Source organism: Streptomyces sp. MST-110588 (assembly GCF_022695595.1).
Classification (GTDB): domain Bacteria; phylum Actinomycetota; class Actinomycetes; order Streptomycetales; family Streptomycetaceae; genus Streptomyces.
On the sequence record NZ_CP074380.1, the window covers coordinates 6029922 to 6143473 of the forward strand.

Annotated in this window: 105 protein-coding genes and 3 pseudogenes (2 of these 108 cut by a window edge); 44 read left to right on the plus strand and 64 right to left on the minus strand. The window is 71.7% G+C overall.

The window, feature by feature from the left end; genetic code table 11:
* On the plus strand, positions 1–123 hold the end of the coding sequence (locus KGS77_RS26440) for a small ribosomal subunit Rsm22 family protein (RefSeq protein ID WP_242585643.1). The gene continues 906 nt to the left of window position 1, outside the view; 123 of the gene's 1029 nt are visible here — the last part of the coding sequence; its start codon lies off the left edge, out of view; its stop codon occupies positions 121–123.
* A gap of 44 nt (positions 124–167) precedes the next feature.
* On the opposite strand, the gene ddaH is transcribed toward KGS77_RS26440, so the two are convergent.
* Together ddaH and KGS77_RS26450 are read right to left on the minus strand one after the other, a co-directional pair.
* Positions 168–995 (minus strand): dimethylargininase, encoded by an 828-nt coding sequence (gene ddaH / locus KGS77_RS26445; protein WP_347404531.1) that lies wholly within the window; start codon positions 993–995, stop codon positions 168–170.
* A gap of 116 nt (positions 996–1111) precedes the next feature.
* Entirely contained in the window at positions 1112–1303 is a 192-nt protein-coding gene (locus KGS77_RS26450) for a DUF6243 family protein (protein WP_242585645.1), read from the minus strand.
* Positions 1304–1453: 150 nt separating this feature from the next.
* On the opposite strand from KGS77_RS26450, the gene KGS77_RS26455 reads away from it, so the two are divergent.
* Positions 1454–2050 (plus strand): TetR/AcrR family transcriptional regulator, encoded by a 597-nt coding sequence (locus tag KGS77_RS26455; RefSeq protein ID WP_242585646.1) that lies wholly within the window; start codon positions 1454–1456, stop codon positions 2048–2050.
* A gap of 218 nt (positions 2051–2268) precedes the next feature.
* Entirely contained in the window at positions 2269–3015 is a 747-nt protein-coding gene (locus tag KGS77_RS26460) for a bifunctional DNA primase/polymerase (protein ID WP_242585648.1), read from the plus strand.
* 193 nt (positions 3016–3208) lie between these two features.
* Here the strand turns inward: KGS77_RS26460 and KGS77_RS26465 are convergent, their stop codons facing one another.
* The 8 genes from KGS77_RS26465 to KGS77_RS26495 all read right to left on the minus strand — a co-directional run bounded on the left by KGS77_RS26465 (position 3209) and on the right by KGS77_RS26495 (position 11148).
* Positions 3209–3922 carry a hypothetical protein gene (locus KGS77_RS26465; protein ID WP_347404532.1) on the minus strand — a complete coding sequence of 238 codons (714 nt, stop codon included), beginning with the start codon at positions 3920–3922 and terminating at the stop codon, positions 3209–3211.
* Positions 3919–4071: a hypothetical protein gene (locus KGS77_RS35080; protein ID WP_347404533.1), complete on the minus strand. Its 153-nt coding sequence runs from the start codon at positions 4069–4071 to the stop codon at positions 3919–3921. Before KGS77_RS35080 ends, KGS77_RS26465 begins: the two co-directional genes overlap by 4 nt.
* Positions 4058–5053, minus strand: a complete 996-nt coding sequence (efeU, locus tag KGS77_RS26470) for an iron uptake transporter permease EfeU (RefSeq protein WP_242585650.1) — start codon at positions 5051–5053, stop codon at positions 4058–4060. Before efeU ends, KGS77_RS35080 begins: the two co-directional genes overlap by 14 nt.
* A gap of 36 nt (positions 5054–5089) precedes the next feature.
* Positions 5090–6541, minus strand: a complete 1452-nt coding sequence (gene efeB / locus KGS77_RS26475) for an iron uptake transporter deferrochelatase/peroxidase subunit (RefSeq protein ID WP_242585653.1) — start codon at positions 6539–6541, stop codon at positions 5090–5092.
* Between the two features lie 25 nt (positions 6542–6566).
* A complete protein-coding gene (efeO, locus tag KGS77_RS26480) occupies positions 6567–7739 on the minus strand; it encodes an iron uptake system protein EfeO (RefSeq protein ID WP_242585655.1) in 1173 nt (390 codons plus the stop codon).
* A 212-nt stretch (positions 7740–7951) separates the two neighbouring features.
* Positions 7952–8851 (minus strand): heme ABC transporter ATP-binding protein, encoded by a 900-nt coding sequence (locus KGS77_RS26485; protein ID WP_242585657.1) that lies wholly within the window; start codon positions 8849–8851, stop codon positions 7952–7954.
* A 61-nt stretch (positions 8852–8912) separates the two neighbouring features.
* Entirely contained in the window at positions 8913–10109 is a 1197-nt protein-coding gene (locus KGS77_RS26490; protein WP_242585659.1) for an iron ABC transporter permease, read from the minus strand.
* A 1-nt stretch (position 10110) separates the two neighbouring features.
* Entirely contained in the window at positions 10111–11148 is a 1038-nt protein-coding gene (locus KGS77_RS26495) for an ABC transporter substrate-binding protein (RefSeq protein ID WP_242587699.1), read from the minus strand.
* A gap of 374 nt (positions 11149–11522) precedes the next feature.
* On the opposite strand from KGS77_RS26495, the pseudogene KGS77_RS26500 reads away from it, so the two are divergent.
* The 3 genes and pseudogenes from KGS77_RS26500 to KGS77_RS26510 all read left to right on the plus strand — a co-directional run bounded on the left by KGS77_RS26500 (position 11523) and on the right by KGS77_RS26510 (position 15387).
* A pseudogene (locus tag KGS77_RS26500) lies at positions 11523–12948 on the plus strand (HtaA domain-containing protein).
* Positions 12949–13236: 288 nt separating this feature from the next.
* Complete coding sequence (locus tag KGS77_RS26505) at positions 13237–14604, plus strand: HtaA domain-containing protein (protein WP_347404592.1); 1368 nt, start codon at positions 13237–13239, stop codon at positions 14602–14604.
* Between the two features lie 90 nt (positions 14605–14694).
* Positions 14695–15387, plus strand: a complete 693-nt coding sequence (locus KGS77_RS26510; protein WP_242585663.1) for a PhzF family phenazine biosynthesis protein — start codon at positions 14695–14697, stop codon at positions 15385–15387.
* Positions 15388–15534: 147 nt separating this feature from the next.
* Here KGS77_RS26510 and KGS77_RS26515 read toward each other — a convergent pair whose 3' ends face one another.
* From KGS77_RS26515 to map, 3 genes are all read right to left on the minus strand, one after another.
* Entirely contained in the window at positions 15535–16041 is a 507-nt protein-coding gene (locus tag KGS77_RS26515; protein ID WP_242585665.1) for a DUF6624 domain-containing protein, read from the minus strand.
* 162 nt (positions 16042–16203) lie between these two features.
* A complete protein-coding gene (locus tag KGS77_RS26520; RefSeq protein WP_242585667.1) occupies positions 16204–16878 on the minus strand; it encodes a biliverdin-producing heme oxygenase in 675 nt (224 codons plus the stop codon).
* A 131-nt stretch (positions 16879–17009) separates the two neighbouring features.
* On the minus strand, positions 17010–17867 hold the full coding sequence (gene map, locus KGS77_RS26525; RefSeq protein ID WP_242585669.1) for a type I methionyl aminopeptidase: 858 nt from the start codon (positions 17865–17867) through the stop codon (positions 17010–17012).
* A gap of 111 nt (positions 17868–17978) precedes the next feature.
* On the opposite strand from map, the gene KGS77_RS26530 reads away from it, so the two are divergent.
* Positions 17979–18275 carry a hypothetical protein gene (locus KGS77_RS26530; protein ID WP_242585670.1) on the plus strand — a complete coding sequence of 99 codons (297 nt, stop codon included), beginning with the start codon at positions 17979–17981 and terminating at the stop codon, positions 18273–18275.
* A 57-nt stretch (positions 18276–18332) separates the two neighbouring features.
* Here KGS77_RS26530 and KGS77_RS26535 read toward each other — a convergent pair.
* Positions 18333–19645: pseudogene (locus tag KGS77_RS26535) on the minus strand (MFS transporter).
* 210 nt (positions 19646–19855) lie between these two features.
* The gene (locus KGS77_RS26540; RefSeq protein WP_242585671.1) at positions 19856–20068 is read right to left on the minus strand and encodes a DUF5708 family protein; all 213 of its coding nucleotides are present in this window, start codon (positions 20066–20068) and stop codon (positions 19856–19858) included.
* 285 nt (positions 20069–20353) lie between these two features.
* Between KGS77_RS26540 and KGS77_RS26545 the strand changes: the two genes are divergently transcribed.
* From KGS77_RS26545 to KGS77_RS26595, 11 genes are all read left to right on the plus strand, one after another.
* The gene (locus tag KGS77_RS26545; RefSeq protein WP_242585673.1) at positions 20354–21451 is read left to right on the plus strand and encodes a sialidase family protein; all 1098 of its coding nucleotides are present in this window, start codon (positions 20354–20356) and stop codon (positions 21449–21451) included.
* Complete coding sequence (locus KGS77_RS26550) at positions 21448–22875, plus strand: extracellular solute-binding protein (protein ID WP_242585675.1); 1428 nt, start codon at positions 21448–21450, stop codon at positions 22873–22875. Before KGS77_RS26545 ends, KGS77_RS26550 begins: the two co-directional genes overlap by 4 nt.
* A 167-nt stretch (positions 22876–23042) precedes the next feature.
* Positions 23043–23903 (plus strand): sugar ABC transporter permease, encoded by an 861-nt coding sequence (locus KGS77_RS26555; RefSeq protein WP_242587700.1) that lies wholly within the window; start codon positions 23043–23045, stop codon positions 23901–23903.
* Positions 23900–24772 (plus strand): carbohydrate ABC transporter permease, encoded by an 873-nt coding sequence (locus KGS77_RS26560; protein ID WP_242585677.1) that lies wholly within the window; start codon positions 23900–23902, stop codon positions 24770–24772. The genes KGS77_RS26555 and KGS77_RS26560 overlap by 4 nt, the downstream gene beginning before the upstream one ends.
* A gap of 66 nt (positions 24773–24838) precedes the next feature.
* Entirely contained in the window at positions 24839–25609 is a 771-nt protein-coding gene (npdG, locus tag KGS77_RS26565) for an NADPH-dependent F420 reductase (protein ID WP_242585679.1), read from the plus strand.
* 310 nt (positions 25610–25919) lie between these two features.
* Positions 25920–26204, plus strand: coding sequence for a hypothetical protein (locus KGS77_RS26570; protein ID WP_242585680.1), 285 nt, complete (start codon positions 25920–25922; stop codon positions 26202–26204).
* A gap of 18 nt (positions 26205–26222) precedes the next feature.
* Positions 26223–26471 (plus strand): hypothetical protein, encoded by a 249-nt coding sequence (locus tag KGS77_RS26575; protein ID WP_242585681.1) that lies wholly within the window; start codon positions 26223–26225, stop codon positions 26469–26471.
* 279 nt (positions 26472–26750) lie between these two features.
* The gene (locus KGS77_RS26580) at positions 26751–26957 is read left to right on the plus strand and encodes a hypothetical protein (RefSeq protein WP_242585682.1); all 207 of its coding nucleotides are present in this window, start codon (positions 26751–26753) and stop codon (positions 26955–26957) included.
* A 364-nt stretch (positions 26958–27321) separates the two neighbouring features.
* A complete protein-coding gene (locus tag KGS77_RS26585; RefSeq protein ID WP_242585683.1) occupies positions 27322–28536 on the plus strand; it encodes a helix-turn-helix domain-containing protein in 1215 nt (404 codons plus the stop codon).
* A gap of 115 nt (positions 28537–28651) precedes the next feature.
* Positions 28652–29101: an ATP-binding protein gene (locus tag KGS77_RS26590; protein ID WP_242585684.1), complete on the plus strand. Its 450-nt coding sequence runs from the start codon at positions 28652–28654 to the stop codon at positions 29099–29101.
* Positions 29098–29310, plus strand: a complete 213-nt coding sequence (locus KGS77_RS26595; RefSeq protein WP_242585685.1) for a hypothetical protein — start codon at positions 29098–29100, stop codon at positions 29308–29310. The genes KGS77_RS26590 and KGS77_RS26595 overlap by 4 nt, the downstream gene beginning before the upstream one ends.
* 99 nt (positions 29311–29409) lie before the next feature.
* Here the strand turns inward: KGS77_RS26595 and KGS77_RS26600 are convergent, their stop codons facing one another.
* Positions 29410–30219, minus strand: a complete 810-nt coding sequence (locus KGS77_RS26600; RefSeq protein WP_242585686.1) for a site-2 protease family protein — start codon at positions 30217–30219, stop codon at positions 29410–29412.
* Positions 30220–30399: 180 nt separating this feature from the next.
* Between KGS77_RS26600 and KGS77_RS26605 the strand changes: the two genes are divergently transcribed.
* Positions 30400–33999, plus strand: a complete 3600-nt coding sequence (locus KGS77_RS26605) for a BTAD domain-containing putative transcriptional regulator (RefSeq protein WP_242585687.1) — start codon at positions 30400–30402, stop codon at positions 33997–33999.
* 122 nt (positions 34000–34121) lie between these two features.
* Here KGS77_RS26605 and KGS77_RS26610 read toward each other — a convergent pair whose 3' ends face one another.
* Both KGS77_RS26610 and KGS77_RS26615 read right to left on the minus strand, forming a co-directional pair.
* Entirely contained in the window at positions 34122–34985 is an 864-nt protein-coding gene (locus KGS77_RS26610) for an ABC transporter permease (RefSeq protein ID WP_242585689.1), read from the minus strand.
* Positions 34982–36049 carry an ATP-binding cassette domain-containing protein gene (locus KGS77_RS26615; RefSeq protein WP_242585691.1) on the minus strand — a complete coding sequence of 356 codons (1068 nt, stop codon included), beginning with the start codon at positions 36047–36049 and terminating at the stop codon, positions 34982–34984. Before KGS77_RS26615 ends, KGS77_RS26610 begins: the two co-directional genes overlap by 4 nt.
* Before the next feature lie 319 nt (positions 36050–36368).
* Between KGS77_RS26615 and KGS77_RS26620 the strand changes: the two genes are divergently transcribed.
* From KGS77_RS26620 to KGS77_RS26635, 4 genes are all read left to right on the plus strand, one after another.
* A complete protein-coding gene (locus KGS77_RS26620; protein ID WP_242585693.1) occupies positions 36369–36671 on the plus strand; it encodes a hypothetical protein in 303 nt (100 codons plus the stop codon).
* Between the two features lie 73 nt (positions 36672–36744).
* On the plus strand, positions 36745–37557 hold the full coding sequence (locus tag KGS77_RS26625) for an ATP-binding cassette domain-containing protein (RefSeq protein ID WP_242585695.1): 813 nt from the start codon (positions 36745–36747) through the stop codon (positions 37555–37557).
* On the plus strand, positions 37554–38786 hold the full coding sequence (locus tag KGS77_RS26630; RefSeq protein WP_242585697.1) for a hypothetical protein: 1233 nt from the start codon (positions 37554–37556) through the stop codon (positions 38784–38786). The genes KGS77_RS26625 and KGS77_RS26630 overlap by 4 nt, the downstream gene beginning before the upstream one ends.
* Entirely contained in the window at positions 38780–39598 is an 819-nt protein-coding gene (locus KGS77_RS26635) for a hypothetical protein (RefSeq protein ID WP_242585699.1), read from the plus strand. Before KGS77_RS26630 ends, KGS77_RS26635 begins: the two co-directional genes overlap by 7 nt.
* Here the strand turns inward: KGS77_RS26635 and panB are convergent.
* Positions 39492–40382 (minus strand): 3-methyl-2-oxobutanoate hydroxymethyltransferase, encoded by an 891-nt coding sequence (gene panB / locus KGS77_RS26640; protein ID WP_242585701.1) that lies wholly within the window; start codon positions 40380–40382, stop codon positions 39492–39494. The genes KGS77_RS26635 and panB overlap by 107 nt on opposite strands.
* Before the next feature lie 226 nt (positions 40383–40608).
* Here panB and KGS77_RS26645 point away from each other — a divergent pair, with 226 nt between their 5' ends.
* The 4 genes from KGS77_RS26645 to KGS77_RS26660 all read left to right on the plus strand — a co-directional run bounded on the left by KGS77_RS26645 (position 40609) and on the right by KGS77_RS26660 (position 45838).
* Positions 40609–42270: an MFS transporter gene (locus tag KGS77_RS26645; RefSeq protein ID WP_242585703.1), complete on the plus strand. Its 1662-nt coding sequence runs from the start codon at positions 40609–40611 to the stop codon at positions 42268–42270.
* 228 nt (positions 42271–42498) lie between these two features.
* Complete coding sequence (locus KGS77_RS26650; RefSeq protein WP_242585705.1) at positions 42499–43140, plus strand: TetR/AcrR family transcriptional regulator; 642 nt, start codon at positions 42499–42501, stop codon at positions 43138–43140.
* 210 nt (positions 43141–43350) lie between these two features.
* Positions 43351–44370 carry an endonuclease/exonuclease/phosphatase family protein gene (locus KGS77_RS26655; RefSeq protein ID WP_242585706.1) on the plus strand — a complete coding sequence of 340 codons (1020 nt, stop codon included), beginning with the start codon at positions 43351–43353 and terminating at the stop codon, positions 44368–44370.
* Between the two features lie 253 nt (positions 44371–44623).
* On the plus strand, positions 44624–45838 hold the full coding sequence (locus KGS77_RS26660; protein WP_242585708.1) for an MFS transporter: 1215 nt from the start codon (positions 44624–44626) through the stop codon (positions 45836–45838).
* Positions 45839–46043: 205 nt separating this feature from the next.
* Here KGS77_RS26660 and KGS77_RS26665 read toward each other — a convergent pair whose 3' ends face one another.
* The 3 genes from KGS77_RS26665 to KGS77_RS26675 form a co-directional block, all read right to left on the minus strand.
* Positions 46044–47798 (minus strand): NAD+ synthase, encoded by a 1755-nt coding sequence (locus KGS77_RS26665; protein ID WP_242585709.1) that lies wholly within the window; start codon positions 47796–47798, stop codon positions 46044–46046.
* A gap of 173 nt (positions 47799–47971) precedes the next feature.
* Positions 47972–49693, minus strand: coding sequence for a multicopper oxidase family protein (locus KGS77_RS26670; protein WP_242585711.1), 1722 nt, complete (start codon positions 49691–49693; stop codon positions 47972–47974).
* A gap of 90 nt (positions 49694–49783) precedes the next feature.
* Entirely contained in the window at positions 49784–50302 is a 519-nt protein-coding gene (locus tag KGS77_RS26675; RefSeq protein ID WP_277994271.1) for a hypothetical protein, read from the minus strand.
* A 288-nt stretch (positions 50303–50590) separates the two neighbouring features.
* On the opposite strand from KGS77_RS26675, the gene KGS77_RS26680 reads away from it, so the two are divergent.
* The gene (locus tag KGS77_RS26680) at positions 50591–51952 is read left to right on the plus strand and encodes a glutamine synthetase family protein (RefSeq protein ID WP_242585713.1); all 1362 of its coding nucleotides are present in this window, start codon (positions 50591–50593) and stop codon (positions 51950–51952) included.
* 75 nt (positions 51953–52027) lie between these two features.
* On the opposite strand, the gene KGS77_RS26685 is transcribed toward KGS77_RS26680, so the two are convergent.
* From KGS77_RS26685 to KGS77_RS26795, 24 genes are all read right to left on the minus strand, one after another.
* Entirely contained in the window at positions 52028–53293 is a 1266-nt protein-coding gene (locus KGS77_RS26685; protein WP_242585715.1) for a tyrosine-type recombinase/integrase, read from the minus strand.
* A gap of 84 nt (positions 53294–53377) precedes the next feature.
* Complete coding sequence (locus KGS77_RS26690) at positions 53378–53608, minus strand: helix-turn-helix domain-containing protein (RefSeq protein ID WP_242585717.1); 231 nt, start codon at positions 53606–53608, stop codon at positions 53378–53380.
* 137 nt (positions 53609–53745) lie between these two features.
* A complete protein-coding gene (locus KGS77_RS26695; RefSeq protein WP_242585719.1) occupies positions 53746–54993 on the minus strand; it encodes a DUF3631 domain-containing protein in 1248 nt (415 codons plus the stop codon).
* Positions 54994–55165: 172 nt separating this feature from the next.
* Positions 55166–56122 (minus strand): bifunctional DNA primase/polymerase, encoded by a 957-nt coding sequence (locus KGS77_RS26700; protein ID WP_242585720.1) that lies wholly within the window; start codon positions 56120–56122, stop codon positions 55166–55168.
* An 89-nt stretch (positions 56123–56211) separates the two neighbouring features.
* On the minus strand, positions 56212–57489 hold the full coding sequence (locus KGS77_RS26705; RefSeq protein WP_242585721.1) for a DNA cytosine methyltransferase: 1278 nt from the start codon (positions 57487–57489) through the stop codon (positions 56212–56214).
* A gap of 119 nt (positions 57490–57608) precedes the next feature.
* Positions 57609–57737 (minus strand): hypothetical protein, encoded by a 129-nt coding sequence (locus KGS77_RS34700; protein WP_277994272.1) that lies wholly within the window; start codon positions 57735–57737, stop codon positions 57609–57611.
* A 46-nt stretch (positions 57738–57783) separates the two neighbouring features.
* Entirely contained in the window at positions 57784–58230 is a 447-nt protein-coding gene (gene ssb, locus KGS77_RS26710) for a single-stranded DNA-binding protein (RefSeq protein WP_242585723.1), read from the minus strand.
* Positions 58206–58409: a hypothetical protein gene (locus KGS77_RS26715; protein ID WP_242585726.1), complete on the minus strand. Its 204-nt coding sequence runs from the start codon at positions 58407–58409 to the stop codon at positions 58206–58208. The genes ssb and KGS77_RS26715 overlap by 25 nt, the downstream gene beginning before the upstream one ends.
* Positions 58410–58414: 5 nt before the next feature.
* On the minus strand, positions 58415–58837 hold the full coding sequence (locus KGS77_RS26720) for a MazG-like family protein (protein WP_347404534.1): 423 nt from the start codon (positions 58835–58837) through the stop codon (positions 58415–58417).
* Positions 58834–59043 carry a hypothetical protein gene (locus KGS77_RS26725; RefSeq protein WP_242585727.1) on the minus strand — a complete coding sequence of 70 codons (210 nt, stop codon included), beginning with the start codon at positions 59041–59043 and terminating at the stop codon, positions 58834–58836. Before KGS77_RS26725 ends, KGS77_RS26720 begins: the two co-directional genes overlap by 4 nt.
* Before the next feature lie 12 nt (positions 59044–59055).
* Positions 59056–59514 carry a hypothetical protein gene (locus KGS77_RS26730; protein ID WP_242585728.1) on the minus strand — a complete coding sequence of 153 codons (459 nt, stop codon included), beginning with the start codon at positions 59512–59514 and terminating at the stop codon, positions 59056–59058.
* A 32-nt stretch (positions 59515–59546) separates the two neighbouring features.
* Positions 59547–59741: a hypothetical protein gene (locus tag KGS77_RS26735; protein WP_242585729.1), complete on the minus strand. Its 195-nt coding sequence runs from the start codon at positions 59739–59741 to the stop codon at positions 59547–59549.
* Between the two features lie 250 nt (positions 59742–59991).
* Positions 59992–62076 (minus strand): hypothetical protein, encoded by a 2085-nt coding sequence (locus KGS77_RS26740; protein ID WP_242585730.1) that lies wholly within the window; start codon positions 62074–62076, stop codon positions 59992–59994.
* Positions 62069–63295 carry a hypothetical protein gene (locus tag KGS77_RS26745; RefSeq protein ID WP_242585731.1) on the minus strand — a complete coding sequence of 409 codons (1227 nt, stop codon included), beginning with the start codon at positions 63293–63295 and terminating at the stop codon, positions 62069–62071. The genes KGS77_RS26740 and KGS77_RS26745 overlap by 8 nt, the downstream gene beginning before the upstream one ends.
* A gap of 1340 nt (positions 63296–64635) precedes the next feature.
* Positions 64636–64848 (minus strand): hypothetical protein, encoded by a 213-nt coding sequence (locus tag KGS77_RS26750; protein ID WP_242585732.1) that lies wholly within the window; start codon positions 64846–64848, stop codon positions 64636–64638.
* 396 nt (positions 64849–65244) lie between these two features.
* Positions 65245–65577: a hypothetical protein gene (locus tag KGS77_RS26755; protein ID WP_242585733.1), complete on the minus strand. Its 333-nt coding sequence runs from the start codon at positions 65575–65577 to the stop codon at positions 65245–65247.
* A 56-nt stretch (positions 65578–65633) separates the two neighbouring features.
* Positions 65634–65960: a hypothetical protein gene (locus KGS77_RS26760; protein ID WP_242585734.1), complete on the minus strand. Its 327-nt coding sequence runs from the start codon at positions 65958–65960 to the stop codon at positions 65634–65636.
* On the minus strand, positions 65957–67642 hold the full coding sequence (locus KGS77_RS26765) for a DUF2637 domain-containing protein (RefSeq protein ID WP_242585735.1): 1686 nt from the start codon (positions 67640–67642) through the stop codon (positions 65957–65959). The genes KGS77_RS26760 and KGS77_RS26765 overlap by 4 nt, the downstream gene beginning before the upstream one ends.
* A complete protein-coding gene (locus KGS77_RS26770) occupies positions 67639–68163 on the minus strand; it encodes a hypothetical protein (protein ID WP_242585736.1) in 525 nt (174 codons plus the stop codon). Before KGS77_RS26770 ends, KGS77_RS26765 begins: the two co-directional genes overlap by 4 nt.
* Positions 68160–68813, minus strand: a complete 654-nt coding sequence (locus KGS77_RS26775) for a GGDEF domain-containing protein (RefSeq protein WP_242585737.1) — start codon at positions 68811–68813, stop codon at positions 68160–68162. Before KGS77_RS26775 ends, KGS77_RS26770 begins: the two co-directional genes overlap by 4 nt.
* A 50-nt stretch (positions 68814–68863) precedes the next feature.
* On the minus strand, positions 68864–69031 hold the full coding sequence (locus KGS77_RS26780) for a hypothetical protein (RefSeq protein ID WP_242585738.1): 168 nt from the start codon (positions 69029–69031) through the stop codon (positions 68864–68866).
* A complete protein-coding gene (locus KGS77_RS26785; RefSeq protein WP_242585739.1) occupies positions 69028–69180 on the minus strand; it encodes a hypothetical protein in 153 nt (50 codons plus the stop codon). Before KGS77_RS26785 ends, KGS77_RS26780 begins: the two co-directional genes overlap by 4 nt.
* Before the next feature lie 65 nt (positions 69181–69245).
* Complete coding sequence (locus tag KGS77_RS26790) at positions 69246–69494, minus strand: DUF6284 family protein (RefSeq protein WP_242585740.1); 249 nt, start codon at positions 69492–69494, stop codon at positions 69246–69248.
* A gap of 204 nt (positions 69495–69698) precedes the next feature.
* On the minus strand, positions 69699–70484 hold the full coding sequence (locus KGS77_RS26795) for a DUF4097 family beta strand repeat-containing protein (protein WP_242585741.1): 786 nt from the start codon (positions 70482–70484) through the stop codon (positions 69699–69701).
* A 1018-nt stretch (positions 70485–71502) separates the two neighbouring features.
* Here KGS77_RS26795 and KGS77_RS26800 point away from each other — a divergent pair.
* On the plus strand, positions 71503–72507 hold the full coding sequence (locus tag KGS77_RS26800; RefSeq protein ID WP_242587703.1) for an XRE family transcriptional regulator: 1005 nt from the start codon (positions 71503–71505) through the stop codon (positions 72505–72507).
* Here KGS77_RS26800 and KGS77_RS26805 read toward each other — a convergent pair.
* The gene (locus KGS77_RS26805) at positions 72494–73282 is read right to left on the minus strand and encodes an NUDIX domain-containing protein (protein WP_242585742.1); all 789 of its coding nucleotides are present in this window, start codon (positions 73280–73282) and stop codon (positions 72494–72496) included. The two genes, KGS77_RS26800 and KGS77_RS26805, sit on opposite strands and share 14 nt — an antisense overlap.
* Before the next feature lie 1393 nt (positions 73283–74675).
* On the opposite strand from KGS77_RS26805, the gene KGS77_RS26810 reads away from it, so the two are divergent.
* The 3 genes from KGS77_RS26810 (at position 74676) to KGS77_RS26820 (ending at position 78271) form a co-directional block, all read left to right on the plus strand.
* Entirely contained in the window at positions 74676–74861 is a 186-nt protein-coding gene (locus tag KGS77_RS26810; protein WP_242585743.1) for a hypothetical protein, read from the plus strand.
* A gap of 150 nt (positions 74862–75011) precedes the next feature.
* Complete coding sequence (locus tag KGS77_RS26815) at positions 75012–75119, plus strand: glutamine synthetase (protein ID WP_242585744.1); 108 nt, start codon at positions 75012–75014, stop codon at positions 75117–75119.
* Positions 75120–75238: 119 nt separating this feature from the next.
* Positions 75239–78271 carry a bifunctional [glutamine synthetase] adenylyltransferase/[glutamine synthetase]-adenylyl-L-tyrosine phosphorylase gene (locus KGS77_RS26820; protein WP_242585745.1) on the plus strand — a complete coding sequence of 1011 codons (3033 nt, stop codon included), beginning with the start codon at positions 75239–75241 and terminating at the stop codon, positions 78269–78271.
* 54 nt (positions 78272–78325) lie between these two features.
* Here the strand turns inward: KGS77_RS26820 and KGS77_RS26825 are convergent, their stop codons facing one another.
* The 3 genes from KGS77_RS26825 to KGS77_RS26835 form a co-directional block, all read right to left on the minus strand.
* Positions 78326–79180, minus strand: a complete 855-nt coding sequence (locus KGS77_RS26825; RefSeq protein ID WP_242585746.1) for a phosphatase PAP2 family protein — start codon at positions 79178–79180, stop codon at positions 78326–78328.
* A gap of 73 nt (positions 79181–79253) precedes the next feature.
* Positions 79254–80399: a LacI family DNA-binding transcriptional regulator gene (locus tag KGS77_RS26830; RefSeq protein WP_242585747.1), complete on the minus strand. Its 1146-nt coding sequence runs from the start codon at positions 80397–80399 to the stop codon at positions 79254–79256.
* 24 nt (positions 80400–80423) lie between these two features.
* A complete protein-coding gene (locus KGS77_RS26835; protein ID WP_242585748.1) occupies positions 80424–82013 on the minus strand; it encodes a glycoside hydrolase family 13 protein in 1590 nt (529 codons plus the stop codon).
* Positions 82014–82286: 273 nt separating this feature from the next.
* On the opposite strand from KGS77_RS26835, the gene KGS77_RS26840 reads away from it, so the two are divergent.
* From KGS77_RS26840 to pulA, 7 genes and pseudogenes are all read left to right on the plus strand, one after another.
* Positions 82287–83555 (plus strand): extracellular solute-binding protein, encoded by a 1269-nt coding sequence (locus tag KGS77_RS26840; protein ID WP_242585749.1) that lies wholly within the window; start codon positions 82287–82289, stop codon positions 83553–83555.
* A gap of 89 nt (positions 83556–83644) precedes the next feature.
* Positions 83645–84523: a sugar ABC transporter permease gene (locus KGS77_RS26845; RefSeq protein WP_242587704.1), complete on the plus strand. Its 879-nt coding sequence runs from the start codon at positions 83645–83647 to the stop codon at positions 84521–84523.
* A gap of 269 nt (positions 84524–84792) precedes the next feature.
* On the plus strand, positions 84793–85590 hold the full coding sequence (locus KGS77_RS26850) for a carbohydrate ABC transporter permease (RefSeq protein WP_242585750.1): 798 nt from the start codon (positions 84793–84795) through the stop codon (positions 85588–85590).
* Between the two features lies 1 nt (position 85591).
* Positions 85592–87301, plus strand: coding sequence for a glycoside hydrolase family 13 protein (locus tag KGS77_RS26855; RefSeq protein WP_242585751.1), 1710 nt, complete (start codon positions 85592–85594; stop codon positions 87299–87301).
* A 146-nt stretch (positions 87302–87447) separates the two neighbouring features.
* Positions 87448–88500 (plus strand): LacI family DNA-binding transcriptional regulator, encoded by a 1053-nt coding sequence (locus KGS77_RS26860; RefSeq protein ID WP_242587705.1) that lies wholly within the window; start codon positions 87448–87450, stop codon positions 88498–88500.
* A 165-nt stretch (positions 88501–88665) separates the two neighbouring features.
* A pseudogene (locus KGS77_RS26865) lies at positions 88666–90132 on the plus strand (alpha-amylase family protein); the annotation flags it as partial.
* 591 nt (positions 90133–90723) lie between these two features.
* A complete protein-coding gene (gene pulA, locus KGS77_RS26870) occupies positions 90724–93348 on the plus strand; it encodes a pullulanase-type alpha-1,6-glucosidase (RefSeq protein WP_242585752.1) in 2625 nt (874 codons plus the stop codon).
* A gap of 140 nt (positions 93349–93488) precedes the next feature.
* Here the strand turns inward: pulA and KGS77_RS26875 are convergent, their stop codons facing one another.
* From KGS77_RS26875 to KGS77_RS26905, 7 genes are all read right to left on the minus strand, one after another.
* Complete coding sequence (locus KGS77_RS26875; RefSeq protein ID WP_242585753.1) at positions 93489–93998, minus strand: GNAT family N-acetyltransferase; 510 nt, start codon at positions 93996–93998, stop codon at positions 93489–93491.
* 39 nt (positions 93999–94037) lie between these two features.
* Entirely contained in the window at positions 94038–94808 is a 771-nt protein-coding gene (locus KGS77_RS26880; protein ID WP_242585754.1) for a DUF4253 domain-containing protein, read from the minus strand.
* Between the two features lie 167 nt (positions 94809–94975).
* Entirely contained in the window at positions 94976–95704 is a 729-nt protein-coding gene (locus tag KGS77_RS26885; protein ID WP_242585755.1) for a TetR/AcrR family transcriptional regulator, read from the minus strand.
* A gap of 215 nt (positions 95705–95919) precedes the next feature.
* Positions 95920–97986: a hypothetical protein gene (locus tag KGS77_RS26890; protein WP_242585756.1), complete on the minus strand. Its 2067-nt coding sequence runs from the start codon at positions 97984–97986 to the stop codon at positions 95920–95922.
* Positions 97987–98039: 53 nt separating this feature from the next.
* Complete coding sequence (locus KGS77_RS26895; protein ID WP_242585757.1) at positions 98040–98270, minus strand: DUF397 domain-containing protein; 231 nt, start codon at positions 98268–98270, stop codon at positions 98040–98042.
* Positions 98271–98491: 221 nt separating this feature from the next.
* Positions 98492–99202 (minus strand): response regulator transcription factor, encoded by a 711-nt coding sequence (locus KGS77_RS26900; RefSeq protein ID WP_242585758.1) that lies wholly within the window; start codon positions 99200–99202, stop codon positions 98492–98494.
* Positions 99166–100434, minus strand: coding sequence for a sensor histidine kinase (locus KGS77_RS26905; protein ID WP_242585759.1), 1269 nt, complete (start codon positions 100432–100434; stop codon positions 99166–99168). The genes KGS77_RS26900 and KGS77_RS26905 overlap by 37 nt, the downstream gene beginning before the upstream one ends.
* Before the next feature lie 238 nt (positions 100435–100672).
* Here KGS77_RS26905 and KGS77_RS26910 point away from each other — a divergent pair, with 238 nt between their 5' ends.
* Complete coding sequence (locus tag KGS77_RS26910) at positions 100673–101599, plus strand: GNAT family N-acyltransferase (protein WP_242585760.1); 927 nt, start codon at positions 100673–100675, stop codon at positions 101597–101599.
* On the plus strand, positions 101596–102627 hold the full coding sequence (locus KGS77_RS26915; RefSeq protein ID WP_242585761.1) for a lysophospholipid acyltransferase family protein: 1032 nt from the start codon (positions 101596–101598) through the stop codon (positions 102625–102627). The genes KGS77_RS26910 and KGS77_RS26915 overlap by 4 nt, the downstream gene beginning before the upstream one ends.
* Positions 102628–102730: 103 nt before the next feature.
* Here the strand turns inward: KGS77_RS26915 and KGS77_RS26920 are convergent, their stop codons facing one another.
* The 5 genes from KGS77_RS26920 to KGS77_RS26940 form a co-directional block, all read right to left on the minus strand.
* Positions 102731–103441: a winged helix-turn-helix domain-containing protein gene (locus tag KGS77_RS26920; RefSeq protein ID WP_242585762.1), complete on the minus strand. Its 711-nt coding sequence runs from the start codon at positions 103439–103441 to the stop codon at positions 102731–102733.
* A 253-nt stretch (positions 103442–103694) separates the two neighbouring features.
* Positions 103695–104264 carry a rhomboid-like protein gene (locus tag KGS77_RS26925; protein WP_242585763.1) on the minus strand — a complete coding sequence of 190 codons (570 nt, stop codon included), beginning with the start codon at positions 104262–104264 and terminating at the stop codon, positions 103695–103697.
* A gap of 65 nt (positions 104265–104329) precedes the next feature.
* The gene (locus KGS77_RS26930) at positions 104330–105487 is read right to left on the minus strand and encodes a hypothetical protein (RefSeq protein WP_242585764.1); all 1158 of its coding nucleotides are present in this window, start codon (positions 105485–105487) and stop codon (positions 104330–104332) included.
* Positions 105488–105518: 31 nt separating this feature from the next.
* The gene (locus KGS77_RS26935; RefSeq protein WP_242585765.1) at positions 105519–105782 is read right to left on the minus strand and encodes a carboxypeptidase-like regulatory domain-containing protein; all 264 of its coding nucleotides are present in this window, start codon (positions 105780–105782) and stop codon (positions 105519–105521) included.
* 94 nt (positions 105783–105876) lie between these two features.
* Entirely contained in the window at positions 105877–106806 is a 930-nt protein-coding gene (locus KGS77_RS26940; RefSeq protein ID WP_242585766.1) for an endopeptidase, read from the minus strand.
* Positions 106807–107169: 363 nt separating this feature from the next.
* Here KGS77_RS26940 and KGS77_RS26945 point away from each other — a divergent pair, with 363 nt between their 5' ends.
* Both KGS77_RS26945 and KGS77_RS26950 read left to right on the plus strand, forming a co-directional pair.
* Positions 107170–108066: a Gfo/Idh/MocA family oxidoreductase gene (locus KGS77_RS26945; protein WP_242585767.1), complete on the plus strand. Its 897-nt coding sequence runs from the start codon at positions 107170–107172 to the stop codon at positions 108064–108066.
* 150 nt (positions 108067–108216) lie between these two features.
* The gene (locus KGS77_RS26950) at positions 108217–108462 is read left to right on the plus strand and encodes a hypothetical protein (RefSeq protein ID WP_242585768.1); all 246 of its coding nucleotides are present in this window, start codon (positions 108217–108219) and stop codon (positions 108460–108462) included.
* 423 nt (positions 108463–108885) lie between these two features.
* Here the strand turns inward: KGS77_RS26950 and KGS77_RS26955 are convergent, their stop codons facing one another.
* Positions 108886–111465: a lysylphosphatidylglycerol synthase domain-containing protein gene (locus tag KGS77_RS26955; RefSeq protein ID WP_242585769.1), complete on the minus strand. Its 2580-nt coding sequence runs from the start codon at positions 111463–111465 to the stop codon at positions 108886–108888.
* Positions 111466–111705: 240 nt separating this feature from the next.
* Between KGS77_RS26955 and KGS77_RS26960 the strand changes: the two genes are divergently transcribed.
* The gene (locus KGS77_RS26960) at positions 111706–112950 is read left to right on the plus strand and encodes a serine hydrolase domain-containing protein (protein WP_242585770.1); all 1245 of its coding nucleotides are present in this window, start codon (positions 111706–111708) and stop codon (positions 112948–112950) included.
* A 427-nt stretch (positions 112951–113377) separates the two neighbouring features.
* Here the strand turns inward: KGS77_RS26960 and KGS77_RS26965 are convergent, their stop codons facing one another.
* Positions 113378–113552: the end of an IS982 family transposase gene (locus KGS77_RS26965; protein ID WP_242585771.1), read on the minus strand. It continues 722 nt past the right edge of the window; the window shows 175 of its 897 coding nt (coding positions 723–897); the start codon falls outside the window, past its right edge — the gene reads right to left on this strand; it ends in the stop codon at positions 113378–113380.

Genomic DNA, 113552 nt, shown 5'->3' on the forward strand with positions numbered 1-113552 from the left:
AAGGGGCAAGTGCTGCTGGATCTGTGCACCCCTGAGGGGCTGCGGCGCGAGACGGTGACCAAGCGGCACGGTGACCGGTACCGCGCGGCCCGCGACGCGGAGTGGGGCGCCGAGGCGCCCTGACCCGCAGGCTCAGCCGCTCAGCCGGCCGGTCATGACCGCCCGCGTCACGTACGGATCTCCTGCGTGCAGCACTTCACGCTGCCGCCGCCCTTGAGAAGCTCGGTCATGGCCAGCCCGATGGGCTCGTACCCGCGCTCCCGGAGCGGCTCGAACAGCCCCACGGCGGCATCCGGCAGCAGTACGTGCCGCCCGTCGCTGACCGCGTTCAGCCCGAACGCCTCCGCGTCGGCCGCGCCGGCGATCAGCGCGTCGGGGAAGAGCCTGGCCAGCACCGCCCGGCTGCCCGCCGAGAACGCGCCGGGGTAGTACATGACCTCGGAGTCGGCCGAGTCGTCCAGGACGCACAGCGCCGTGTCCAGGTGGTAGTAGCGCGGGTCCACCAGGTCCAGGCCGATCACCGGGCGGCCGAAGAACTCCTGGGCCTCCGCGTGGGAGAGCGGACTGCTGCGGAAGCCGCGGCCGGCCAGCAGCCAGGAGGCGGTGACCGCGAAGTCTCCCTCGGCCTCGTTGACGTTCTCCGGTTCGCGGACCTCGGTGAAGCCGTGGTCGCGGTACCACCGGGTGTGTACCGCCGCCTCGCCGCGGCGCTCCTCGAAGGCGAACCGCGCGCCGAGGACCCGGCCGTCCACGACGGTGGCGCCGTTGGCCGCGAAGACCATGTCGGGGAGTTCGGGGCGGGGTGCCAGCTCCTCGACGGTGTGGCCGAGCGAGCGGTAGCGGTCGCGCAGTACTTCCCACTGCGCCAGCGCGAGGGGCAGGTCGACGGGTTTGCCCGGGTCCATCCAGGGATTGATGGAGTAGCTGACCTTGAAGTGGGCCGGCGGGCACATCAGGTAGCGACGAGGAGTGGCGCGACGCAAGGCTGTACGCAAGGAAGGCTCCTCACGGTGACGGGACTCGGGTCGTGTACGGGATGCCGTACGCGCTCAAATCGTGCACTGTGAGGAGCCGTTGCGCAGTGAACCGTTCGGGTGGTTCAGCCCATGGTTCATTCCTGGTGCCCGGCGTTCGCGGCACGTCCTTCCTGGAGCCTGCGCAGCAGCTCACGCCGCTGCGCCATCGGGTCCGTGCCGCCGCCGGCTCCCCGGCTCCCGCGGCCGGCGCCGCGCAGCGCGCCGCGGGAGAGGTTGCTGCGGGTGCCGCCGACGCCGAGCATGCTGCCCGCGCTGCCCTTGCTCATGTGCTGCTCCTTGTGTCGTGAGCGTTCCGGTTCCGGTGTGGCATCCATCCCCGGGCGAGACGTCTCGTCTCGTTCGCCGACGAGTCTCCACGAGACGTACCGTCTTGTCAAGACGATACGTCTCGCCTTATGCCTCGGTAGACTCCGCCCATGTCCAACAGAACGGCGCCCGACGCCGCCCGCCGCAGCGAACGCTCCCGCCGCGCCATCTTCGAGGCGGCCCTCTCCCTCGTCGGCGAGGTCGGCTACGACAAGCTCACGATCGAGGGCATCGCCGCCCGCGCCGGTGTGGGCAAGCAGACGATCTACCGGTGGTGGTCCTCGAAGGCCGCCGTGCTGCTCGACGCGTTCACCGCGGACGCCGACGTGAACATCGCCGCCCTCCCCGACACCGGCGACCTCGCGGCGGACCTGAAGTTCGTCCTGCGCGCGACGGTGGACGAGTTCCGTGACGCCAAGTGGCAGGCGCCCTACCGTGCGCTGGCGGTGGCGGGCGCGGGCGACCCGGAGCTCTCGGCGAACTTCGTCGCCAGGCTGCTGGAGCCGGGCATGCAGGTGTACGTCGACCGGCTGCGGGCCGCGCAGGAGGCGGGGCAGGTGGCCGCGGACGCCGATCTGCGGATCGCCGTCGAGATGCTGCTGAACCCGGTCTCCCACCGCTGGCTGATGCGGACCGGGGAGCTGTCGCACGCGTTCGTCGACACACTCGTCGACATGGTGCTCGACGGGCTCCGCCCCCGTACGTGACGGGTGGGCGGCGGAAGCGGGGCGGGTGCCTGACGAGGGCGGGGCGGGTGTGAGGCGGGTGGGTGCCCCTGGCGAATGTGCCGGATGAATCGTACGTATCGTAATGAATCCCCCGTGTTCGATGTGGTGTCACCCACCCCGGATCCGTACACCGGTCACCCCAGGGGGAGGATGGTGGCAGCATTGATCCCAGACCACCGCTCGAAGTGAGGGGATAGATGGAACGCAAGAGCAGGTTCTCCCAGTGGCTTCGCCGGCCGAAGAGCGGTTCGGGCGGCGACGATACGGACACGGGATCGGTGGCCGCGCGCGGTCGCGAGGACCTGCTGCTGGCGGTGGCCGACGCGGGGTTCCCCCTCGCCCCGGCCGCCCACCCCTCCGGCTACGGCTGTTCCTGTGAACGCATCGGCTGTCCCACGCCCGGCCGCCACCCGGTCTCCTTCGGCTGGCAGACCGTCGCCAGCACCGACCGCGAGAAGGTCGCCGCCTGGGCCCGCGCCTATCCGCAGGCCAACTTCATCACCGCCACCGGCATCGCCCACGACGTGCTGGACGTCCCCGCCGAGGCGGGCCACAGCGCGCTGGAGCGGCTGACGGAGGCGGGCGTCGAGGTCGGGCCGGTCGCGCTGAGCGGCGCCGGCCCCGTCGACGGCCGGATGCTGTTCTTCACCGCCACCCGCGGCACCCCGGACGACGAGGACGAGTGGTGGCCGTGCGAGCTGGACTGCCACCCCGAGACGATGGACGAACACCCGGGGCTGCGCTGGCACTGCCGCGGCAGCTATGTGCTGCTGCCGCCCTCGCGGCTGCCGGGGGAGCAGCCCGCGGTGACCTGGCTGCGCGGTCCGGAGTGGGCGCTGCCCGACCCGCTGTCGCTGCTGGAGGCGCTCACCGACGCCTGCGCGCAGTTCGCGGTGGAGCGGCCCGGGCACCACGAGTCCGCGGCCTGGCCGATCGGACGCTGATCACGGGCGTACGGCGGCGGGTACGGGGCTCCGTACCTCTGTGCCGCCCCGTCATCCCCTGCGCCGCCCCCGTCACGGAACCGCAGCGGCCCCCGCGCCGCAGCGCCCTCGCGCCGCAGCGCCCTCGCGCCGCAGTGCTCTCGCGCTACAGAGCCGCAACGCCCTCGCGCCACCACGCCGCAACGCCCTCGCGCTACAGCGTCTTCGCCGAGGTCTTCGCCTCCAGGCGGTGCAGGAAGGTGACCTTCTGCGCCGAGCCCGCGGTCGGCACCTTCACCGTCTGCTCGGAGATCGTCGTGAAGGTCATCTTCTGCGTCTTCTTCTTCACGGGCCCCTCCATGATCCCCTTGAGCGCCGGCGCGACGATGACCGGCGTCCCCGGGGCGAAGGTCTTCTGCTGGTGGTAGTACGTGGAGAAGAACACCAGCGCCCCGCCGTCCTTGGTGCGCAACGCGACCGGCGCGTAGTCCGCCGGCTGGTCCTCCCATTGGAGCCGTGAACCGGGCTTCCTGGCCAGCTTGGCGCGTACCGAGCGCCAGCCGTCGGTGTGCGGCCCGGAGGCGAAGGTGTCGCCCCGGCCGGTGCCCAGATAGTCCGCGTACCTCTCGCCGAGCTTGCCCGGGTCCACCTTCAGACCGGAGTTCCCGCCCGCCGGCACCACTTCGGCATAGCCGTCCCGGTCCGTCTTGAACTGCGGTATCTCGTTGTCGGCGAGGGACGCGAGGTAGACGGCCTTCCACGGGGCCTCGGCGCTCTGGCGCGCGAACACCAGGAACCAGCGGCCGTTGCCGCGGTTGCTCACCGCGTCCGCGACGAACACCCGCGGCCAGCCCGCCTGCTTGGGAACGGTGTACTGCGCGTCCGTGAGGGTCAGCGGCGTGTACCGCGGGTTGCCCTTCGGGTTCACCCGCGCGACGCCTTCACGACAGCCGCGTCCAGGGCCAGCAGCGCCCCCGACTCGAACGACTGGTTCCGCGCCGGGTCCAGCTCACGGTTGGCCTCGTTGAAGCCGTCGGTGAACCGCTTGAGCGCCTTGGCGGCCTCAGCCTTGGTCACCGCCGGGAGCATCTCCCGTTCGCCGTGCACCGTCATGCACCCGCTCAGGGTCAGCAGCACCGCGCTCACCGCGCTCAGCGCTGCGGACACCCGGAACGGCGACCTGCGTGTCATGGGGCTGGGGCTCCTTCTGAGCGACCGGGGCAGCGGCGGGGGCGGCTGCCGGGGTGGCACGATCGGGCGCCACCCTACCCGGGGCGAAAAAGATCAGAAGCGTGGGGACCAGATACAGCGCCCAGACCGTGACCTGGAGGACGGTGGGGTCCGGCTGGAAGTTGAAGACGCCCTTGAGCAGCGTGCCGTACCAACTGTCGGCCGGGACCTGGTCGCTGATGTCGAACGCCTTGGTGCCCAGCCCGGGCAGGAACTCCGCCTCCTGGAGGTCGTGGAAGCCGTACGCCAGCACGCCCGCCGCGACCACGACCAGCATCCCGCCGGTCCAGGTGAAGAACTTCGCCAGATTGATCTTCACGGCGCCGCGGTAGAACAGCCAGCCCAGCGCCACCGCCGTCAGCAGCCCCAGCAGCGCGCCGATCAGCGGCCGGACGCCGTCCTGCGCGGACTGCGCGGCGGCCCAGATGAACAGCGCCGTCTCCAGGCCCTCCCGGCCCACCGACAGGAACGCGGTGACCACCAGCGCCACCGTGCCCATGGCCAGCGCCGCGTCCAGCTTGCCGTGCAGCTCCTTCTTCAGGTGCCGGGCGGTACGCCGCATCCAGAAGACCATCCACGTCACCAGCGCCACCGCGATGACCGACAGGGAGCCGCCGAGCGCCTCCTGCGCCTTGAAGGTCAGCGTCTGCGACCCGAACTGGAGCGCCGCGCCGAAGGCCAGCGAGAGCAGCACCGCCAGGGCGATGCCCAGCCAGACCGGGCGCAGCGCGGCCCGGCGTCCGGTCTTGACGAGGTAGGCGATCAGGATGCAGACGACGAGGCTGGCTTCCAGGCCCTCGCGCAGGCCGATCAGGTAGTTGCCGAACACGTCGGTTACTTCCCTTCCTTCATGGATGCAAAGGAGTCAGGCGAACAGGCCCCGGCCCCACCAGTCGCCGGAGTCCCGGACGCCCGGCGGGACGGCGAAGACCGCTGAACCCACGTGCTGGATGTACTCGTTGAGCGCGTCGTGACGCGCCAGTTTGTGCTGGAGGGGGATGAAGCCGTGGCGTACGTCCCGCTGGTAGGCGAGGAAGAACAGGCCCGCGTCCAGACGGCCGAGGCCGTCCGTACCGTCGGTGAAGGAGTAGCCGCGGCGCAGGATGCGCAGCCCGCCGTTGGAGTCCGGGTGCGCCAGCCGTACGTGCGCGTCCGGCTTCATCGACTTCAGGTGGGGCTCGTCGTGCTCGCGCCGGCGGCCCACCGGGGCGCCTTCGCCCTTGCTGCGGCCGAAGACGTCCTCCTGCTCCTTGAGCGAGGTGCGGTCCCAGGTCTCGATGTGCATCCGGATACGGCGCGCGACGAGGTAGGAGCCGCCGGCCATCCAGCGGCCGGCGCCCTTCTCGTCGCCCGCGCCGACCCATATGTGCTGCTTGAGGGCGGCGGGGTCGGTGCCCGCGATGTTCCGGGTGCCGTCCTTGAAGCCGAACATGTTGCGCGGGGTGTGGGCGTCGGGCGTGGTGGAGGAGGTCTTGCCGAAGCCCAGTTGCGACCAGCGCACGGCGACCTTGCCGAAGCCGATACGGGCCAGGTTGCGGATCGCGTGCACGGCGACCTGCGGGTCGTCCGCACACGCCTGGACGCACAGGTCACCGCCGCTGCGCGCGGCGTCCAGGTTGTCGCCGGGGAACTGCGGCAGGTCCACCAGCGCCTGGGGCCGCCTGTCCTTGATCCCGAAGCGGTCCTTGCCCTGCTTCTCGAAGAGGGTGGGGCCCACGCCGAAGGTCAGGGTGAGGCGGGAGGGCGGCAGGCCCAGCGCCTCGCCGGTGTCGTCCGGCGGCGCCTCGGCGAGCCCGCCGACCGCGCCGTCACCGACCGCGTCCCCGGCCGTCATCCGCTCCGCGGCCCGCGTCCACTCCTTCAGGAGGGCGATCAGCTCCTGGCGGTCGTCGGTGGTGACGTCGAAGGCGGCGAAGTGCAGCCGGTCCTGTACGGCGGTGGCGATACCGGCCTGGTGCGGGCCGTGGAAGGGCACCGCCCCGCCGGTGTCGGCCGCTGCCGCCGCCGCGGGCTGGGCGTCATCGCCCGTACGCAGTGCCGCGGCGGTGCCGCCGGCGGCGACCGCGCCGAGCGCGAGCCCGGCGCCGCCCCAGCCGATCAGCGTCCGGCGGGAGGGGGCGGCGGAGCCGGTGGCGCGGGTGCGTGCGTCCTCCCCGGCGGCGTCCCCGGCCGCCTTCTCCGCGCTCTTCTTCTCCGCGCCCTGCTTCTCCGGGCCCTGCTTCTCCGCGTCCCGCTTCTCCGTGCCCTGCTTCGCCGTGTCCCGCGAGTCCTGCGGGTCCCGGGCATCCTGCGCGTTCTTCGTGCCGTCGGTCGTCATAACCGGCCCCTGACCTCCTGAGGCGTTACTTGCCGGACTTGCCGTCGACCACGGCGGCGGCCAGCTTGGACAGCGGCTCGGCCAGCGCGTTGACACCGTCCGACAGGACCTTGCGCTCGCCCTTGTCCACCGTGTCGTAAGAGACGAAGCCGTCCACGGAGCCGCTGTCGCGGTACTTGTCCAGCAGCGCGCGGATCGCCGTGAACTGCTTGTCCAGCTCCTTGACCAGGGCGGGGTCGTTCTTGGAGGCGACCGGCTTGAGCAGCTCGTACGCCTTCTGCGCGCCCTCGACGTTGCCCTGGAAGTCGATCAGGTCGGTGTGGCTGTAGCGCTCCTCCTCACCGGTGACCTTGCCGGTGTGCACCTCGTCCAGGAGCTCCTTGGCGCCGTTGGCCATGCCGGTGGGGGTGATGTCGGCCGTGCCGACGCGCTTCTGCCAGCCCTGGAGGTCGGTGATGAGCTGGTCGGCGAGCTTCTTGTCGTCCTCGGAGATCTTCTTGGTCTCCCACAGGGACTTCTCCAGCCGGTGCCAGCCGGTCCACTTCTGGCCGTCCTCCAGGCCGTCCTCACGGACATCGACCTTGGGGTCGATGTCGCCGAAGGACTCGGCGACCGGCTCGGTGCGCTCCCAGCCGACGCGGGAGAGGGCGTACGCCTTCTTCGCCGCCTCCAGGTCGCCGGACTTCACGGCGGCGGCGAACTCCTTGGCCTTGGGCAGCGTCGCGTCGGCCTGCTCCTGGACGTACTTGCGGTACGCGGCGACCGCGGCGTCCAGCTTCGGGTCGCGCGCGGCCGGCCCGGCGCCCTTGCCGGTGACGGTGACCTTCTGGCGGATGCCGTCGCCCTTCATGCCGGGCTTGCAGGCGATCTCGTACGTACCGGCCTTGATCGTGGCGGTGATCTCCTGGCTGATGCCGGGGCCGATGTTCTCCCGCTCGGTGACGATGCGGTCGCCGGGCGCGTAGACGTAGACCTCGGTGACCTTGGAGCCGGCGTTCTTCACGGCGAACTGGACGTGCCCGGCGGGGAAGCTCTTCTTGGAGACCTCGCAGGCGTCGTCGGAGGCCGTCACCCGTATCGCGCCGCCGTCCGCGCCGTCGGCCGCTTCGGCGTCGCTCTTCTGCGCACAGCCGGAGACGGCGGTCAGGGCCGCGGCCACGGTGACGGCGGCGACGGCGGAGGAGCGAAGGGCTCGCATACGGGCTCCAGGCTTATGAGGTCTTTGAGGGCACAACGGGGACATTGGAGAGTACAGGGCGGAAGGGACAGCACTAAGGCCGCCCTAACTTAACCGAGGCTTACCTGCATTCTGCCCGCACTGTCCAGTGATTCCGCTCTCATGGGCCACGGCCCGGTCACAGAACGGCGAGGCCCCGGTCACGGCAAGGCAACGGCCTGGTCAAGTAAGGCTCAGGTGCCACGTACGGGTGTGACGAGGGAGTGGCGTACGGGGAGAACGAGCGGGACACCGGTCCGCGGATGCCCGACGACCTCCACGGGCTGCCGGTAGACCCGCGTCAGCAGCTTCTCACCGAACACCTCGGCGGGCGGCCCCAGCGCCGCCGGGCGCCCGTCGTGCAGCACGGCCACCCGGTCCGCGTACGCCGCCGCCAGCCCCAGGTCGTGCAGGACGATCACCACCGCGTCCCCGGCCGCCGCCCGCTCCCGGCAGACGCGCAGCACCAGCTCCTGGTGGCGCAGGTCCAGCGCGGCCGTCGGCTCGTCGAGCAGCAGCAGCGGCACCTGCTGGGCCAGGACGCGGGCCAGCGCGACCCGGGCCCGCTCGCCGCCGGACAGCGCGGGCAACGGCCGCCGCGCGAAGCCGTCCACCTCGGTCGCCGCCATCGCCGCCGCCACGGCCCGGTCGTCCTGTGCCGCCCGCCCGGTGCCCGCCCAGGGCGCCCGGCCCATCCGTACGACCTCCTCCACCGTGAAGGGGAAGGAGAACGCGGCGGACTGCGGCAGCACGGCCCGGCGCCGCGCCAGTTCGGGCGCCCGCCAGTCGGTGACCGGCCGGCCGTCCAGCCGGACCTCGCCCGCGGCGGCGGGCAGATCGGCGGCCAGTGCGGCCAGCAGCGTGGACTTGCCCGCGCCGTTCGGCCCGACCAGCGCCAGCACCTCCCCGGTCCGCACCTCCAGCTCCACCCCGTCCAGCACCGTGCGGTCGCCCAGGCGGACTTCGAGACCGGCCGCGCTCACATACGTACGGCCACGGGGGACGGGCCCGGGGAGCGGGGCGCGGCCGTGCCCCGCGAGCAGCCTGCGGAGCACGGGCGCGCCCGGTGTCGCGCCCGGTGTGCGGCGGCTCATGACCGGGCTCCTCGCCCGCGCGTACGGCGGCCGGTGGCCGGCGCTCCCTGCGTACGGACGGTCATGCCCAGCCTCCTTGAGTACGGCGGGTCCGGCGCAGCAGCCAGAAGAAGAGCGGGCTGCCGAAGAGGGCGGTGAGGACGCCCAGCGGCAGTTCCGCGGGCTGGGCGACCGTACGGGCGGCGAGGTCGGCGGTGACCAGGACCAGCGCACCGCCCAGCGCGCTGCCCGGAATCAGGAAACGGTGGCCGGGCCCGGCGGCCATCCGCAGCAGATGGGGCACCAGCAGCCCCAGGAAGGTGATGACGCCGGCGACCGCCACGGCGGCGGCCGTCAGCAGCGCGACGATCAGGATCAGCGTCCCGCGCAGCCGCTCCACGTCCACGCCCAGGTGGCGCGCGGGCCGCTCGCCCAGCGCCAGCAGGTCCAGCTTGCGCGCGTACGAAGGGGCCAGGGCCAGACCGGCCAGGGCACAGGGCAGCGTGGCCAGCACCCTGGGCCAGGTGGCCTGGGAGAGCGACCCGAGCTGCCAGAACGTGATCTGGGAGAGCTGGGCGTTGTCGGCGACGAAGACGCACAGGCCGATCAGGGCGCCCGCGAAGGCGTTGACGGCGATCCCGGTGAGGATCAGCGTGAGGACCTCGGTACGGCCGCCGGAGCGGGAGAGCACGTAGACGATCAGGACGGTCAGCAGCCCGGCGGCGAACGCGCAGGCCGTCACCGTCCAGTTGCCCAGCGCGTCCAGGCCGAGCGCGATCGCACCGACCGCGCCCACCGCCGCGCCCGCCGAGATCCCGATGACGCCCGGCTCGGCGAGGGGGTTGCCGAAGACGCCCTGCATCAGGGCGCCGGCACAGCCGAGCGAGGAGCCGACGAGCAGAGCCAGGACGACCCGGGGCAGCCGTACGTTCCACAGCACGCTCTCCGCCACCCGGTCCAGCTCCGCGCCGCCCAGGCGCAGATGGTGCAGGAGCGAGCCGAGGACGTCACCGGCCGGGATGGTGTACGCGCCGGTCGCGGCGGACAGCAGGCAGGCGAGCGCGAGGGCGCAGGCCAGGGCGGGCAGGAGCAGCGCGGGGCGGGCGCGGCGGCGGGTGGGTGTGGCGTGAGCGGTCGGGGTGGCCGGCGTGGCCGGGTCGGTCCGAGGGCTCTGGCGGGTCTGAGAGGTCTGAGGGGCTTGAGGGGTCCGGGCGGCCCGGGGGAAGCCGGCCGGATCGCTGGACGCGGCGTCGTCCGTGGCGCGGGGGAGCGTGGACACCTCACTTCCCCCCGGCGTGGATCTGCCGGACGAGCGAGCGCAGCACCTCGTCCGTACGCGGCCCGAAGTTCAGCAGCACCCCGTCGTCGACCGACGCCACCCGCCGGTCCGCCCCGGCCGGCGTCTGCGCCACGCCGGGGATCTTCACCAGTCCGTCCACCCCGCCGACCGACGCCAGCCCCTTGGTCATGACGAGGATGACGTCCGGCGCCGCCTTCGCCAGCGCCTCGCTCGTCAGCGGGGTGAAGTCCTTCTTCAGACCGGACGCCTTGCCCGCGTCGATGCCGCCCGCCGCCTCGATGAGCGAGTCGGCGCCGGACCCCGCGCCGCCGATGAGATAGACGGAGGCGGAGCCGCGCAGGTAGAGGAAGGCGACCCGGGGCCGGGAGCCGGAGGCCTTCTCCGCCCCGCCCGCCCGGCCCGGTACGGCCTTGCGGGCCGCCGCGATCCGCCGGTCCGTACGCTCCTTGAGCGCCTCGCCCGCCTTGCGTACACCCAGTGCCGTCGCCACCGTATCGATGCGCCGCCCGACGTCCTCCAGTTCGGTTGCGGGCTTCAGGACGACGAGCGGGACGCCCGCGTCACGGATCTGTGCGATGGCCTCCGCCGGTCCGGTGGAGGTGTCCGCGAGCACCACGTCGGGCTTGAGGGAGAGCACGTTCTCCGCCGAGACGTCATGGGCGCGGGTGACCACGGGCAGCTTGGCGGCCTGCGCGAACGTGGCGGTGATGTCCCGTGCCACGACCCGGTCGCCCAGCCCGAGGGAGAAGACGGTCTCCGAGAGGGAGCCGGTCAGCGGCACGATCCGGTCCGCCTTACGGACCGTCACCTCGTGGCCGTCGGCCGACCGTACGGTCGCGGGCAGCGCGGGCCGGGGCGCGGGCCCGGGCAGCGGCTCGGCCCGGTCGGCGGGGGGCTGCCCGCCCTGCCGGGTGTCCGGCCGCGCCGAGGCGCCGGCCCCGCCGGTGCCCGTGCCGCACCCGGTGAGCGTCAGGGCGGCCAGGGCGGTCAGGGCGAGAGCCAGCAGGAGGGCCGGTATGCGGGCCGGCGTGGTGACCGGGCCGAGGAGCTGGGTGAGGGCCTTGGCGGGGGCCTTGGCGGGGGCCGGTACGGCGATCGGTGTGCCGGCGGGGCGTGAGGGGCGACGGACCGCCTCCCGGGGGGTTGGTGACACTGTCCCGCCTTTCTCTGTACGCCGGTTGACCGAGGGCCGGGAGTGCCGGCCGTGGCCCGGGGTTCCGCCCGTGGCCGGCTTAGCTTAGGTTAGCCTTACCTTACTCGCTAGCCCTGGAGGGGTGCTCGATGCTGCCGTGGAGACGCATGCCCGTACGGGCCGGCCTGGTGTGTACGGGAGGCGCACGGGCCGCCGTGGCGCGCCCCGCCCTCGTGCTGTTCACCACGGCCCTGTTCGCCATGACGCTGCTCCTCGCCCTGCTCCCGGCGGCCACCGCCCGCGCGGCAGACCGTACCGTCCACGGCGGACGGCTGGACTGGGGCGTGAAGTCCTCCTTCCTGTCCTACGTCACCGGGCCCATCGCCAAAGGGAGTTGGGCCCTGCGCGGCGGCGCCGCCACGATCGGCGACGGCCGCTTCCGCTTCCACACCGCCTCCGGGGCGTACGACCCGGACAGCGGCTCCCTGACCGCCGGATACTCCGGCGGCGTCCGCTTCACCGGGCACCGCTCGCCGGACGGCTCATACGTGCTCGACCTGACCATCAGCCGTCCCCGGGTCGTGGCCGGGAGCGGCAAGGGCACCCTCTACGCCGATGTGACCAGCAAGGACAAGGCCACCGGAAAGGTCACCGCGACCGCCGGGGTGCCGCTGGCCGCGCTGAACCTGTCCGGCGTCGACACCCGGGGCGGCGGCACCCCCATCGCCCTGGAGAACGTGCCCGCGACGCTCACCGCGCAAGGCGCACGGGCGTTCGCCGGCTACTACACGGCCGGCACGCCGCTGGACCCGGTCAGCCTCTCCGCCGACGTCATGACCGGGGCGGGGGCAGGAAGCGGACCGGCGGCGTCCGGGCAGCCGGGGAAACCCGGTGCCCCCTCCGGCGCCCACGGCACCAAGGACGGCGGCCGGCCCAAGGGCGCCATCGCGGACGCGGCCGTGGACTGGGGCGTGCGCCGTACCTTCCGCGAGTACGTCACGGGCACCATCGCCCGCGGCCGGTGGAAACTGGCCGACGGCGCCCAGGACGGCGGCGCGCTCTTCCGCTTCCCGCGCGGCAAGGGAACGTACGACTCCCGGAAAGCCGCCCTGAGCGCGGAGTTCACCGGCACCGTGCGCTTCACCGGCAAGGGCCTCGACCTCGCGCTGCGCTCGGTCGCGGTGACGGTGCGGGACGGCGAGGGCACACTGACCGCCGAGGTGACCAAGGACGGCAAGTCCGCCGGACGGCTGCCGCTGGCGGCCTTCGAGGCCGGGCGGCTCACGGCCAAGGGCGGCCTGATCACCCTCACCGAGGCCCCGGCGAAGCTGACCGGGCCGGGCGCGAAGGCGTTCGGCGGCATGTACCGGGCGGGTACGGACATGGACCCGGTCTCGCTCGCCGTCGCCCTCGACGACACGGCCCGGCTGCCGGCCCTCCCCGACCTCGGCAGTGACCCGGCGTCCGCTTCCGCCGCTTCCGCATCCGCTTCTCCTTCCTCATCGGGCTCCCCCAAAGGCTTCCGCGGCTTCGGCCGACTCCTCCGGTTCCGCCGGCTCGTCCCTCTTCCCCGTGCTTCCCCTCTCCCTGGGAGCCGGTGCGCTCCTCGTGGCCGTCGCGGTCTTCTCGGCCCTGCGAGCCCGCCGCCGTACAGCAGGCAGCGACCCGGCAGCAGTCCAGGACTGAACCTCCCTCACCTCACGCACCTCCCTTCCTCACCTGTCAAGGAGAGCCATCGACATGGCAGCCACCGTCATACGCCGTCCGCTCGCCCTCGCCGCGGCCGTCGCCACCGCGACCGCCGTCACCGCGTCCCTTATCACCGTCCTGCCGGGCGTCGCCGTCGCCGCTCCCGCCGGCAGCGGCGCCGAGGCCGGTTCCGGCGGGCCGGCCGCCGCCCCCACCACCGTCAAGCTGAAGGACGGCACACTCCAATGGGGCGTCAAGGAGTCCTTCCGCAAGTACGTGACGGGCATGGCGCACGGCCGGATCGAGGCGAGGGACGGCGCGCGGCAGGCGGCGGGCAACGGTGTCTTCACCTTCACCGGCGGCACCGGCACGTACAACAGGACCACCCGTGCCGTCGCCACCACCTTCAAGGGCAGCGTCCGCTTCGTCTCCACCGCACACCGCTTCGACATCAAGCTCGCCGATGTGAAGGTCTCCACGAAGGGCCGGACCGGCACCCTCACCGCCGATGTCACCGCGGAGGGCAGGACACGGGGTGATGTGCCGTTCGCCTCGCTGGACCTCTCGGCCGTACGGCCCGGCGGCGGCGCGGGCGGCGCGATGACCTTCGCGAAGATCCCGGCGAAGCTGACGGCGGAGGGGGCGAAAGCCTTCAACGGCATGTACCCCAAGGGCCAGGTGCTCGATGCGGCCACGCTCACCGTGAAGCCGGCGACTTCCGCCGGCCGGCCGTCCCACGGCTCGGACCCGGGACGGACCCGGCCCTCCACACCCGCCCACCGGCCCGCACCGGCCCCCGCCCACCGGCCCGTCGCCAAGTTCCCCCACGCGCCCGCCGCCGGTGCCCCCGCGCCCCGTAACGCCTCCGCCGCCGCGCAGCGGCTCGTCGACGGCCGCCTGGACTGGGGCGTCCGGGAGTCCTTCCGCAAGTACGTCACCGGCCCCATCGGCCGTGGCACGATCGAGACCGCCGACGGGGCCACCGCGTCCGCCGCCGGCTTCGCCTTCCCCAAGGGCCACGGCACCTACGACACCACGGCATCGTCCCTGAACGCGGACTTCGACGGGTCGGTGCGCTTCCGCGCGCACGAGGGCGTCCTGGACATGTCGTTCGCCAACCTGGGCGTGCGGATCAGCGGCACCAAGGGCACGCTGCGGGCGGACGTGTCCGCCAAGTCCCGTACGACGGGGAAGGTCACCGTCACCAAGGACATGGCCGTCGCGGACCTCGCCGTTCCGGCCGGGGCCCTGACCGCCAAGAACGACGTGGTCACCCTCTCCGGCGTGCCGGCGACCCTCACCACCGCCGGAGCCGGGGCGTTCGGCGGCGACTACCGGCCGGGCGAGCGCCTCGACCCGGTCGGCCTCTCCGTGACCCTGACCGACCGGGCCCGGCTCGCCTCCGCCGAAAGCCGTTCGGCCGCCGCTTCCTCGTCGGCGGTCGAGGCGGCCAAGGCGGCACCGGGGGCCGCGACCTTCAGCGGAGGCGGCGGTGCGGGCGGGAGCGCGGGCGGCGGTGCGGGGGCGGACTCACTGGCCGCCACCGGCTCCGCCGCACCCGTCGGCCCGATGGCGGCCTCGGCCGCCGTGCTCCTGGCCGCCGGCGGCGCCGCGACGTACGCCGCCCGCCGCCGTCCCGGCACCGGCGCGTAGGACGCCGTAACGCCGTACGCCTTCGCTGCCGCACCCCGCACCTTCCCCGCCGTACCCGCCCGGTGATGTCGGATGATGTTGAATGCGCAGATGACAGAAGTGCAGATACTCAGGGTGTTCTGCGGGCCCGGCGGCGGGGGCGGCAATGCCCTGGGGGTCGTACGGGACGGCGCGGACGTCCCGGACCCGGCCGCCCGGCAGGCACTCGCCGCCGAACTCGGCTACAGCGAGACGGTGTTCATCGACGACGCGCGGCAGGGCCGGGCCGACATCTACACACCGAGCGTCCGGCTCCCCTTCGCCGGGCACCCACTGGTTGGCACGGCCTGGCTGCTGCGCGACCTCGGCGGCCCGGTGGGCGTGCTGCGCCCGCCGGCGGGCGAGGTGGCCGTGACGTACGACGGGGAGTTCACCTGGGTCCGTGGGCGCGCCGCGTGGGCGTCGGGCCGCCGTACCGAGCAGTACGGCTCGGTGGCCGAGGTGGACGCGCTGCCCGCGCCGCCGCCCGGCGAGGGCTGGCTGTACGCCTGGGCCTGGCAGGACGAGGCCGCCGGAACCGTACGGGCCCGGGCCTTCCCGCGCCGCGGCGACAACATCGTGGAGGACGAGGCGACCGGGGCCGCCGCGCTAGTGCTCACCGGCGAGCTCGGCCGCGCCCTGGACGTCCGCCAGGGGACGGGCTCGCAGATCCTCACCCGGCCGTGCGACGGGGGAATGATCGAGGTCGGCGGCCGGGTCGCCCGGGACGGCGTACGGACCGTGGACGGCCTCCCGGGCTCGTAAGGGGCCACCAACCCGAGAGGACTTCGGCCGGGAACGTCCGGCGGATCATGCGAGCACGCAGGCATACGGGCGCGCAGACATGCATACGGGTATGCGGGCACGCAGGCATACGGGCAGCGTGATCCGCCGGACGTGCGTCGCGGCGCGTCAGCCCACCGGGAACCGGGCGACGTACTCCTCGAACGGCGGGATGCCCACCTCCGCCCGCCGCTCGTCCATCCGCTCGGGCTCCTCGCACGGCCACGGAACCGGCGAACCGTCCTTCACCCCGGCGATCTGGGTGCCGTAGACCTGCGGCCGTCCTTCGTTGACGAGGGTGCGATCGCGCAGGAAGGCCAGGTCGCGTCGGTCGGCCGTACCCGCTGCCACCGCCTGCTCCATCAGGTGAAGTGCCCGCCGCTGCACATCGAGCTGCCGGTCGGCGTGCTGCGCGATCAGCCAAGCGGCCCGCGCCGCGTCCTCGCCGACCAGCTCCGCGGTGGGCCAGCCGTACTCGTCCATGATCTCGCCCAGCCGGTCCGCGTGCCGGGCGGTCAGGCGCCGCCACGCCAACTGCTCGGTGAAGTCCTCGCTGTTCGCCTGAGGTGCGGCTCGGTGATCCGCCGCGGCCATGTCCGTGAGTTCGGCGGCCAGTGCGGCAGTGTCGCGTGCCATTCCTGCTCCAAAAGTCATAAGGGTGCGTGGTGTTGCTCGTACGCAACCCTAAAAGGGCAATTCCCCCCCATAAGATCGTTCTGGAGCAGGGTGACAAGCACGTCCGGACGCTGGGATACTGGATCTACCGCGGAACCGGACCCGGCGTGTGGGATGCCGCGTTCAGGCGCTCAACGGGAACCGCTCGCCCAGCTCGCGGAAGACCGCGGTGTTCAGCGCGAAGGCGTGCCGGCACTCCTCGATCACGCGCTGCTTCTCCAGGTCGTCCAGCGGCAGCGCGTCCAGCAGCGCGCGGTACTCGCGCTTGAAGGCGGCGGGGTTGCCTATGCTCTCGAAGACGTAGAAGCGCACGCCGTCGCCCTTGCGCGCAAAGCCCCAGGTCTTCTCGGCCGTACCGCGGATGATCTGGCCACCCGAGAGATCGCCGAGGTAGCGGGTGTAGTGGTGGGCGACATAGCCGGCCGGCCAGTGGCGGGCGCACTCGGCGATACGGGCGGCGTAGGCGGCCGTGGCGGGCAGCGGCTCCAGATCCGTACGCCAGGAGGGTCCGCCGAGGTGGGCCAGATCCCGCTCCAGCGCGGCGGAGCGGGCCAGCTCCGGTCGGATGAAGGGCCCGGCTACCGGATCGTCGGCCAGCGTGTGGGAGGTGCCCTCCAGGGCGCGGTAGACGAACCAGAGCTGCTCCGTATAGCGCCGGTAGGCCAGGACGCCGAGCCTGCCGCCGAGCATGTCGCTCATGAACGAGGAGTTCTCGGCCTCGGTGTGCTGTTCGTGTGAGGCCGTACGGATGACCGTCGAGAAGGGGAGAGCGGTCTGGGTCGGGCTGGGCGCGTCCAAAGCGGGCCTCCGGGGACCGGGGGAGAGCGTCGGGAACAGATCTCTGCACTTGGGCAACACCTAACTACTTAGGCTTACCTAAGTCAACCTGTTCCCGACGTCCTGTCGGTAAAACAGTACCCCCGTGGCGGTCAGGGAAGCGTGAGGATTTCCGCTCCCGTCTCCGTGACGACCAGGGTGTGCTCGAACTGCGCGGTGCGCTTGCGGTCCTTGGTCACCACCGTCCAGCCGTCCTCCCACATGTCGTAGTCGTACGTCCCCAGCGTCAGCATCGGCTCGATGGTGAACGTCATGCCGGGCTTGATGTCGGTGGTGTGGTGCGGGCTGTCGTAGTGCGGGACGATCAGGCCGGAGTGGAAGGAGGAGTTGATGCCGTGGCCGGTGAAGTCGCGGACGACCCCGTAGCCGAACCGCTTGGCGTAGGACTCGATGACCCGCCCGATGACGTTGATCTGACGTCCCGGCTTGACGGCCTTGATCGCGCGGTTGAGCGCCTCGCGGGTGCGCTCCACCAGCAGCTTGGACTCCTCGTCCACGTCCCCGCACAGGTACGTGGCGTTGTTGTCGCCGTGCACGCCGTGGATGTAGGCGGTGACGTCCAGGTTCACGATGTCGCCGTCCTTCAGGACGGTCGAGTCGGGGATGCCGTGGCAGATGACCTCGTTGACCGAGGAGCACAGGGACTTGGGGAAACCCCGGTAGCCGAGCGTGGAGGGGTAGGCGCCGTGGTCGCACATGAACTCGTGGGCGACCCGGTCCAGTTCGTCCGTGGTCACGCCCGGCGCGATCAGCTTGGCGGCCTCCTCCATCGCCTGGGCCGCGATCCGGCCCGCGATCCGCATCCGCTCGATCGTTTCGGCGTCCTGCACCTCGGGGCCCGAGTAAGGGGTGGGTGCCTCTTTGCCGACGTACTCGGGACGCGGGATCGAGGAGGGGACGGGACGGGTGGGGGAGATGGTCCCCGGGACAAGAAGCGACTGGCCAGACATGCCAGCGAGTGTATCGGCGGCCCGTCGGGCAGGATGGCGGGCACTTGATGGGTACACGGTGCGCACACCGCGGGCGCACGGCGGCACCGCAGACACACACAGGAGGCCACGATGGCGCTGTTCAGGAGGCGTACGGTCGGCAAACCGGGCGAGTGGTACTACTGCCTCAAGCACCGGCGGGTCGAGGAGGGGCCCGAGTGCCGGGCGGCCGACCGCTTCGGCCCGTACGCCACCCGGGAGGAGGCGGCGCACGCGATGGAGACCGCGCGCGAACGCAACGTTGAGTGGGAGACGGACCCGCGCTGGCACGAGAAGGGCGCAGGGGGAGAGCCAGGGACCGAGACAGGGACGGAGACTGAGACGGGCGGGGGACCGGGAGCCGGTACGGGCACCGGGAAGGCGTCCTAGCCGCGTCGGCCGGCCGGGGTGGACCCCGTGCCGGCCGGGCCGGATCGCTCGCGAGGGCTACGCGGCCGAGGGACCGCTCCCCGCCGGGGCCGGGCCCGAGGCGTTCCCGTCCGCGTCCATCCCGTCTGCGCCCGTCCTGTCCCCTCTCGTCCCGTCCTCGCCCGTCTTCTTCGTCCGCAGGGCGCGCACCCGTACCGCGTGCTCGTCGGTCCTGGAGTCGTACGCCATCAGCCTGGGCAGCACCAGCGCCAGCGTGCAGACCGCCCCGAAGCACAGCAGCCCGCCGGCCCACACCGAGGCGCGGACGCCGGTGAGCGCCGCCATGCCGCCGGAGCGGACGTGGCCGAGCTGCGGGCCGGCGGAGTAGGACAGCATCTCGATGCCGGCCAGCCGCCCGCGCAGCTCGTCGGGGATCGTCTGGTTCCAGATGACGGAGCGGAAGATGCCGCTGATCATGTCGCAGGCCCCGGCGACGACCAGGAAGAGCAGCACCAGCCACACGTTCGGCATCCATCCGGCGGCGGCCACGGCCAGGCCCCAGGCCGCCGCCGCCAGGACGACCGCCCGGCCGTGCCGGTGGACCCGCGAAGTCCAGCCGCTGCTCAGCCCACCGACCACGGCGCGGCCAGTTCGTCGGCGAGGAAGGGGAAGATCGCGAGCGGGAAGGCCAGCAGTGTCGCGACGATGTCGATCGCGTACGTGCCCAGGAGTTCCTTGCGGCTCCAGGCGTAGCGCGCGCCTTCCGCGATGCCGCGCAGCGACGGTTTCCCGGCGTCGTGCGAGGCGGGGAAGGGGGAGAGCCGGACCGCGAGCAGTACGGACAGCGCGTACGTCAGGGCGTCGATCGCGTACGCCCAGCGCAGCCCGGCGTAGGCGGTCAGGACGCCCGCCAGCGCCGGTCCCGCGATGGCGCCGACCTGCCAGCGCAGGGAGTTCAGGGCGGCTGCCGCGGCCAACTGGTCGTGCGGGACCAGGCGCGGCACGACCGCGGTCAGCGCCGGCCGCTGGATCCCCGACAGCGCGCTGCTCACCGCCGTGACCACATACAGCGGCCAGACCAGCGGGGACGGCAGCAGGCTGTTGAGCAGCAGGACGACGGAGAGCAGGCCGAGCGCGGCCTCGGTCCACACGATGAGCTTGCGGCGGTCCAGGGCGTCCGCGAGCGCGCCGCCGTACAGACCGAAGACGATCAGCGGGACGAGTTCCACGGCGCCGAGCGCGCCGACCGCGAGCGTCGAGCCGGTCAGCTCCTTGAGCTGGAGCGGGACGGCGACGAAGGTCAGGAAGGTCCCGAAGACGGTGATCGCGCCCGCGCACCATATGAGCCGGAAGTCACGCGAGGAGCGCCAGGGGGCCAGGTCCGGCAGCAGCGCGGCGGTCCGGCGGCGCGGGCGCGCGGAGGGCGCCGGTGTGGACGGCGTGACGGAAGAGGGCGAAGGCGGCGGGGAGTCGGTCACGGGCCACCAGCGTGCGCAATGCCGCGCGCCGCGGCAACGCAATTTCGGGCGACCGGGCGACCGGGCGGCCAGGTGGTGGGGGAGCGCCGCCCGCGTGCGTACGTCGTCCGGGACCGCGCCGGTTCAGTCTTTCCCGCCCCCGGGGAGCGACCGGTACACGCCGTACAGCAGCTCGGCGCCGCCGATGCAGGAGATCACGATGCCCGCCTTGGTCGTCTCGACGATGCCTAGGTCGTGGCCGCCGAAGACCAGCCACATCACCAGTCCTACGGCGAGGACGACCGCTCCCGCGAAGATTTTCCCGGCGGCCGGGCCGGTCTTGGTCACGTTGGACATCAAACATTCCTCCTGTGGGTCGCTGTGCAGGTCAGCCTAGGTGCGGGAGGATCGGCAAATCCTCGCCCGGCAGCACGAGTTCGGGCGGGCGGGCACTACATCCTTCGGCGGACCGGCGGACCGGCGGACCGGCGGACCGGCGGACCGGGGCGCACGGAGAGGCCGGGCCGCACGGCGTGACCCGCCCGGCGCCCGCCCCGTGCGCCGTGCCTTGACGGTGGGTGGGGCGCTCCCTATGGTCGCGAGGACAGAGGACGTCCTACGTCCGGCCGTTGGGGGTCGCCCGTGGCTTACGACAGCTCCGTGCCGTTCCGGGCCGGGACCGAGGGCTACGCGAGCTTCCGCATCCCCGCCGTGATCCGTACGGCCCCCGGCACGCTGCTCGCCTTCGCCGAGGGACGGGTGCGCTCCACCGCCGACTCCGGCGACATCGACATCGTGCTGCGGCGCTCCACGGACGGCGGACGCACCTGGGGGCCGCTGCGCGCCGTCGCCCGCAACGGCAGGGACACGGCGGGCAACCCGGCACCCGTGGCCCTGGGCAGCGGGCGGGTGCTGCTGGTACAGGTCCGCAGCGCCGCCGACGCCACCGAGGAGCGCATCCGGCGCGGGCTGGTCCCGGCGGCCGGCGGGCGGCGGGTGTGGGTGCAGCACAGCGACGACGACGGGGTGGCGTGGAGCGCGCCGCACGAGATCACCAAGGAGGTCAAGCGGCCCGGCTGGCGCTGGTACGCCACCGGCCCCGGGCACGCGCTGCGGCTCACCCGGGGCCCGCACGCCGGACGGGTGGTCGTCCCGGCCAACCACTCCCTCCCCCCGACCGTCCCCGGCGACGACGGCACCGAGGGCCGCTACAACGGCGCCCACGCGCTGCTCAGCGACGACGACGGCCTCACCTGGCGCATCGGCTACACCGACAGCGACCCGGACGGTTACCTCAACCCCAACGAGACCACCGCCGCCGAACTCCCGGACGGCGCCGTCTATCTCAACGCCCGCAACGACTCGGTGGCGCCCGGCCACCGCGCCGACGCCTGCTCGGCACCGGCCGACGGCGCGGAGCGCCTGGTCAAGCCCTTCAGACCGCAGGCGGGACTGGCCGGCCCGGTCGTCCAGGGCAGCGTGCTGCATCTGGGCACACCCGACGCCCTGCTCTTCTCCGGGCCCGCCGACCCCCGCGCCCGCGCGCTGATGACCGTACGGGCCAGCCGGGACCGCGGCCTGACCTGGCGGGACGTGTACCCCTTGAGCGGGCTGCCGGCCGCCTACTGCGACCTCGTACGGATCGATGACGCCGGTGTCGGACTGCTCTACGAGACGGGCGACTTCAGCGCCTACTCGACGATCACCTTCCGCCGCATTCCCGTGGAGGAACTGGTATGAGGACCAGCGAGCCCCGGGCCGGCACCACGGCCGCGGCCCCCGCGGCGACGGCACCGCGCCCCCCGTCCGTACCCCGCGGTGCCGATCGCCGCACCGTCCTGGGCGGTGCTGCCGCCGCCGTCACCGGCCTGGTGCTGGGCGGCTGCGGCGACGGCGACGGCGACGGCGGCGGCCCCGACGGCGGTACGGACACCACGCTGCCGCCCGCCCGCAAGAAGGGCGAGCACATCACGCTGTCCTTCTGGTCGTGGGTGCCGGGCATCGACAAGCCCGTGGACCTGTGGAACAGCGGACACCCCGAGGTACGCGTCGAGGTCGAGAAGGTCTCGGCGGTCAACGGCCAGCAGTACGCGAAGATGCACGCCGCCGTCAAAGCCGGCAACCCGCCCGACCTGGCCCAGATCGAGTTCCCCGTCGTCCCCGGATTCCTGCTCGACAACGGCCTGCTGGACCTGGCCCCGCTCGGCGCCGGCCGCTACAGGAACCGTTTCTTCGGCTGGCAGTGGCAGCAGTCCGTCTTCGGCAAGGGCGTCTACGCCATCCCGCAGGCGTCCGGCCCCATGGGCCTGTTCGTGCGCCAGGACCTCTTCGACAAGTGGGGCATCCGGGTCCCGCGCACCTGGGAGGAGTACGAGGCGGCGGCCGGGGCGGTGCGGCGGCAGGGCGCCTGGATCGAGACCTTCGCCCCCACCAACGGCAACCGCTTCGCCGGCCTGGCCTGGCAGGCGGGCGCCAAGTGGTACACCGCACGGGGCGACACCTGGACCGTCCACATCGACGACGCGCCCACCCGCAAGGTCGCCGACTACTGGGAGGGCCTGGTGCGGCGCAAGCTCGTCAAGACCATCCCGGACCGCCAGAACGCCTGGTACAAGGACATCCAGACCGGCGCCATCCCTGCCTGGGTGGGGGCGAGCTGGGGCGACGCCCTGCTGGCCGGCAACGCGCCGGGGACCAGGGGCAGGTGGCGGGCCGTGCCGCTGCCCCAGTGGGAGCCGGGCGGCGACGCCCACGCCAACTGGGGCGGCTCGACCATCGCCGTCTTCGCCAGGTCCGCCCACCCCAGGGACGCCCTGGACTTCGCGGTCTGGCTCAACACCGACCCCGAGTCGATCAAGCTGCTGATCGAAGGCGGCTACGGGTTCCCCAGCGCCAAGAAGGGCTGGACCGGCTCAGACCTGGACGTCCACAAGGAGTTCTTCGGCGGCCAGGAGTACAGCAAGGTCTTCGCCGCCGCCGGCGCGCACGTCGACACCTCCTGGCGGTGGGGCCCGGGGGTCGACACCCTCTACCAGCGGCTGGGCGACGCCTTCACCGAAGCACTCGCCGACGGCAGCTCCTTCCGCTCGGTGCTCACGAAGGTACAGGCGCAGACCGTCACCGACCTGCGGGGCAAGGGCCTGAAAGTGGAGGCCGGCGGGTGAGGGGGCGCACCCGGCCCGTCCCGCGCACCCCTCCCGCCTCGCACACTCCTGCGGCCCCACGCGCCCGTACCGCCGCACATGCCTGTACCGCCCCACGTACCCGTCCCACCCCGCGCACCCGCCCCACCCCCGCACAGCGCCGTAACGCCCGGGCCGCGGCCGGCTTCCTGCTGCCCTTCCTCTCCCTGTTCCTGCTCTGCTTCCTCGCCCCCATCGGCTACGCCGTCCACCAGAGCCTCTACCGCACCGAGCGCACCGGACCGCTGGGCCTCGGCGGCCGGGAACGGGAGGTCTTCACCGGCCTGTCCCACTACGCCCACGCGCTGGCGGACGACCGCTTCCTGGCCGGCTTCGGCCGGGTGCTGCTCTTCGGCGCCGTACAGATCCCGCTGATGATCACGCTGGCGACGGTCCTGGCGCTGCTCCTGGAAAGCGCCTCCGCCCGCGGCGTCCGCTTCTTCCGCACCGCCTTCTTCCTCCCGTACGGCGTCCCCGGCGTCATCGCCTCGATCCTGTGGGGGTTCCTGTACGTACCCGGCATCAGCCCGCTGGTGCGGATCGCCGACGCGATGGGCTGGGACGTGGACTTCCTCTCCCGCGGCACCGTCCTGTGGTCCATCGCCAACATCGTCCTGTGGCAGTTCACCGGCTACAACATGCTGATCCTGATCTCCCAGCTCAAGGCCGTACCCGACGAGCTGTACGAGGCGGCGCGGATCGACGGCGCGAGCGCCTGGCAGATCGCCCTGCGCGTCAAGATCCCGCTGATCCGGCCCGCACTCGTCCTGACCGCCGTCTTCAGCATCATCGGCACCCTCCAGCTCTTCGCCGAGCCGATGGTGCTGCGCCCGCTCGCCTCCTCCATCGACTCCGGCTTCACCCCCAACCTGCACGCCTACAGCGAGGCGTTCGTGGGCGACAACCAGCACCTGGCGGCGGCCGAGGCGGTGCTGCTCGCACTGGTCGCCTGCGTGCTCTCCTTCGGCTTCCTTCGGCTGGTCGGACGGCGCGGAAGCGACGAGCGATGACCGGGCCGCAGCACCCGTCGCGGCCGTCGCAGCCGCCGCTCGGCCACCGCGTCATCACCGCCTCCCTGCTCACCCTCGCCGCCGTCTACTTCCTGCTCCCCGTCTACTGGCTCCTGGTCTCCGCCACCAAGAACAGCGCCGACCTCTTCGGCACCTTCGGCTTCTGGTTCGCCCACCCCCGCCCGGTGGAGTACCTGCGCCAGGTACTGACGTACGACCACGGCATCTACCTGCGGTGGTTCGCCAACTCCGTGCTGTACGCGGGGGCCGGCGCGCTCGCCGCGACGCTGCTGTCCGCCGCGGCCGGCTACGCGCTGGCCAAGTTCTCCTTCCCCGGGCGGGAGGCGGTCTTCAACCTCGTACTGGCCGGGGTCCTCATCCCCGGCACCGCCCTCGCGCTCCCGCTGTACTTCCTCTTCAGCGGGATGGGGCTGGCCGACACCTACTGGGCGGTGCTCATCCCCAGCGCCGTCAGCCCCTTCGGCGTCTACCTCTGCCGCATCTACGCCACCGCCGCCGTACCGGACGCGCTCCTGGAGGCGGCCCGGATCGACGGCGCGGGCGAGGCACGGATCTTCGCCGGGCTGGGGCTGCGGCTGATGGCCCCGGCCCTGGTCACCGTCTTCCTGTTCCAGTTCGTCCACATCTGGAACAACTACTTCCTGCCGCTGGTGATGCTCTCCGACTCCGGGCTGTATCCCATCCAGTTGGGGCTGACGACCTGGACGGGGTACGCGGACCGGCAGCCCGAGCTGTACCAGTACACGGTCGGCGGCGCCTTCCTGTCCGTACTGCCGCTGATGGTGCTGATGACGGTCCTCCAGCGGTACTGGCGCACCGGTCTGGCCGAGGGCGGCGTCAAGGCGTGAGCGCGCGGGTCCCGTGGAGGTCCCGTGGAGGGCGGGGCGGAGTCCGGGCGTGACAGTATCGCTGTCATGACTACTCCTGACGATGCGCGGCCGGCCGACGCCGCGACGGATGCCGCAGTGACAGACGCTGCCAGGGATGCCGTGACGGATGCCAAGCCCGCGCCCAAGAAGGACCCCTGGGACCTCCCGGACGTCTCCGGCCTCGTGGTCGGCGTCCTGGGCGGTACGGGTGACCAGGGCCGGGGCCTGGCCTACCGGCTCGCCAGGGCCGGCCAGAAGGTGATCATCGGCTCGCGCGCGGCCGAGCGGGCGCAGAGCGCCGCGGCGGAACTGGGCCTGGGGGTCGAGGGCGCCGACAACGCCGAGTGCGCGCGCCGCAGCGACATCGTGATCGTCGCCGTCCCGTGGGAGGGCCACGGCAAGACCCTGGAGTCCCTGCGCCAGGAACTGGCGGGCAAGCTCGTCATCGACTGCGTCAACCCGCTCGGCTTCGACAAGAAGGGCGCCTACGCCCTGAAGCCGCAGGAGGGCAGCGCCGCCGAGCAGGCCGCCGCCCTCCTCCCGGACTCACGGGTCACCGCCGCCTTCCACCACCTGTCCGCGGTCCTCCTCCAGAACCCGGACATCGAGGAGATCGACACCGACGTGATGGTGCTGGGCGAGGCCCGTGCCGACACGGACCTGGTCCAGGCCCTGGCCGCCCGCATCCCCGGAATGCGCGGCGTCTTCGCCGGCCGGCTGCGCAACGCCCACCAGGTCGAGTCACTGGTCGCCAACCTGATCTCGGTCAACCGGCGCTACAAGGCCCACGCGGGCCTGCGGATCACGGACGTCTAGCGGTGCTCCGTCCACGGACGATCGGTGACGGCGATCACTGACATGCGATGACCTCGCAAGGGTGAGGGCCTTTCGAGCCGGTGCGGCGTGCGGCATCCGCACCGGCGCGGTGCGGTGCGATCGGAAAGGCCCTCATACCACAGGAACTGCGGGGCGGCGGCCGGTTCCGTCATCGGCTCCCACGGAGAACGGGGCAGCGAGCTGCCGGCCGGCGAGCTGCCGGGCCCGGATGGGCGATAGCGAACCGCTGGTACCCGGGGCCGCGCTAGGCTCGGTGCTGCCACGGTGACTTCGCCCTTGGGAGGCCGGCATGTCCAGCGAGCCCTGGACCATCGAGAGCATCCGCGACGCCCTCGCCGATCCCGACCTCGCGCAGCGCTTCCTGAGCGAGATCAACAAAGCGTCGGCGCACCAGCTCCTCACTGTCTTCGCCAAGTGGGAGCGCATCGCCAAGGACACCCTCGCGGCCCTCGAACAAGCCGATGAGGTCATCGCCCACGAGAGCCGCGGCGAGGAACCGCCCGGGCGGTGGATCGACGGCAGCGAGCGCCTGCGGCAGATCACTTCCCGCATTCACGCCCAGGGCGCAGCTTGACCTGACAGCCTGTACCGGGTGTACAAGCTGCGCTACGAAGAGTCCGTCCAAGCCGTCTGGGATTCCCTCCCCGACGAGGCCAGGAACGAACTCGATCACGCCCTGCTCAAGATCTGCGAGGACCCCTACAAGGGAACTCGGGAGATCCCCGGAAGCGGCGGCGTCAAGCGAAGCCACACCCTCCGGCACACCCGTGTGATCTTCGTGGTTTTCGAGGCACCCAGTCGGCGTGTTCGCCTCCTGCGCATTGAATCCCTCGAAAGCTGAACACGGCAAAGCTCCCGCGGGCCGGGCGAGGGCTGCCGCGCGGCAGAGCATCGTCTGGGTGGCGGCCCCGGGCTCGCGTGATCCGGTGAGAGGCGACCACGCCCGGCGGGAAGCGTCCGCTGGGTGGCGTACGGCATGAGGCGTACGGCTCGACCGTACGTCTCCGTACGGCCCTGGTGGGCGGGCCGGACGGCCCGAAGGTGACACCGGCGTGCGGGCGTGTCCGAGGCATGGGGGACACTGGAAGAAACCGATATGTCCCCGGACAGGAGCCCCCCCATGCCCCGCCTCGCCGTCTTCGCCCTCGTCGTCTGCGCCCTCGCCGTCGCGGCGGCCGTCGTCTCCTTCGTGGCGGGGAGCTGGCTGGGCATCGTGTGGATCCTGATGGCCGGCGTCTCCAGCAACATGGCCTGGTTCTACCTGCGCAAGGCCAAGCTGGACAAGGCCCGGACCAGCACCGGCCAGTCGGCCGCCACGGCGGGCTGACCCGTACCACCGGCCCCGGCCGGGCCAGGCGATGGTCGGAAGCGGCGCTGCTCAAGAAGCGGCCCAGCCCCCGGGAAGCCGTTCGCGAGCCACCTGAGCAGGTGGTCCCCCACACATGCCCACAGCGGTTCGGGCCCGCCCTTCGCCAGGTGAGACCTTCAGCACCGCGCAGGCGGCGATCAGCCGGCCGCACGGTGCCGAGGAACCGCCGTGCGCCGTTCTGATCAAGGGCGAGGTCGAACGCCATTGCCCAGCCTGGCGTCTCCGCCCACGGCGTACCAGTGGCATCCGGTCTCGGCCACCCGTCCACATGCATGGCTGGACATGGGTACCGTCCGAGGCAGGACTCGGAGCGGAGGCCATCATGGCGCCTGACAACGGCAGCACGTTCGGGCAGCGCGTGCGGCACGCACGCGAACGGAAAGGACTGTCGAGGCCGGTCCTGGCCGGCCTTGTCGGCCGCAGCGCGGAATGGGTCAAAGCCATCGAAGGGGATCGCCTGGCCATGCCGCGCCTCCCCCTCTTGCTGCGTCTGGCGGACGCGCTCGGAGTGGATGATCTCGCCTCCCTCACCGGTGATGAACGGATCGCAGCGGCGACGTACACCAAGGGCTCTCACCCGTGTCTCCTGCGGGTGAAAGAGGCTCTGACGAGCTATGAGGTAGTGGTGGCGCGCGATGCCGAGCCGGCGTCCGTGGCCGTGCTCGCGGACCGGGTGGCCCATGCCTGGCACGCATGGCACGGGGTCGGTGATCACCGGTCCCGGGTGGCCGATCTCCTGCCGGCCCTCCTGGCGGACCTGCAGCACGCCGCCCGTACCCACGAGGGAGCCGACCGCCGCCGGGTGCTCGCCCTCCTGGCACAGACTTACCACCTTGCACAGCTCTACCTGTCGTTCCAGCCCGCGCCGGATCTGCTCATGCTGGCCAGTGACCGGGCCATGCAAGCGGCGCAGGACGCAGACAGCCCGCGCGCCATCGCGGCAGCCGCGTGGTACCTCAACCACTTGTTCCGGGACGCCGGCGAGCAGCACGAGGCCCGCGTCGACCTGGCGGTGCGCGCCACCACGCTCCTTGGTCCGGGACGCGGCCCGGAGGATCTGGCCCTCACGGGGCTGTTGGACCTGGCTGCTGCCCTGTCGTACGCGAAGGTCGGACAGAAGGGGAGCGCCGAACGGCACTGGGCCAAGGCAGATGAGGCCGCGCGCCGCCTCGGTGCCTACCTCCATCCGTGGCTGATCTTCGGGCAGGGCATGGTGGATGCCTACGCGATCACCATGAACAACGATCTGGTCCTGGCCGGTGCCGCGGTCGACGCGGCGACCCATATCGATCTCGGCCTCATGCCATCGGCCACGCGCCGTTCGTTCCACATCATCGAGACGGCGCGGGCGCACAGCCTGCACGGTGAGCCCATCGCGGTTGTGCACCTGCTGAAGAAGGCGGTCCAAGCCAGTCCGGAGACTGCCATGTTCAACATCTTCGCGCGGGGTGCGGCCCTGGATCTGTCGGCGACCGGAAGCCCGATCATCCGCGAGGACGCCCGCAGTCTCGCGCGTCAACTCGGCGTAGCGGCCTAGGGGTACACCCGGTACCCCTCCACGAAGGGGGACCGGGTGTACCCGCCATCACCCGCCACCACCCCTACGGTTTTGGCCATCCCACCCCCGACTTCGAGGTCTGGCGATGACCAGCATGACCGCAGCACACCCCCGCAGAACCGGGCATCCCGGATACAAGCTGACACAGCCGCGCACCTCGACAGCAGCGGCGGACGTCCGGCGCCTGGTGCGTCTCGCACTCTCCGCCTGGAGCCTGGAAACGGAGGCGGAGAAGGCGACCCTCCTGATGTCCGAGCTGTTCACAAACGCAGTGAGGCACGCCCGCGGCAGCATGGTCCGCATCGTCATCAACCGCCCCTCCGCTGACCGGGTATACCTGGCCGTGATCGATCTCGCGCCCCGCCGCCTGCCCGAGTTGCACGAGCCGGGGCCGGCCGACGCCGACGGCCGTGGGCTGCTGGTGGTCGGCCGGCTCGCCGACCGGTGGGGCTACGACCTGCTGGGCCCCGGCGCGCGACCGTGGGGTAAGCGCGTCTGGGCCGAACTGAAGGTACGGCTCATGGATGGAGGCGAACCGAAGTGACGACCAAGGACCCGGCCCGGGAGCCACCACCCGAAGTCGGCGATGAGGTACTGGACGGCCGGACCCGGGCGATCGTCACGGACATCCGCGGCGGCATCGTGTGGCTGCGCGCCCAAGGCCGTGACGAGTGGCCGGCAGACCGGCCGGAGCGGCTGACCGTGACGCGGACCCGAGCCGAACGGATCAAAGCAGGCGACGGCGACCTGTAGGACGGCCTGCACAGGGAAATGTCCCCGGCCAAGATCAGTGCGTAGCGCGGCCCCTGCTTCTTCCGGGAGGCGGGGGCCGGGGCGGACGAGGCGCGGGGGTCAGATGCCTACGCCGCTGACCGGGGGGATCTGTGGTTCGCCGCGCCAGAAGCGGAAGAACTCCTGGCCCCAGTACGTGTCCCACCGGCCGATGCCCAGTCCGCGCAGGAGTGTGTTCACCGCGTCGAAGAAGACCGCGTTGACCTCCGGGACCCACAGCAGTCCGAAGACCGCCAGCAGCCCGAACGGTGCGAACGGCTCGACCTGGCGCCGGAAGCCGGGGGACAGCCAGGGCTCGATGACGCCGTATCCGTCCAGGCCCGGGACCGGGACGAAGTTGAGGATGGCCGCCGTGACCTGGAGCAGCGCGAGGTACGCCAGCGCGTAGCGGAACGGCTCGGGCACGCCGTCCATCCGGTGGAGCCAGAACGGCGCCGAGACGACCAGCGCGAAGAGGATGCTGGTCAGCGGGCCGGCCGCCGAGATCAGGCTGTGCCGCAGGCGTCCTTGGATCCGGCCGCGGTCGATGTAGACGGCGCCGCCCGGCAGCCCGATCCCGCCCATGATCACGAAGATCACGGGCAGCACGATGCTCAGCAGGGCGTGGGTGTATTTCAGGGGGTTGAGCGTCAGGTAGCCCCGTTCCGCCACCGAGAGGTCGCCGCTGTGCAGCGCGGTGCGGGCATGGGCGTACTCGTGCAGACACAGCGAGACGATCCACCCCGAGACCACGAACAGGAACACCGCCAGTCCGGTGTTCCCCGAAAGCCTCCCGGTCCACACGGCCCAGCCCGAGACGGCCATGACGGCCACCAGCGCGATGAAGACCGGGCTGGGGCGGCGGTCCGCCCGCCGGATTGCTGTGGTCATCGTGTGGCGCTCCCCGGGTTCGTGGTGACGACAGCACCGACCGTATCCGTATCGGTGCGCGCGTGCTGAGGTGTCCGGGACCGCGCGCGGCGCGTGCTGAGGTGTCCGGGACCGCGCGCGGCGCGTGCTGAGGTGTCCGGGACCGCGCGCGGCGCGTGCCCGGCGCCGTGGTGCCGGCCGGTGCTGGAGAATGGGCCGGTGCGCTACGCGATTCTCGGCCCCGCCCAGGTCCACCGGAGCGACGGTAGGTCCGTCGCCCTCGGCGGCCCCCGCCTGCGCGCACTGCTCACCGCCCTCGCGCTGCGGCCGGGCCGCGTACTGACCGCCGAGGCCCTGATCGACGACATCTGGGGCGACGAACCGCCCGCCGACGCCCCCGGCGCGCTCCAGGCACTGGTCGGCCGGCTGCGCCGGGCCGTCGGGCGGGAGGCCATCGCCTCCGTCCACGGCGGCTACCGGCTGTGTGCCGAGCCCGACGACGTCGACCTGCACCGCTTCGAGCGGCTGACCAGGGAGGGCGGCCAGGCCCTGGCCGAGGGCGACCCGGCCAAGGCCGCCGGCCTCCTGGAGGACGCCCTCGCGCTGTGGCGCGGCCCGGCGCTCGCCGACCTCCCGGACCGCGCCGGGGAGTCCGCCCGCGCCGAGGGCCTGCGCCTTCAGGCCCACCGGGGCCGGCTCGCCGCCGATGTCGCCCTCGGCCGTGCCGAACAGGCCCTGCCCGCTCTGACCTCCCTGTGCGGGGAGCACCCGCTGGACGAGCCCCTCCAGGCGCTGCGGCTGCGCGCGCTGCGGGCCGCGGGCCGTACCGCCGAGGCGCTGGCGGCGTACGCGGCGGTACGGGCCGGCCTCGCCGACCGTCTGGGCGCCGACCCCGGGCCCGAACTCCGCGCCCTGCACGCCGAGTTGCTGGAGGAGACGGTCGCCCCGCCGGGCGCGGGTGAGTCCGGCGGGGCACAAGGGGCTGGGGAGGGGGAGGAGCCCGGAGGGGCGCAGGAGCCCGGCACGGCCCGGGGGCCGAGTGGGGGGAAGCAGCCGGCCGGGGTCCCGGAGCCGGACGGGGGCCGCTCGCACGGCGCGGCGGATGGCGCGGCGGACGGTACGGCGCCCGGCGCGGCGGACCGTACGCCGAGCGGCACACCGAGCGGCACACCGAGCGGCACACCGAGCGGCACACCGAGTGGCACGCCGAGCAGCGCGCCGTCCGGGGGCCAGGGCACGCGGACGTACGGAAAAGCCGCCCGGCGCGGCAACCTGCGGGCGCGGCTGACATCCTTCGTGGGCCGCGAGAGCGACCTGGCGGCGATCCGCGCCGACCTGGCCGAGCACCGTCTGGTGACGCTGCTGGGCCCGGGCGGGGCCGGCAAGACCCGGCTGTCCCAGGAGGGCGCCGAGTCGGCCGTGGCCGCCGCGCCGCACGCCTGGCCGCACGGCGTATGGCTGGCGGAGCTGGCCCCCGTCGACGATCCGCGGACCGTCCCCGAGGCCGTCCTGACCGTGCTCGGCGCGCGCGAGACCGTCGTACGCGGCACCGCCGCCGAAGGGCTGCGCGCCGCCACCGACCACACCGCGCTGGACCCGCTGGCCCGGCTCGCCGAGTGGTGCGCGGACCGCCGGATGCTCCTGGTCCTGGACAACTGCGAGCATGTCGTCGAGGCCGCGGCCGAGCTGGTGGAGCGGCTGCTCGTGGAGTGCCCCGGCGTCACCGTCCTGGCCACCAGCCGTGAGCCGCTGGCGGTGCCCGGCGAGGTGCTGCGGCCCGTGGAGCCGCTGCCCGACCCGGTCGCGCTGCGGCTGCTGGCGGACCGGGGCGCCGCCGCCCGCGCCGGGTTCCGGATCGAGGACGACCCGGCGGCCTGCGCCGAGATCTGCCGGCGGCTGGACGGACTGCCGCTGGCCATCGAACTGGCCGCGGCCCGGCTGCGGCTGCTCTCCCCACGGCAGCTCGCCGACCGGCTGGACGACCGCTTCCGGCTGCTGACCGGCGGCAGCCGCACCCTGCTGCCCCGGCAGCAGACGCTGCGCGCGGTCGTGGACTGGTCCTGGGACCTGCTGGACGATCCCGAGCGCGCCGTACTGCGCCGGCTGTCGGTCTTCTCCGGCGGCTGCGACCTGGCGGCGGCCGAGGAGGTGTGCGCGGGCGACGGCGTCGGGGCGCGCGAGGTCCCCGTACTGCTCGCCTCGCTCATCGACAAGTCGCTGGTGGTCGCGGCGCCCGCGTACGACGGCCGGATGCGCTACCGCCTGCTGGAGACGGTGGGGGAGTACGCGGGCGAGCGGCTGGACGAGGCGGGCGAACGGGCCGGTGCCGAGCGCCGGCACCTGGTCGCCTACCGTGAGATGGCGCGGCTCGCCGACCCGCTGCTGCGCGGCCCCGAGCAGCGCCACTGGCTGGACCGGCTGGAGCTGGAGCACGACAACCTGCGGACCGCGCTGCGCCGCGCCGTCGCCGCCCGCGACGAGCACGAGGCGCTGTGCCTGGTCCTCTCCCTCCAGTGGTTCTGGACGCTGCGCGACCACCGCGCCGACGCCCGCTCCTGGGCCGCCGCGGCCTGCTCCCTGGGCCCCGACCCCTTCGCGCGGCCCGTCACCCCGGCCCCGGCCCTGTACGACCGGCCCATCGACGCGCCGCCGCCCATGGACCCCGAGCAGCTCCAGGAGGCCCGCCGGGAGGCCCGGCTGGTGGAGCTGGCCAGCGTGGACAGCGACATGGAGGCGCTGAGGAACCCGCAGATGCAGGAGGGGCTGGCGGGAATCCTGGCCGCCTACACGAGCGGGTTGCCGCAGATCTGCAAGGTGCCGGGCGTCATGTGGTTCTACGCGGTGCTGCTGGCGGGCCGGTTCGAGGACCTGGTGGACCTGACCGACTCGACGGTACGCGCCTGCCGGGAGTACGGCTACGAATGGGAGCTGGCCTTCGTACTCCAACTGCGCTCCAAGGTCTTCAACGACCGGGTGGACGGGCTGGCCCAGGCGAGTGCCGATGCCGACGAGGCCCTGCGGATCTTCGAGCGGATCGGCGACGTGTGGGGCACGGCAGAAGCCCTGTCCGGACGCGCCGAATCCCACGAGCGGAACGGTGAGTACGACCTGGCGGTGCGGGACTACCGCGCGGCGATGCGCCACGTCGAGGCTCTGGGATCGCCCGGACAGCTCCTGCTGCTGCGGACCCGGCTGGGCAACCTGCTGATCGAGAGCGGCGAGGAGGAGACCGGCGAGCGGATGCTCCGCGAGGTGCTGGCGGACGCCGGCGAACACCACACCGGCCGGGACGCGGTGCCCTTCGCCCACCTCGCGCTGGCGACATGGCTGACGGAATCGGACCGCAGGGACGAGGCGCGCCGGCATCTGGGCCAGGTGCGGGAACGCTTCGGCCCGCACGCCCCCGACATGTTCACCGCGATGCTCAACGCGACGGTGGTCGGGCTGGACATGGCGGACGGGCGGTACGACGGTGTGCTGCCCCGGCTCCGCGAGGCCATCGCGCTGATGCGCGACCCGCTCACGGAAATGGTCGCGCCGGACCTGCCGGTGGTCCAACTGCTCCTGGGGGCGCGGGCGTTGGTCGGGGTGCACGGCGAGAGCCGGGGCCGGGACGCGGCCCGGCTGGTCGGCGCGTACGATGCGCTGCGCTCCTCCCACCACGCCCCGCGCGCCTGGCGCCGCGACCGCGCCTTCGCCGAGGCCGTCGCCCGGGAGGCACTGGGGGACGCGGCGGCGTACGAGCGGGCCTACGCCGAAGGCGGTGGCCTCTCCCTCGAAGAGGCCACCGCCCTCATCTGACGCGCGCCGGGCGAAGAATGCGCGTCAGGTCCGGTGCGGGACGAAGGTCCGGTGCGGCGCGCGGGTCCGGTGCGGCACGAAAGTCCGGTGCGGCACGCGGGTCCCGTACGGCACCGGCGTCCTCACGTCTTCTTGCGGAACTTGGAGACCGCCAGGGGCGCCGCCACCGCCGTGAGCGCCACGGTCCACCCCAGGGTCATCAGGACCGGGTGGGCCACCGCCCCCTGCCCGTTCAGCAGGGCGCGTGCCGCGTCCGCCAGATTGGAAAGCGGGTTGTACTTGGTGAACGCCTCCAGCCAGCCAGGCATGGACGTGGGCGGGGCGAAGACCGAGGAGCCGAACTGCAGCGGCATCATGATCAGCATACCCATGCCCTGTACGGCCTGCGGGGTCTTCACGGACAGCCCGATCAGCATGAAGATCCAGGTCAGCGACGTACCGAAGAGCAGCGCCAGACCGACGGCGGCGAGCAGCTCCAGCGGCCCGGTCCGCAGGTCGAAGCCGATGATGAAGGCCAGCACCAGCAGGACGACGGTGGAGACCAGCATCCGGCCGGCCTCGACGGTCAGCTTGGCGATCAGCACCGAGGACCGGGCGATGGGCATCGTACGGAAACGGTCCATCACCCCCTTGTTGAAGTCGTCGTTGACGCCGGAGCCCACCGACATGGCGATGTTCAGCCCGCCCATGGCCATCAGGCCCGGGACGATGTAGTTGATGTAGACGTCGCGGCCGTGGCCCGAGCCGCCGCCGATGCTGCCGCCCACGGCGCCGCCGAAGACGTACACGAACAGCAGCGTGAAGATGACCGGCATCAGCAGGGCGTCGAACATCGACTCCGGATCCGCCTTGATCTGCAAGGCGTTGCGGCGCACCAGTGCGCCGATGTGCCGCAGGTTGCCGCGCAGACCGATCCGGCCCTCGTCGGCGCCCGCCTCGACCGGCCGCGGGCCCGCGCCCGGTGCCGTCACTGTCGCCGTGCTCATGCCGCGACCTCCCCGTACTCGTTCTCGTGCCTGCTGTGGGTGCCGCTGCCGCCACCGCTGTCGCTGCCGCCCTCGCCGTCCTCCGTCTCGGACGTCTTCTGACCGGTGAGGGCCAGGAACACCTCGTCCAGGCTGGGCAGGTGGGTGTTGATGCCGGCCAGGGTGAAGCCGCGCCCGCCGAGCATGTTCACCACGGCGGTCAACTGCTCGTCACTGACGATCGGGACGTTGACCACCCCGTCCTCATGGTCGGCGGTGGCACCCGCGATGCCGTCCAGTCCGGCCTGCGCGATGGCCCCCACCATCCGGTCCAGCTCCTCGGTCCGGGCCGGCCGGATCTGGAGCGTACGGCCGCCGACCTTGGCCTTCAGTTCGTCCACCGCGCCCTCGGCGATCACCCGGCCGCGGTCGATGACCGTCAGCTCCTTCGCCAGTTGCTCGGCCTCTTCCATGTACTGGGTCGTCAGCAGTACGGTCGCGCCCTCCCGGACCATCAGCCGTACCTCGTCCCACACCTCGTTGCGGGTCCGCGGGTCCAGGCCCGTCGTCGGCTCGTCCAGATACAGGACCGCCGGCCGGCCGATCATCGAAGCGGCCAGGTCCAGGCGGCGGCGCATCCCGCCGGAGTACTTGGCCGCGGGCCGCTTGGCGGCCTCGGTCAGGGAGAACCGTTCCAGCAGCTCGTCCGCGCGCCTACGGGCGTCCTTGCGGGACAGATCGAGCAGCCGGCCGATCATGTAGAGGTTCTCCCAGCCGGAGAGCTTCTCGTCCACGGCGGCGTACTGGCCGGTCAGACCGATGGTGCGGCGCAGCGCACGGGGCTGGCGCACCACGTCGAAGCCGGCCACGGTGGCGGTGCCGGCGTCCGGGACCAGAAGCGTGGACAGGCAGCGTACGAGCGTGGTCTTGCCCGCGCCGTTCGGCCCGAGCACCCCCAGCACCGTGCCTTCCCGTACGTCCAGGTCCACCCCGTTCAGCGCCTTGACCTCGCCGAAGTGTTTGACCAGACCGCGGACCTCCACAGCGTTTCCGCCGCCCCCGCCGGATATCGTCTTTCGCGTCATGTCCTTAAGGTGACACCCCCCGCCGACAGCCCGCCGACAAGCCACCGACAGCTTGCCGACGAGGTGCTGATGCGCCTGCCAGCAGAGCCCCGGCTGGCCGTGGCTATGGGCCGGGCTGCGGCATCGCGCGTCGGCGGCCTCCTGCAATGCGAAAAAGTCCCAAGGGTTGCTTATGGCTTGAACTTGTTGTGGCGATCGTTCGGTGCAGAGAATTGCGCCGCGGTGGCTCAAAACCTCCGTAGTGCAGTAGATCGTCAATTGCTATGATCAACCTCAATCGGCAGCGCAAGGCTGTCGGTTTTTTTCTGACAGGAGAAACATGAAGAAGCGTGTGGGTTCTGCCGCTGTTCTGGCCGCGGCAATCCTGTCCATAGGTGCCGCCGCGCCCGCGATGGCTTCCAGTTCGGTTGCCGCCGGTGGGAGCAATTTGAAATGCCGTACCAGCTTCGGCAACACGGGTGGCTGGGTCGAGTGCACGGGCTCCGGTACCTGGAGGGCCGTGGCCGACTGCCAGTTCGAGCCGGATGACACCAGCAACTGGATCACTCAGTCCGGCGGGACGAAGCGGCAGTCCGTCGAGTGCACCTTCTCGATCCGCGGTGTGAGCTACGAAGTTCGCTGACCCGTCGTGAAAACCTGCAGGGAGGGCGTAGTGCAAGTACGCCCTCCCTGCAGGACAGGAAGCAGGATCTCATATGCCTCTCATTGAACTTCACGGCGTGCAGCAAGGGTACCGGGGTAAATCGGTCATTCGGGGCATAGACCTGGCCCTGGATGTAGGAGCGTTCGGGCTTCTAGGGCCGAACGGAGCCGGGAAGAGCACCCTGCTGCGGACGCTCGCCACGGCGGTCCGGCCCGCCGGAGGGACGCTGGAGATATTCGGTTCGGCCGTGCGGGGCCCCAAAGACCTGCGGGCGGTGCGACGGCGTATCGGGTTCCTGCCGCAGAGTTTTGGATATCCGCCGGAATTCACCGTGCTTGATTTCGTTTCTTACTGCGCATGGCTGCGTGAGATTCCGCGCCGGGATATCCGTACGGCTGCCCGGGCGGCATTGGAACGGGTGGGGCTGGGGGACCGGAGCGGAACCGCGATGGGGAAACTCTCCGGAGGGATGCTGCGCCGGGCGGGAATCGCCCAGGCCGTTGTCGGCGGGCCCGAACTGATCGTCCTGGACGAGCCGACGACCGGTCTCGACCCGCGGCAGCGTACGGATTTCCGCGACCTGGTGCGTGAGCTGAGCGCCTCGGCGTGCGTACTGCTCAGTACGCACCTGGTCGAGGACGTCGCCCACACCTGCTCCCGGATCGGGGTGCTGGCGGAGGGCCGGCTGTGCTTCGACGGGACGCCGGAGGAGCTGACGGGGCGGGCGCGGGCGGACAGCCCGGGGGACACGCCGCTGGAGCGGGGGTACGCGGAGGTGCTGGCGGGGCGGGACGAGGAGGCTTCCGGCACTGCTGTCTCACCGAAGGCCGTGTCACAGAAGAGAGCCCCGGAGGGATTGGCGTGACCGGGTACCTCATCGAGCTGCGCCGCAGGTTCGTCCTCCTCCTCGGCGCCCTGACGTTCCTGGCCGTCGCCGTCATGCTCGCCGTTGCGCTCGGCACCTGGCGCGGACTGTGGATGGAGACCGCGACCGCCGTCACCAAGGCGGCCCTGGTGGCCTACCCGGTCGGCGCGGCAGCCGCCGCCCACCGGGCCTCGCGCGGGCGACGCCTGGGCGGTGACCGGACGGCCGAGGTCGCCGCCCGCCCGCTGCCGCAGGCACACGGCGCCCGGCTGGCCGCGCTGCTCACCGCGGTCACCGGCGGATACGTGACCGCCGCCGCGGGCGCCTACCTGCTCAGCGCGGCGAGCGGCGCGACGGGACACCCGTGGCTGTCCTACCCGGTCTTCTCGGCGCTCGGCCTCATCGCCGTGACGGCCCTGGGGTACGGCGTCGGCGCCCTCCTGTCCTCCCGCTTCACGGCCGCCGCCGTCGGCCTGACCACCTTCGTCGCCCTGCTGTTCAGCAAGGACACCATCTGGGCGTACGCCGTACCCAACGGGTGGCCGGGCAAGGTGCTCGACCCCACGCAGACCTGGGCGCGGCTGGTGATCGTGCTCGGACTGTGCGCGCTGGCCGTCGCCGTGGCCTGTCTGCGCCGCCCCGGATGGCTCGCCCGACCCCGTACGCTCCTGGCCGTCGCCGCGCTGCTCACCGTCACCGGCCTGGCCGTCGCCAACTCCGCGGGCCCCCTCCTCACCGCGCGCGAGCCGGCCCGCCCGGTCTGCCGAAAGGTCGACGCGCACAGCGAGGTCTGCGTCTGGCCGGAGCACGTCCCCTACCTCGCGGACCTCACCGCGGACACCCGCCGTATCAACGCCGCGCTGAGCCGGACGCTGACCCCGCCCCGTACGTACGTGGAGGAAGGGCTGACGCCCAACGACGCCATGGGCTTCGTGCCCGGCTACGGCAGGGACGCGCTGCGGGCCAACCTGGCGGGCCTGGCACTGCCGACATTCCGCACCTGTCCGAAGGAGTCGGACAACGCCCTGGACCGGCGGCTGCGGGCGACGGACCACCTGACCGCGTGGCTGGCCGCCCGCTCCGCCGACGCGCGCACCGTCCCCGGCGCAGTGACGTACGACCAGGACGCCGAGCTGCGCGCGACGGTGAACAAGGTGCTGCGTACGACGGAGGCCGAACAGGCACGCCGGGTCAAGCAATGGCTGCGGCAGCAGGAGGCACCGTGCTGACCGGTACGGAGGAGGAGTTCTCCCCAATGCGGGCGTATGCGGCAGCCCACCGGCTGGCGCGCCGGTCACTGCTGCTGCTCCCGGTCGCCGTGCTGCTGGTCCTGTGGCCCGATTACGCGGTGGAGGTGCCCACGCTCTCCGGCGGCAGCACCGTCGTCACCGCGCCGGTCGCCCGTTTCTGCCCCCTGCTGCTCGCGTGTGTCGTAGCGCTCTGCGCCGTCGGCCCGATGGAGGCGTTCACGCGTACGGCGGCCAGGCCGCAGTGTCGCGCCCGGTGCTCGCACGTCCTCGGTGCGCTGGCCGTGGTCCTGGCGGTGGCGGCCTTCGCGCTGCTGATCGGCGGGGCGCCCGGACACCTGCCCGCGGTGACCCGCAACCTCGCCGGCTACACCGGCCTGGCGCTGCTCGCCGTGACCCTGTGGGGCCCGTCCCTGGGCTGGGTGCTGCCGCTGGCCTACCTGCTGCCCGCCTATCTGCTGGGCACGGCGGCGGACGGTGGGACGCGGTGGTGGGCATGGCCGGTCGCGGTGGGGGCGGATGTGGGGAGCTGGGTGGTGGCGCTGTTGTTGCTGGGGGCGGGGTGGGGCTGTTCGGGGTGCGTGGGGCTCGGTTCCGCAGTGCGGAGGCGGCAGGGTCCGGGGACCTCTGAGAATCTGAAGAGAGGCCCCCGGACGTGCTACGGACGGGACCCGTCCGCTCACCGGCTCAGTGGAAGGTGTGCTCCTCCGCCGGGAAGGCGCCGCCGACGACGTCCTCGGCGAACGCCCGGGCCGCGTCGCCCAGGACCTCACGGAGCCGTGCGTACTGCTTGACGAAGCGCGGCACGCGACCACCGTTCAGGCCGGCCATGTCCGTCCACACCAGTACCTGCGCGTCGCAGTCGACGCCGGCCCCGATGCCCACCGTGGGGATGTGCAGCGTGCGGGTGACCTCGGCGGCCAGCTCCGCCGGCACGGCCTCCAGGACGACGGAGAAGGCGCCGGCGTCCTGGAGGGCCTTGGCGTCGCGCAGCATCTGCTGCGCCGCCTCCTCGCCGCGGCCCTGGACGGGGTACCCGCCGAAGGCGTGGACCGACTGCGGGGTCAGGCCGATGTGTGCCATGACGGGGATGCCGGCCGAGACCAGCAGTTCGACCTGGTGGGCGGAGCGCTCGCCGCCCTCCAGCTTGACCGCGCCCACGCCCGCCTCCTTGACCAGCCGGGTGGCGTTGCGCAGCGCCTGGACGGGGCCCTCCTGGTACGCGCCGAAGGGCAGGTCGGCGACGATCAGGGCCCGCTTGGTGCCGCGTACGACCGCGGCGGACAGGATCGTGATCTCCTCCATCGTGACGGGCACGGTGGTCTCGTAGCCGAGGTGGCAGTTGCCCATGGAGTCACCGACGAGCATGACGGGGATGCCGGCCTCGTCGAAGACGGAGGCGGTCATCGCGTCGTAGGCGGTGAGCATCGGCCACTTCTCGCCGCGCTCCTTGGCCTTGGCGATGTCCCGTACGGTCAGGCGGCGCGAGACCTTCCCGCCGTACAGGGCCTTGCCGGCGTCGGAGGCGGGGGCCTTCGGCGCGGACGGGGAATTCTGGGCAGGCGAAAGCTGCGTCATGGTGACGGCTCCTGTTCGACATCTCGAGGCGCCCTGACGGCGTCCCCGGACTTGTGTCCATGCTGGCACGGCCCGTCAGGAGAACGGAAGGGGGGACGGTGGCCGCCGTGTCACACCTCCCGGCGGCCCTCCCGACACCCCCTTCCGACGCTCCGTCCCGGCGGCCTCTCCCGACGATCATTCGATACGGAACGGTCCCGTATCGTAAAGCGCGTATGGTGACGGCATGGCCAGTTCTCCTACCCCGCCCACGCCGCCACCGTCTTCCTCGTCCCCCGCGCCGGACCCCGCCGGCCCGGCCGTGGTCCGGCACGTGCCCGAGCACATCCACCACCGCCGCTGGCTGATCATGTCCGTCCTGATGCTCAGCCTGCTGATAGTGGTGCTGGACAACTCGATCCTGAACGTGGCGATGAAGACGGTCGCCACCCCGGCCCCCGTCGGGCTCGGCGCCACCCAGAGCCAGCTCGAATGGGCGATCAACTCCTACACACTGCTCTTCGCGGGTCTGCTGTTCACCTCCGGCCTGCTCGGCGACCGCCTGGGCCGCAAGAAGGTCCTCCTGGCCGGTCTGCTGGTCTTCGGGGCCGGGTCCGTGCTGGCCGCGCTGTCCTCCTCGGCCGGCCAGCTCATCGCCTTCCGCGCGGTGATGGGCCTGGGCGGCGCCTTCGTGATGCCCGCGACCCTCGCCATCTTGATGAACGTCTTCGAACGCGAGGAGCAGCCCAAGGCGATCGGCATCTGGGCCGGCGCGGTGGGCCTGGCCATCGCCATCGGCCCGATCGCCGGCGGTCTGCTGCTGGACCACTTCTGGTGGGGCTCGGTCTTCCTCGTCAACGTCCCGATCGTGCTGGTCGCCCTGGTCGCGATGGTGTTCCTGGTGCCCGACTCCAAGGACCCGGCGCCCGGCCGCCTGGACCCCGTCGGTGTGCTGCTGTCCGTCGTCGGCCTGGTCCTGCTGGTGTACGGGATCATCAAGGGCGGCCAGCTCGCCGACTTCACCGACCCGCAGGTGCTCGGTACGGTCCTGGGCGGCCTGCTGGTGCTGGCCGGCTTCGTGCTGTACGAGAAGCGCAGCGACCACCCGTCCCTGGACATCCGCTACTTCCGCAAGCCCGCCTTCTCGGCCGCCGTGGCCGCCATCGCCCTGGTCTTCTTCGCGCTGATGGGCGTCACGTTCTTCATCGTCTTCTACAACCAGAGCGTGCGCGGCTACAGCCCGCTCCAGTCGGGCGTGCTGGTCCTGCCGCTGGCCGCCGCCCAGATGATCTTCGCGCCGCAGGCCCGGCACGTCGTGGACCGCTTCGGGGCGCGCGCCGTGTGCACGGTCGGCATGGTGATGGTCGCCGCGGCCATGGCCGGCTTCCTCCTGCTGGACACCGACACCCCGATCTGGGTGCTGGAGGTGCTCTTCTTCGTGCTGGGCACCGGCATGGCCCACATCATGCCGCCGGTCACGGTCACGATCATGCACGCGCTGCCGCGCGAGAAGGCCGGCTCCGGCTCGGCGCTGAACAACACCTTCCGCCAGGTCGGCGGCACCCTCGGCGTCGCCGTCCTGGGCTCGGTGCTCTCCACCAGCTACCGCGATCGCATCCAGGACACCCTGGCGGCCGTCCCGGGCCTGCCGGCTTCCGCGCGGCACGCGGCCGGCGAGTCGATCGAGGCGACGGCCGGCCTCGCGGACCGTATGGGCCCCGCGGGCAAGGCCCTGATCCGTACCGCCGACGACGCCTTCATCCACGCCATGCACGTCACCTCCCTGGGTTCCGCCGCGGTCGCGCTGATCGGGGCCGTGGTGGTCGCCTGCTTCCTGCCCGGCAAGATGGACACCGGCCCGCGGGAGGTGAAGCGGGAGCGGGCAGGCAAGGCGGAAGCACGGCAGTGAGAGCGGGAGTGCGGCAGTGAAGGCGGGAGCACGGCAATGACCCGGGCGACGGGAAACGCTGGACCGGTGGTGGACGGCGGCGGGCATACGGGGCACGGCGACGGGTGTACGGAAAAACCCGGGGGCGTGCGTACGGGAGGAGCCGACGGCGGGCGTACGGGGGGAGGCGACGGCCGGCGTACGGCCGGAGCCGACGACGGGCGCGTGGCGGGGCCTGACGAGGGACGCATGGCGGGGCCCGGCGACGGGCGTACACCGAACCTGTACGAGCGCCGCGGCCGGCCGCGCAGCGCCGCCGCGGACACCGCGATCATCGAAGCCGTCCTGCGCATGATCGAGGAGGGCGCCTCCATCGGCGAGCTGTCGATGGAGCGCATCGCCCGGGAGGCCGGCGTCGGCAAGGCCACCGTCTACCGCCGCTGGCCGGGCAAGAGCGCACTGCTCCTGGACGTCATGCGCTCGCTGGACCAGGAGACCCCGCCGCCGCCCGGCCACTCCGTACGCGAGGACCTGGTCGTCCTCCTGGAGTTCCTGCGCAGGCGGGGGCTGGCCAAGCGCAACTCTGCGCTGCTGCGGACGATAGTGAGCCAGGTCAAGGCGCAGCCGGCGCTGTGGCAGGAGTACCACGACTCGGTCGTGGCGGCCCGCCGGGACATGCTGCTGAGCGTGCTGCGGCGGGGCAGGAGGACCGGCGAGATCCGTACCGACCGGGACATCCACGTGCTCGCCGACCTCTTCGCCGGCCCGATGCTCTCCCGCGCCGTCCTCCAGGAAGGGACGGAACTGCCCGAGGGGCTCGCGGAGGAGATCGTGGACACGGTCCTGGAAGGCGCACGCCCGCGCACCCGGGAGCCCGGGTCCCGCCCCTGAGCGCCGGTGGCCGGCCGTCCCGCTCCCCGGATGTCGAGACCATGTTCGGACTATGGCCGTTCTGTCACAGCCGTCACCTGGAGTCTCTGTACCGGAACCCCGAACCGCCACCGTGCCGTCCTGACTTCTAAGAAAGCACATTACGGCCATCGCCTAGGGTCTGAGGCCACAAGGCGGGGCGTACGGAGTATGGCAGTGAGGACGACGGGTATGGCGCAGGCATATATGACGGAGCCGGGACAGGGCCACGGCCCTGAGCGGGCCGGCTCCCGAATCCGGCGCCTGCGGGACTGGTGGCGTCCCGAGGGCATGTGGCGGCGCGGGATCATTCTGGCGGTCCTCGCCGCCGTACTGGGCCTGCTGATGATCCTGCACGCCCAGGTCCCCAACTCCGTGGGCAACACCGGCAGCCTCCTGGAGACCTTCCTGCCCTGGCTGGGGCTGGGCATCCCGCTGCTGCTGCTCGCCGCCGTGCTGCGCCGCTCGGCGACCGCGCTGGTGGCGCTGGTGCTGCCGGCCGTCGTGTGGTGCAACCTCTTCGGCGGTCTGCTCACCGACAAGGCGGGCACCGGCGGCAACCTCACGGTCATCACCCACAACGTCAACGCCGAGAACGCCGACCCGGTCGGCACCGCCAGGGACATCGTGGCCTCCCGTGCGGACGTGGTGGCCCTGGAGGAACTGACCGGCGAGGCCCTGCCGAAGTACAAGGAGGGGCTGGCGAAGGCGTACCCCTACCGCACGGTCCAGGGCACCGTCGGCCTGTGGAGCAAGTACCCGCTCAGCGACGCGAAGCCGGTGGACATCAAGATGGGCTGGACCCGTGCGCTGCGGGCCACCGTCGCCGCCCCCGACGGGCAGCAGGTCGCCGTCTACGTCGCCCACCTGCCCTCGGTACGGGTCAAGCTGAACGCGGGCTTCACGGCCAACCAGCGTGACAACAGCGCCGACGCGCTGGGCGAGGCGATCGCCCACGAGCCCGTGAAGAAGGTCATCCTGCTCGGTGACCTCAACGGGACCATGAACGACCGTTCACTCGCGCCGGTCACCGCGCAGATGCGCTCGGCCCAGGGCGCCGCGGGCTCCGGCTTCGGCTTCAGTTGGCCCGCCGCGTTCCCGATGGCCCGGATCGACCAGATCATGATGAAGGGCATCGACCCCGTCGCGGCCTGGACCCTGCCCGCCACCGGCAGCGACCACCTCCCGCTCGCCGCCTCCGTCAAGGTCTGAGGTACCGCGCGAGCCCCCGTACGGGCGCGAGCCGGCCCCGCTCGCCGGGCCGGGGCCGCCGCACAGCGCAGAGCGCCGGCCCGCGCCCGTACCCCTCGTACCTTCTGGTACCTCTCGTACCCCTCGGCCCATCGGTCATCCCATCGGTCTCCTGTGACCCTCGGGGAATGCTCGGCCGCACCCGGTTTGTTCTGTACCGAAACATAAAGACCCACGGAACAACCGCTCTGCCGCCGTCCCCGAAAGGTTTCTCATGCCCTTGGCTCTGCTCGCGCTCGCGATCTCGGCCTTCGGTATCGGCACCACCGAATTCGTGATGATGGGCCTGCTGCCCAACGTCGCGGACGACCTGGGCACCTCCGTGCCCACCGCCGGTCACCTCGTCTCCGCCTACGCCCTCGGCGTCGTCATCGGCGCCCCGCTCCTGACCGCCCTGGGCTCCCGCGTCCCGCGCAAGCGGATGCTGCTGCTCCTGATGGCGGTCTTCACGGCCGGCAACCTCGCCTCGGCGCTGGCCCCCACCTTCGACCTGCTGGTCGCCGGCCGGCTGCTGGCCGGGCTGCCGCACGGCGCGTTCTTCGGCCTCGGCGCGGTGGTCGCGGCCAAGCTGGTGAAGGAGGGCCGCCAGGCCCGCGCGGTCGCCACCATGTTCCTCGGCCTGACCGTCGCCAACATCGTCGGCGTGCCCGCCGCGACCCTGCTCGGCCAGCACCTCGGCTGGCGGGCCACCTTCATGGTCGTGGCCGCGATCGGCCTGCTGGCCATGGTCGCGCTCGCCCGGCTGATCCCGTACGTCCCGCCGGAGCGGCACGGCGGCCTGGCCCACGAGATCCGCGCCATGGGCAACCGCCAGGTCGTACTCGGCCTGGTCACCGCCGTCTTCGGCTTCGCCGGGGTGTTCGCCGTCTACAGCTACCTCGCCTCGATGATGACCGAGGTCACCGGCTTCTCCGAGACCTCCGTCACGGTCGTGCTCTCCCTCTTCGGCATCGGCATGACCCTGGGCGCCCTGGCCGCCGGCCCGCTCACCGACCGCGCCCTGCGTCCGACCCTGTACGGGGCGCTGGCGGCCCTGGCCGTGACCCTGGTCGTCTTCACCTTCGCCGCACACGTGAAGTGGGCGGCCCTGGTCTGCGTCGTCGTCCTGGGCGCGGTCGGCTTCATGACCACCACGCCCTTGCAGATGCTGGTCATGAACAAGGCCCGGCACGCCCCCACCCTGGCCTCCGCCTCCAACCACTCGGCCTTCAACCTCGCCAACGCGGGCGGCGCCTGGGCCGGCGGTCTGGCCATCGCGGCCGGCTGGGGCTGGACCTCTCCCGCCCTGGTGGGCGCCGTCCTCGCCGTCGTCGGCCTGGCCACGGCCGTCACCGCCGGCCTCCTGGACCCCGACCGCCGCACCCCCTCCCGCCTGGTCGCCCGCGGCGCGTCCCGCACCGCCGCGGAACAGCCCGACCACATCGCCTGAGCGGGCCACGCCCGCCCGGAGCGCCGGGGCCGGACCCGCCGGGCGCGTCCCGGTCTTCCGGTGAGCCGGGCGGCGGCCGTCCACGGAGCGCCCCCGGTGCGAACTCAGAAGGGTGCCGGTGTCCTCGTACGGGCCTTCCGGCCGGTCTTCGTACGGGCCTTCCGGCCGCTGTGGCGGTGCGGCCCGTGAGGGCGGGCCGCGTGCCTCAGGTGGTCTCGCGCCAGTGGTTGGTGATGGGCAGGCGGCGGTCCTTGCCGAAGCCCTTGGCGGAGATCTTGGTGCCCGGCGGGTACTGGCGGCGCTTGTACTCGGCGGTGTCGACCAGCCGCAGCACGCGGGTGACCAGGTCCTCCTCGAAGCCCTGGGCGACGATCTGCGCGCGGCCCAGGTCGCGGTCGACGTACAGCTCCAGGATCCGGTCCAGGACGTCGTAGTCGGGCAGGGAGTCGGTGTCGACCTGGCCGGGGGAGAGCTCCGCGCTCGGCGGCTTGGTGATGGAGTTCTCCGGGATGGGCGGGGTCTGGCCGCGGTCGGCAGCCGCGCGGTTGCGCCAGCGGGCGAGCTGGAAGATGACGGTCTTGTAGACGTCCTTGATGGGGCCGTACGCGCCGACGGAGTCGCCGTACAGCGTCGAATAGCCGCAGGCCAGCTCGGACTTGTTGCCCGGCGCCAGGACGATGTGCCCCTCCTGGTTGGAGATCGCCATGAGCAGGGTGCCGCGCAGCCGGGACTGGAGGTTCTCCTCGGCGACGCCGGTCAGGCCCAGGGAGCCCATGTACGCGTCGAACATCGGGGCGATGGGGACCGTACGGTAGTTGAGGCCGGTGCGGCGGGCGAGTTCGGCGGCGTCGTCCTTGGAGTGTTCGGAGGAGTAGCGGGAGGGCATCGAGACGCCGTAGACGTTGCGCGCGCCCAGCGCATCGCAGGCGATGGCGGCGACCAGGGCCGAGTCGATGCCGCCGGAGAGCCCGACGAGCACCGTGCGGAATCCGTTCTTCGCGGCGTACGCGCGCAGCCCGACGACCAGGGCGGTGTAGATCTCCTCCAGGTCCTCCAGGCGCTCGGCCACCCCGCCGGACGTCTGCGGCTCGTAGGGCGGCAGCGGCTCAGGGGACAGGGGGACGTGGTCGATACGCAGGCCGTCGTCCACGACACCGGACGGCGGCTGCGGCGCCGCGGCCGGCAGGTCCAGGTCGAGCAGGACACAGCCCTCGGCGAACTGCGGTGCCCGCGCGATCACCTCGCCGTCCTTGTCGACCACGATCGAGTCGCCGTCGAAGACCAGCTCGTCCTGCCCGCCGATCATCGCCAGATAGGCCGTGGTGCAGCCGGCCTCCTGGGCGCGCTTGCGGACCAGCTCCAGCCGGGTGTCGTCCTTGTCGCGCTCGTACGGCGAGGCGTTGACGGAGATCAGCAGCCCCGCCCCGGCCGACCGGGCCGCGGGCACCCGGCCGCCGTCCTGCCACAGGTCCTCGCAGATCGCCAGCGCCACGTCCACCCCGTGCACCCGCACCACCGGCATCGTCTCGCCCGGGACGAAGTACCGGAACTCGTCGAAGACACCGTAGTTGGGGAGGTGGTGCTTGGCGAAGGACAGCGCGACCTCGCCGCCGTGGAGCACCGCGGCGGCGTTCTGCGGCGAGCCCGCGGGCCGTCCGAAGCGCGGCTCCGCCTGCTCGCAGCGGTCCAGATAGCCGACGAGGACGGGCAGTTCACCCAGCCCCTCGTCGGCCAGCCGTACGGCCAGGGCGCGCAGCGCGGCCCGGCTCGCCTCGACGAAGGAGGACCGCAGCGCCAGGTCCTCGACGGGGTAGCCGGTCAGCGCCATCTCGGGGAAGGCCACCAGATGCGCGCCCTGCTCCGCGGCGTGCCGCGTCCAGTGCACGATCGTCTCGGCGTTCCCGGCGAGGTCGCCGACGCAGGAGTCGATCTGATTCAGAGCGAGACGAAGTTGAGGCACGGGTCCCAGTTTAATCGTCGGTCTGACGCGATGTCCTGGTGGCGGGGTGTGGGGCGGCCCACTCGGGGGGCGGAGGCCGGCCTGCCGCTGTACGGGGACGGGCCCCGCGGCGTACCCGTAGGGGTGCGGGGCCCGTACGCCGGGTACGCCGCGGTCCGCCCGCGCCCCTCAGATCAGCGCCGGTAGCCCAGCACCGTCATCATCCCCGACTCCGCGTGGTAGACGTTGTGGCAGTGGATCATCCACAGGCCCGGATTGTCGGCGTCCAGGTCCACCTCCAGGGTCCGGCCCGGGAGGACGATCGCGGTGTCCTTACGGGGCCCGCCGCCCGGCAGGGCGAAGGTGTGCCCGTGCAGATGCATCGGGTGCCACATCCGTGTGCGGTTGCGGAAGGAGAGCCGGACCCGCTCCCCGGCCCGCACCGCAAGGCGCCGCGCCGGGTCGTACCGCTGCCCGTTCAGGCCCCAGTCGTACGCCGCCATGGAGCCGGTGAGGTCCAGGCGGATGGTCCGGTCGGGCCGCCGGGACGGCAGCCGTACGCCCGCGGCGGCCCTGAGCCGGTCGGCGGTCGGCAGCCTGCCGTCCAGCTCGGCGGTCCGTACGGAAGGGTCGGGTGCGGCCCCGCTCCCCGTACGCAGCACCGCCAGCGCCGAGCGCCGCTTGCCCTCGGCGAGCGCGGTGAGCGGGAAGACGCCGTCCTTGGCGGTGACCAGGACGTCGTAGCGCTCGCCCATGCCCAGGAGCAGGGTGTCGGCCTCCGCGTGCTCGACGGGGAAGCCGTCGGTGTGGGTGACGGTCATCGTGTGACCGCCGAGCGCCACGCGGAAGGCCGTGTCGCCGCCCGCGTTGACCAGGCGGATCCGGATGCGGTCGCCGGGCCGGGCGCGGAAGGTCTGCGGGTCCTGTGGCGTACGGCCGTTGACGAGGTAGTACGGGTAGGCGACATCGCCCGCGTCGCCGCCGAGCAGTCTGCTGGTGGCGCCCATCATCATGCGGGACGGGCCGGAGGGGGAGGGTGAGGGGGAGGGCTCGGTGCGCCGGGTGCGGCTGAAGGACATCGCGGACATGGAGTGGCTCATGCCGCCGTGGTCCATGCCGCCGTGGCTCATCCCGCCGTTGCCCATCCCGTCATGGTTCATGCCGCCCATGCCGCGGGAGAGTTCGGCCAGTACGGCGTCCGGTGTGCTGCCGTCCACGCCGTCCACCCAGTCGTCCAGGACGACGACCCACTCCTTGTCGTACGCCAGCGGCTCCTTCGGGTCCTCGACGACCAGCGGCGCGTACAGGCCGCGGTCCTGCTGCACACCGGAGTGCGGATGGAACCAGTACGTGCCGGGGTGGGCGGCCGTGAAGCGGTAGGTGAAGGATGCGCCGGGCTCGACGGGCCGCTGGGTGAGGCCGGGCACGCCGTCCATGTCGTTGCGCAGCGCCACCCCGTGCCAGTGCAGGGACGTGGCCGCCGGGAGGTGGTTGGCCAGGGTCAGGGCGAGGGTGTCGCCCGCGGTGACCCGGATCTCCCGGCCGGGCAGCTCCTCGCCGTACGCCCAGGTCGGGACCGTACGGCCGCCGCCCAGACGGAGCCGGGCCGGCGCGGCGGTCAGTGCGATCTTCCGTACGGGGCCCGGGCGCCGCCGGGCCTCCGCGGCGGCGACCTCGGGGCCGTTCGGGGAGACGTAGCCCTGCGGGGCTGCCGGGGAGCCGCCGGAATCGCGGGGGCTCTCGGGGGCGGCGGAGCCGGAGCAGGCGGCGAGCAGACCGCTGCCGACGGCGGCGATTCCCGCGCCCAGCACGGCACGGCGGGAGGGAGCAGAGGGAGTAGGGGAAGTAAGGGAAGTAGGGGGAATACCGGGAATATGGGTAGTACGGGTGGTGCGGCTGGTGCCGGTGGTACGCATGGTGAAGCACCTCGTGACGGTGTCGGTTGCAGGCGAACGGAACGGGTACGGCCCGCGGGCACACGAGGGCGCCGGCGGCCGGGCCCGCTCCTAGACGCGCAGCACCGACAGCCGGGCGAGGAGTTTGTGGCGGGGGAGCGGCGGCGGGATCGGCCGCAGTCCGCGCAGCAGCCGGGCGCGGGTGGCGGCGAGCAGGTCGGCGGCCCGGCCGGCCAGCAGCAGCCCGGCGCCGAGCAGCGCCAGGGCCCAGAAGGACAGCACGGCCAGACAGACCGAACCGGGGTCCATACCGGTGCCGTGGGCGGCGGCGCCCTTCGCCGGCATGGTGGGCCCGGCGGACGGCCGGGCGGCGGAGTGCGCCGCCGGTTGCCCGGCCGGCCGCACAGCGGGATCTTCCGCGGAGGCCGTCGTCTGCGTGGACCGGGGCAGGTCCGCGCGCAGGTGCGCCGCCCGCGTCAGATGCCCGGGCCCGCCGTCGTGTCCCATGGCGGGGTGCCCGAGCGTATGCATCGTGACGATCCCCAGGAGCAGCGCGGCGAGCAGCGGCAGCCGTCCGCGCCGCGCGGCGGAGGTCTCCCGCCGGCAGGACGCCCAGCCCCTCTCCCGCACCGCCCGCGCCTCCTTCCGTACCGTGTCCCGGTCACCGGGACCACCCGGACCCACCTCGCACACTACCCCTAGGGGGTACGGGTTCCCATCGTGGTGTCCGCCCGCGCGACAGGAGGAGCGCGCGCCGGGAACCTTCCTCCATGGCCCGTGCGCACCGCGGCTCGGCGGTTCTGATCTAGGCCAAGGGTGCGTAATGTGACGGTAACCCCCTCACGTGATACTGGTGTGCCACGCCTCGTCGGACGACGAGCGTGCACAGGCCGATTGACCTGCAAGGATTGGTGAGCCATGGACAAGCAGCAGGAGTTTGTGCTCCGTACGCTGGAGGAGCGCGACATCCGCTTCGTACGGCTGTGGTTCACCGACGTGCTCGGGTTCCTGAAGTCCGTGGCCGTCGCGCCGGCCGAGCTTGAGCAGGCGTTCGACGAGGGCATCGGGTTCGACGGGTCCGCGATCGAGGGATTCGCCCGGGTCTACGAGTCGGACATGATCGCCAAGCCGGACCCGGGGACGTTCCAGATCCTGCCCTGGCGGGCCGAGGCCCCCGGCACCGCCCGGATGTTCTGCGACATCCTGATGCCGGACGGCTCGCCCTCCTACGCCGACCCGCGCTACGTCCTCAAGCGCATCCTGGCCAAGACCTCCGACCTCGGCTTCACCTTCTACACCCACCCCGAGATCGAGTTCTTCCTGCTCAAGGACAAGCCGGTGGACGGCACCCGGCCCATCCCCGGCGACTCCTCCGGCTACTTCGACCACACCCCGCAGAACGTCGGCATGGACTTCCGGCGGCAGGCGATCACGATGCTGGAGTCCATGGGCATCTCGGTGGAGTTCAGCCACCACGAGGGAGCCCCCGGCCAGCAGGAGATCGACCTGCGGTACGCGGACGCGCTGTCCACCGCCGACAACATCATGACCTTCCGGCTGGTGATGAAGCAGGTCGCACTGGAGCAGGGCGTGCAGGCCACCTTCATGCCCAAGCCGTTCTCCGAATACCCCGGCTCCGGGATGCACACCCACCTCTCGCTGTTCGAGGGCGACCGCAACGCCTTCCACGAGTCGGGCGCGGAGTACCAGCTCTCCAAGGTGGGCCGGTCCTTCATCGCCGGGCTGCTGCGGCACGCCGGTGAGATCTCGGCCGTCACCAACCAGTGGGTGAACTCCTACAAGCGCATCTGGGGCGGCGCCAACCGCACCGCGGGCGCCGGCGGCGAGGCTCCCTCCTACATCTGCTGGGGCCACAACAACCGCTCCGCGCTCATCCGCGTGCCGATGTACAAGCCGGGCAAGATGGGCTCCACGCGCGTCGAGGTCCGCTCCATCGACTCCGGCGCCAACCCCTACCTCACGTACGCGGTGCTGCTCGCCGCCGGTCTGAAGGGCATCGAGGAGGGCTACGAGCTGCCGGCCGGCGCCGATGACGACGTATGGGCGCTGTCGGACTCCGAGCGGCGCGCCATGGGCATCGAACCGCTGCCGCAGAACCTGGGCGAGGCCATCGACCTGATGGAGCGCAGCGAGCTGGTCGCCGAGACCCTGGGCGAGCACGTCTTCGACTTCTTCCTGCGCAACAAGAAGCAGGAGTGGGAGGAGTACCGCTCCGAGGTGACCGCGTTCGAGCTCCGCAAGATGCTGCCGGTCCTGTAAGCGCAGGTCAGCACACCAGACGGAAGACGAACGCACGCCGGGCCTACGGTAGATGACCGTTGGCCCGGCGTCGCCCTACTCGCCGTGGGCCGTCTGTGGGCCGTCGGGCGTGGAATCGGTGGCCTCGTACATGCTGTCCACCGCCCTCCTGGTGCGCCCCGCACTGCTGGGCATCAGATGCGTGTACGTCCGGAGGGTGAACCCCGCGTCAGCGTGCCCCAGGTAGGTGCTCAGGGCCTTGATGCTCTCGCCCGCGTCCAGCAGTACGGAAGCGTAGAAGTGCCGCAGGGCGTGCATCCCGTGTTCGCGAGCCGCCTCGTACCGCTCGCCCGGCCGGGGTTCAGGGATGACCCCGACCACCGCGAGGGCCGGTTTCCAAACGCGGTTGTTGAAGTCGTTCCGGCGGATGGGGCCACCGCTCGCCAGAGAGAAGATCAGGTGTTTCGTGACTGGCGGCCCGTCCGGCCGCAGCCAAGGCAAGGTCACCTTGACGGGCGGGAGTTCCTGGCTGTGAAGCTTGATGGCCTGCGAGACGTGCGCTGCTAGTGGCGTGCTGCGTTCCTTGCCTCCCTTCGGGGGCGCGAACACGAGGCGGCCGTTCACAACCTTCACCTGGCACGTGACGTGCACCCATCCCGCGTTGTGGTCCACCTGGTCTTTCGGCAGACCGAAGATTTCGCCTTGCCGGAGGCCGCATCCGCCTCCCACATCGACCGTCGCCCGGAAGCGCAGGGGAAGTGCCTTGCGCACAGCGAACACGCGTTGAGGCGTCCAGGGCTGTACGCGGGGCCGGGTGGCGCCAGGCGCCCGTACCGAGCGGGCCTTGCACGGGTTTTTGGTGAGGTGACCATCGTCCACCGCGGCGCTCAGAACGGCCGACACGCTCATGTAGATGACCCGGCGGTACGAAGACTGGGGAAGAGCCTTCTCCAAGGTGCTCAGCCAGTCCCGAATGTGCTCCGGGCGGAACGAGTCGAGTGGACGCGAACCGAGGTACGGGAACGCGTGCAGCCGGAGCTGCACGGCCACGGCCGTGCGTGTCGTCGCGTCCGTTGTCTGCGATGCGAGCCACCGTTCCCCGTACTGCCGGAAGGTGGTTCGGCCGGCGGCCGGGTCGATGTATTGGCCGCGCACCATATCCGATTCGATGTGAGCCAACCACCGTTCGGCCTGGCGCTTTTGCCGGTCGGGGAAGCTCTTGGACTTTTCGGTGCCGTCGGGGCCGACATACCGGGCGCGGTAGCGCATCCCGGTGCCGTGGCGGTCGGTCTTGACTCGGACGGGTTTGCCGTCGGGCCCGGTCTCGGTCTTGAACCATCGGTCTTGGATGTGGCCTGCCATATAGCGGGCTCCCTTCCAGAGATGCCGCAGGGCACGGCCTGATGGCCGTGCCCTGCGGTCGATCGATGTCCGGTTGTCGTTATGTCAGGCTGCTTCAGCGTCGGCGCGCATCTGCTGCTCAGCCCAGCGACGTACGGCGGCCGGGTCGTAGCGGAGGTACTTGCCCACGCGGAAGCCAGGCGGCCCGCAGCGCTTCTTGCGCCACTCGTAGACGGTTTCTTTGGGCACGCGGAACAGTTCGGCCACGTCGTCAGGGGTGAGGTAGCGGTCCGGGAACCCACCCCGGAGCGCGTCTGTGGGAGGTGCGTCAGCCATGGGGCTGTTCTCCTTCGCGGCGAGTGGGGTCTCTGCCCCTCTCCTGCTAGGTCCGCTACGTCCGCTACATCCGCTACAGCGCAGGTCAGGGTCATGATTTTTGTAGCGGAATGGTGGGGTGTAGCGGATAGGTCCCGCTACGCGGTGCGGGAGAGGACCGGCGGGGGTGTGGCGCTCGTATCCGCTACATGCTCCGTATCCGCTACATCGATCATGCTGTTGACCTGCGGTGTAGCGGATGTAGCGGACGTAGCGGACCTGGGGGAGGACGGGGGGCAGTACCGCATCCAGGCGTCGGCGAGATCTTTCGCGTAGTAACCCCGGGGGGTGCCGGAGGTGGTGCGGATGGGCCGGGTCCGGATCGGCTCGTTGGCGCCGGTCACGTACTCCTTGAGCATCTTGGCCAGGCTGCGGGGGGTCAGATGCCGGCCGTCCATGTCCCCCCACGGCGAATCTTCTAGATTGTGGAGTTTGCGGAGGATTTCGGCGGTGGGGATCCGGTCGGCTCCGCAGAACACCTTGTCTCGCAGGTCGGTCAGGAGCTGGACACCCAGGGACGCCGGTTCGCCGTCCTTGGCCGCGGCGACCAGTTCCACGCAGGCCGCGCGGGCCCGCTTTGGCCAGGTGCCGCCGGCGGCTTCGGCCACGGCTAGCAGCGGCTCCCATACGTCCGCCGGCCGGTCGGAGATGCCCTCGGGCAACTGCGGCCAAGCGTCGGTCACCTGCGCGCGCACCTGGTCGGCCCACGCGGCGAGCCGGTCGCGCAGGGCGTGCCCTTCCTTGCCGTTGGTCCGCCGGCGGTAGGGCTCGATGTGCTCGTTGGGGGCCCGTTTGCGCATCCGGATGATGACGGAACGGGTCAGGATCGTGTCCGGCAGCGACCCGAGCCCGGCCATGGCGACGGCGCAGAACGACGGGAAGGGCACGGCGCTTTGGTTGGCGCCCTCCCCGACGCACCTCAAAGAGCTTGCGCCGCGCCGGTAGCCGGAGTTCAGGAAGCCGCGAAGGTCTTCGTTGCCTCCGGCTTTCGGGCTGAAGATCGTATCGATCTCGTCGAAGAGGATGGTGGGGCGGCCCTCTTCGTCTGTCACTACGCGAAAGAGGGCGTTGGCGGAGGCGTTGACCGTCGCCAGCGGGCGGGGCACCAGAGCCTCCACGATCTCCAGAGCCCGGCTCTTGCCGCTGCCGGGCTCGGGGGAGAGGAACGCCAGGCGGGCGGTGTTGTCGCCGCAGTCCACGAGGTGGGCGTGTGCGTCCCACAGGGTCACAGCCACGTAGGCGGCCTCCCTGGGGAAGATGTTGAAGCGGCGGTGGTAGCGCGCGACTTCATCCAGGAGCGCCGCACCGTCGATCGGGCTCGGTGCATGCTGTGCGGGATCGTTCATGAAGCAGTCCTGTTCTCGGCATCCGGCCGCAGAGCGGGGCGAAGAGCTGCATGGACGGCCTGACGGCCGCCGCCCTTCGGGCCGCAGGCAGCCACAGGCCCCCGGAAGCAGCCAGCGGCGTACGGGCGGACGAGGTACGGGGGAGAGGCTCTTAAGGGGATGGGGCGGGCGGTCATGCGGCTGTCCCGCCGTTGTGGCTGATCGACCAGGTCAGTGCGCTGGTGACGGCGGGCCGGCACTCCTGTTCGGTCAGCCCGGCTGCCACTCCTGCCTCCTTAAGAGCTTCCTCCACCACGGCGTGGGGCAGGTCGCCGGAGGCCACCAGCCGTCCCAGGGCCCGCGCGGCCCGGACCAGAGTCCGGTTGCGGGTGCCTTCGGGGGCGCGGCGGACGTTGTCCGTCTCGTTGCGTAGCGCCGCCTGCGCGTACGCGGTCGCCCGGCCCGGGGAGGGCAGGGCGGCGGGGCCGCGGGCGCGGGGCGGGGGCGTGAGGGCAGTCAGCAGCCACGCGGGCAGGCTGGCCACGGGCGCATCGTCCACGACGTGGTAGTGCCCGGTTGGGGTGGTGCTGCCAGCGGCGACCACGTAGCCGCCCCAGGCGCGGGTGTCGATGAGCGGGCTCAGCTTGCTGGCGGTGTTGTGCAGCCGTATGCCGGGCGGCGCGGCGAAGTACAGGTGCTGTCCGCCGCGTGCGCTCCGCACCGTGTAGGTGGTTGGCCAGGGCTGACCGGCGCGCTCGCAGAGCGCCAGGAAGCAGGTCGCGCCGTCAGGCGCGTCCTTCTTGTTCTTGTCCTTCGGCGTGTCGAGGTCCACCACGACCAGCCCGGACGGGCCGGTGGCGATGCCGACGTTGTACGGGGCGTGGGCCCAGGCGCGTTCGACGCGTACGGGGTCGGTGGTGGCGCGCTGCTCCCACTTGCGGTGTCCGCCGGCGCACTCGCCGGTACGGGGGCAGCGCTCCTCCCCGTGCAGCGCCGGAGTCTTCGCGCCGGGCCACAGCGGGTGGACGTACCAGCCGCGGTCGGCGGCGGCCAGTGCCGCGGCCAGCAGCGCCACCTGCGGGAGGTCAACGGTCAGGGGCGGCCGGAACGGCCGGGCGGCGTCTCGCCGGACGGGGGCGGGTTGGGTCATGCTGGAGACCTCCAGTGCTCTGTGTTGAGTTGTGCTGGGAGGAGAGGGCGGCCCGATTCATTGGCGTGAGGGGGCCGCTCTCGGTGCATCTAGGCGATGTCGAGAGTGAGCTGATGCGGGGCGGGGGCTGCGGCTTCGGGGGCATGGATGGCCAGCAGCGCGCTGTAGGCGGTGACCGCTTGTTGGATGACCACGCCGTTGCCGAGGATTTTGAGCTGGTCACAGCGGGACAGACCCAGGTCCGCAGCAGTGACCCAGCCGGGTTCGGCGCCCATCATCCATTCCACAAAGGTCGGGCTCAGGCGCCGGTTGCCCTTGGTGCCCGGTTCGGTCGGCTCGGGCGCGGGTCGCCCCAGGACCGCCTCCCAGCGGTGGATGGCGGGGCCGTAGTCGGTGCCGTTGGTAGCCACCCACCGCCCGTCCAGGCGGACGGCCTGGCCGGGCAGGTAGTAGTTCCCGGCCGCGTCGCGTTGATTTGGGCCGCCGTGCGGTCCGTCGGACGCCTTGGGGGTGGGCAGCAGATTGACCACCACCTCATTCAGCGGGCGGGAGTTGGTCTGAAGCAGGTTGGAGGCGCCGGATTTCCAGTCCCGGGCGGCGGGGGTGGGCAGCAGGGTCACGGCGGTGCGCAGGTTCATGCCGCCCTTGCGCCTGGGGGAGATGCCGGGGCCACCGGTTCCGTCGGCGGCGGCCGGGGTGGGCAGCAGCCTCATGCGTCCGTCGGGGGCAGCAAGAAGACCACTTCGTCCTCCAGCGTGGGTCCGTGCCCCCCGGTCTTGCGTTTGTCCGGGTGCTGCGGCCCGCCGTTGCGCCCCAGTTGGGAGGTGGGGGTTTTCAGCAGAGGGATACGCGATGGCGAACCAGCGGTCGCGGCGGTGGCAGGCGCCGACTTCGGGATCTCCAGCGCGTAGGCACATCCACCGCGCGTCGTACCCGCACGCGGCCAGGTCGGCAGCGACGACGTCGAGTCCCCGGCTGCGGAGAGCGGCGACGTTTTCCAGGAAGACGAGTCGGGGTCGAAAGTGGCGAACGGCTCGGGCGATGGTTTTCCACAGTCCGGAGCGGTCACCGGCGATCCCTCCCCGAGGTCCGGCGTTGGAGATGTCCTGGCAGGGGAAACCGGCCGTCAGCGCCGCCGGGCGCGGCAGGTCACCGGCCAGGGCCGCCCAGTCGACGGCCGTGATGTCCCCGAGGTTGCGGACGTGGGGCACGCGGGCGGCCAGCAGGCGGGAGGCGGCCGGGTCCTTCTCACCGACCAGGACCATGGGCAGGCCGGTGACGGCTTCCACGGCCAGGTCCAGCGCGCCGGACCCGGTGCACAAGCTGATGTTGCCGACTTCCGGCGGCACGGCGGTGGGCTGGGTCATGCTGGAGACCTCCAGTGCTCTCTGTTGAGTTGTGCTGGGAGGAGAGGGCGGCCCGATTCATTGGCGTGAGGGGGCCGCCCTCGTGCGTGCGAGGGGCTTGGGTTTGTGCGGTGTCTTCGTCAGCGGACGCGACGGCGTCGCAGTTGCCCCGCAAGGGTGGCCACGTCCTCCAGGGCGTGGGCCAGGTCGATGGCGCGCGGATGCAGGGTTCCGGCCTGTTGCTCGAAGTCGGCCGTCACCTCAGCCACGAGGCGGTACAGGTGAGCGATGCGTGGTTCGCGGGCTGCCATGCCGTTAGAACGGCGGTTCGCCGGTCGGTTCCGCGGGGTTGCTCGCGGTGTTCCACGACTCGTCGGACGGGGCGGTGCCGTTGGTGCGCTTGCCGTCGATGGTGACGGTGGTGAAGCGCAGGGAGGCGCCGATTTCATCGACTTCGACGGCGAGCATGGAGCGGTTTTCTCCCTGCTCGGTTTGCCAGTTGTGCTGGCGGATGCGGCCGGAGAGTACCACGCGGGAGCCCTTGGTGAGGGATTCGGCGACGTGTTCGGCCAGGGTGCGCCAGGTGGCGCAGCGGAAGAAGGTGGACGTGCCGTCCTTCCACTGGTTGGCTTCGCGGTCGAAGGTGCGCGGGGTGGAGGCGACGGTGAACTTGGCCAGGGCCTGGCCGCCGGTGGTGTATTTCAGTTCCGGGTCGGCGGTCAGGTTGCCGATGATGGTCAGTGGGGTTTCTCCGAATGACATGGCATGCCCTCAGTCGGTGGGATGGGGGGTCGCTTTTCGGCGGTGATGTAGAGGCGGGTCCGGATGCCGTCTCGGGCCGGGTACTGCCGGGCGGGGCCGGTCAGGAACGCATCGGCCAGGACCGCAACGATGCCGTCCGCCTCGTGCCGGTCACAGAGGATGCGGATCTCGAACGCCACGGTGCTCACCCGTCCCCGTCGACGGTGCCGGTGGCGAGGAGCCGTTCCAGGCGGACCGCCCGGCGCTGGACGACCGTACGGAAGACGGCTTCGGGGGCGTCGGCGAAAGAGTGCAGCGCGGTCATCGCAGATAAGATCACGTCGCACAGTTCGTCGGCCACGTCGTCGCGGGTGTGCGTGATCCCTTTGCGGGGGTTTTGGCCGGTCATGCCGAGGTAGGCGCGGGTCACCTCCCCGGCCTCCTCAGTGATCTTCAGCAGCCGCAGCGCGGTTTCTTCCTCGCCGGTGCCGTTCCGGGTGTTCAGCCAGGTCACGACACAGGCGACGTGCGCCCACGGATCAGGCGCGGAGTCATCCTCGTTTCGGTGCCAGGCGGCATCCGGATCCGGGGTCGGCCAGGTGACGGGCGCGGCGTGGTCGGTGGTCACGCGGCCTCCACCTCGGGGCGCGGGTCGGTGCGGACGACGATGAGGGCGTCGGCGGCCTGGTCGTAGTGGATGTGTACCGGGCCGATGCCGCGGGCGCGTTCGGCGTCGGCGGCACGATCGGCCAGAATCGCGGCGCGGGGGTCGCCTTCGGTGAAGGCGTGCAGCCGGATGGGCTTGCCGCCGCCGGCGCAGTCTCGACAGGTCATGGTCTTGCCTCCTCAGTGGTGGTTGACGGTGCCGTTGGCTCGGGCGAGCAGTCCCCGAGCGGTGATGTGCTGGGTGATGGGTGCGGGACGGCGGCAGCGGTTGAGGACGGCTGCCGCCGCGACGCCGCAGGTGGCGATGAAGGCGACGGCGGCCCACAGGGCGTGGCTTACGGCGATGACTCCCGGCGCGGCGTAGGAGATGCCGATGCCGGAGGCGGCGACGCCGAATCCGGTGGTCGGCGCGAGCAGCGCAATCGTCTTGGCCCACACCGGAATCGGCTGCGCGGCGCCCGCGACCGGAGCGGTCGGTGCGGCGGCAGGGGGTTGGGTGTAGGCCAGGGTGCGGACACCTCCGGGCAGGGTGACTACCTCGATGCCAGGTGGCAAGTCGCGCATCACAGGCAGGCCCGGAGGATGGGCGTAGGGTGCGGTGCGGTCGGGGGCTGGGGCGACCTGGTAGGGAACGGGCATGCAGTTCCTCCGTTGCGGCAGGATGCGGGAGTTCAGCCGATCAGTCGGGCGAGGGCTGCGGCGACCGCCTGGCACGCGGCATGGATGGGGCCGTAGGCGCCGGTGCCGGCGACGAAGAAGCCGCACAGGAAGACGACGACCGCGGTCCCGGCGCTGAGGTAGCGGGCGCGCAGCAGGAAGGCGGTGAGGATGGCGAAGAGTGCGGCGGCAGAGACGCTGAAGGCCATGACGGCTCCCGGGGTTAAGAGCGCGCCGCGCCCCGCCGTACCGGAGCGGCGCGACGGGGCGCGGTGATTACCGAGCGTGCTTGTTGTCGCTTGTAGCGACAAGGGGAAAAGGGGGTGAGTGCCCTCCCGGGGTGGGGTTCGGGGCTTGTCGCTTGTTGTCGCTACAAGCGACAACAAGCACGCTGTGTAGTCGGCCAGTCGGCCAGTCGGCCAGTCGGCCAGTCGGCCAGTCGGCCAGTCGGTCAGTCGGTCAGTCGGCGGGCGGGTGGTTGGTGACGTAGCTGCGGTGGACGTAGTACGCCTGGGTGCCGCTGCCTTGCTGGAAGATTTCCGCGGTGGCGGCCCACCTCCTGAGCCATTGATGGATCGTGGAGCGGTGGGTGGTGTAGCCCAGGGCCTTAAGGTCTGTCTCCATGCGCGAAGCTCCGGTACCGGAGGGGCCCGCATCCAGCAGCAGGCGCATCGCCGCGTCCTGGGCGGGCACCGCCGGTTGCTCCGGCTCCTGCTTCGGTGTCGGTTCGGCCGGGGCGTTCTCCTTTGCGGCGGGCGTTTCTTCGGGCGCCGGGTGTTCGTGTTCGGGTTCGGCCGCTGGTTCGGGCGGCTGAATGTGGCCGCGCCGGGGGAAGAGGCGGTTCCATGCGGGGGTGCCGGGCCGGATGCCTCCTCCTGGAGCTATGGCCGGCGCTGCGGGTCCTTGGTCGTCGGCGGTGGGTACGGGCACGATGGGGATGTCGGTGTAGGGCCGGGTGACCGGGTGCAGCCGCTCCCCCTCGTACAGGTGGGGCAGGACCCGGGCCCACCGTGAGGGGTAGTACCGGCCGTGCGGCACCTCGCGGGAGACCTTGTCCAGGGCGGGGCGGCGTGGGCTGACGGCGGCGGCGATGCGGTCCATGTGCTGCGGGGTCAGGGCGTACGCCTTGAACGGGCGGGGCTTGGTCTTGCCGTAGGCGTTGAAGCCGCAGCCGGGCCAGGGAGCGTCGGATGGGTCGATCTTCTGGTACCCAGAGAAGAGATAGGACAGTTCCTCCGGGTCCGTGACATACATCCCCCAGCGCCACGCCGCGCGTTTCTTGACCGGCACCGGGATGGCGTCGGTCGTCGCCCGCAGGGAGGAAACCAGTACCCGGACACGCACAGCACGCCCGGTGTTCATGGCTTCCTCGATCATGGCTTTGATGTCGCGCGGCAGGCTGGCCGTCTCGTCCACCACGAGCACGATGGCCGGGATGTCCGGGCTGGCGGGCAGCTTGGTGTCGTTGGCCTGGCGCATCACCTGCTGGTACCGCCGTTTGCGCGCCTCGATGATCTGGAGCGCCATGGTGGTCATGGCGCGCGCTTCGTCCAGGGTGTGTGCCGTCCAGTCGATGACGGGCCGCTTGTGGGTGCCCTCGATGGCCCAGGAGGTCAGCCAGGGCAGGGACAGGCCGCTGCCGGTGGTGTCGATGTGCCACACCAGGGCATCCACGGTGCGCACAAGCTGCGCGTTGATGACATTGAGGGTGTTGGTCTTGCCCGATCCGGTGTCCCCGATGCCCAGGCCGCAGGTGAAGGCCAAAGACCCCCTGGCCACCGTGGCGTCCTTGTACCGCCCGATCGCGACATCGTGGTCGATGCTGGTCGGCGACAGATCGTCGGGAAAGGGGATCGTCTGTCCGATGACGTTGACGGTGGACACGCGGATGATGGCGGTGCCCTTGCGGCGCCCGCCGGCCACCTCCACCCCGCACCCCTCCGGCAGCCGCAGGTCCGAGCCAAGGGCTTCCTCGTGGCGCTTGAGCTGGCTCCAGGTGGCGCCGCCGGGCAGGTCCGCCTGAACGGTGTATCCGGTATCGCCCTTCCAGGGCTGAATGGCCACCACACGGCAGTCCTCCAGCCGGGCGATGCGGGCCAGGCGCTGCTCCCACTCCTCCCCCCACAGGTTGTGCTGCTCTTGCCGGGCCGCCTCCTGTTCCAGCAGGGCGGTTTCCTGGCGGCGTTGCCGTTCGGCGCTCTCGTACCGGCCGACGCCGGGCCAGGACAGGCGTCCGAGTACCGCGCCCCCGGCCAGGACGGCCAGGGGCGGCCACGTCCACGGTGGCCCGCCCGAGGCGGCCCACCAGGCCCAGGCTCCCGCCGCCGCCCACAAGATGACGCAGTAGAAGAGCACGGAGGGCAGATGCCCGTGGCGGGCGCCGTTGATCACGGTCCCCGCCGCCCCGGCCGCAGCGATGACCCCGTTCCACGCCGGGGCAAGGCCGGTGACGTAGGTCAGGGAGGCGACGGCGAGCGCGGAGGTCGCCGCGGTGACGGCGCCGCTGGTGGGGGTGTGCCCGCGCTCCCAGGTGAGTTCAGGCACCGTGTCCCTCCCTGGGCACGTTCCACATGTGTTCGGAGGGACGCGGGTTTTCTTGGTGGTCGATCTCCTCTGCGTGCAGTCGGCGGAAAGCCGGCTGAAGCTCCATGGCGGCCGACGCGGCCTTGCGCAGGCCGTGCACGACATCGGAGACCATGTCCGCGATGCACGGATCGACCGGGTAGATCTCCGCGGACCGTGTGGCCAGGTACCCCACCGCCTCCGCCATGTACTCCAGGCCCACAGGGACACCTTCGTACTCCGCGCCGACCACCATGGCCGGACTGAAGGAAGCATCGGCGTGCTCTTCCGGTGACCATGACTCGTAGACGCCGCTGACTTCTTCGGCGGCCGTGGCCAGGACGGACGGCTTGGCCCACACGGCGCCGTCCGGCGAGATACCGCCGACGTTCCACCAGTGCTCGGAGGGACGCGGGGCCTCCAGGCGCATGATGTCCAGATCGTGCACCTGCCGGAAGGTGGGCTCCAGCTCATCGGCGTAGACGGCGGTGGCCTCCAGTACCTCCGCGACCTGCTCAACGCCTTCGGCCATGGCCGGGTCCATCGGATAGAGGGTGGCGGAATTCTCCGCCAAGGCCATCACGGCACCGGCGGTGTTGCGGATGGCGTCGGGCAGCCCTTTGTACTCGGCGGCGACCGCCGCCATCACGGGCGGGGCGTATGCCTGGTAGGTGTTGGCGACTTCCTGCGCGGATTCGGCGAAGACGCTCATATGATCCCCCTTTCCAGGGACAGTTGAGGTGCTCTCGACGGGTGAAGGCGGGGTACGGTCGGCGCCAGGGTCGTCACAGATGTGGCCGACGCCCCTTTGATCGGCGCCGATCCCGATGGGGGTGGCCATGCCGGAGAGCTGGGCATGCCACCGCTGTCGGGAGGCCGCCGCCATCGGCCTCCACACCGCACGGAAGACCCGGCCAGGCCAGGCCCGGCACGGGATGGTGAAGGCGAAACGGCGGCCGATGGCCGGAATGCGGATCACGGCGCCGGCGACCAGCGAGAGCGGCAGTACGGCCAGTGCGGCCACGGTCGCCAGGAACGCGATCGAGCCCAGCCGCACCAGGTGCCGGAACCATGCCAGGCGACGGCGTCGCAGTCCCGCGGTGGCCCGCCACCCACGTACCGCCTTGTGCCTGATCTGGCGCCACGCCCAGACGACCGCTCGGCCACACCACCGCTTCAACACCGCGATCAGGCGCCGCACCCAGCCGTCACCCCTGGCGCCTTGGGCCCAGGCGGTGTGGCCCCACTTCTTCCGGCCTGCGCTCCACGGCGGGCCGCGGCCATCGAGGCGGCTACGCGGCCGATTCTCGTACCAACGATTTGCCCCACCAGCCTGACCACCGCTGCCGGGGCCGTTTGTGCTGCCACCACCGCGTACGGGGGCGGGTACGGTGCCGGGGCCGCGACCAGGACCGCCGCCGGGGCCGTTGGTGGGAGCTGGAGTCTTCCGGGGCAGGGGCCACCGGCTCCCGCCGTTGCCGGGGCCGTTTGTGCTGCCACCACCGCGTACGGGGGCGGGTACGGTGCCGGGGCCGCGACCAGGACCGCCGCCGGGGCCGTTGGTGGGAGCTGGAGTCTTCCGGGGCAGGGGCCACCGGCTCCCGCCGTTGCCGGGGCCGGGTACGGGGCCACTGCCGCGACCGGGTACGGGGCCAGGACCGCCGCCGGGGCCGCGTACGGTGCCGTGACCTCGTACGGGGCCGCCGCCGGGGCCGTTGTTGGGAGCTGGGGTCTTCCGGGGCGGGGGCCACCGGACTCCGCCGTTGCCGGGACCGTTGGTGATGCCGCCGCCGCGGCCGGGACCAGGTACGGGGCCGGGGCCGCCACTGCGTACGGGGGCGGGTACGGTGCCGGGACCGCCGCCGGGGCCGTTGGTGGCGCCGCCGCCGCGGCCGGGACCAGGTACGGGGCCGGGGCCGCCACCGCGTACGGGGCCGGGACCGCGACCAGGACCGCCGCCGCGTACGGGGGCGGGTACGGTGCCGGATCCGCGGCCAGGGGTACGGCCGCTGTCGACGGCTTCCGTGTTTCTCCGGTTGGGAGAGGGCTGTCCTCCGGCGATATCGCCTGTGTGCGCGAGGGGGGACGTGCTTGCCTCCGGCCATCCCGGAGTGGCGTGACGGGCGGTCCGCAGCGACGCCAGCGCCAGGGCGCCGATCGCCGCAGCAGTCGTGGCGCCCACCGCCACGCCGGCGACGGTCCCCGCGGTGTTGAGCGTCGCGCATACCGCAGTTGTGGACAAGGTGATCGCGTTGGCCAGGAGGGGGGCCGCTGGCAGTGCGAGGGGCGGCGGCTCGCATTCGTCCCACGTCTCCTTGGCTTCGGTCGTCCCGGAGCCGGCGGGATCATTCGGTGTCGGAGGGGGGTCAGGACCTCGTGGTTTGACCGCTGCCGCGACGGCCGATTCCGTTTCGGCCGAATCAGCGGTAGGTGCGGCGTTTTCGGGCATGCTGAGGAGGCTCCTTCTTGCCAGAGAGCGGAAGAGGGGGAAAGGACCCCCGGCCGGGCCCTGAGAAAGCGGGCCGGGGGTCCGGTCTGATCTCAGGCGTTTCCGGCTTCGTTCAGGTAAACGGCAAGTGCGATCTTGGCTGTAGCCAGGGAGGCGTGCGCGCTCATCGCGTCGTACTCCCGGGCCTTCTCCGCGGCCGTGGCCTGGCGCAGGTGGTCATCGGCTTCCAGTACCAGATCGTCAGGGCGTACCCGGATCTGACGGAGCGCGGAAGGCGCATCGAATAGCTGGCTGAACAGGGACATCAGGTCGCCTCACTGTGAAGAGGGGTGCGGGTGGGTGGCGGTAAGTTCCTGGAAGCGGCGGCTGTCCGCCGCGTCGGCGTACCGCAGCCGGACGGAAAACTTGCAGCCTGGAGTACGGCAGTGGTGAGTCACGGTGGTCCGGGCCTCTGCGACAAGGAGCACGACCGCGCACGCGGTGACGAATAACCCCCCAGTGCATGCGAAGGTCAAGGGAAGCGGCACGTTGTAGGAGGCGAGCCGCACACCCGTGATCACGGCGTACACCGTGCCGGTACCGATCGCGGCTGCCCAGGTCAGTCGCTGACGCTGCATGATCCCTCCGGACGCTCGGGAACACGGTTCGGAGCTGGCAGCTCCCCACGGCCCCGGCACGGTGTCCGGGGCCGCAGGCAATCGTCAGGCGGCGGGCAGGTAAATCTGCGGCAGGTAGGCGGTGAGCTTCACGGGCACGCCATCGGCCGTCGCGTACGCGCGCAGCGTCTGGATGGTGTCCAGCACGTCGTGTTCGATGCGGTCGGATGCGATGCCCAGGGCCTGCCGCCAGGCTTCGAAGTCCGCGGCGCAGGCGTGCAGATCGATGTGGATGCCTTCTGCGATCCCGTCGGGCCCGCACACCGTGCCCACGGTGAAGTGGTCGGCGGGCAGGGCGGGAAAGGCGTCGGCCAGTGCCGCCAGCGCGTGAATGGCGCGGGCCTGCGATGCCACAGTCAGGGCAGAGTGTTCCGTCACGGTGGTACTCCCATCAAGAAGAAGATGTGAGGTCAGGCGGCGTACGGGCTGCCGGGTCACAGGTCGAACAGGCCGCCCTGCACACCGTCGGCGGTGCGGCGGGTGTGCTGGCGGGCAGCGGCCAGACAGGGCGGGCACCAGGCCCGCAGCCGCGCCGCGGGCAAGGAGGCGGCCTGTCGTTCGGAGGCGGCCGGGTCGGCGGGTGCGGCCATCAGCCGCACCCACCCGCCGGACTTGCCGGCGTAGCCGCCATGCTCGCGCGGACACCGGCCCTCGGACTTGGTGTGCGGCTGGCCGCACTGCCCGGTGCACTGGCACCGCCAGGCGGCGCGCGTCATCACCACGCGGAACAGGTCCGCGCGCGCGGCCGAGACAGCACTCATACCGCCGCCTCCGACCGTGCGTACTCGGGCTGCGCGGCAGCGCGCGGCGGGCGCGCGGCAAGCTGCGCGGCGCGTGCGGCACGGAAATCCCTGATCCAGTTCCGTGCGTTCCCGGCGTCCACCCCGAACCGGGCGGCCAGGTCGGCCGCGGCCGGCTCCTGCTGGCCCTGGGAGGTGTCCAGGATGTGCAGGTAGTAGCGCCAGCCGGCTTCCTTGGCCTCCGAGCGGTACACCGGCCCGTCCCCGGCCAGGGCCGCATCCGGCGCCTGTGGGTCCAGATCGGCCAGGTCACCGCGCAGCCGGTCACGGATCAGCGCAGCTTCCTGCACCTGCGCGGTGAGCTGCTGCAACGCGCCCTCGTACTGCTGGATCCGGCCGCGTTCCTGCTCGGTGCGGTCGGTCAGCTCCTCCAGAGCGCGCCGCTGCTCCTCGGTCGCCGTACGGACCTCGGTGAGGGCCTGGTCGGCATCACGCTGGGTGCGGTCGGCTTCCTTGCGCGCGGCGTCCACGATGGCTTCCGCGCGCTGCCGCGCGGTCTTGTTCCGTTCGGTGATGTCCTCCTGTTCCTCAAGCAGCTTCTGCCGTGCGCTTTCCACGCGGTCCAGCTCCTGCCGCGCGGCGGTCAGGTCGTCTTCCGCGCGCTGCCGCGCGTCCTCGGCTTCCCGTCGCGCGCTTTCCGCGCGCAGCCGCGCGTCGTCCGCGCGTTGCCGCGCGGTCTCGGCGTCCCGCACGGCAGCGGAGGCGGTGATCCGGTCGGCGGCGGGGGTGACGGCCAGTGCTTCGAGCATCGCCACCACCTTCGGGGTGTCGGCGTAGTCGAGGCGGGCCACCTGGTCCGCGCGGGTCAGCGCGGCCAGTCGCCGCGCCAGAGCCAGCCCTTGGCGGGTGTCGGTGGCCACGTCCGCCCGGTCCAACGCGGCCTGGGCCCTCCGGCGCAGCCGCTCGGTACGCCGCTGGGACCGCCGCACCGCCCGCGGTCCGCTGGCGGGCGCCGGGACCTGGAGAGCCAGGCGCAGCCGGTAGACGCGCCGCGCCGCCCGCTGTGCCCGCGCGGCGCGGGCGATGGCTGAGGACGGCGACCGGGCGTCCAGCCCGAGCAGGGCGAACAGCGAAGCCCAGGCATGCTGCCACAGCAGGGCCAGCAGGCGGGCCGGGCCCGGCCGCGCGTCGTCGCCCTCATCCGTACGGGCGGCGTGCAGCTTGCTGCGGAGCTGAAGTTCGATCAGCCAGGCGGCCAAGGCCGGGACGGCGGCCAGCACCGGCTTGGCCCACCAGGACACGACGTGTACCGCGTTCATGGCGCCGGAGAAGGCCACCAGGGTCCAGGCGGTGCGGTGCATCAGGCGCAGCTCGCGCGTCCACCCGATGCCCGGGTCAGCGGCGCGATAAAGCATGACCAGCAGCGTCATCTCCGCCGCGTCGAACACCCCGATGAACGCGACGGCCAGCGAAGTCGGCAGGTGCACGGTCTCGGTGGCGAACCCCCACAGCCCGTACACGCTGACCGCGACGCCGCCCAGGGCCACGACGGCCTGCGGGCCGATGCCGGCCAGCCACACCGACCGGCGCAGCCGCCACACCACCAGGACGGCCGCAACGAGCACGGATATGACCAGCGGCAGTATCAGCCACGGCGCCCCGCCGACCATGGCCGGCCAGGACGTGAACAGGTCGGGGATCACGCGGCATCACTGCGCGGTGCGCGCTGCTCCTGCTCCGGCACCACGGCCACGGCCTCCACACGCCAGGTGATCTCAGCGGGTGGCAGGTCCGAGGGGCCCCATCCGGTGCGCGGCGCCCCGCAGGCGGTCGCGTGCTCCTTGGCCGCCTTCTGAGAGGGGTGCAGACTGTGCGGCTCCCCATGGCGGCGCAGCAGATACAGCCACGGCGGTGGCGTACGGGCGGCGGCAAGCTGCTGTTCCAGCTCCCCGATACGGTGCTGCTGCCGGACCAGCACCAGCAGGGCCACGGCGAACGCCTGCCGCATCCGCTCGACCTGCTGCCGCAGGCCGTCGGCCGCTTCAGTCGCTTCCAGGGCGGCCCGGTCGGCGTCGTCGCGATCCTCTTCCAGCTCCAGCACGGAGCAGAGGTTGCTGGCCCACTGCTCGTTCAGCGCGTCCAGCAGACTCCGGATACGGCCGTCGGCGGCGGCCAGGTCGGTGTGCAGCCCGGCCAGACGGGCCGCCGTCACGATACGGATCATGATGTGGTGGTCCCTTCCAGGGCGGTACCGCGCCGGCCGTTCCGGCGCCCGGTGACCGTGCGGTGAGCCGGGGCCGGACCGGCGGCGGCGAGCCAGCCGCCGCCGCTGCGCTTGGCCTCGTACATGGCCTCATCCGCCAGCCGCAACGCCAGCGGCAGCGACACCGCGGGCAGGTCAGCCGTCAGGCAAACGCCGATCGAGGCGCCGACGGCCAGGTCCCGGCCGCGGTGGCGGACCGGTGCGGTGATCGCCTCGTGCAGGCCGCGCAGCAGCCATGGCAGCGCCACGGCCTCCGGCAGCGGCACCACAGCGGCGAACTCATCCCCACCCAACCGGCCCGCCACCGCGCCCGGGTACGACTCCACAACGTCGTGCAGGCTCGCGCCGGTCGCCCGGATCGCCGCATCACCCGCATCGTGACCGAAGTGGTCGTTGAGCCCCTTCAGCCCGTCCAGGTCGATCAGCAGAACAGCACTCGGCCCGACCTCCAGCATGCGCGAGGCGCACTGCTCGAAGCCGACCCGCGTCAGCAAACCCGTCAGCGGGTCGTAGCGGGCCTGCTCCAACTCCGCGGACAGCCGCCGGATCAACGCCGACTGGTAGCGGCCGGCCTGCACCGCGCTCCTGGCGAAGTTCAGCAACCAGGACACGTCCGGGTCGTGCTGCGCGCGCTCCCGAAACCTCTCCAGAGCCGAGACCGTCACGACGCACCCCCGTCCAGGCTGGTGCGGCGCTCAACCTCGACGTGCTCCGCCGGGCCACCGAGCCACTCGCCGCAGTCGGCGCCGTTCACGAAGAGCCGCGTCTTGCCGAACGACTCGCCTTTGACGGCCTTGAGCTGGCGTCCCTTGTAGGTCTCACGGATCACAGCGCACCTCCGATCGGTCCGGTGCGGGTGTAGTCAAGCGCCCCCTCCAGAACGTGCCGCTGTTCGGCGAGCTGCCCGGCGCGGTAGGCGCGGGGGTGCAGCCGCCGCCACAGGCGATGGCGCAGTGTGGCGTGCGGTCGGCGCATCATGAGGTGCCTCCTGCCATGGCGGCCAGTTCGCTGAGCCTGCGGCGGGATGCTCTCGGCAGTGGCCATCACGCCACCTCCGGCACGGGCTTGGCCAGGGCCAGACGGGCGGCGAGCAGCTTGCGACGGGCCCGCCGGATACGGCGCTCGGCCACCTCCATCGCGGGGGTGTCCAGCGCCGCGATCTGCGCGTCCAGCAGCGCGACTTCCGCCACGATCACCGGCATATCGGCTTCGATCGCGGCCAGGTCGGCGCCGCTCGGCTCCTGGTCCACCAGCTCTGAGGCCATGGCGTGGTCAGGGGTGGGGATCTTCATGACGGGCGTTCCTTTCGAAGGAAACGGCAGGCGCCCCGGCCAGGCCCCGAGAAAGCGGACCGGGGTGGACTTGATTGTTTGAAGGCCGTTGCTCAGCACGAGCGACCGCGCGGGAAGCTGAGGCGTGCGGTGGTGTCTCGTGGTGTTCAACGTCAGGCCGGTCTCTCGCACGTAGTGGCGAGGTGATCGGCGAAGGTCGGGGCGCTAGCTGATGTGCACGTAGCCGCTGGTCACCCGGCGGCGAACGTTTAGGCGTGAGGTGCCCGTGATACGCGCACGCCCCGAGGTGACGCTGACCGTGAGACGGCCGGTGGCCTGCGAAGTCGCGGCCATCTGGACGTTGCCGGAGGTGAGGTTCAGCCGGGCGGCGTTGCCGCTGTACGCGCCGATGCTGAGGTTGCCGGAGGTCAGGTTCGCATCCAGCGAACCGGTGACCTCGTTCACGATGACGCTGCCGCTGGTGACCGTGACCTCCAGGTCGCCGACCCGCTCAGCGGCCAGAGCCCCGGAGACCCCGTCGTACTCCAGCCGGACGAGGGTGCCCGTCACGACCGTGTCGGCGATGTCCGTGATGATCAGCGCCACCGACTTCGCGGGCAGGTGAACGGTGGCGGTAACCGGGGTGGCCGCGCTGCCGGCCGGGCCGGTGGCGGTGACCTCGCGGCCGTTGATGAAGACCTTGCCGCCACTGTTGCCGGAGACGTAGACGTTGCCGCCGACGATCTGCACACCGCTGCCGCCCACCCGGATGGTGGTGCCGCCCATGGCGCCGGCGACGTCCGGGACGCGGACCTTGAGGTACTGCCCGTTCAGACTCACCGCGGTGTTGCGGATCGCGTCAGCCGACGGGCCGGATGCGGCCTTGGTCATCAGCACCACCCGCGCCTGCTTCAGCGCGGGGTCGACGGCGATACGGATGCTGCCCGCGTTCATCGTCAGGTCCAGGGCGATCGGACCGGAGGTGTCCACGGGAATGATGCGCTCGGTCATGGAAGAAACTCCTGACTGCATCGGGGTAGGGGGACCAGGCGCGGCAGGCAATCCTTGTGAGCAACTGCGGTCTCCGGTATGCGAGTTCGCCGAAGCAAGTCCGGAAGTCGGAGACCGGGAGTACTCGGGCTCAACCACGCGGTACGTGCAAGTGCGCGGAAGTCGGTTCGCGAAGAATCATCAAACGGGCAGGGAGTGGAGGCCCTGCCCGCATGACGAGTGGCAGTTCGGTCACGCCTACCGGGCACCTCCCCGGCCTGCCTCTCGCAGGTGCGGCATCCCGACAGGCCCCCTCCGGGTGCCCGCGTGCCGCCCTATCGCGGTGCGTGCTGGCCGGCTGCCTCGGTCGTTGCGCCCATCTGCCCGCAGTCTGCGGGTATGGGGGTGTTCCGCTCGCTTGGCGCAGCCGCTCCGGTGTCACCCTGAAACGACCACCAGCCGCACGCCCGGAGAGTTCCGGCCTCCCCGGCCGCCTTTCTGACCTGCCTGCTCGCTCCAGCCCCGGCCTAGCGGACCTGCCAGCTCAGTCGCTGTCACCTCCCGGATCACCTCCGGGGTCGTCACCAGCGAGACGCACAGATCTCCATCCGCATGTAAGCGGCTCTTACGCCCTTCCGTCCCGTCATCGGGGCGTACGGGTGGCGCGCCGAGTCCGGAGCGACTGCCCTAACTGGTGCGCACCAAAAGACTGCATCTGGTGCGCACCAGAGTCAAGGGGTGTCGCCGCATCGAGCGGCGGTGGCCCCGTCTCTGCGCATCATCAGGAGACCGCCTCAGCGTGGGGCGCCGGTAGCCAACAGGGGTTAACTCCAAGGGAGTTAACCCCTGTCGACCTGCGGCGATGTCGGGCATCATGAGGAGGTCGATGTGCGGATCTATCGCCTGGCGGTGGCTTGTGAGCACAGGACTTCGGAGCGCACGGACGGCGCGCGGCTGGTCTCAGGAGCGCCTGATTCATGAGATCGAGCAGTACGCCCGGCGGAACATCATCAGTGTTGCGTCAACCGCAAGCTTGCGGGTGTACATCTCCGAATGGGAGAACGAGAAGCGCAGCATTTCAGATCGCTACGCGGTAATACTGCGACAGCTTCTCGGAGTAACCGATCCGGAATTGAGAGGAAACCCATCAACCGCTACTCCGCTGACGGCGGATGGGTACGATGAGCTTCTAAGCCGGATCGACACCGCCAGTAGCATCAGCGATTCCATGGTGCAAGCTTTCAACGATCAGACTGAGCTATTTCGCACCATGGATCGGCAGATGGGTGCAGCTACTCTTGTGGATCAAATGACGGGACACCTGGCCCGCCTAGAGGACGCGCTGAGCTTTGCAGTGCTTCCCAGTACGCGGCGTCCGGTAGCCCTTGCGCTTGCTGGCGCTTCGACCCTTGCGGCGTGGCAAGCAATCGACTCAGGTGCTATCGAGCGGGCCTGGCGGCATTACGAACTTGCAAAAAAAGCTGCGCGCGATGCTGAGGCGCCAATGTACCTTGCGCATGCCATGGCAGAGCAGGCATATGTTTTGTGTGAAGCGGGTCGCCCAGCGCTCGGCGTGGAATTGGTACGAAACGCGCAACGCGCACTCGGGCGTAACGGGTCACCTCGCCTCTGGGCGTGGCTGCGTGCGGCCGAAGCGGAGATGTGCGCCCATGCTGGCGAGCCGGGTGATTGCTGGCGTGCACTTGACGCAGCCGCAGCGTGCATCCCGCCCGGAAATGAGGCCAGAGATCCGGACATGCTGAGCATCTTCCTCAATGCCTCACACCTGGCCCGGTGGCGCGGCAACGTGCTGGCCCTGTTGGGCGACGAAGAGGCGGTGACCAGCTTGTATGAAGCCTTGGAAGTTGCAGACCCGACTTTCGTCCGGGCACGGGCGGGAATGCACGTTGACCTGGCGCAGGCCCACTTGGCGCGAGCAGAGCACGACGAAGCAACCAATCACCTGAGGCAAGCTCGGTTGTTGGCAAGCCGCACCGGTTCGGTGCGGCAACGCCGACGCATTGATCTCCTCAGTGTGCGGTAGTAATGCCTGGTTTTCCGCGGTTGGCCAGGATATGCAGAAGAGCTACAAGGGTGCCGGAACCCAGCAGCTCACCGCGGGCCATCAGTCCGGGGATGTCGGCCAGCGGTACCCATTCAATGTGCCCTGCTTCTTCGAGGTCCGTGGGGGAGCCGACCTGTTCGGCTCCGTGTGCCACGAAGATTTCGTGAGGTGAATCGACCATGCCAACCATGGGCTGATACGTAACGACATGTTTCACTGACTTCGGCCGCCAGCCGGTTTCTTCTTCGACTTCCCGGAGTGCTGTGGTTGAAGGGTTCTCCCCCTCGTCCACGATGCCACCTGGGAGTTCCCATCCGAATTTTTGGGGGACGAAGCGATAACGCCACATCATCAGTACACGGTCTTGGTCGTCCAGAACTGCTGTGATGGCGACGTGGTGGAGCCTCACAACGTGATGTTCGAAACGTTGCATGCCGGGCGGTTCCACGTCCCAAAGCTGGAGTTTCACCCAGTGGTTGTCATAGAGGTCGCGTGCGCCATGGATGCGCCACGGTTCCAGGCCCTCAGGGCGCTTAACGCTCACAGCGCCCGGCACCCGGTAAGAGCTTCTGCCCCGTACTTCCAATACGCCTTCTGCAACAAGCCGAGCCAGCACTTGCCGGAGCGCGGTCCGGCCGATGTTGAGGTCTTCCGCAAGCGCTCGCTCTGAGGGCAGCTTGTCGCCCGGGGCGTACTTGCCTGAGGAAAGCCGTTCGCCGATCGTCTGGTAGACCTTCGCCGTCTTCGGACCCATCCGCCGAGCACCCTCCATCCCCACCAGGTGGTGCGTACCAGCGTAACGGCCATCCGTCACATGTCCTCCGGGCAGTCGTTGTGGTGGCCTTGATTCGGTGATGGTCGGCACTGGCCCGGCCGGGAGTAACTGCTGCGCCAGCCTCAGGGGCGCGCCGCGCGCACCTCAGGTCCCGTACCTTTCCTGTGGCGGTACGCGGATAGGACGCTGAACAGGCAGCCTTTACGGGCTGCCCGTCTTACTCTCTGTGCGGACGCACTCCGGGCACGTCGATGCGCGCTTGAGAACGCGCACCAGCCGCGTGTCCGGGTGGTCGGGGCAGTGCAGTTAAGGAGGGCAGGGCTCCGGTGCCGCCGCGCGGCAGCGGCGACCTGGCCGCGGGCCGCCGCGCGGTGCGGGAGCGCCAGGGCCAGAACGGCATTTCAGCGGCAAGAAGGGCACCCGCCGCCCACCCCGGGTGCCCTTCTTGCTGTCCCGCAGGCCGAGCCGACCGGCCACCGTGCGGCTCCTCTCATCGAGCACCACACGCGAGTGGTGCCGCGCGTGCAGGTGAACATCACGGTGCGCGGCGCGCGGCACCGGACGGTACGGCGAGACGAACCACGCGGCGGCACGCGGCAGGGCGCACCACCGCCGCGCGGCACCCGTACAGACGGCTGCAACACGGAGGCGTCCCCAGTGCTACAGCCGCTTTGACCCGGCCACCGCCGCGCGGCACTACGCCCCCGTGACGAGGCAGTCATGCAGGTCCGCCCTGCTTCCCAGGTGGTGCGGCGATTGGCCGGCGCCGTTCCGCCCCTCCCCGCTGAAATACCGTCCTGGCCCTGGTGCTCCCGCACCGCGCGGCGGCAACCGGAGGTTCTTCGGGTCTGAGCCGGGTGAGCCGGGGTCTGAGCCGGGCAACGGAGATCCCCGGCCATGCCTCTGACCTGCATTGAGACGGGCTGAGCCGGGTGAGCCGGGCATTTGCGGAAAACTCAGCTCCCACAGCAGTACGCGCAGCGCGCGGCGGTGCCCGGCCCGTACGGCGGCCGTCGCGCGCGAGCGGAGCGAGCCCGCCAAGAACGGGCATTTCGGCTGATCAAGGCGGGAAGTCGGAGGCAGGGCAGTGATCGGGGGCCTCTCTCCATGTCCCGGCCGCCTCCCCACCCCGCCATCACTCTGTGTTGCTTGTTGCGGCTTGTTGTCGCTACAGGTGACAACAAGCACAGAGCGTGAGCGCGGGCATTGTGGGCGCGGTACCCGCCGCAGGACGATGGAGGCACGGCCGATGACTGGAGGCGGGCGCCATGGCCGGAGACGGCAAAGAGATCAACGGCTACGACTTGGTGAACGAAGAGACCATCAGCGCGCCGGAACCCGAGCCGGACGACGACACCGAGGACGACGACGAATGATCGAGCGTGACCCCGACGGGCGCCGCTGGTTCGCGACCTACGTCCGCCGGCCGCACAAGCCGGGGCGCCCGGTCGAACTGCACTGCCCCGACCACCCGGACACGCGGCTGGTGCGCGTCCTCGGGCGCGCATGGACGTGCCCGGAGTGCGTCCGCGACCACAGCAAGGCGGGCGGCCCGTAGGGCGGCACGTCCGAGTTTGATAGACCGGCTGGTAACGTCCATCGACGGGCCGTCTGTGGGCCGTCCGGCGACACCCGGAGACACCCGGCAACCACCGCCAACGGGTGGCTCAGCGGCTGGTCACGAGCGATGTTGGGGGAGTGTCCCAAGGTGGGTAACCGCGCGAATAAGTTCCTGCGCAACAAGAAGCAGGAGTGGGAGGAGTACCGCTCCGAGGTGACCGCGTTCGAGCTGCGCAAGATGCTGCCGGTGCTCTGAGTACGACACGGGTGACGGGCAGCGGGCGGCGGGCGGCCGAAGGCGTACGGCAGGAGGCAGGCGGCGGGTGGCAGAGGTGAGGACGAAGTGAGTACGGGTCCCGCGAAAGGCAGCGGGTCATGACGCCTCCCGCACCACAGGGGCGCCGCAGCAGCACCGTCACCCGGCTGCTCCGGCACGGCTTCACCGACCCCTCGGCGGCCGGCCGGCTGCTGGAGACGCCCGCGCTGGCCCCCGTACGGGAGGACTCCGCGGTCCTGGACGCGCTCGGTGTCACGGCCGACCCGGATCTGGCGCTGTTCGGACTGATGCGGCTGGTGGAGGCGCTGGAGGCACGGCAGCCGCAGGAGCGGCAGGCGCTGCTGAGCACACTGGCCGGCGCCAAGCCGCTGCGGGACCGGCTGCTGGGCGTGCTCGGCGCGTCCGAGGCGCTCGGCGACCACCTCGTACGGCATCCGGACGACTGGCGCTCGCTGGTCCGGTACGAGGCGGTGGACCTGCACCCCACCACGCCCGAGTTCGAGGAGGCCCTCGCCGAGGGCGTGTGGGGCGAGCGGGGCGCGCGGCGGCCCCGGGCGGACGCGCTGCGGGCCGTGTACCGCAGGTGCCTGCTGGGGATCGCGGCCCGTGACGTGTGCGGGACCACCGACGTGGCGCAGACCGCGGCGGAGCTGGCGGACCTGGCGACCGCGACACTGCGGGCCGCGCTGGAGATCGCCTGCGAGGAGCAGCCGGCCGACGCCGCCGCCTGCCGGCTCGCCGTCATCGGCATGGGCAAGTGCGGCGGGCGCGAGCTGAACTACGTCTCCGACGTCGATGTCATCTTCGTCGCCGAGGCCCGCAACGGCACGGACGAGGGCAAGGCCCTGCAAGCCGCGACCCGCCTCGCCTCCCGCCTGATGCGCCTGTGCTCCGACGTCACCGCCGAGGGCACGATCTGGCCGGTGGACGCCAACCTGCGCCCCGAGGGCCGCAACGGGCCGCTGGTACGGACCCTGAGCAGCCACCTGGCCTACTACCAGCGGTGGGCCAAGACCTGGGAGTTCCAGGCGCTGCTCAAGGCCCGGCCGGTGGCCGGCGACGAGGAGCTGGGCCAGGAGTACGTACAGGCGGTGGCGCCGCTGGTCTGGCAGGCCTCCGAGCGGGAGAACTTCGTCACCGACGTACGGCAGATGCGCCGCCGGGTGGTGGCGAACATCCCCGCCGCCCAGGTCGACCGGGAACTGAAGCTGGGCCCCGGCGGGCTGCGGGACGTCGAATTCGCCGTACAGCTCCTGCAGTTGGTGCACGGGCGGGGCGATGCCACGCTGCGCAGCGCCACCACCCTCGAAGCGCTGGCGGCGCTCGCGGCCGGCGGGTACGTGGGGCGTGAGGACGCCCGGGCGCTGGACGCCGCCTACCGCTTCCTGCGCACGCTGGAGCACCGCATCCAGCTCCACAAGCTGCGCCGTACGCACCTGATGCCCGAGGACGAGCCGGGCCTGCGCCGCCTGGCCCGCTCCCTGGGCATGCGCACCGAAGCGGTGGACACCCTGCGCAAGGAGTGGAAGTGGCACGCCCGTGAGGTGCGGCGGCTGCACGAGAAGCTCTTCTACCGGCCGCTGCTGGACGCCGTGGCGCACCTGGAGCCCGCCGAGACCCGGCTGTCCGCCAAGGCCGCCGGCCAGCGGCTGGAGGCCCTGGGGTACGCCGATCCGGTGGCGGCGTTGCGCCACCTGGAGGCACTGGCGTCGGGGGTGACCCGCAAGGCGGCCATCCAGCGTACGCTGCTGCCGGTGTTGCTGGGCTGGTTCGCTGACTCCGCCGACCCGGACGCCGGACTGCTGAACTTCCGCAAGGTCTCCGACGCCCTGGGCAAGACGCCGTGGTACCTGCGGCTGCTGCGCGACGAGGGCGCGGCGGCCGAAAACCTCGCCCGGGTGCTGTCGGCCGGGCGCCTGGCCCCCGACCTGCTGCTGCGCGCGCCCGAGGCGGTGGCGCTGCTCGGCGCCCCCGACGGGCTGCGACCGCGCGGCCGGGCCGCGCTGGAGCAGGAGGTGCTGGCCGCGGTCGGCCGGGCGGGCGACGCGGAGCAGGCGGTCGCGGTGGCGCGCGGGGTACGGCGCCGGGAGCTGTTCCGTACCGCCGCGGCCGACCTGATCGGCGCGTACGGCACGGAGGTCAGCCCCGCCGAGAAGGACCACGGCACCGCCGTGGACGTGGTCGGCTCGGCCGTCTCGGACCTGAACGCCGCGACGCTGGCGGGCGCGCTGCGGGCCGCCGTGCGCGACCAGTGGGGCGACACCCTGCCCACCCGCTTCGCGGTGATCGGCATGGGCCGCTTCGGCGGCCACGAGCTGAGCTACGGCTCGGACGCGGACGTCCTGTTCGTGCACGAGCCGCGCGAGGGCGCCGACGAGCAGGAGGCCGCCAAGGCGGCCCACGCCGTCGCCAACGAGATGCGCCGGCTGCTCCAGCTCCCCTCCTCCGACCCGCCGTTGCTCATCGACGCCGATCTGCGCCCGGAGGGCAGGTCCGGCCCGCTGGTGCGCTCGCTGGCCTCCTACGCCGCGTACTACCGGCGCTGGTCGCTGGTCTGGGAGTCCCAGGCGCTGCTGCGCGCCGAGCCGGTCGCGGGCGATGCGGAGCTGGGCCGGCGGTTCGTCGAACTGATAGATCCACTGCGCTACCCGGCCGAGGGGCTGGGCGAGGACGCCGTACGCGAGATCAGACGCCTCAAGGCCCGCATGGAGACCGAGCGGCTGCCGCGCGGTGCCGATCCGACCACCCACACCAAGCTGGGCCGCGGTGGGCTCAGCGACGTGGAGTGGACGGTGCAGCTCCTCCAGATGCGGCACGGCTGGGCCGAGCCGGGGCTGCGCACGACCCGTACCCGTCAGGCGCTGGCCGCGGCACACGCCGCCGGGCTGATCGGCACGGAGGCGGCGCGGACCCTGGACGAGGCGTGGGTGCTGGCCACGCGGGTGCGCAACGGCGTGATGCTCGTACGGGGCCGGCCGGGCGACACCTTCCCCTCCGACGCCCGGGAGCTGGCGGCGGTGGGCCGCTACCTCGGGTACGAGGACGGGCACGTGGGCGAGATGCTGGACGACTACCGGCGTATCACGCGCCGGGCGCGGGCCGTGGTCGAGGAGCTGTTCTACCAAGGGTGAGGGCCCGGTGCAGGGCGGGCGCGCCGGGGCCGGACGGTTGCGCGCCGCCCGCCCTCAGTCGGCGGTCGCGCCGAGGGCGCCGACCCGGCGCGGCAGGCGGTGCGGGAGGGAGCCGTACCACCCGCAGGCCAGGGTGAAGCCGAAGACGATGCACAGCACGCCGCCGACGGCGTCGAGCCAGAAGTGGTTGGCGGTGGAGACGATCACGATCAGGGTCGTCACCGGGTAGAGCAGGCCGAGCACCTTGGCCCACACCGGCTTGGCGACCAGGGCGATGGTCAGGCCGCACCACAGCGACCAGCCGATGTGCATCGAGGGCATGGCCGCGTACTGGTTCGACATCGTGGCGAGGTTGCCCGACGCCATCGAGCCCCAGGTGTGGTGGACGATGACGGTGTCGATGAAATCGCCGCCGGGCATCAGCCGGGGCGGCGCCAGCGGGTAGAAGTAGTAGCCGAGGAGGGCGACGCCCGTGGTGGCGAACAGGGCCAGGCGGGCGGCGGCGTAGCGGCCCGGGTGCCAGCGGTAGAGCCAGACCAGGACGCCGATGGTCAGTATGAAGTGCAGCGTGGCGTAGTAGTAGTTCATGGACACGATCAGCCACGTCACGGAGTCCACCGCGTGGTTGATCGTGTGCTCCACGGCGATGCCGAGGGAGTGTTCCGCGCGCCAGATCCAGTCGGCGTTCCGCAGCGCCTGGGCCTTCTGCTCGGGCACCGCGTTACGGATCAGCGAGTACGCCCAGTAACTGATCGCGATCAGCAGGATCTCGAACCAGAGACGGGGTGTGCGAGGCGAGCGCAGCCTGGACACCAGGCCACCGCTGCCCGACTGCCGGTCCGTGCGCTCCCCGCCGGTCTGCGGGGCGGCGGTCCGGCCGTCAAGAGTCCTCACATTCGCTTCACCCATAGGCAGACAGTCTGCCAGAAAGGGTGTACGGGCGATCATCCCGCGGTCGGGTCTTGGTCAGTCCCTGTCGGCCTCAGGGAGTAGGGGTGTGCTCAGGGTCACGCGCAGCCGCCGGCCCGTCCGGGGTTCCGGGACCGCGGTCCTGTGAGGGGGCCGGGACGGGGAGGGCAGCCGTGGCCGGGGGCGGGCCCGGGACGCAGGGGCGCCCGGGGGCCGACGCGGTGGAGCCCCGGACGACCAGCTCGGGGTGGAAGACGAACTCGCCGTGCGGGGCCGGGGTGCCGCCGATCTCCTCCAGCAGGGCCCGCACCGCCGCCTGCCCCATCGCCGTCACCGGCTGGCGGATCGTGGTCAGCGGGGGGTCGGTGAAGGCGATGAGCGGGGAGTCGTCGAAGCCGACGACGGAGACCTCGCGCGGCACCTCCAGGCCGCGCTGCCGGGCGGCCCGGACCGCGCCGAGCGCCATCATGTCGCTGGCGCAGATCACCGCCGTACAGCCCCGGCCGATCAGCGCGGTCGCGGCGGCCTGGCCGCCCTCCAGGGTGTAGAGGGAGTGCTGGATCAGCTCCTGCGCCTGATCGGCGCTCAGACCGAGCCGCTGGTGCATGCTGCGCACGAACCCCTCGATCTTGCGCTGGACGGGCACGAACCGCCGGGGCCCCAGCGCCAGCCCGATCCGCTGGTGGCCCAGCGCGGACAGATGGGTGACGGCCAGGTCCACGGCGGCCCGGTCGTCGGGAGAGACGAAGGCCGCCTGCACCCGGTCGGAGAAGCCGTTGATCAGTACGAAGGGCACGCCCTGGCCGCGCAGCCGCTCGTAGCGCTGCATGTCGGCGGAGGTGTCGGCGTGCAGCCCGGAGACGAAGATGATGCCGGCCACGCCCCGGTCCACCAGCATCTCGGTCAGCTCGTCCTCGGTGGAGCCGCCCGGTGTCTGCGTCGCCAGCACCGGGGTGTAGCCCTGACGTGTCAGTGCCTGCCCGATGACCTGCGCGAACGCGGGGAATATCGGGTTCTCCAGCTCGGGGGTTATCAGGCCCACCAGACCCGCGCTGCGCTGCCGCAGCCGCACCGGACGCTCGTACCCCAGCACGTCCAGGGCGGCCAGCACGGACTGGCGGGTGGCGGCGGAGACCCCGGGTTTCCCGTTGAGGACCCTGCTGACGGTTGCTTCGCTGACACCCGCCTGTGCTGCGATGTCGGCCAGCCGGGCGGTCATGGGTGGGACTGTACCGGTCGCCTGTCAGATTGCCCACCAGATGCAGGAATCCCCCGGGACGCGGGCCGTACCACCGGCGGTCGTCACCGGCTCGCTGGAGAGCAACGGCCGTCCCGGCAGCGGGATCTCCACCGGGTGCGAGAGGGTGTTGAGGGTGCACAGCACACCCCTACGGGTGAAGGCGAGGACCCCCTCGGGGGCCGGGACCCAGGTCATGGTGCCGTCACCGAGGCCGGGGAGCCGGCGGCGCAGGGCCAGCGCCGAGCGGTAGAGCTCCAGGGTGGAGGCCGGGTCGCCGGTCTGGGCCGCCACGGTCAGCTCCCGCCAGGACGGTGGCTGCGGCAGCCAGCTCCCGCCGGGCCCGAAGCCGTACGGGGGTTCCTGGCCGGACCAGGGCAGGGGGACCCGGCAGCCGTCGCGGTAGCCGTCCTGCCCCGTCCCCCGGAAGAACGCCGGGTCCTGGCGCACCTCGTCGGGCAGGTCGGTGACCTCGGGCAGCCCCAGCTCCTCGCCCTGGTAGAGGTAGGCGGAACCGGGCAGCGCCAGCATCGCCAAGGTGGCGGCGCGGGCCCGGCGCAGGCTGCCCAGGCGGGTGGTGTGGCGTACGACGTCGTGGTTGGACAGGACCCAGGTGGCCGGCGCGCCCACCGAGGCGGTGGCGGCCAGGCAGTCGTCGATGACCGGGCGCAGCGCGGCGGCGCCCCAGCCGGCCGTCAGGAACGGGAAGTTGAACGCCTGGTGGAGCTCGTCCGGGCGGACGTACAGGGCCAGCCGCCGGGCGTCGGGGGCCCATGCCTCGGCGACGCCGATCCGCTCGCCCCCGTAGGAGTCCAGCAGCCGCCGCCAGGAGCGGTGGATCTCATGGACGCCGTCCTGGTCGAAGAAGGGCAGCACCTGGGAGCCGATCAGCTTGGCCTGTTCCTTGTGGCCGATGTCCGGCAGGCCCGGCGCCTTGATCATGCCGTGTGCGACGTCGATACGGAAGCCGTCGACGCCGAGGTCCAGCCAGAAGCGCAGGATGGACTCGAACTCGGCCTGTACGTCCGGATTCGCCCAGTTCAGATCGGGCTGTTCGGGCGCGAAGAGGTGGAGGTACCAGTCGCCCCGCTCCGTACGGGTCCAGGCCGGGCCGCCGAAGACGGACTCCCAGTCGTTGGGCGGCAGCTCACCCGCCGGCCCCTTGCCGGGGCGGAAGATGTAGCGCTCACGGGCCAGTGCCGGGTCCTGGAACCAGGGGTGGCGGTCGGAGGTGTGGTTGGGCACGATGTCGACGATCACCCGCAGGCCCAGGCCGTGGGCGGTACGTACGAGGTCGTCGGCGTCCTGGAGGTCGCCGAAGACGGGGTCCACCGCCCGGTGGTCAGCCACGTCGTAGCCGCCGTCGGCCTGCGGCGAGGCGTAGAAGGGCGTCAGCCACACCGCGTCCACGCCCAGGTCCCGCAGGTACGGCAGACGGGCCCGGGCGCCGCGCAGATCGCCGATTCCGTCACCGTCGCTGTCGGCGAACGAGCGTACGTACACCTGATAGATGACGGCGTCGCGCCACCACTGCCGGGCGGCGCCGGGGCGGGCCGGCGGCGGTGCGGGGTCGGTGGAGGTGAGCTCCTGGGTCATCGGCCGTCCCTGTCGAGGTCACGATCGGCTGCGTCGCTGTGGCGCCGCGTCGCTGTATGGCTGTGTCGCTGCATGACTGCGTTGCTTCATGGCTGCGTCACTTCATGCTGTGTCGCTTCATGGGCTCAACGCTCGGGCGTGCCCTTGGTGACGGGGAAGGTTCTGCAATCCCTTCCCGCAAGGTTGCAGAAATTTTCCGCAAGGTCTTTCGGTTTCTTTGCGGCGCTGTTACGTTCCTGACCGCCATCTCAGGCATCCCCTTAAGGAGTTCACATGCGGCGTGGCATTGTGGCCACCGCGCTGATAGCGGGCTTGGCACTGGCGGCGACGGCGTGCGGCGGTGGCGGCGGCGCGGGCGACCAGAAGAGCGGCGGTGAGCTGTCCGGCACCGTGACCTTCTGGGACACCTCCAACGACGCCGAGAAGGCGACGTACAAGGCACTCGCCGAGGGCTTCCACAAGAAGCACCCGAAGGTCGAGGTCAAGTACGTCAACGTGGCCTTCGGAGAAGCCAACGCCAAGTTCAAGAACGCGGCCGGCGGCGGCTCCGGCGCCCCCGACGTGATGCGTACCGAAGTCGCCTGGGTCGCGGACTTCGCCAACCTCGGCTACCTCGCCCCGCTGGATGACACCCCCGCCCTGGACACCCCGCAGGACTACCTCCCGCAGGCGCTGGGCAGCACGAAGTTCAAGGGCAAGACCTATGCCGCGCCGCAGGTCATCGACACCCTCGGGCTCTTCTACAACAAGAAGCTGCTCAAGCAGGCGGGGGTCGGGGTGCCCAGGACCTTCGAGGAACTGAAGGCGTCGGCGAAGAAGATCAAGGACAAGACCGGGGCCACCGCCCTGTACCTGCGCGGCGATGACCCGTACTGGTTCCTGCCCTACCTCTACGCCCAGGGCGGCGACATGGTCGACGCCCGCGAGAAGGCCGTGAAGATCGACGACGGGGCCGGCGTCGAGGCGTTCAAGACGATCAAGGACCTGGTCGACTCCAAGGTGGCCGTCACCGACGCCACCGACGGCCAGGAGAACCAGCTCAAGGCCCTCAAGGACGGCACCGTCGCGATGGCGGTCGACGGCCCCTGGGACATCGAGGGCGCCCGCGCCGGCAAGGAGTTCAAGGACAAGGAGAACCTCGGCGTCGCCCCCGTCCCCGGCGGCAGGAGCGCCCAGGGCTCCCCGCAGGGCGGCTGGAACCTCTCCGTCTACGCCGGCTCCAAGAACCTCCAGGCGTCGTACGAGTTCGTCAAATACATGAGCTCGGCGCAGGTGCAGAAGGAGACCACCGAGAAGCTCAGCCTGCTGCCCACCCGCAAGTCGGTCTACGAGATGGCCTCCGTCAAGGACAACGAGATGGTGCGGTTCTTCAAGCCCGCCGTCGACAAGGCCGTCCAGCGCCCCTGGATCGCCGAGGGCAACTCCCTCTTCGAGCCCGTCAAGGTCCAGATGAACAAGGTGCTCAGCGGATCCGCCACACCCGAACAGGCCGCCAAGGCCACCGGTGACGCCTACCGGAAGCTGCTCAAGGACTACAAGTGACGCTCGCGGCAGACACCCGCCCGGCGACCACGAAGGCCCCGCCGGGCCGCGTGCGCAGGGCCCTGGGCACCCACTGGTACGCCTGGACGATGGTGGCCCCGGTCGTGCTCGTCATCGGGGTGATCATCGGCTATCCGCTCGTACGCGGCCTCCACCTCTCGCTCACCGACGCCGACGAGGCCAACGTCGAGCGCACGATCGGGATGAACCACATCCCGGCGACGTACGAGTTCACCGGCCTGGACAACTACAAGGCGGTGCTCACCGACGGCGTCTTCTGGGGCCGGCTGGGCTGGACCGTCCTGTGGACCGTGGCCTGCGTCGCGCTCACCTTCGCCATCGGCCTGGCGCTGGCCAACATGCTCAACCGCAAGCTGCGCGGCCGTACCTTCTACCGGCTGGCGCTGATCCTGCCCTGGGCCATCCCCGCCTTCATCTCCGTCTTCACCTGGCGGATGCTCTACAACGAGAAGAACGGCATCCTCAACAAACTGCTGGCAGGCGGCGGCATCGACGCGGTGCCCTGGCTGAACGACCCCACCTGGGCCAAGCTCTCGGTCATCACCGTCAACGTGTGGCTGGGCGTGCCCTTCATGCTGGTGGCGCTGCTCGGCGGACTCCAGTCCATCCCCGGTGAGCTGTACGAGGCCGCCGAGATGGACGGGGCCGGGCCCTGGCAGCGGTTCCGTCACATCACCGTGCCCGGACTGCGGGCCGTCAGCAGCACGGTGATCCTGCTCTCCACCATCTGGACCTTCAACATGTTCCCGGTGATCTTCCTGCTCACCCGGGGCGGGCCCGGCGACGCCACCGAGATCCTGGTGACGTACGCCTACCGTCTGTCCTTCGTCGACAGCCCGCGCAACTTCTCGCAGTCGGCCGCCTGGGGCGTACTGATCCTGGTGATGCTCTCGGCCGTCGCGGTCGTCTACCGGCGGGCACTGCGCAAGCAGGGAGAGGTGTGGTGAACGTGTCCTCCACCCAGACCCCTGGACCGACCCCTGGACCGACCCCTGGACCGACCCCGGGCCCGGCTTCGGGCTCTGCTTCGGGACCGGCCTCGGGCCCTGCTTCGGGACCGACTCGGAGTCCGGCTTCGGGTCCGGTTTCGGGTCCGGTTTCGGGTCCAACTTCACGTCCGGCTTCGGGCTCCGGTGCGCGTCCGGCTCCGAGGCGGGCCGGGGCCGGTGGCCGGTCCCGTACGCGCGGCCGGCACCAGCGCGGCCCGCTCGCCTCGGTGGGACTGCACGCCACCCTGCTGCTCGCGGCCGTCGTCGCCGTCTTTCCGCCGCTGTGGCTGCTGATCACCTCCTTCAAACCGCGCGAGGACGCCTTCACCACCGAGCTGGTCACCCACTTCACCCTGGCCAACTACAGCCATGTGCTCGGCGAGACCTCCTTCCTGACCTGGTTCAAGAACTCCCTGGTCGTCGTCGGGCTGACCACACTCCTCGGCGTCTTCATCGCCGCGACCACCGGTTACGCGGTCAGCCGCTTCCGCTTCCCCGGCATGCGCCCGCTGATGTGGCTGCTGCTGATCACGCAGATGTTCCCGGTCGCGGTGCTGATCGTGCCGCTGTACAACCTGATGGCGAGCCTGGGGCTGCTCAACCAGCCCACCGGACTGGTCATCACCTACCTGACGATCGCGGTGCCGTTCTGCGCCTGGATGATGAAGGGCTTCTTCGACACCATCCCGGTGGAGATCGACGAGGCCGGACGCGTCGACGGGCTCAACCCCTTCGGCACCTTCTGGCGGCTGGTCCTGCCGCTGGCCCGCCCGGGCCTGGCCGTCACCGGCTTCTACACCTTCGTCACGGCCTGGGCCGAGGTCGCCTACGCCTCCGCCTTCATGACCGGCGAGGAGAACCTCACCCTCGCCGGTGGCCTGCAGACCTTCGTCAACCAGTACACCAATGACTGGGGTTCGATGACCGCCGCCGCCGTGATCATCGCCGTACCGGCCGCGATCGTCTTCGCCTTCGCCCAGCGCCACCTCGTATCCGGACTGACCGCCGGCACCACCAAGGGATGACATGACTCAGCATTACGCCACCCCCGCCACCGGTACGGACAGCGTTCCCGCCACCCCCGCCACCGGTACGGACAGCGCTTCCGCGGGCCCCGGCACCGGCTGGTGGCGCGACGCGGTGATCTACCAGGTCTACCCCCGCAGTTTCGCCGACGGCAACGGCGACGGCATGGGCGACCTGCCCGGCATCCGCTCCCGCCTGCCGTACCTGAAGGAACTGGGCGTGGACGCCGTCTGGCTCAGCCCCTTCTACGCCTCGCCACAGGCCGACGCGGGCTACGACGTCGCCGACTACCGCGCCATCGACCCGATGTTCGGCACCCTGCACGACGCCGACGCGGTGATCCGCGACGCCCACGCCCTGGGCCTGCGGGTGATCGTGGACATCGTCCCCAACCACTGCTCCGACCAGCACGAATGGTTCCAGCGGGCGGTGGATGAGGGACCCGGCTCGCCGCTGCGGGACCGCTTCCACTTCCGGTCCGGACGCGGCGAACACGGCCAACTGCCGCCCAACGACTGGGAGTCCATCTTCGGCGGGCCCGCCTGGACCCGGCTTCCGGAGCCCGACGGGCAGTGGTACCTGCACCTGTTCGCCGCCGAGCAGCCCGACTTCAACTGGGACCACCCGGCCGTCCAGGACGAGTTCCGCTCCATCCTGCGCTTCTGGCTCGACCTGGGCGTGGACGGCTTCCGCGTGGACGTGGCCCACGGGCTGGTCAAGGCCCCCGGGCTGCCGGACATGGGCCACACCGAGCAGCTCAAGCTGCTCGGCAACCAGGCCCTGCCCTTCTTCGACCAGGACGGCGTGCACGAGATCTACCGCTCCTGGCGCCGGGTCCTGGAGGAGTACGAGGGGGAGCGGATCGCCGTCGCCGAGGCATGGACGCCCAGCGCGGACCGTACGGCCCTGTACCTGCGCCCCGACGAGCTGCACCAGGCGTTCAACTTCCACTACCTGAACACCGGCTGGGACGCCGTGGCGCTCCGCGAGGCCGTCGACGCCTCGCTGGGCGCGATGCGGCCGGTCGGCGCCCCCACCACCTGGGTGCTCTCCAACCACGATGTCGTACGCCACCGCACCCGGCTCGGCGGCGGCCTGCGGCGGGCCCGCGCCGCGGCCCTGCTGATGCTGGCGCTCCCCGGCTCCGCGTACGTCTACCAGGGCGAGGAACTGGGCCTGCCCGAGGTCACCGACCTGCCGGACGACGTGCGCCAGGACCCCTCCTTCTTCCGCGCCAACGGACAGGACGGGCTGCGCGACGGCTGCCGGGTGCCGATCCCCTGGACGCGGGAGGGATCCTCGTACGGCTTCGGGAGCGGCGGGAGCTGGCTGCCGCAGCCGGCGGAGTGGGGCGCGCTGAGCGTCGCGGCCCAGACCGGTGACCCCGGATCGACCCTGGAGCTGTACCGCACGGCGCTGGCGGTGCGGCGGGCCCACCCCGGGCTGGGGGCGGGCGATGAGGTGCGATGGCTGGACGCCCCCGAGGGCGTACTGGCCTTCCGCAGACCGGGCGGCTTCGTGTGCACGGTCAACACCACGGAGCAGGCCGTACGGATCGAGGCGCCGGGGCGGGTGCTGCTGGCGTCCGGAGAGGCCGGAGAGGCCGGAGCGGCGAGGGAAGCGGGAGCGGCGGGGGAGCCGGGGGAGCCGGGGGAGCCGGGGGAGCCGTTCGAGCTTCCGGCGGACACCGCCGTGTGGTGGGAGGTGTGACGCAGTCACAGCACCACCTTGTGCTGCGCGGTTCCGCGCCGGACGGTTCCGGACCGGACGGTTCCGCGTCGGGCCGTCCCGCGCCGGGGCCCGCTTCGGAGCGTCCCGCCTCGGAGCGTCCCGCCCCGCACCGTCTCACCCCGCGGCTGTCCGACGTCGCCGCGCAGGCGCAGGTCAGCGAGGCGACCGTCAGCCGCGTCCTGAACGGCAGGGCGGGGGTGGCGCGCGCGACCCGGCAGCGGGTCCTGGCCGCGCTGGACGTACTCGGCCACGAGCGGCCCCCGCGGCTGCGGCGGCGCAGTGCCGGGCTGGTCGGACTGGTCGTCCCCGAGCTGACCAACCCGATCTTCCCGGCCTTCGCGCAGGTCATCGAGCAGGCGCTGGCCGGGCACGGCTACACGCCGGTGCTGTGCACCCAACTGCCGGGCGGTGCGACCGAGGACGAACTGGTCGAGCAGTTGGTGGAGCGGGGGGTGACCGGCATCGTCTTCCTCTCCGGGCTGCACGCCGACACCGGCGCCGACCCCGGCCGCTACACGCGGCTGGCCGGCCGCGGCGTTCCGTTCGTCCTCATCAACGGCTACAACGAGCACATCGACGCGCCGTTCGTCTCGCCGGACGACCGGGCGGCGGCCCGGATGGCCGTACGGCATCTGGCGGAGCTGGGGCACGAGCGGATCGGGCTCGCCGTCGGCCCGGACCGTTATGTGCCCTCGCGCCGCAAGGCGGAGGGGTTCGTGGCGGCGCTGGAGGAGGCGTTCGGCCTGCGGAGGGGGCAGACCGAACGCCTCGTACGCCACACGCTGTTCGGCGTCGAGGGCGGGCACGCGGCGGCCGACGCCCTGCTCGACGCGGGCTGTACGGGCGTGGTGTGCGGCAGTGATCTGATGGCGCTGGGGGTGGTACGGGCGGTGCGCCGGCGCGGGCTGGACGTGCCGGGCGAGGTGTCGGTGGTCGGCTTCGACGACTCGCAGTTGATCGCCTTCACCGACCCGCCGCTGACCACGGTGCGCCAGCCGGTGCAGGCGATGGCGAGCGCCGCCGTGGACGCGCTGATCGAGGAGATCCAGGACGGTACGCCCCTGGCGGAGCCGGGCGCGCGGCCGGTGCGGCGGACCGAGTTCGTCTTCCAGCCGGAACTGGTGGTCCGCGGCTCGACGGGCCCCCTCCGGCGGGCGGGAGGCGTGAAGACCGGCTGACGCGTGGTCCGGCCGGTACCCGGCCCCGCCGAGGGGAACGCAGCACCCTTGCAACCCCTTGCGAAAAGTCTTGCACCAACTCCCCGTGCCGACTAGAACCGACAACGGCCTCACGGGTACGGCGTGTTGCCGGACACGGTCACTCCACCCCCTCAAGGAGACACCATGACCCACCCCCGGAAGCGCGGCATCGGCAGACCTCTGGCCACCGCCCTCGCCCTCGCGGCGGGCGCGGCGGCCGTCCTGGCGCCCGCACCCCAGCGGGCCCGGGCCGACTCCCCGCAGGCGGCCTCCCCGCAGGCCGCCCCGGTACGGAGCACCCCGGCACGGACCGCCCCGGCACGGACCGCCCCGCCCGGGGACAAGGACGTCACCGCCGTCCTCTTCGAGTGGCGGTTCGACTCCGTCGCCAAGGAGTGCAAGAACGTGCTGGGACCGGCCGGTTACGGCTACGTCCAGGTCTCGCCGCCCCAGGAACACATCCAGGGCCCGCAGTGGTGGACCTCCTACCAGCCGGTGAGCTACAAGATCGCCGGACGGCTCGGTGACCGGGCCGCCTTCTCCCGTATGGTCGCCGCCTGCCACACCGCCGGCGTCAAGGTCGTCGCGGACACTGTGATCAACCACATGACGTCCGGGTCCGGTACGGGCACCGGCGGCTCGCCCTACACCAAGTACGACTACCCGGGCACCTACTCGCGCCCCGACCTCGACGACTGCACGGTGCCGGTCAGCAACTACCGTGACCGCTGGAACGTCCAGCACTGCGAACTGCTCGATCTTGCCGACCTGGACACCGGCGAGGAGTACGTACGCGGCCGGATCGCCCGCTACCTCGACGACCTGCTGTCCCTGGGCGTCGACGGCTTCCGTATCGACGCCGCCAAGCACATTCCGGCCGATGATCTCGCCGCCATCAAGAAGAGGCTGACCACACCGGGCGTCTACTGGAAGCACGAGGCGATCTTCGGCGCGGGCGAGGCGGTCTCGCCGGACGAGTACCAGGGCACCGGTGACGTCCAGGAGTTCCGCTACGCCCGCGATCTCAAGCGCGTCTTCACCGGCGAGAAGCTCGCCTACCTCAAGAACTACGGTGAGGGCTGGGGCTACCTGCCCGGCGACAAGGCCGCGGTCTTCGTCGCCAACCACGACACCGAGCGCGGCGGCGACACCCTCGGCTACAAGGACGGCGCCGACTACACCCTCGCCCACGTCTTCATGCTGGCCTGGCCCTACGGCGCCCCGGACGTCCACTCCGGTTACGCGTTCACCGACCGGGACGCCGGGCCACCTGACGGCGGCACGGTCAACGCCTGTGGCCAGGGCGGCTGGCTGTGCCAGCACGCCTGGCGGGAGATCAGGGGCATGGTGGCCTTCCGTAACGCCGTACGGGGCACCGCGGTCACCAACTGGTGGGACAACGGCGGCAACGCGATCGCCTTCGGGCGTGGCACAAAGGGCTTCGTGGCCGTCAACCACGAACGGGTCACGGTCAGCCGCACCTTCCACACCTCGCTGCCGGCCGGCGGCTACTGCGACGTACTCGGCAGCGGCAAGAAGGTGAAGGTCGACGGCTCCGGCCACTTCACCGCCTCGCTCGCCCCGGACACGGCACTGGCGCTGCGGACCGGCACCGGGACGCGCGGCTGCGGCTGACCGTCCCGCCCACTGACCGGCCGCCCGGCACCCACCCTGCCTGCCGGGCGGCCACCACTCCTGCTTCACGCGCGGCCCGTCCGCACCACCAACTGCCGTAAGAGGCACGTCTGCGGCACGCCCCGCTCCGGCCGGACGCCCCACGCCCGCCATACGCGCCGTACCCGTCGTACATGCCGTACCCGCCGTCCGTCTCCGCGACCGGCCCACGGGCCCCGGTGAGCCCACGGGCCCCGGCGGGCGCACGGCCTGTGCCGAACGCACGGCCTGTGCCGAACGCACGGCCTGTGCCGAACGCACGGCCTGTGCCGAACGCACGGCCTGTGCCGAACGCACGGCCTGTGCCGAACGCACGGCCTGTGCCAGGCGCGTATCCCGCGTCGCCGGCCACGCGTCCCGCGTCGCGCACACGGCCGACGCCGGGTGCGCGTGCCACTCCGGGCGTGCGGTGGGTGCCCGCCGTACGCCCGGCGCCGGACCCATCCCCCGCGCCGGCCGTACGCCCCGTCCGTACACCTCCCCAAGGCGGGCGTCCGCCTGCCCCCGTATCCGTGAAGGAGTTCCTGCGTGAACCGCATCCTGCGCCGTACCGTGGCTGTCATGGCCATGGTTCTCTCCGTGGCGGCCCTGCCCGCCGTGGCACCCGCGAGCGCCGCGCCACCACCCGGCCCCGCCAAGGCGGAAGCCCAGTGGATCAACCGCGCCACCGTGGTCTGGAAGGGCGCGCGGCACGCCGATGCCCAACTGGAGTTCGGCGACCAGGGACGCCGGCTCCGCCTGACACCGACCGCCCTGGCCCCCGCCGAGAAGGCCGCCTTCCCGCACCTGAAGGACTTCCCGGCCTTCACCGTCGACCCGCGCGACCGGGCCCTGACCGCCACGGCGCTGCGCGACCGGCTGCTGGCCACCCAGCGCTCCGCCGACGGCGGCCCGCCGGCCGCCACCGGCGTACAGATCCCCGGCGTCCTGGACGACCTCTACGGCAAGGCCGCCGCCCGGGCCCGGCTCGGTCCGGTCTTCCGGCACGGCCGCCCCACCCTGTCCGTGTGGGCCCCGACCGCCCGGACCGTCTCCCTCGACCTGGACGGCCGTACGGTCCCCATGCGGCGCGACGACGCCAGCGGTGTGTGGAGCGTACGGGGCGAGCGGTCCTGGACCGGGAAGCCGTACCGCTACGCCGTCACCGTCTGGGCGCCCACCGTCGCCCGGACCGTCACCAACCTCGTCACCGACCCCTACTCCACCGCGCTGACCGCCGACTCCACCCGCAGCCTGGCCGTCGACCTCGCCGGCCCCCGGCTCGCACCCAAGGGCTGGAACAGACTGCGCAAGCCCACGGCCGTACCGCTGCGCAACGCCCGCATCCAGGAACTGCACCTGAGGGACTTCTCGGCGCAGGACCGCACCTCCCGCCACCCCGGCGGATACCTGGCCTTCACCGACCGCCGCTCGGACGGCATGCGGCACCTGCGGGCCCTGGCCCGCGCCGGGACCTCGTACGTGCACCTGCTGCCGGTCTTCGACATCGGCACCGTCCCCGAACGCCGCGCCGACCAGGCCGTGCCCGACTGCGACCTGGCCGCGCTGCCCGCCGACTCCGAGCAGCAGCAGGAGTGCGTGACGAAGACAGCGGTCAAGGACGCCTACAACTGGGGCTACGACCCGCTCCACCACACCGTCCCGGAGGGCTCCTACGCCTCCGACCCGGACGGCACCGCCCGTACCGTGGAGTTCCGCCGCATGGTGCAGGGACTGAACGGCGCCGGACTGCGGACCGTCATGGACGTGGTCTACAACCACACCGTCGCCGCGGGCCAGGACCCCCGGTCCGTCCTGGACCGCATCGTCCCCGGCTACTATCACCGCCTCCTGGACGACGGCAGCGTGGCCACCTCCACCTGCTGCGCCAACACCGCGCCCGAACACACCATGATGGGCAAGCTCGTCGTCGACTCGGTCGTCACCTGGGCCAGGCACTACAAGATCGACGGCTTCCGCTTCGACCTCATGGGACACCACCCCAAGGCCAACATCCTGGCCGTCCGGGCGGCGCTGGACGCGCTGACCCTCAAGAAGGACGGCGTGGACGGCAAGGCCATCGTCCTGTACGGGGAGGGCTGGAACTTCGGGGAGGCCGCCGACGACGCCCGCTTCGTCCAGGCCACGCAGAAGAACATGGCGGGCACCGGCATCGCCACCTTCAACGACCGCCTGCGCGACGCCGTACGGGGCGGTGGCCCCTTCGACGCGGACCCGCGCGTCCAGGGCTTCGCCTCCGGTCTCTACACCGACCCCAACTCCTCGCCCGCCAACGGCAACCCGGCCGAGCAGCGCTCCCGCCTCCTGCACCAGCAGGACCTGATCAAGGTCGGCCTCGCCGGCAACCTCGCCGGCTACACCTTCACCGACAGCCTCGGCCGCAGGGTCAAGGGCGCACAGGTCGACTACAACGGCGCACCCGCCGGCTACGCCGCGGCGCCGGGCGACGCCCTCGCCTACGCCGACGCCCACGACAACGAGACCCTCTACGACGCGCTCGCCTACAAACTCCCGCAGCACACCGCCCCGGCCGACCGGGCCCGTATGCAGGTCATCGCCCTGGCCACGGCGGCGCTCGCCCAGGGACCGGCCCTCTCCCAGGCCGGCACCGACCTGCTGCGCTCCAAGTCGCTGGACCGCAACTCCTATGACAGCGGCGACTGGTTCAACGCGATCCACTGGAACTGCGCCGACGGCAACGGCTTCGGCCGTGGTCTGCCGCCGGCCGCCGACAACAAGGACAAGTGGCCCTACGCCAGGCCGCTGCTGGCCGACCCGGCGCTGCGCCCCGGCTGTGCGGAGATCAGGGCCACCACCGCCGCCTACCAGGACCTGCTCCGTATCCGCGCCGACGAGCCGGACTTCGGCCTGGCCACCGCCGACCGCGTCCAGGACCGGCTCTCCTTCCCGCTCTCGGGGCCCGAGGAGACGCCCGGAGTGATCACCATGCGGCTGGGCAAGCTGGTCGTCGTCTTCAACGCGAGCCCCCGGCAGCAGTCCCAGCGGATCCCCGCGTCGGCGGGCACCCGCTACGCCCTGCACCGCGTCCAGGCCCGCGGTGCCGACCCGGTCGTCAAACGCTCCACGTACGACCGTACGTCGGGCACCTTCACCGTCCCGGCACGCACCGTCGCCGTCTTCACCACGCGCTGACCGAACCCACCGCGACAGCCGGCCCCATCCCGACTGCCGGCCCCATCCCGGCAGCCGCGCCCGGCAGACCGGCCAGGGCGGCCACGGCCACCGGAACCGTTCCGGTGGCCGGGCGCGCCCCGGTGGCCGGGCGCGCGGGACTACACCAGCCGCTTCTCCAGGAGGGTGACGCCGTACGTGCTCCCGTCCTTGCCTATCTTGTCGGTCAGCTCGCCCACGACCACGTAACCCGCGTCTTCGTAGTACGGACGCAGCCGCGGGTTGCCGGTTACGCAGTCCAGCCGGGCCACCTCCCGCCCCGCCTCGACGATCCGCTGCTCGGCCCGTGCCAGCATCGCCCGGCCGGTCCCCGCGGGCGCGTCCCCACGCGCCACCATCAGGCGGTGCACATACCCCGCCACCGGCGGCTGCGGTCCCCAGGCGGGCTCGTCCTCCCACCACAGTTCCCAGCCGCCGACCGTCCGCCCCGCCCGTTCGGCAAGCCATACCTCCCCCTCTTTCATCCGGGTCCGGAAGTGTTCCTCGTCCTTCTCGCCGGACTTCCACTGCTCGATCCCGTTGTCCCGCATCCAGCGGACCGCGCCCTCATAGAGTCCGACGAGTGCCGGCAGATCGTCGGTCCCGGCCGGCCGATAAGTGATCATGTCCATGGGGCGCAGTATGCCGCGCCGGTTTCCGCGCCCGGTGGTTCAGTCCCACCAGAACGACCAGTAAGGACTGTTGACCAGCGTCTGTGCACGGTGGACGAGGCCCCCCGTCCCCTGCCACACGATGTCGGGGCAGAACGCGAAGTGCTCGATGGCCACCCGCAGCGCCTCCTCGGCCGTGCGGGGCGGGGCGGCGACCGACAGATGCAGTTTGCCCCGGCCCAGCCCCAGGACCCGTATGCCGAACCGCTCCTCCCAGGAGCGCAACACCGCCGAGTACGGCGCCATATCGTTGTCGTAGTTCACCGGGCCCGTCCAGCCGATGGCGGCGAGTACGTCGGCTCCCCGCGCCACCGGCACCAGCGCCGTACGCGGCGCCGTGAGCACCCCGTGGCCGATCAGCTCCGCCGTCACCTCCCCGGCCACCCGCTCCGGGTCCTCGCCGGTCCGCGCGGGTGCCGGGCCGGGCCAGGGCCCGTCGTCCGCACAGGCGTACTCCTCCCACCAGCCGGCGAGCACCTGCTCGGCGTCGAAGGCCGCCGGATCACCGCAGGCGCCCGGCATCAGCTCCCATGCCCACCGGCCGTCGCGCATCCCCGCTCCGTCCGTCCCCTCCCACTCATGTGATCTGCCCCGGTCCAGCAGCACCGGATACAGACCGGCGCGATGCCACGGCTGCCCGGTGAGCCGTCCTTCGGCACACCACAGCAACGGCTCCGGCCACCGCCCGTCCACCGTGAGGTCGACGAGGGCTCCCGGCGGCAACTCCAGCCCGAGCGACCGGCCCGTGGGGTCCTCCCTCAGCTCCAGCACAGGCCGCTTCGCCGCCACCCGGCCCCACTCCCGGCCCTGCTGTCGCCCCTGTTCACGCCTGCGTTCCCGACCCTGCTCCTGCGTCCGCACGTGTCCCCCCGATGCCGTCTGCACCATCACTTCCACGACGGTAGAGGCAGGGTCTGACAATCGGGCTCCGTCGCAGGTCAGGGGGATGGTTGCGGGGCCAGCGCGAGCAGCCGGGCGACCAGGTCGGCGAACGGTCCGTCGGCCGGCTCGTCCGTGAGCATCCGGCGCAGCACGGCCGCCACGTCCTCGTCGTAGGCCGCGCTCACCGCCGCCAGCGCAGCGAAGTCGTGCACCAACTGCCGCTCCAGTTCATCACGCGGGATGCGCCGGCCGTCCAGCCAGATCAGCGCCGTGGTCTCGGCGAGGGAGATCCACGACCGGACGACCAGTTCCATCCGCGGGGGCGCGGAGACGATGCCGAGGTGGGAGACGATCTGCTCGTACGCGGCCTGCCGCACCCCGTCGATCATGGCGCTGGTACGGCTCACGGCGGCGGCCGGAGCGTTCCTTCCCATCGGGATCCCGGGGCCGCCGCGCATCAGGGCGGAGAACCCCGGCCCGTACTCGTCGACGAAGTCGAAGAACCGCTGCATGACCCGCAACAGCCGTCTGCCCAGCGGACCTTCGTGAGGCTCGACGAACCGGCCGGCCAATTCGTCGGCGGCGCGCCGCAGCGCCGCCTCGTACAGGCTCTGCTTGCCCGGGAAGTAGTGGTAGACCAGCGGTCGCGAGATGCCGGCAGCCTCCGCGATCTCATCGATCGACACGTCTTGGGGGGAGCGGTGGCTGAAGAGGTCGAGGGCGACCGCGATGAGCTGTTCGCGGCGTTCCTCCACACCCATCCTGCGGCGCCCCCCGGTCTTCATGGAAACACCCTAACGACCGGGGCAGCACATGGGTACGCGGCAAGTCCAGGACGAGCCGTTCCGCAGACCGCCGTTCCGGAACGAGCTGTTCCGGGGGGGGCGAGCCGTTCCCGGGCCGGGCGGCACACGCTGAGGGGGCCGGTCACCCGGCCCCCTCATCTGCTGCCCGCGGCTCGCCCCCGTCAGTCCCGCGGCCCGCCGTGGCCTGCCTTCCGTCAGTGCAGCGCCGCCAGCCGCTTCCCGTTCTTCAGGCGGCCCTGCAACTCCGCGTGGACGCCAGGCTTGGCCGGTACGGCCAGCAGCCGGCTCCGCGACTGGCCCTTGACGCCGCCGGAGGCGCTGATCCGCGACACCTGCGGGCTGCCCGCCGCCAGCAGCCACCACTTGTGGTCCGCAGACCTCCACAGCACACCCGCCAGTGCCCGCGGATCGCGCTCCCCGCAGGCCGCGCCGTCCTCGGAACGCGCCACCACCGCACCCGGCGCGAACGGCTGCGCCGCACCCGGCGCCCCTGCCTTTGCCCCTGGCCGCGCTCCGGCCGGCCTGCGCGGCGCCGACGCCCCGGCCGGCTTGCCCGCCGGCTTCCGAGGCGGCGTCTGGATCTGCGCCAGCGCCCGGCTGCCCCGGTCGCGCCAGGTCTCGACACGGGTGCACACCCACGCCGCCCGCCCGGCGCCCCCGGGAAGCGACTGCTGGGCGAACGTCCAGTCGTTGACCTCCCGTACGCCCTGGCCGCGCATCGTCGCCAGGTGGCAGGCCGTACGCGCCCAGGCCGTCCGGGCCTCGGCGCTGCGCACGTCACGCGCCTTGCCGGGCTCGCCGTAGGTGAGCCGTACCGCGGTGAGTTCACCGAGGTCGGTGAGCAGATGGCCGTCCATCCGCAGGGCCGGCCAGGAGTCGCAGTTCTTGGCCGCGGCGGGGGAGGGGACCGGGTCCGTCATGCCGTCCTTGCCGACGTGCAGCGGCAGGCCCTGCCCGGCCGGCTTGAGCAGGTCGGTCATCGTGACACCCTTGACCCAAGGAGCCGTCAGGTAGCGCACGTTGCCGTCCGTACGGCCGAGCACCAGCGCGCCGGAGGAGTCGGCGTCGGCGCTGTCCGTACGGGCGAAGTCCAGCGCCGCGCCGATGTCGCCGTCCCGGCCGCTGTCGCCGTCCGCCGCCTCCGCGTAGCGCACCACCCGCAGCCCGTCGTACAGGAGCACCACCGCGGCCCGGTCCACCACGCCCGCGAAGAGCAACTGCGCGGGCCCGGCCGCCGGCCCCGGGGCGGTGCCCGGAGCGGCCGAGACCTGCACGCCCGTACCGGGCCTGGCCCACACCGCCAGCGCCCGCCGCAGCAGTTCCTTGTCCCCGGCCCGGTCGCCGCGCACCGGCCAGGTCGAGAAGTCCCGCCGCGTCGACTTCAGCCAGGCCCCGGGCGCGGCGGCGGACAGCCGGGCCGGGTCCAGGGCCGCCTGCGCGGCGGAATTCTGGGCGTAGGGGGGCGCGGCGGCCCCGTCGGGCCCCCAGCCGTCGCCCGGCAGCCCCAGCAGCGCCCCGCACACCAGCACCGCGGCGCCCGCCGCCAGTGCGGCCCGGCCGTGCTGGCGGCGTCGCAGCAGGTCCGTCGGCCGGGCCAGCAGCGAACAGGGGTCGAACTCGGCGGATTCCAGCAGCGACCGGTCCTTGGTCCCGGCCGGCGGCGTGTGGCCGGCCGCCTCGGCGACCGCCTCCCGGGTGTCCTCGACCCCGGCGGCCTCCAGAGCCGCCCGTGTGTCCTTCTCGTCCAGCCGCTCCAGCTCACGCAGGACGAACGCCGCGCGCCCCGGCCCGGACAGTCCGGACAGGGTGCGGTCCAGGACCAGTTCGTCCGCGCCGCCGGAGCGCGGGAACAGCCGCAGCCCCCACACCTGCGGGAGCACCGGCGGCAACGGGGCGAGCGGCAGCCCGCGCCGCACCATGGACAGCCGCCACCAGGGCCGCTCGGCGGTCAGCGCGGACCGCAGCACCCGGGCCCGCACAAAGGCGTATACGGGGTCGGACGTCTGCTGGGAGTCCTCCCCGCACAGCGGCAGGCCGGGCCCCCGCGTCGTCGTACGCCGCCGCGGCAGGGAGCGCTGGACGACCGCGTGGGCCCGCAGCACCCGCCGGTTGCGGCCCGGTTCCGGTGACAGGACGAGATAGGCCAGACGCACCAACCGGGGATAGTGGTCGATGAGCGCCGCCTCGGCCTGCTCGACGTCGATCACATCGACGGGACAGGGGCGTTCCGGACGGGGGGCTGTTGCCTGCTGCTGCTCCACGTTCGATGGAACGAGTGAACACCGCGTAGGTCACCGGCTCCCACCCGGTCGGCTCACCGGTCCAGGTCGAACTCCCCGTCCCGCGCGCCGAGCACGAACGCGCGCCACTCGGCCTCGGTGTAACGCAGCACGACATCGGGCTCCTTGGAGTTCCGCATGGCCACCGCCCCGCGCTCCAGGAACGCGATCTCCACGGCCTCCTCGGATTCGCCGGGGGCGCGCTGCCAGGTGGCGTCGGAGATGTCGAGGGCGTACAGCCACTCCTTGTCGGTTGCGGCACTCATACGGTGAACTCCTCGCTCGCGGTCCGTCCGGGTCAGCGTACGCCGTGGTCAGGTCGGCTTCCACCGGCTCGGGAGATCCGTACGGCCCCCGGGGCGCCCGGAGTTGGCGGGAACGGGCCGGGTGGCGGGATGAGGCCGCAGCCGCCGGATGGAGCATGTGTACGGGCGCGCGCCCCCGCACGCACCGATGCGCCGCCCGGCCGCGAGCCCCCCGGGAACGGTCAGCTCTGATCGCTCCGGTAGCCCCGCTCTCCCCGCTCTCCTCGTTCTCCCCGGTTCCCTCGGTCCCCCCGGTCCAGATAGGCCAGCACGGCCAGCACCCGCCGGTTGTCGTCGTCGGACGGCGGAAGGTCCAGCTTCGCGAAGATGTTGGAGGTGTGCTTGGCGACGGCCCGCTCCGTGATGACCAGCTTCGCGGCGATGGCCGTATTGGACCGGCCCTGGGCCACCAGCTCCATCACCTCCACCTCACGCGGCGTCAGCCGCGCCATCGGCCGGTCCTGCGCCCGGCGGGAGAGCAACTGGGAGATGACCTCGGGGTCCATGGCCGTACCGCCGCCGGCCACCCGCCGTACCGCGTCGATGAACTGCTCGGCGTCGAAGACCCGGTCCTTGAGCAGGTACCCGACCCCGCCGCTGCCGTCGGCCAGCAGTTCGCGCGCGTACAACTGCTCCACGTGCTGGGACAGGACGAGCACCGGCAGGCCGGGCCGGGCGCGGCGGGCGGCCAGCGCGCACTGCAGCCCCTCGTCCGTGAAGGACGGCGGCAGCCGGACGTCCACGATCGCCACGTCGGGCCGCTGCTCCTCCAGCGCCCGGGTCAGGTCCGGACCGTTGTCGACGGCCGCGGCCATCTCGAAGCCGAACGCTTCCAGCATCCGGACCAGTCCGTCTCTCAGGAGGAAGAGGTCTTCGGCGAGGACGACGCGCACGGAATCTCCAACGTGACAAGAGTGGGGCCGCCCGCCGGGCTGCTGACGGCGACGATGCCGTCGAATGTACCCAGTCGCCGTTCCAGGCCGCGCAGCCCGGACCCCTTGGCCGGGTCCGCACCGCCCCGCCCGTCGTCCGTGACGGCGATCCGCAGGGCGCCCCCGGCGTAACGGACGTCCACCCATACGCGGTCGGCGCCCGCGTGCTTGGCGGCGTTGGTCAGCAGTTCGCTGACCGCGAAGTACGCGGCCGACTCCACCGGTGCCGCGAGCCGGCCCGGCAGCTCCACCGTCACCTCCACCGGCAGTCCCGTGCGCAGCGCCAGCGCCCGTACGGCGTCCCCGAGCCCGCGCTCGGCCAGCACCGGCGGGTGGATACCGCGTACGAGGTCGCGCAGCTCCGTCAGCGCCTCGGCCGAGGACGCACGGGCCACGGCGAGCATCTGCTTGGCCTTGGCCGGGTCCTTCTCTATGAGTGCCTCGATCGTGCCCAGACTCATGCCCATCGCCACGAGCCGGGCCTGGGCGCCGTCGTGCAGATCGCGTTCGATACGGCGCAGTTCGGCCGCCGAGGCGTCCACCGCGTCGTGCCGGGTCTCGGTCAGCCGCGCCACCCGCTCGGCCAGCTCGGCCTTCGGCGGGGTGAGGAAGGCGGCACAGAACCGGAGATGGGCCCGGAGCAGAGCGGGGTTGACGAACAGCGCCAGGACGAAGAAGCCGACGGCCAGCGGAGGCATGAACGGAACGGTTTCGTCGGAGGCCGGCAAGAACGCGTACCAGTACCCGTGGAGTTCCACGCCCGACCAGAAGAGCACCGGCATGACCAGGCCCTCGACGGAGTACACCAGCAGTGCGGCCGGCAGCAGCGCCAGCACGCAGCCCGCCGTCATGTCGAGCAGCAGCCACAGCAGCTCACGCCAGGTCGCCGGGTCCCGCAGCAGGGCGCCGTACCGCATGACCCGGCCCGCGAGGCCCCCCGGGAGATCCGGCGGGAGGGGGCGGTAGGCGGTGGGGACCCGGATGCCGGCCCACTCGTGGCACCACAGCCGGCGCTTGTGGGCGTAGCCGCGCGCCCACTGGAGCACGACGGGGGTCGTCAGCACCCCCACGCCCAGCACCGACAGCTCGATCGAGACGACGGACAGGACGAACAGCACGGTCGATCCCACGAGCGAGACGACGGCGAGCAGCAGCCCCCGTGCCCCGGCGACCAGTGTTCTGCGGACCCTCATCCGTACGCTCCCTGCACGTCACGCGCCCGGACCTCGGGCACGGGAACAGTCTGCCGGGTGGGGGAGGCCAGGTCATGGGGGGTGCCCCCCGACGGGAGGTGTAGCCGGCACCACCTCTTGTGGCCTCCCGGAACGTTCCTTGCCGCCTCGCGTCGTCATCGGCAGCCAACGGCCAAGGAGATGCCAAGGATGGAGAGCTTCTATGAGCGCATCCGTGTCTGTGTCCGTATCTGTGTCCATGTCCGAGGCCGTAACTGCGTCGGGAGCCGTCCCCGCGTCGGGAGCCGTCCCCGCGTCGGCAGCCGTCCCCGCGTCCGGGGTCGCACGTACGACCGGAGCCGCAAATGCGCCCGGAGTCGCACGTGAGTCGGGAACGGGGACGTACCGGGTCTCCCTGGCCGGCACCCCCGACGAGGTACGGGCCGCCCAGCGGCTGCGCCACCGCGTCTTCGGGGACGAGCTGGGCGCCGCCCTGCGCACCCCGCTCGCCGGTCACGACGTCGACGCCCTCGATGACCTCGCGGACCATCTGATCGTCACCGAAACGGCGAGCGGCGACGTGGTCGGTACCTACCGGCTGCTGCCGCCCGGCCGCTGCCGGGCCCTGTACTCGGACGGGGAGTTCGACCTGTCCGCGCTGGACGTGCTGCGGCCCTCACTCATAGAGGCGGGGCGCTCGTGCGTCCACCCCGGACACCGGACCGGCTCGGTCATCAACCTGTTGTGGGCCGCCCTCGCCCGCTACACCCTGTTGTCCGGACACCGTTATCTCGCGGGCTGCGCCTCGGTCCCGCTGGGGGACGGCGGGCAGGCCGCGGCGCACGCCTGGGAACTGGGCCGCACGCGGTACGCCGCGCCCCCCGCGCTCCAGGTCACCCCGCGCCGTCCGTGGCGGCCGTCGGCCCTCGCGCCCGGCCGCCCGAGTGCGGCGCTGCTCCCTCCCTTGCTGCGCGGCTATCTGCGGATCGGCGCGTGGGTGTGCGGTGCGCCGGCGTACGATCCGGCGTTCGACGTCGCGGACTTCTTCGTCGTCCTGGACATGGAACGGCTGAACGGCCGCTACCGCCGCTACTTCCTGGGCGACGAGCCTCCCGCGGGCGGCGCGGACCGGTCCGATGACGCACTCCGGCAGGACGGCGCGCGCCGCCCCGGGAACCGGCCATGAGCGCGGCGAGCCTGTGGGACGTACGCTCCGGATGCACCGCGCGCTGCGCCGCGCACTCCGTACCGCGCGTACCGCTGGGGGAGTCCGTCCGCCGCTGCGCCGCGTTCGCACGGGTGGCCGGCCGGGCGCTGGCGGACGGCGGGCGGCTGGCCGAACCGGCGCGGCTGCGTGCGTACGCGGGAGAGCTGCTGCGGGCGATCGGGGTGCGGCTCGTCGTCGGCTGCCCTCCGGCCGCCGGGGATCCAACGGGTCCCGGCGGCCTCTTGGGCACCGGTATCCCCTCGCTCCGCGTGAACGGGCCGGAGGCGGTCGATAGCGGTGTGGCCGGTGGTGGTGCGCTCGGTGGCGGTGTGGCCGGTGGTGGTGCGCTCGGTGGCGGTGCGGTCGATAGCGGTGCGCTCGGCGAGGCGGCCGACCGGGCTGCCGGCGGGGTCCCTCGGCCCGGCACGCTGGTCGTCGCCAACCACATCTCCTGGCTGGACGTCCTGGCCCTGCTCGCGGTCGAGCCGGTGACCGTGCTGGCCAAGCGCGAGGTGGCCGGCTGGCCGGTGGTCGGGGCCATGGCGGTACGGGCGGGCACCTGCTTCATCGACCGAGCCGGCCCTCACCAACTTCCGCACGCCGTACGGGAAGTGGCCGCACTGCTGAGCTCCGGGCGCTCGGTGATGGCCTTTCCGCAGGCCACCACCTGGTGCTCCGCCTCGCACGGCACCTTCCGCAGGGCCACCTTCCAGGCCGCCGTCGACGCGGGCGCGCCCGTACGGCCGGTCACCCTCTCCTATGAGCAGCGGGGGCTGCCTACTACGGTCGCCGGCTTCCTCGGCGACGAGACGTTCGTGTCTTCGCTGCGCCGGGTGGCCGCCGCGCGGGAGCTGACGGTGCGGGTGACGGTCCATCCGCCGCTGTGGCCGCTGCCCGGCGTCCACGACCGCCGTACGCTGGCGGCCCTGTCCCAGGAGGCCGTACTGGGCCGCCGGCCGGCCCTCCGGAACACGCCGCCGCACGCGCGGAACCCCCAGCGCTCATAGCACCGATATCACCCGCAGCGCTCCCCGTGCTCATAGCGCTCAAAGCACTCGTAGTGCTCATGAGCGGCCGGGTGCTTCTACAGCGCGTGCGGCAGCCGAAGCGTCAGACGGCCGGTACGTACTTGTAGCCGACGCGGCGGACCGTCACGATCGAGTCCCGGACCTGCGCACCCAACTTGCGGCGCAGCCGGGCGACATGGACGTCGACGGTACGGCCGTCACCGACGTGGCCGTACCCCCACACCGTCGTCACGAGCCGGTCGCGGGTGTGTACCTGGTACGGATGTGCGACAAGGTGCGCCAGCAGCTCGAATTCGAGGTACGTCAGGTCCAGGAGGCGCCCTCGCACCCGTACCGTGCGCTGGTCGGGGTCGACCCGCACCACTTCGTCCCCGAACGCGCCGTCAGCGGAAATGCCGTCGAGGGGCGTACGGTCAGCGGACGTACCGATACCGGCCGGGGTGTCACGGGCCTCGGCGGTACGGCCGTCACCGGCGGCCGGGCCGCCGGCCGTCGTCGCAGGGCCCGCGCCCGGCACCGGCCGTACACCGGTGACCCGCTCGGCCGGTACGAGCACGAGATAGCCGACCATCGGCGGCCGGCCCGGCAGCACGGGCAGGGCGTGCTGCGGCGCGGGCAGCCAGGTCGCGTCGGCGGTCAGGAGTTCGGCGACGGGCGGTGCCTCGTCGGGGGCCACGGCGCGCAGGCGCTGGCGGTGCGGTGCCGGGACGGCGGACGCCGTGGTGGTGGCGGTGCCGGCGGCAGTGGCGGCGGTGGCGGCGGTCGTGGCAGGGAGGGAACGGACGTTGGTCATGAGTCAGCTCTTTCGCGCAGAGGGGCGTCGGGGACGTCGTGCGCGCGGGCAGGGCTGGGAACGCCGGTGAGCGGCGTCGTAAGGCGTGTGCGGGCCCGCGCTCAGTGCGCGCGGCAACACAGACGGTCGAAGTGATGCCCCTGCCGGGACGGCCAGAACGGCTCCAGGTCGCTGCGACCCGTCGCGCTGTCTATAAGGCTGGCCATGCCCCTATTGAAGCAGACCGGCATTGTTCTGTCCTTCACGTCCCCCCTCACATAACCCCAGGTGTGGCGCGATTCCGCCGCGCCCGCATGGCCGCGCCCACCACCACGCCCACGCCTATCGCGGCCAGGTGCCCGGCGTCCGTGAACGTCCGCCTCTTGCGCAGTACGGGCCGCACGCCCAGCGCCAGCAGGCCGGTGGTGGCCGTCACCCGGGCGCCACGGCGCGGCAGGGACGCGGCGAGCGCGCCGAGCGTGGCGTTGAAGCCGTAGCTCGCGCCGACGTCGACGGCCCGCTCGGTCTCCTCGGACACCTTACGGGCGGCCAGCAGCCCGGCGTGCACCAGCAGACTGGCGCCTACGTGCCCGGCCGCGAACACCGCCGCCGCGCGCCGCGCCCCCCAGGCCACTTCGGCCGTCCCGAGCGCCAGGAGGAGCCCGGCGCTGTACGGGGCGGGCAGCGGCCGTTCGACGAACAGCGCGCTGGTGGCCAGCGTCCGCCACCGCCCCGCCCGCAGGTTCTCGACATTGGTGGAGTGCTCGCGCAGCAGCTCCGTACGGGCGTGGGCGGGCATCCGCGCGAGGGCGTATGCGCCGAGCTGGACGGCGCCGACGTACAAAGGAGCAACCCATGGGGCTCTGGAGGAAGGAGATTTCACCCCTCCATCATCCACAAACGCCGTCCTCATCCCGCGCTCGGCAGACGCCTGCGCCAGTCCAGGGGGTTGAGCAGGATCGCCCGGCCGGGGTCGCCGTCCCACTCCACGGTGAGGCCGGCCTCACCGAGCGCCGCTGCCACCGCCCGCCCGACGGCGGCCGTACGCTCCTTCCGGACGTCCTCGGCGGCGGCCCCCGCCGAGCTGCCGGCGCCCGCGTCAGCACCTGTGCCCGTACCTGTGCCCGTCCCCGCATCAGAGCCCTTGCCAGAGCCTGTGTCAGAGCCCGTGTCACCTATGCGGTCCCCTATGGAAACACCTGGGGAACCCGGGGAGTCCGCGAACGCGCCGTACCGTATGTACAGCCCATGACCGTCCGCCGCCGCGTCGGTGTCCTGATGGTGGAAGAAGACGTAACCCCGGTCGCCCTCGGCGCGCTCCGCACCGATCTCGGCCGTTCCGCAGCGGGCGCAGCACGTGAAGTTCATCCGCGCCGTCAGCCCCTGGGAGCCAAGGGCTTCGAAGGCCCGCTGCACACGGTCCGCGTCGGTCACCTCCGGCCACTGCTCCTGCTCGGCGAGCCGCTCCTCCCACAGACGCGCGACGATGCGCCGGGCCGCGTCCAGGGACAGCGCCGCCCTGCCGCCCCTGCCGCTGCCGCCGGCCTCCTCGTCGCCGTCACCTTCGTCGCCGTCGCCCCCGACGCCGTCCTCTTCGTCCTGCTCGGCTTCGGCCCAGGACTCGATGAAGTCGCAGAGATCCCGCGCGGCATCATGGAAGGAGTGGAATCCGGCCCGGAGCACCCTGCGGGCCTCTTCCTCCGCCTCCGCGCGGACCGCCGGATCCACCTCCGGCGTGGCGAACAGGTCCACCCGCTGCCAGTCCCATGCCGTACGCCAGGAGTCCGCACCGCGCGCCCAGGCCAGGAAGACGGCGACGACCTCCTCGGCATCGGCGGTCTCCGCCTGGAAGTGCCGGTCGGCGGAGCCCTCGCGGTACTCGACCGTGTACGGCCCCTCCCCGTCGCGCCAGACCTGGAGGAACTCCTGCGGCGCCTCGGGAATGCGCTCGACCACCACGAAGTGGTCGTCGGCCGAGCCGATCCGGCGCAGCAGCGCGCTCAGCTCCGCCGCGCTCGTGCGGGAGCGGTCCGGCCCCGTCTCGGTCTTCACGGTGATCTCAAGCATGTGAACAGACTGCCAGGTACCACTGACAACGTCAGTCGACGCGGATCCGCAGTTCCGCCGCGGCCCCGCCGCGCACCGCGACCGTCGCCCGCGCCACCCGCGACTCCTGGCCCCACTCCGCACGGCACTCGACGGTGTAGGTGCCGTCGGTGCCGGCGGAGAGGGCGAAGCGGCCTTCGTCGTCCGTCAGCGCGGCCACGTCCGTGAAGGGCCCGGGGCCCTGGACGACATAGACCCGCGCGTTCGGCACGGCCTCACCCGCCGCGCCCACGACGACTCCGGAGATCACCGCCATATGGCGTCGCCCTTCACTTCACTCGGTGCTTCACTCGGTTCTTCACCCGTCGCTTCACCTGTCACTTCGCCCGTCGCGTCACCCGCTCCCGGGATCACGCCTTCCACGCCACGTAGTTGTTGTACACCGGCGTCGTGATGCGCGTACCGGAGTTGGTGACCGCGCCGCCGTACGCGTGGATGGCGATGCCGTACCGGCCGCCGTTGTAGAAGCGGTAGACGGAGCTGCCGCTCTGCCCGCCCGCGGTGTCGATGTCGTAGTAGACCTTGCGGGGGCCCACGGACGCGATGCCGCGCGCGTCGTACCACTGTGTGCCGGCGGGCTTGTCGCCCGGGTAGCCGGAGATGTTGCCCACGGACTTCAGGAGGTCGGCGTCCGACCAGACCCCGAACCCGAACCAGCCGGTGGTGGCACCGAGGTTGTTGGGCAGGATGATCGCGCCGTAGTCGTAGTTCTCGTCGCCGTTGTTGACCCAGCCGTTGACCGAACGGAAGCTGGTGCTGGTGACCACGCCGTACGGGAGGGTGTTGCCGTTGCGGCCCGGCATGACGTTGATGCTCTTGACCCAGCCGTCGCGTCCGGGGACGCCGCTGTTCTTGATGTAGACGACGTGGCCGGCGGTGGCGAGGGTGTGCGGGCCTATGAACCAGCCGGTGCCTATCCAGCGGGAGTTGTCGGCCGCCGTGATCAGCAGCGAGCAGTGCACGCGCCACGGATACACGGACGTGTCGTTGATCTGCACCCGGTCGTCCGGGCCGTGGACGGTCTCCGCCGCGGAGGGCGGCGGTCCGAAGGACGCCTCACCGATGTCCGGCAGTGCCGCGGTCGGCGGCTGCCAGAGCTGCTCGGGCGTCCCCTCGGGGCGGCTGTAGCCGCGTACGTTCTCCAGCCCCTCGGCGCTGCCCCTGGCGGACTCGCCCTCGGCGCCCTCGGACGGCGCCTGGACGGCCAGCTCCTCGGTGCTTACGACGAACTGCTGTTCCTCCGGCTCATTGGATACGGCGGTGTGGAACTCGATCGGCATGACGTATCACCCGGGCCTCTCGGTTCTCGATGCGCTACTGCGCTACTCGTGTGAGTCCTCTCCTTGTACTGCGGGTGCCGGAGGCGGACAACGAGTGTTGCGGTGAATTCTTGCGGATGGCCCTTGTCTACGTCATCTGTCCCGAAGTGGCCCCACAATGGGCACCAGGGCACCCACAGCAGCGCCCACCCTCGCCGGAAACACTCTTGACACCTGCTGGCACCCGCCCCTGGAAAGCCGCCGGTCCCGGGCTGGGCGCGCCGGTACGGTCGAAGCACGCCGGTACGTCAGGCACGCCGGTACGCCGGGCGCGCCGGTACCGGTCGCCGCCACCGGGGGAGGCCCCGGGAGAGACTGTCCTTCATGACGACGACCTTGCGCATCGGACTGCTCGGTACCGGCCCCTGGGCGCGCCGCGTCCATGCCCCCGCGCTCGCCGCCCACCCCGGCGTCACCCTCACCGGCGTATGGGGCCGTCGGCCGGACGCCGCCGCGGCGCTGGCCCAGGCGCACGACACCCGCTCGTACGCCACCCCCGACGAGCTGTTCGCCGCCACGGACGCCGTCGCCGTCGCCCTCCCGCCCTCGGTCCAGGCCGCCCTGGCCGTACGGGCCGCCGCGGCCGGCCGCCACCTCCTCCTGGACAAACCGGTCGCCACGAGCACGACCGAGGCGCGCGCCGTGGCCGACGCCGTCCAACGGGCGGGCGTCGCCTCGGTCGTCTTCTTCACCGCCCGGTTCGGCGTCGCGGAGGGCGCCTGGATCGCCGAACAGGCCGCGGCGGGCGGCTGGTTCACCGCACACGCCGACTGGCTCGGCTCGGTCTTCGCCGCCGGCAGCGACAGCCCGTACGCGGCTTCGCCGTGGCGCCGCGAGAAGGGCGCCCTGTGGGACGTCGGCCCGCACGCGCTGTCCGTACTCCTCCCGGTGCTCGGCGACGTCGAGACCGCGTCGGTCACGGCCGCCCGCGGGCCCGCCGATACGGTTCTGCTCGCACTGCGCCACGCCGGCGGCGCGGCGAGTTCCGCGACCCTCAGCCTGACCGCGCCCGGGCCCGCCGCCGGCGTACAGGTGACCCTCCGCGGCACCGCCGGCACCACCACCCTGCCGCGCCGCACCGACGGACCGGGGCCGGCCTATGAGCGCGCGATCGACGCCCTGCTCACCTCGGTCCGTACGGGGGAGCCGCACCCCTGTGACGCGCGCTTCGGCCTGCGCGTCACCGAGATCCTGGCGGCAGCCGAAAGCGCTCTGGGATAAGGCGGGCACGGCTGCTCCGTACGGGTGCGCCGCCGCCCCAACCCGCCTCTGACCACCGGGTTTTGTCAGTGCCCCGCACTAAAATGGAAGCAGTCAATGAGGGTCCGACCGTGCTTGGACGGTGCCCGGACAGCGCCCAGGAGGTTGCCGATGGCCGCGATCACATTCCCCGAGAAGAAGCCCCTGCCCGCGGGGTGGCCGCGTGAGCGGTACGAGTCCCACAACCGGCGCCTGAAGGCCATGCGCCTGGCGATAGCCCTGCTCGACAAGGGCGTCTACACCCCGGAGCAGGCCCGCAACCGCACGATACGCCGAACCGCCGCCCGTATGGGGGTGCATCCCCCGTCCAACACCACCTGCCGACTGGTCCGCAGCCTGATGCAGGCTTCCCTGTAGCCGCACCGATGCCGCTCTCCGGTAGCGCACCGATGGACGTTCTCCAGTAGCCCCGCAGACATGCCCCGTAGACATGGTCCGTGGACATGGCCGTGTGCTCGCTGCCGCGATGGGCGCGGGCGGCGTCCTGCAAGGGACAGGTGGTCCACAGCGGCAAGACGGGGCCTCCGGCTTCGAACAGGGTGAGGGCCTGTTCGAAGCCGGAACGGAGGCTCTCGACGGTGAGATACGAGACGGTGAGACACGAGGACGAAACGGGCGAGTACGGAGCGGCCGGGCTCGGCCCGTACAAGAACTGAGCCACGCCCGATCCTCCCGCTACGCCGCCCTCACCCGGCCCACCCGGCCCGCTCGGTCACAGCGTGCCGCGCCGCTGGAGCCACAAGAAGGCCAGCCACCCCGGAAGCACCGGAAGCCAGAAGATCAGCAGCCGGAACAACAGGACGATCGGCAGCGCGGTGGTGCTCTCGATGCCGGCCGTCTGCTCCAGGGTGAGGGCGAGCGCCCCCTCCACCGGCCCCACGCCCCCGGCGTCGGCACGGCCGACCCCAGCGCGCTGCCGATCAGATGCGCGAGGATGACCGCGGAGAAGCTCGGACGCTGCCCGAAGGCCAGCGCACACGCGTAGAGGCAGCCCCCGGCCGTCAAGGAGATCAGCAGTTGTCCGGCGATCCCGGCGGCCAGCTTCCCCGGGTGTTCGAGCAGATCCAGCAGCCGAGGCATCACCCCGGTCGTCAAGGATTGGAGGCGAGCGGCGAGCCACCGGCGCAGCGGCGGTATCGCGGCGGCGGTCAGCGCGGCGACCGCGGCCGTCAGCAGCCCCACGATCAGGGCCGGGGAGGTCGACAACGGCACAGTGTGCTCGGTGCTGAGCAGATAGCCGAAGACGGCGACCAACAGGACGTGCAGTACCGCGCCGATGGCCTGGCCGACGCCGACACTGGCGATGGCCTGGCGCGTCGGTACCCCCACACGCTGCAGATACCGGGTGTTGATCGCCACCCCGCCGACGCCGCTGGGCGAGACGAGATTGACGAACGAGCTGGCCAGTTGCACCAGCGCGGCCCGCCGGAAGCTGAGCCGCTCGGGCACGAACCCGACGAATCCCATCGTCGCGGCGAGATAACTGCTCGCCGAGACGGCGGCAGCCAGCAGCAGCCACCGGGCGTCCGCCTGGGCGATCGCGGCCAGCGGGTTGGCGTCCTTACGGAAGAGCTGGAGCAGCAGCAGATAGCCGGCGACCGCGCTGGCGACGACGGTGATCACCGTACGCGGCCGTACGCGTTCCAGACGGACCGGCCGCAACGGCGCCTGGGGGCACGCCCGCAGGATCTCTTCACGCATCCGCGCCAGGAGATCCTGCTCGGCCGCCTCGTGCTCAGTCAGACCGTGCTCGGCCGGATTCTGCTCGGCCGCCCCTGCCTTCTGGTGTTCCGCCTTCTGGTGTTCCGCCTTCTCGTGCTCCGCCTTCTGGTGCTCCGCCCGGGCCGCCTCCTCCGCCCGCGCCTTGGCCGTACGACGGTGCAGCCGAAGCTGTACGCGCGTGCTCCGCGACAGCCCGATCGGCTGGAGCAACGGCACCGCCGAACCGACCGCGTCCGCCCCCAGGACGGCACATGCCGAGGCCACCGCCCGGCCAGGGCCGACCCGCAGCGCGAGAGTGGTCAGAAGCTGGGCGAGATCCATCCGCAGGACGAGGTCCCCGGCCGCGATGTCCCCGCTCGCCGGGTTCACCAGATGGACCGCGCCGTGCTCGCCGACCAGGATGTTCGACGGCGTCAGGGACCGGTGGGCTATCCGCCGGGTCCGCAGCAACTGGAACTGCTGCCAGACATCGGCCAGCAGTTCGTCGGTCAGCTCCGGCTCGGAGAGTTCGTCCAGCGTCCGCCCGGCGAGCGGCTCATATACCAGCAGGGCCGCGTCCGGCGTGAGCTGCGCCGTGGCCAGCAGCCGACGGGTCCGTACGCCCGCCGTCTCGGCCGCGTACGACAGCAGGGCCTCCTGCTCCAGCGCCCCGCGCAGGGTCAGCACACTGCGGCGGCGTGGCGCGGTGCGCAGCCGCAGCCCCAGCCACATCCGATGACGCAGCCCGGCCGCCTGCGTTTCCCGGTCCAGTACGACGACGTCCAGGTCGGGCCGGTCCCCGCCCTGCCGTACGCGGTAGTGGCGAGGCCCGTGCGCCGCCGGCCCGGGGGTACGGAAAAGGGCGGCGGGCGCGAAACCGGCCTCGCGCAGGCCCCGCAGGAGGCGCTGCCCGGTGAGCGGAGCGTTCGGCGACCCGAGTACGTACGTCGTGCCGTGCGCGGCCGTGGTCCCGATCAGCAGGACGAGAATCAGGGCCAGTACGCTCGCATAGCCGCTCATCAGCAGGGACAGCCCGCCGCCGGCCAGCGTGAAGGCCAGGGCGGCGCGCTGACGCGGCCGGCCGGACATGCCGGCCGCGGTCATGAAGGCGAGCACCGCGGCCAGGGAACCGGGCAGCGGCTCGGTCCACCCGGGGAAGGGGTGGAGCGGCGCGGTCACCGGAACGGCGACATGCGGGGAGAAGTCGACAGCCCACAGACCGACGGCCAGAGTCGCCCCATAGGCCACCGTGGCGGCGAGCAGCCCGTCGGCGACCCGACGGCGGTCCCGCTGGAGCAGCCGTTGCGCGGCGAAGACCAACGGCACCAGCAGCGATGCCACGGCGAAGACGAACCCCGCGACCCCGACCAGGAAATGAGGCGCGCGACGGGCACCGTGCGCGGCGTCCGTGTCCAGGCCCACCGCGGTGTCCCGCGCGACACCGGCCAGCAGCAGCGTCAGCCCGACCAGGACCAGCCCGACCCCGAACCGCACCAGCGCTTCGGGCCGCCGCACCCGGGCCGGCAAAAGCGCCTCCCCCCGGCGCACTTCCACACCTGGAACATCTCCGTCACCCGTGCCGCCGGTGCCCGCGTCGGCGGGCGCGCGCACATTTGGACTTCTCTCCCCCATCACCTCGATCACACGGAATACTCCCACGCCCCCGATACCGCCCCGCACCCCCTCCCGCCCACCACAACCAGCAGACCAGAGGCCGCCTGCGAACCCGGCCCCCGAACCCGGTCCCCCGAACTCAGCTCCCGAACCCGGCCCCCGATGCCGGCCCGGCCCCCGATGCCGGCCCGGCCCCCAACCCTGACCCCTCTCAGGGGCATCTCAGGGAACGATGAGGGTGCATCCCGGATGGCTGGGCATCGCGCGCCCGACAACATCATTCCCATGACATCAACCACACCTTCCCGCCTGTCCCGCCGAGCGGCCCTGGGCACGGCCCTGGCCGGCGCACTGCTCCTGACCTCCGCCCTCCCCGCCACCGCAGCCACCCCCGCAGCCACCGCCCGGTCATCGAGCAACTCCCACCCCACCGGTTCCCACCCCCACCCCCTCCCGCCCCTGGACACAGACGCCCTGCGCGCCGCCATCTCCGACCTGAACCACCCCCAGGTCACCGGGGCGCAGGTCAGAGTCGACGGCACGGCCGGCCGGTGGCAGGGCACCGCAGGAGTGGCCGACATCAAAACCGGACGCCCCATAGGGCCGAACGACAAGTTCCGCATCGGCAGCATCACCAAGGTCTTCGTCGCAACCGTCGTCCTCCAGCTCTCCGCCGAACACCGCGTGGACCTCAACGCGCCGATCCAGCGCTACCTGCCCGGTCTGCTGCCCGACCGCTTCCCCCCGATCACCATCACCCAACTGCTGAACCACACCAGCGGACTGCCCGACGAAAGCGGCCCCGACATCCCGGACACGAGCACCCCGGAAAAGGTCCTCCAGCACCGTTACGACCAGTGGACCCCCGAGCGGATCGTGGCCACGGTCACCCGTGCGAAAAAGATGAAGTTCACCCCGGGCAGCAAGCAGGAATACCGCGGCATCAACTACGTCCTGGCCGCCATGCTCATAGAGAAGGTCACCGGCCACTCCTACGGCAAGGAAATAGCGACCCGCATCCTCCGCCCGCTGCACCTGAACAACACCTCGGTCCCCGGCAACGACCCGAAGATCCACGGCCCCCACGTCCACGGCTACCTCGCGATGACGGACGGCACCCTCAAAGACGCCACGGACTTCAACCAGACCGTAGCCTGGGGCGAAGGAGAAATGATCTCCACCACCCGCGACCTGGACCGCTTCATCTCCGCCCTCTTCACCCCCGGCAAGCTCCTCCCCCCGGCCACCCTCAACCAGATGTTCACCCTCCCCGCCAAGCACGTACACATGCTGGACGGCTCACCGGCCCGCTACAGCACCGGCCTCCAAACCGTCACCATCAACGGCATCACCGTCTGGGGCAAAACCGGCGAACGCTACGGCTACTACTCGGCCATGGTCTCCACCAAAGACCAACAGCGCCGCGCCATCTACTCCTTCAACCCCACCCACCGAGACGCCACCCAAACCCAACTCGCCCTCCGCATAGCCAACGCCCTAACCACACCCCCCGCCCCCACCCACTCCTAACCACCCCACACACCCACCGCCCAACAAGCCGACCGGAACCGGCACTCCTTGCCGGACGGCTCCACAAAACCCCAAGGACCGCTCCGCAGCGCCGCAAGAAACTCAGGAAAGCCAGTGCCACCGATAGCTGCACATATAGCGGTGCCCCCGCCCGCGGGGGCGCTCGGGGCATCGCTATGTCCAAGTGGGAACGCCGCTCGCCCCGTGGGTCCGCTCTCCCGACGGCGTGCAACGAGGCAGCGAGGATCCGGCAGACCTCAACCCGTTGCCCTTGGCCACAACCCTCCAGAAGCTGTTCCAGGCGACGAGATGACACGGTCGGGATGTGTGTAGCAGTTGGCGAGACCATGTGGCTCCCCAGCCCTGTTGACCAACCGGGTCAGCGCAAAATCCGACTCAACAGCTAGACGAGTAGTTCCGATGTGGCTCAGTGGTCGTAGGCGATCAGTGACCTGGTGGTAGGTGCGCCGATGATGCGGTTGTGCCAGATGGCGCAGGTCATCGCCAGGATGCGCTGGGCCACCCGGACGCCGACGCCGTCGATGGTGCGGCCGCCGTGCTGTTCGAGGTCGAGCTGGCCCTTGAGGGTGTCGTTGACCGAC

Excerpts from the sequence above, each read along its gene's own strand:
- KGS77_RS26450 (WP_242585645.1), bottom strand. The coding sequence starts at position 1,303 with ATGAGCAAGGGCAGCGCGGGCAGCATGCTCGGCGTCGGCGGCACCCGC.
- KGS77_RS26455 (WP_242585646.1), top strand. The coding sequence starts at position 1,454 with ATGTCCAACAGAACGGCGCCCGACGCCGCCCGCCGCAGCGAACGCTCC.
- KGS77_RS26460 (WP_242585648.1), top strand. The coding sequence starts at position 2,269 with ATGGAACGCAAGAGCAGGTTCTCCCAGTGGCTTCGCCGGCCGAAGAGC.
- efeB (WP_242585653.1), bottom strand. The coding sequence starts at position 6,541 with ATGACGACCGACGGCACGAAGAACGCGCAGGATGCCCGGGACCCGCAG.
- efeO (WP_242585655.1), bottom strand. The coding sequence starts at position 7,739 with ATGCGAGCCCTTCGCTCCTCCGCCGTCGCCGCCGTCACCGTGGCCGCG.
- KGS77_RS26485 (WP_242585657.1), bottom strand. The coding sequence starts at position 8,851 with ATGAGCCGCCGCACACCGGGCGCGACACCGGGCGCGCCCGTGCTCCGC.
- KGS77_RS26505 (WP_347404592.1), top strand. The coding sequence starts at position 13,237 with ATGGCGCACGGCCGGATCGAGGCGAGGGACGGCGCGCGGCAGGCGGCG.
- KGS77_RS26510 (WP_242585663.1), top strand. The coding sequence starts at position 14,695 with ATGACAGAAGTGCAGATACTCAGGGTGTTCTGCGGGCCCGGCGGCGGG.
- KGS77_RS26515 (WP_242585665.1), bottom strand. The coding sequence starts at position 16,041 with ATGGCACGCGACACTGCCGCACTGGCCGCCGAACTCACGGACATGGCC.
- map (WP_242585669.1), bottom strand. The coding sequence starts at position 17,867 with ATGTCTGGCCAGTCGCTTCTTGTCCCGGGGACCATCTCCCCCACCCGT.
- KGS77_RS26530 (WP_242585670.1), top strand. The coding sequence starts at position 17,979 with ATGGCGCTGTTCAGGAGGCGTACGGTCGGCAAACCGGGCGAGTGGTAC.
- KGS77_RS26540 (WP_242585671.1), bottom strand. The coding sequence starts at position 20,068 with ATGTCCAACGTGACCAAGACCGGCCCGGCCGCCGGGAAAATCTTCGCG.
- KGS77_RS26550 (WP_242585675.1), top strand. The coding sequence starts at position 21,448 with ATGAGGACCAGCGAGCCCCGGGCCGGCACCACGGCCGCGGCCCCCGCG.
- KGS77_RS26560 (WP_242585677.1), top strand. The coding sequence starts at position 23,900 with ATGACCGGGCCGCAGCACCCGTCGCGGCCGTCGCAGCCGCCGCTCGGC.
- npdG (WP_242585679.1), top strand. The coding sequence starts at position 24,839 with ATGACTACTCCTGACGATGCGCGGCCGGCCGACGCCGCGACGGATGCC.
- KGS77_RS26570 (WP_242585680.1), top strand. The coding sequence starts at position 25,920 with ATGTCCAGCGAGCCCTGGACCATCGAGAGCATCCGCGACGCCCTCGCC.
- KGS77_RS26580 (WP_242585682.1), top strand. The coding sequence starts at position 26,751 with ATGCCCCGCCTCGCCGTCTTCGCCCTCGTCGTCTGCGCCCTCGCCGTC.
- KGS77_RS26585 (WP_242585683.1), top strand. The coding sequence starts at position 27,322 with ATGGCGCCTGACAACGGCAGCACGTTCGGGCAGCGCGTGCGGCACGCA.
- KGS77_RS26590 (WP_242585684.1), top strand. The coding sequence starts at position 28,652 with ATGACCGCAGCACACCCCCGCAGAACCGGGCATCCCGGATACAAGCTG.
- KGS77_RS26600 (WP_242585686.1), bottom strand. The coding sequence starts at position 30,219 with ATGACCACAGCAATCCGGCGGGCGGACCGCCGCCCCAGCCCGGTCTTC.
- KGS77_RS26610 (WP_242585689.1), bottom strand. The coding sequence starts at position 34,985 with ATGAGCACGGCGACAGTGACGGCACCGGGCGCGGGCCCGCGGCCGGTC.
- KGS77_RS26615 (WP_242585691.1), bottom strand. The coding sequence starts at position 36,049 with ATGACGCGAAAGACGATATCCGGCGGGGGCGGCGGAAACGCTGTGGAG.
- KGS77_RS26620 (WP_242585693.1), top strand. The coding sequence starts at position 36,369 with ATGAAGAAGCGTGTGGGTTCTGCCGCTGTTCTGGCCGCGGCAATCCTG.
- KGS77_RS26625 (WP_242585695.1), top strand. The coding sequence starts at position 36,745 with ATGCCTCTCATTGAACTTCACGGCGTGCAGCAAGGGTACCGGGGTAAA.
- panB (WP_242585701.1), bottom strand. The coding sequence starts at position 40,382 with ATGACGCAGCTTTCGCCTGCCCAGAATTCCCCGTCCGCGCCGAAGGCC.
- KGS77_RS26645 (WP_242585703.1), top strand. The coding sequence starts at position 40,609 with ATGGCCAGTTCTCCTACCCCGCCCACGCCGCCACCGTCTTCCTCGTCC.
- KGS77_RS26650 (WP_242585705.1), top strand. The coding sequence starts at position 42,499 with ATGGCGGGGCCCGGCGACGGGCGTACACCGAACCTGTACGAGCGCCGC.
- KGS77_RS26655 (WP_242585706.1), top strand. The coding sequence starts at position 43,351 with ATGGCGCAGGCATATATGACGGAGCCGGGACAGGGCCACGGCCCTGAG.
- KGS77_RS26660 (WP_242585708.1), top strand. The coding sequence starts at position 44,624 with ATGCCCTTGGCTCTGCTCGCGCTCGCGATCTCGGCCTTCGGTATCGGC.
- KGS77_RS26670 (WP_242585711.1), bottom strand. The coding sequence starts at position 49,693 with ATGCGTACCACCGGCACCAGCCGCACCACCCGTACTACCCATATTCCC.
- KGS77_RS26680 (WP_242585713.1), top strand. The coding sequence starts at position 50,591 with ATGGACAAGCAGCAGGAGTTTGTGCTCCGTACGCTGGAGGAGCGCGAC.
- KGS77_RS26685 (WP_242585715.1), bottom strand. The coding sequence starts at position 53,293 with ATGGCAGGCCACATCCAAGACCGATGGTTCAAGACCGAGACCGGGCCC.
- KGS77_RS26690 (WP_242585717.1), bottom strand. The coding sequence starts at position 53,608 with ATGGCTGACGCACCTCCCACAGACGCGCTCCGGGGTGGGTTCCCGGAC.
- KGS77_RS26695 (WP_242585719.1), bottom strand. The coding sequence starts at position 54,993 with ATGAACGATCCCGCACAGCATGCACCGAGCCCGATCGACGGTGCGGCG.
- KGS77_RS26700 (WP_242585720.1), bottom strand. The coding sequence starts at position 56,122 with ATGACCCAACCCGCCCCCGTCCGGCGAGACGCCGCCCGGCCGTTCCGG.
- KGS77_RS26705 (WP_242585721.1), bottom strand. The coding sequence starts at position 57,489 with ATGACCCAGCCCACCGCCGTGCCGCCGGAAGTCGGCAACATCAGCTTG.
- ssb (WP_242585723.1), bottom strand. The coding sequence starts at position 58,230 with ATGTCATTCGGAGAAACCCCACTGACCATCATCGGCAACCTGACCGCC.
- KGS77_RS26725 (WP_242585727.1), bottom strand. The coding sequence starts at position 59,043 with ATGACCTGTCGAGACTGCGCCGGCGGCGGCAAGCCCATCCGGCTGCAC.
- KGS77_RS26730 (WP_242585728.1), bottom strand. The coding sequence starts at position 59,514 with ATGCCCGTTCCCTACCAGGTCGCCCCAGCCCCCGACCGCACCGCACCC.
- KGS77_RS26735 (WP_242585729.1), bottom strand. The coding sequence starts at position 59,741 with ATGGCCTTCAGCGTCTCTGCCGCCGCACTCTTCGCCATCCTCACCGCC.
- KGS77_RS26750 (WP_242585732.1), bottom strand. The coding sequence starts at position 64,848 with ATGTCCCTGTTCAGCCAGCTATTCGATGCGCCTTCCGCGCTCCGTCAG.
- KGS77_RS26760 (WP_242585734.1), bottom strand. The coding sequence starts at position 65,960 with ATGAGTGCTGTCTCGGCCGCGCGCGCGGACCTGTTCCGCGTGGTGATG.
- KGS77_RS26770 (WP_242585736.1), bottom strand. The coding sequence starts at position 68,163 with ATGATCCGTATCGTGACGGCGGCCCGTCTGGCCGGGCTGCACACCGAC.
- KGS77_RS26785 (WP_242585739.1), bottom strand. The coding sequence starts at position 69,180 with ATGATGCGCCGACCGCACGCCACACTGCGCCATCGCCTGTGGCGGCGG.
- KGS77_RS26790 (WP_242585740.1), bottom strand. The coding sequence starts at position 69,494 with ATGAAGATCCCCACCCCTGACCACGCCATGGCCTCAGAGCTGGTGGAC.
- KGS77_RS26795 (WP_242585741.1), bottom strand. The coding sequence starts at position 70,484 with ATGACCGAGCGCATCATTCCCGTGGACACCTCCGGTCCGATCGCCCTG.
- KGS77_RS26805 (WP_242585742.1), bottom strand. The coding sequence starts at position 73,282 with ATGGGTCCGAAGACGGCGAAGGTCTACCAGACGATCGGCGAACGGCTT.
- KGS77_RS26810 (WP_242585743.1), top strand. The coding sequence starts at position 74,676 with ATGATCGAGCGTGACCCCGACGGGCGCCGCTGGTTCGCGACCTACGTC.
- KGS77_RS26820 (WP_242585745.1), top strand. The coding sequence starts at position 75,239 with ATGACGCCTCCCGCACCACAGGGGCGCCGCAGCAGCACCGTCACCCGG.
- KGS77_RS26825 (WP_242585746.1), bottom strand. The coding sequence starts at position 79,180 with ATGGGTGAAGCGAATGTGAGGACTCTTGACGGCCGGACCGCCGCCCCG.
- KGS77_RS26830 (WP_242585747.1), bottom strand. The coding sequence starts at position 80,399 with ATGACCGCCCGGCTGGCCGACATCGCAGCACAGGCGGGTGTCAGCGAA.
- KGS77_RS26835 (WP_242585748.1), bottom strand. The coding sequence starts at position 82,013 with ATGACCCAGGAGCTCACCTCCACCGACCCCGCACCGCCGCCGGCCCGC.
- KGS77_RS26840 (WP_242585749.1), top strand. The coding sequence starts at position 82,287 with ATGCGGCGTGGCATTGTGGCCACCGCGCTGATAGCGGGCTTGGCACTG.
- KGS77_RS26845 (WP_242587704.1), top strand. The coding sequence starts at position 83,645 with ATGGTGGCCCCGGTCGTGCTCGTCATCGGGGTGATCATCGGCTATCCG.
- KGS77_RS26855 (WP_242585751.1), top strand. The coding sequence starts at position 85,592 with ATGACTCAGCATTACGCCACCCCCGCCACCGGTACGGACAGCGTTCCC.
- KGS77_RS26875 (WP_242585753.1), bottom strand. The coding sequence starts at position 93,998 with ATGGACATGATCACTTATCGGCCGGCCGGGACCGACGATCTGCCGGCA.
- KGS77_RS26885 (WP_242585755.1), bottom strand. The coding sequence starts at position 95,704 with ATGAAGACCGGGGGGCGCCGCAGGATGGGTGTGGAGGAACGCCGCGAA.
- KGS77_RS26895 (WP_242585757.1), bottom strand. The coding sequence starts at position 98,270 with ATGAGTGCCGCAACCGACAAGGAGTGGCTGTACGCCCTCGACATCTCC.
- KGS77_RS26905 (WP_242585759.1), bottom strand. The coding sequence starts at position 100,434 with ATGAGGGTCCGCAGAACACTGGTCGCCGGGGCACGGGGGCTGCTGCTC.
- KGS77_RS26910 (WP_242585760.1), top strand. The coding sequence starts at position 100,673 with ATGTCCGAGGCCGTAACTGCGTCGGGAGCCGTCCCCGCGTCGGGAGCC.
- KGS77_RS26915 (WP_242585761.1), top strand. The coding sequence starts at position 101,596 with ATGAGCGCGGCGAGCCTGTGGGACGTACGCTCCGGATGCACCGCGCGC.
- KGS77_RS26920 (WP_242585762.1), bottom strand. The coding sequence starts at position 103,441 with ATGACCAACGTCCGTTCCCTCCCTGCCACGACCGCCGCCACCGCCGCC.
- KGS77_RS26930 (WP_242585764.1), bottom strand. The coding sequence starts at position 105,487 with ATGCTTGAGATCACCGTGAAGACCGAGACGGGGCCGGACCGCTCCCGC.
- KGS77_RS26935 (WP_242585765.1), bottom strand. The coding sequence starts at position 105,782 with ATGGCGGTGATCTCCGGAGTCGTCGTGGGCGCGGCGGGTGAGGCCGTG.
- KGS77_RS26940 (WP_242585766.1), bottom strand. The coding sequence starts at position 106,806 with ATGCCGATCGAGTTCCACACCGCCGTATCCAATGAGCCGGAGGAACAG.
- KGS77_RS26945 (WP_242585767.1), top strand. The coding sequence starts at position 107,170 with ATGACGACGACCTTGCGCATCGGACTGCTCGGTACCGGCCCCTGGGCG.
- KGS77_RS26950 (WP_242585768.1), top strand. The coding sequence starts at position 108,217 with ATGGCCGCGATCACATTCCCCGAGAAGAAGCCCCTGCCCGCGGGGTGG.
- KGS77_RS26960 (WP_242585770.1), top strand. The coding sequence starts at position 111,706 with ATGACATCAACCACACCTTCCCGCCTGTCCCGCCGAGCGGCCCTGGGC.